The sequence below is a fragment of the Streptomyces acidiscabies genome (assembly GCF_020010905.1).
Lineage (GTDB): Bacteria > Actinomycetota > Actinomycetes > Streptomycetales > Streptomycetaceae > Streptomyces > Streptomyces acidiscabies.
Genome location: NZ_JAGJBY010000001.1, coordinates 4,939,759 through 5,055,101, shown reverse-complemented (window position 1 = coordinate 5,055,101; position 115,343 = coordinate 4,939,759). Strand labels below are relative to the sequence as shown.

The following is a 115,343-nucleotide window of genomic DNA, read 5'->3' as shown; positions in this document are numbered from 1 at the left end:
CGTTCCGGCGGTGTCGGTGGCGTGGAGGTGGATCTCGCGTTGGTGTTCGTCTGGTTCACCTGGTTCACCCGAGGAAAGGTGCACTCGAACAGTTCTGGCGTTCTCCGCTCGCAAGGAGACGTTGTTCCAGCTGAAGGGAAGCCAGATCTCGCCGTCACCTTCGGGCCGGGTGAGGAGGAGGGCCGCGTGGAGGGTGGCATCCAGGAGGGCGGGGTGGATGCCGTACCCGTCCGGGGAGCCGGCGGCTTCGGGGAGGGTGACCTCCGCGTAGAGGTCGTCGCCGTGGCGCCAGGCCACGTGCAGGCCCTGGAAGGCGGGGCCGTAGGCGTAACCGAGGGAGGCGGTGCGGGTGTAGAAGTCGGTCACGTCGATGGGGTCGGCGCCGGGCGGGGGCCAGGAGGTTGCCGTAGGAGGTTCGGGAGGCTCCGGAGCCAGAACGCCGGTTGCGTGGCACGTCCATTCGTCGTCGGAACGGCCGTAGACACGCACCTCGCGACGCCCGTCACCATCACCCTCGTCCACCACGACCTGAACACGAAGAGCCGAGTCCGACGGCACAACCATGGGCGCCTGCAAGGCCAGTTCCTCCACCACAGCACACCCCACCTCGTCCCCGGCCCTGAGCGCCCACTCCACCAACGCAGCCCCCGGCACCAACACCACACCCCCCACCTCGTGATCCACCAACCACGGCGCTCCCGACCGGGACACGCGCCCCGTCAACACGCGGGAACTGCGGTCGGCCAGGTCTACTGCCGTGTCCAGGAGGGGGTGGCCGAGTTCTCCCGGGGCCGTCTTCTTGGGGGTCAGCCAGAAGCGTTGGCGTTGGAAGGGGTAGGTGGGGAGGTCGACGATCTGGGGCGCGGGGTCGGTGGGGAAGAAGGGCGACCAATCGACGGAATATCCAGCGGTGTAGAGACGCCCCATCGCCTGCATGAAAGCAACGTCGTCCGGACGGCCTTCGGCAAGGGACGCGGTGAGAACCGGAGTTGTAGTCAGCGTGTGCTGAGCAGCCGTGATCAGCACCGGACCGGGCCCGATCTCCACGAACACACCAGCCCTGTCAGCGACTTCAGCAATCGCGGGCTGAAAGAGAACCGGCTGACGAACGTGCCGCACCCAGTATTCCGGGGTCGCGATCTCCGCCCCCGCGAGCGTGCCGGACACATTGCTCAGCAGCGGAAGAGACGGCTCTTTGAAGGCGACGCCGCTCAGGACCTCAGCGAAGTCGTCGAGCATCGGCTCCATCAACGCGGAATGGAAAGCATGGCTCACCTGAAGCCGCTTCGTACGGCGCCCTTTCCGCCGCCACGCCTCCGCAACCCGCTCCACCTCGCCGACGGAACCGGAAATCACCGTGGAGTCACCCGAGTTCACGGCCGCAATACTCACACCAGCCTCTTCAACCTCCCCCCGCGTGGCCTCAATTGCACACATCGCCCCGCCCTCAGGAAGAGCACCCATCAAACGAGCCCGCGCACTCACGACCTTGCACGCATCCGCGAGATCGAACACCCCGGCGACGTACGCCGCCGCAATCTCGCCCACCGAATGCCCGATCACCACATCCGGCTTCACACCAACGGACTCCCAGAGCCGAGCCAGAGCCACCTGTACCGCAAACAACCCGGTCTGAGCCCACTCCGTACGATCCAACAACTCCTGCGGCCCCCGGAAAACCGTCTCCCTCAGCGAGCCCCCTAAGAGGTCACACACCTCATCGAACACCTCGGCAAACACAGGAAACCGCTCATACAACCCGGCCCCCATCCCGACGACCTGACTCCCCTGCCCACTGAACAACCAGACCGTCTCCCCCTTCTGCGTCACCTCCCCCTCAGCCAAAACCTCCGCCCCACCCCCCAACACAACCCCCCGCCACTCCTGCACCGCCCGCCCCCTCAACAACGACCAACCAATGTCGGCAGAAGACCCACCCCACCCGACCAGCCGCCCCACCAACGCACGCATCGCCCCCTCACTCCGAGCGGACACAACCCACGGCACCACACCCCCCTCACGCCGCTCGACAGCCCCCTCCTCCTCCGGCACCTGCTCCACAACCAGATGCGCATTCGTCCCCGAAGCCCCGAACGACGACACCCCAGCCCGCCGCACCCGCCCCACCTCAGGCCACGCCTCGTTCTCCCCCACCACCCGCACAGCACCCAACTCCCACTCAACGAACGGCGAAGGAGCATCCACATGCAAACTCCCCGGCACCACCCCCCGACGCAAAGCCATCACCATCTTGATAACCCCGGCGACCCCAGCAGCCGCCTGCGTATGCCCGATATTCGACTTCACCGACCCCAGAAGAAGCGGAACCTCACGCCCCTGCCCATACGTAGCGAGAAGCGCCCCCGCCTCGATCGGATCCCCGAGCGTGGTCCCCGTCCCATGCCCCTCCACCACATCCACGTCCCCGGTCGAGAGCCCCCCACTGGCCAACGCCGCCAGAATCACCCGCTCCTGCGAAGGCCCATTAGGCGCGGTCAACCCATTCGAAGCCCCGTCCTGATTGACGGCCGACCCCCGCACCACCGCCAACACCCGATGCCCATTCCGCCGAGCATCCGACAACCGCTCCAACAGCACGAGCCCAACCCCCTCCCCCCACCCCGTCCCATCAGCCGCAGCAGCGAACGACTTGCATCGCCCATCGGGAGCCATCCCCCGCTGCCGCGAGAACCCGACGAACACCTCGGGCGTAGCCATGACGGTGACACCCCCGGCGAGAGCGAGATCGCACTCCCCCTGCCGCAAAGCCTGCGAGGCCAGATGAATAGCGACCAGCGACGAGGAACACGCCGTATCGACGGTCATCGTCGGCCCTTCCAGACCGAGCGTGTAGGCCACCCGCCCCGACACCACACTCCCGGCCCCGGCCAACATGGCGTACCCGTCCCCATCCGTGAGTCCGGCCGCGTAGTCGTGATACATCACCCCCGCATAGGTCCCGGTCCGGCTCCCCTTCAGCGACGTCGGATCGATCCCCGCCCGCTCCAGCACCTCCCACGACGTCTCCAGCAACAACCGCTGCTGCGGATCCATCGCCAACGCCTCACGCGGATTGATCCCGAAGAACCCCGCATCGAAATCCCCCGCATCGGGCAGGAAGGCGCCTTCGTCGGCGTAACTGGTCCCGGGATGATCGGGATCGGGATGGAAGAGGTTCTCCAGGTCCCACCCCCGGTCGGTGGGGAACGCGCCCATCGCGTCGACACCCCCGACGACCAACTCCCACAACTCTTCCGGTGAGTTCACGCCCCCGGGGAAGCGGCAGGCCATGGAGACGATGGCGATCGGATCGTCGCCGGTCGACACGGGAACCGCGACGGGCGCGGCCGACACCCGACCCCCGAGCCGGGTGTCGAGGTACGCGGCAAGCCCCCGGGGCGTCGGATGATCGAAGACGATCGTCGCGGGCAACCGCACCCCGCTGACCGCCGACAGCCGGTTACGCAGTTGCACGGCCGTGAGCGAATCGAAGCCGAGGTCCTTGAAGTTCGCCTCGACACGTACGTCGTCCGCCGAGCGGTACCCGAGGATCTCGGCGACAGACTCGCGTACGACGTCGGTGACGACGCGCAGCCTTCCGTCCTCGTCCAATCCGGCGAGCCGGGTCTCCAGTTCGGCACGGTCCGCGGCGGAGCCGACCGCGGCCCGGCGCCGGATGCGCCCCGCCACGTTCCGCAGGATCGGCGGCACGCTGTCGGCGGTGAGCGCGCGGACGTCGACCCCTGCGGCGACGACCATGGGCGTGTCGTCAGCGGTGGCGCGGGCCGCGTCGAGGAGGGCGAGCCCTTGGTCGTCGAGGAGAGGTTTGAGGCCGCCCGCGCGCAGGCGGGCCAGGTCGGTGTCGTCGAGGTGCCGGGTCATGGCGCTGCCGCGTGCCCACAGTCCCCAGGCGATGGAGAGGCCGGGCAGACCGGTGGCGCGGCGGTGGGTGACGAGGGCGTCGACGAAGGCGTTGGCGGCGGCGTACCCGGCCTGACCGGCGTTGCCGAGGACGCCGGCGGCGGAGGAGAAGGTGAGGAACAGGGCCAGGGGAAGGTGCGCGGTGGCCGCGTCGAGGTGCGCGGCGACGCTCGCTTTCGCCGCCCAGACCGTCGCCAGCCGGTCGGAGTTCTGGGCGGTGACGACGGCGTCGTCCAGCACCCCGGCGGCATGGATCACCCCGGTCAACCGGTCGACGGAGGCGACCAGTTCGGCGGTTGCCTGCGCGTCCGCGAGGTCGGCGGAGACGATCCGGACGTCCGCGCCGAGTCCGGTGAGCCGCTCGGCGAGTTCGCGGGCACCGGGGGCGTCGGGGCCTTGCCGCCCGGCGAGCACGAGACGCCGTACCGACCAGGCGCGGACCAGGTGTTCGGCGACCAGCGCACCCATCATGCCGGTGCCGCCCGCGATCAGCACGGCGCCGTCGGGGTCCAGGACGGGACCGGTGCTCGCGGGGAGGGTGGCGCGGGTGAGGCGGGGGACCAGCGGACGGCCTTCGCGTACGGCGAGTTGCGGCTCGCCGGTGGCGAGGGCGCGCGCCAGGGTCGTACGGTCCCCACCGGGATCTGTGCCTGCATCCGTGCCCGTGCCCGTGCCCGTGTCCAACAGGACGAACTGACCGGGGTGTTCGGCCTGCGCGCTGCGGATCAGCCCCCATACGGCGGCGGCCGGGGCGTCGACGGACTCGGTGTTCTGCACCGCCACCGCCTGACGGGTGATCAGTACGAGCCTGGCGTCGGCGAGGCGCGGTTCGGCTAGCCAGTCCTGGATCAGGCGGAGGGTGTACTCGGTGACCGCGCGCCCCCGTTCGTCCACGGTCCCCTCGGACGGTACGCCGACCTCGACGAGGACCGTCGCGGGGATCCTCCCCTCCGAGAGCGCTGCCAGATCCGGTACGTCGCGACCGAGCGTCACGCAGTCGAGGTCCTCAACTGCCGTACCGGACACGGACGTCCACTCCACGGTGAACAGCCCGTCGACCCCTGTTCGAGCCGCCGAGCGCAGCCGCTCGGGGTCGACGGGGAGCAGCGCCAGGGAGTCCACGCCCAGCACGGGCGTTCCGGCGGAGTCGGCCACCGTCACCCGCAACGTGTCGCCGTGCGGGGAGAGTCGTACCCGCGCGGCAGTGGCACCGGTGGCCCACAAGGACACCCCGGTCCATGCGAACGGCAGCCGGAGTTCCTGCCCGTCGGGGTCCTCGGGGTCGAGCAGCAGAGCGGGGTGCAGGGCGGCGTCCAGAAGCGCGGGATGGATACCGAACCCGTCGTCCGCGCCCGTCCGTCCGGGCAACTCCACCTCGGCCAGCAGGTCTTGGCCGTGCCGCCACACGGCGCGCACGCCCTGGAACGCCGGGCCGTAGGTGTAGCCGGCCGAGGCCGCCCGCTCGTACAGGTCACCGATGTCCACCGCCTCGGCCCCCGCCGGGGGCCACGGCCCGCTCAACTCGTCCGGTGCGTCCCCGGGTTCGGGAGTCAGGACGCCGACCGCGTGGCAGGTCCAGCTCTCGTCGTGGCCCGACTCCGGGCGGGAGAAGACGCTCAGTTCCCGGCGCCCGTCCTGTTCGTCGGCGGCACCGACGGCGACCTGGACCTGTAGCCCCCCGGATTCCGGGAGCACCAGGGGCGCCTGGAGGGTGAGTTCCTCAAGGCCCGCGCAGCCGGATTCGTCGGCCGCGCGCAACGCCCACTCCACCAGGGCGGCGCCGGGGACGAGTGCCGTACCGGCGACCGCGTGCTCGGCGAGCCAGCCGCTGGACGCCGCGAGCCGACCGGTGAGGACGAGTGCGCCGTCGGCGAGGCTGAGGATGGCGGGCAGGAGGGGGTGCTCCAGTCGTCGTAGCCCCATGGATCGGGCGTCGCCCTGGGTGTCTACCTCTAGCCAGTAGTGGTGGTGGTGGTGGAAGGGGTAGGTGGGGAGGTCGATGGGGTGTGGGGGTGTGGGGAACCAGTGGTGCCAGTTGATGTCGGCGCCTGCGGTGAAGGCTTGGGCTGCGGCGAGGGTGAGTTGGTGGGTGGTGCCGTGGTCTCGGCGCAGGGTCGGGACGATGGTCCCGGTGTCGATGGTCTCCTCCATGGGGAGGACGAGGACGGGGTGGGGGCTGGCCTCGATGAACAGGCGGTAGCCGTCGGCCTGGAGTGCCTTGATGGTCTCGGCGAAGCGGACTTGTTCGCGGAGGTTGGTGACCCAGTAGCCGGTGTCGAGAGTGGCCGTGTCGATACGGGCTGCGGTGACGGTCGAGTAGAACGCCACGTCGGACACCGCGACCGGGTGGACGTCGGAGAGCCGTCGGGTCAACTCCTCGCGGAGTTCGTCTATTTGAGCATTGTGGGAGGCGTAGCCGACGTCGATGAGGCGTGCCCTCAGTCCGCGCGCCTCAGCCTCGGACACCACCGCCGCTATGTCGCCGGGCGGCCCTGAAATGACCGTCGAGGAGGCGCTGTTGACAACGGCGACGGACACGCCCGGCCGATGATCGCCGATGAGCGCACGCACCTCGTCCGGGCCGGTGCCGATCGAGGCCATGTCACCCCGGCCCTGCAACTGCCGGAGCGCATCACTACGAACGGCAACAATCCTCGCCGCGTCCTGGAGCGACAGCACCCCCGCAACACAGGCAGCTGCTATCTCACCCTGTGAATGCCCAATCACTGCGGCAGGACGAACGCCATAGCCCTCCCAAACGGCGGCAAGGGAGACCATCACCGCCCAGAGGACCGGCTGAACCACATCAACACGGTCCAACTCCCCGCCGCCCCGCAGCACTTCAGTGAGCGACCAGCCCACATGAGGCGCAAGGGCCTGTTCGCACTCCGCGATCCGATCTGCGAACACCGGTGATTCGTCGAGGAGTTGGGCGCCCATTCCCACCCACTGCGACCCCTGGCCAGGGAACACCAGCACCGGACCCGGACCCACATCCCCTGCCACACCCGACACCACGTCCCCGTCCACGATCACGGCCCGGTGCTCGAACACCGACCGCGTCGTAACCAGCGACCACCCCACCTCGACCGCCGACGCCTCCAACTCCCGCACCCGCCGCACCTGTTCCTCCAGTGCAGCTTCACTCCGCGCGGAAACAACCCACGGCACCAGCTCAGGCTCCTCAACCGAAGAAACCTCCCCCGCCAAAGAAGCCTCATCAGACAGCGGCGCCTCCTCCAGAATCACGTGCGCGTTCGTCCCCGAGATCCCGAACGACGACACCCCGGCCCGCCGAACCCGCTCCCCCCGCTCCCACTCCACCGCCTCGGTGAGCAACCGCACCCCACCCCCGTCCCACTGCACATGCGGAGTCGGCTCATCGACGTTGAGGGTGACGGGGAGCAGCTCGTGCCGCAGTGCCATCACCATCTTGATGACCCCGGCGACCCCCGCCGCCGCCTGCGTGTGCCCGATGTTCGACTTCACCGACCCGAGCCACAACGGCCGGTCGTCCTCGCGGTCCTTGCCGTACGTCGCGATGAGGGCCTCGGCCTCGATGGGGTCACCGAGCCGGGTCCCGGTGCCGTGCGCCTCGACGGCGTCGATCTCGGACGTGGAGAGGTGGGCGCTCGCCAACGCCTGTCGTATGACGCGGCGTTGGGACGGTCCGTTGGGTGCGGTGAAGCCGTTGGAGGCGCCGTCCTGGTTGACGGCCGAGCCCCGGAGCAGCGCGAGGACGCGGTGGCCGTTGCGCCGGGCCGAGGAGAGGCGTTCGAGGACGAGGAGTCCCGCGCCCTCGCCCCAGCCCGTGCCGTCGGCCGCCGCCGCGAAGGGTTTGCAGCGGCCGTCGGGGGCGAGTCCGCGTTGACGGGCGAAGCCGGTGAACACTTCGGGTGTCGAGGTGACGGTGACGCCGCCCGCGAGGGCGAGTTCGCACTCGCCCTGTCGCAGTGCCTGTGCCGCGAGGTGCATGGCGACCAGCGAGGAGGAGCACGCGGTCTCGACGGTGACGGCGGGTCCCTCCAGGCCGAGGTTGAAGGAGATACGGCCGGACAGGACGCTGGGTGCGGTGCCCGCGTACCCCTCGCTGGACTTGCCTTCGAGGTCTCCCTGGGTCTGGTTGCCGGTGGTCCCGGAGCCGATGTAGACGCCGGTCCGGCTGCCTTTGAGGGAGGTGGGGGCGATCCCCGCGCGTTCGAGGGCTTCCCATGCCGTTTCCAGGAGGATGCGGAGCTGGGGGCTGCTGGCGAGTGCTTCGCGGGGGCTGAAGCCGAAGAACTCGGCGTCGAAGCGGTCCGCTCCGGCGAGGAAGCCGCCTTCGCGGACGTAGCAGGTTCCGGGGTTCTCGGGGTCGGGGTGGTAGATGCGCTCCAGGTCCCAGCCCCGGTCGGTGGGGAAGGGTTCGATCGCGTCGGCGCCGGCCGCGACGAGGTCCCACAGGTCCTCGGGGGTCTCGACGCCGCCGGGGAAGTGGCAGGCCATGCCGACGACGGCCACCGGTTCCTGGTGGCGTTCCTCCAGCTCGCGCAGCCGCTGCCGGGTGTCGTGCAGCTCGGCGGCGACCCGCTTGAGGTAGTCGACCAGTTGCTCTTCACTCGCCATGAGAGTTCACCCAGCCTTCGGCACGGTCGGTCACACACCCAGTTCTTTGTCGATGAAGTCGAGGACCTGGTCGGCTGTCGCGACCTGGAGCTGTTCCTTGGTTCCCCGCGTCCCGTCGGGGGCGCCGGCCGTCTTCCACTTCGCGAGGAGCGTCTCCAGCCGGGCGGTGACCGCGTCGGTGTCGAGGTGCTCGACGGACGCGGAGGACAGTGCGCGCTCCAGCCGCGCGACCTCGCGCAGGATCGGGTCGGTGGCCTCCTGTCCGGTGGATACGGCGGTGTCGGGGGCGAGTTGGCCCGCGAGGTGTGCGGCCAGGGTGTCGGCGTCGGGGTAGTCGAAGACGAGGCCGGCGGGCAGGCGCAGTCCGGTCGCGGCGGACAGGGTGTTGCGCAGTTCGACAGCGGTGAGGGAGTCGAAGCCGAGTTCTTTGAAGGTTCCGCTCTGAACTGCGCTGTCCGTGTGGTGTCCGAGTACGGCGGCGGCCCGCTCCTTGACGAGCTTGACCAGTGTGTGGTGCCGGTCGGCGGGCGAGAGGGCGGCGAGTCGGGCCGCGAGGTCGGCGGGGTGTGCGCCCGCCGACGCGGTGCGCCTGCCGGTGGTGGTCGCGGCGAGGCCGCGCAGGAGGGCGGGCCGGGCGTCGGCGGGGAGCGCGGCCAGGGTGCGCGGGTCGAAGTCGCAGGCCACGACGTGGGCGTGGCCGTGGTGGTGTGCGGCGTCGAGGAGGGCCAGCCCGTGGTCCGCGGTCATCGCGCGGACGCCGACGCGTGCGAGCCGGGCCATGTCGGTGTCGCCGAGTCCGCCCGCCATGCCTCCTTCGGTCCGCCACATGCCCCAGCCGACGGACAGACCGGCCCGGCCCGTGGCCCGGCGGTGTTGCGCCAGCGCGTCGCAATAGGCGTTGGCCGACGCGTAGTTGGCCTGTCCGGGGCTGCCGAGGGTGGCGGCGACCGAGGAGAACACGGCGAACAGGCCGAGCCGCACGTCCCGGGTCGCCCGGTGGAGGTTCGCGGCGGCGGTGGCCTTCGCCGCCCACACCGTCGCCAGCCGCTCGGGGGTCTGGGCGGTCACCACCGCGTCGTCCAGGACACCCGCGGAGTGGATGACGCCGGTCAGCCGGTCGGTGGACGCGACCAGTCGGGCCACTGCGTCGGGGTCGCTCACGTCGAGGGCGACGACAGTGGCTTCGGCGCCCAACTCGCCGAGTTTCGCCACGAGTTCGTCGGCACCGGGAGCCTGCGCGCCACGCCGTCCGGCCAGGATCAGACGCCGTACGCCGTATGCGCGCACGAGGTGTTCGGCGGTGACCTGCCCGAGCATCCCCATGCCGCCGGTGATCAGTACGGTGCCTTCGGGGTCGAGGGCGGGTGGGATGTCGAGGACGAGTTTCCCGGTGTGTTTCGCCTGACTCATGAACCGCAACGCCTCCCCCGTATCGGCCAGCGGCCAGGAACGTATCGGGAGCGGCTTAAGCCGTTCTGAGGCGAACAGCGCACCCAGTCCGTCGAAGATCTCCCCGATCCGCTCGGGCTCGGCGTCCACGCTCGCGTCGTACACCGCGTACATGACGCCGGGGTGCGCCTCGGGGTCCCGGAGATCGGTCTTCCCCATCTCCAGGAACCGCCCACCCGCGCCGAGGAGTTGGAAAGACTCGTCGATCAAGTCACCGGTAAGGCTGTTTAGTACGACGTCCACGCGCCCGAACTTCCCCGCGAACCCCAGCTCCCGCGAAGAGGCCCGATGCGCCTCGTCGATCCCCAGCTCCTCCAGCACAGCGTGCTTGACGGGGCTCGCGGTCGCGAACACCTCGGCGCCCAGATGCCGGGCGACCTGCACGGCCGCCATCCCCACCCCGCCCGTCGCGGCGTGGATCAACACCCTTTCACCGGCCCGGAGTTCAGCCAGTTCGACCAGCCCGTACCAGGCCGTGAGGAACGCTGCGGGCGCCCCGGCGGCCTGACGCATGTCCCATCCGTCGGGGACCCGCGTCATCAACTGCTCATCAGCGACCGCCACCGGCCCGAAGGCCCCCTCGAACACGCCCATCACGCGATCGCCGACCGACACCCGGGTGACACCGGGACCGACCTCCGTCACGACACCGGCACCCTCGCCGCCCATCGCCCCGTACGCCGGAACCATCCCCAACGCGACCAGTACGTCACGGAAGTTGATGCCGGCGGCGTGTACGGAGACCCGGACCCGGCCCGGCGCCAAGGGCGCGAGGACCTCGGGGCACGGGACCGCCGTCAGGGCGTCGAGCGAGCCACCGCCCGCCATGCGCAGCCGCCACGCGGGTTCACCCGGGGGTGGCGAGAGGGAGGGGCGGCGAGCGGGGATCAGCCGGGGTATGTACAGCTTGCCTTCGCGCAGGGCCAGTTGGGGTTCGTCGAGGGCGTGCAGGACATGCGGGAGGTCGCCGCCGTCGGTGTCGAGCAGGACGAAGCGGCCAGGGTGCTCCGTCTGAGCGCTGCGGACAAGACCCCAGACGGCTCCGGCAGTTGGATCGGCGTCACCGCCGACGACGGAGACCGCCCGCCGGGTGACCACCGTCAGACGGGAGTCGTCGGCCGAGGCCAAGGTTTCCTGAACCCTGGCCAACACCCGCTCGACGGCGGGCAGTTCATCACCGTCGACCACCAGCACGGCCGCGTCGTCCACGTCCGCCTCCGGCACCTCGACCGGCGTCCACTCGACCGTGAACAGGCCCCGCAGATCGCGCTGTCGGGCGGCGGAGAGCTGGGCCGGGTCGATCGGGCGGGTACGGAGAGAGCCGACACGCAGGACAGGTCCGCCTGTCGCATCGGTGACGGTCACCCCCACTCCGCGCTCGGACGGGGTGAGGTGAACGCGCACGGTCGTGGCCCCCACCGCGCTCAGCGACACGCCGGTCCACTCGAAGGGGACGTGCGTCTCGTCGCCCTGGAGGTGCGCGGCGAGGAGGGGGTGGAGGGTGGCGTCGAGGAGGGCGGGGTGGATGCCGTACCCGTCCGGGGAGCCGGCGGCTTCGGGGAGGGTGACCTCCGCGTAGAGGCCGTCGCCGTGGCGCCAAACTGCGTCCAGGCCCTGGAACGCGGGGCCGTATCGGTAGCCGTCGTCCGTCGCGGAGCGGGCGTAGAAGTCCGTCACGTCAATGGGCTCGGCGCCGGGTGGGGGCCAGGGGGTTGCCGCGAGGGCTTCTTCGGCGGGTTCGGGAAGTCGTGGTGCCAGGACGCCGATCGCGTGGCACGTCCATTCGTCGTCGGAACGGGTGTAGATACGCACCTCGCGACGCCCGTCACCATCCCCCTCGTCCACCACGACCTGAACACGAAGAGCCGAGTCCGACGGCACAACCATGGGCGCCTGCAAGGTCAGTTCTTCCACCACAGCGCACCCCACTTCGTCCCCGGCCCTGAGCGCCCACTCCACCAACGCCGCCCCCGGCACCAACACCACACCCCCCACCTCGTGATCCACCAACCACGGCGCTCCCGACCGGGACACGCGCCCCGTCAGAAGACAGCCGCCTCGATCGGCGAACTCAACTGCCGCGCCCAGGACCGGATGCCCGGCCGCCACGAGACCAAGACCCCCTGGATCGCCGCCAGTTCGACCGCTCGACAGCCAGAAACGTTGGCGTTGGAAGGGGTAGGTGGGGAGGTCGACGATCTGGGGCGCGGGGTCGGTGGGGAAGAAGAGCGACCAGTCGACGGAGTACCCAGCGGTGTAGAGACGCCCCATCGCCTGCATGAACGCCACATCGTCCGGACGACCTTCGGCAAGGGAGGCGGTGAGAACCGGAGTTGTAGTCAGCGTGTGCTGAGCAGCCGTGATCAGCACCGGACCGGGCCCGATCTCCACGAACACACCAGCCCTGTCAGCGACTTCAGCAATCGCAGGCTGAAAGAGAACCGGCTGACGAACGTGCCGCACCCAGTATTCCGGGGTCGCGATCTCCGCCCCCGCGAGCGTGCCGGACACATTACTCAGCAGCGGAAGAGACGGCTCCTTGAAGGCGACGCCGCCCAGCACCTCAGCGAAGTCGTCCAGCATCGGCTCCATGAGCGCCGAGTGGAAAGCATGGCTCACCTGAAGCCGCTTCGTACGACGCCCTTTCCGCCGCCACGCCTCCGCAACCCGCTCCACCTCACCGACAGACCCGGAAATCACCGTCGAGTCACCCGAGTTCACGGCCGCAATACTCACGCCAGCCTCTTCAACCTCCCCCCGCGTGGCCTCAATTGCACACATTGCCCCGCCTTCGGGAAGAGCACCCATCAATCGAGCCCGCGCACCCACGACCCTGCACGCATCCGCGAGATCGAACACCCCCGCGACATACGCAGCCGCAATCTCCCCGACGGAATGCCCGATCACTACATCCGGCTTAACCCCCACCGACTCCCAAAGCCTGGCCAGAGCCACCTGCACCGCAAACAACCCGACCTGAGCCCACTCCGTACGATCCAACAACTCCTGCGGCCCCTGGAAAACCGTTTCCCTCAGCGAGCCCCCCAGCAGATCGCAGACCTCATCGAACGCCTCGGCAAACACCGGGAACCGCTCATACAACCCGGCCCCCATCCCGACGACCTGACTCCCCTGCCCACTGAACAACCACACCACCTCCCCCGCCGAAGACGCCAACGCGGGCCCGACCAAATCGGCATGCCCCTCACCTTTGGCCAGCGCTTCCGCCGCATCTCGCAAAAAAACAGCTCGCCATTCGTGAACCGATCGGCCCCTCCAAAACGACCAACCTATGTCAGCAGAAGATCCGCCCCACCCGACCAACCGACCGGCCAACGCACGCAACGCCTCTTCACTCCGAGCCGACACAACCCACGGCACCACACGCTCCTGACCACCCCTCGCAACCTCAACCTCAGGCACCTGCTCCACGATCAGATGCGCATTCGTCCCCGAAGCCCCGAACGACGACACCCCAGCCCGCCGCACCCGCCCCACCTCAGGCCACCCCACCGACTCCCCCACCACCCGCACAGCACCCGACTCCCACTCAACGAACGGCGAAGGAGCATCCACATGCAAACTCCCCGGCACAACCCCCCGACGCAAAGCCATCACCATCTTGATGACCCCGGCGACCCCAGCAGCCGCCTGCGTATGCCCGATATTCGACTTCACCGACCCCAAGAGGAGCGGAGTCTCACGCCCCTGCCCATACGTCGCAAGAAGCGCATGAGCCTCGATCGGATCCCCCAACCGAGTCCCGGTCCCATGCCCCTCCACCACATCCACATCCCCGGCCGAGAGCCCCCCACTGGCCAACGCCTGCCGAATCACCCGCTCCTGCGAGGGCCCACTCGGCGCGGTCAACCCATTCGAGGCCCCGTCCTGATTGACGGCCGACCCCCGCACCACCGCCAACACCCGATGCCCATTGCGCCGAGCATCCGACAACCGCTCCAGCACCAGCAGCCCCACCCCCTCCGCGAGTCCCACCCCGTCCGCAGCAGCCGCGTACGCCTTGCATCGCCCGTCCGGCGCCAGCCCCCGCTGCCGGGCGTACCCGGCGAACATGTCCGGATCGGCCATGACGGTGACGCCTCCGGCGAGAGCGAGATCGCACTCCCCCTGCCGCAAGGCCTGCGCGGCGAGATGAATAGCGACCAGCGACGAGGAACACGCCGTGTCGACGCTCACGGCGGGCCCTTCGAGGCCGAGTGTGTAAGCCACCCGCCCCGACACCACGCTCCCGGTACTGGCCAGGAAGGCGTACCCCTCCAGATCGGCGTGCCGCCCTCCGGCGTAGTCGTGGTACATCACCCCCACGTACGTCCCGGTCCGGCTCCCCTTCAACGAGGCCGGATCGATGCCGGCCCGCTCCAGCACCTCCCACGACGTCTCCAGCAACAACCGCTGCTGCGGATCCATCGCCAACGCCTCACGCGGATTGATCCCGAAGAACCCCGCATCGAAATCCCCCGCGTCAGGCAGGAATCCCCCCTGGTCGGTGTAGGTGGTGCCGGGATGGTCGGGATCGGGGTGGAAGAGGTTCTCCAGGTCCCACCCCCGGTCGGCGGGAAAGGCGCCCACCGCGTCGACACCCCCGACGACCAACTCCCACAGCTCTTCCGGCGAGGTGACGCCGCCCGGGTAGCGGCAGGCCATGGAGACGATCGCGATCGGTTCGTCGGTGGCGCCCGTCGGCAGGGCGACGGGGAGGGCGGGTGTCTGGGCGGGACCGCCGAGGCGGCTGCTCAGGTAGGCGGCGAGGGCCCGGGGTGTGGGGTGGTCGAAGGCCATCGTCGCGGGCAGCCGCACCCCGCCCGCCACCGCGAGCCGATTGCGGAGTTCCACCGCTGTCAGCGAGTCGAGGCCGAGGTCTTTGAATGCGGTCGTGGCGCCGACGCGCTCCACGGAACCGTGGCCCAGGACAGCGGCGACGTGCTCGCGGACGGCGTCGGTGAGGACGCGGATGCGGTCGTCCGCGTCGAGTCCGGTCAGGCGTGCGGTAAGGGCGGCTTGGTCGTCGGCGCCCGAGGCGACGCGGCGTCGCAGGGTGGTCGCGGTGAGGGTGCGCAGGAGCGGGGAGAGGCCGTCGGAGGTGCCGCGTGGATCGAGGTCGGCCGCGACGACGTACGGGTGGTCGAGGGCGCGGGCCCTGTCGAAGAGGGCCAGGCCGGCTTCGTCGGTGAGGGGGGAGAAGCCGGTGCGGCGCATCCGGGCGAGGTCGGTCGGGGTGAGCCCCGCGGTCGACTCCCACAGGCCCCAGGCGAGGGAGATTCCGGGGATGCCTTCGGTACGGCGGTGTCGGACGAGGGCGTCGCAGTAGGCGTTGGCCGCCGCGTAGTTGGCCTGTCCGGGGCTGCCGAGCGAGGCCGCGGCCGAGGAGAAGACGGCGAACAGGTCGAGGTCCAGGTCGCGTGTCGCCTCGTGGAGGTGGTGTGCGCCGGCCGCTTTCGTCGCCCACACGCGGGCCAGGCGCTCGGGGCTCTGGGCGGTCACGACGGCGTCGTCCAGGACGCCCGCCGCGTGGATGACGCCGGTCAACCGGTCGATGGACGCGACCAGTTCGGCCACCGCCTCCGCGTCGCCCACGTCGAGGGCCGTGACCGTCACGTCGGCGTCGAGGCCCGCGCGGAACTCCGCGATGCCGGGGGTCTCGGGTCCGCGCCGGCCGGCCAGGACCAGCCGCCGTACTCCCTGTTCCCGCACGAGGTGGCCGGCCACCAGCCGGCCGAGGACTCCGGTGCCGCCGGTGATGAGGACGGTGCCGTCCGGGTCGAGCGGCTCGGTGGTGTCGGGGTCGGTGGCGGCCCGGACGAGTCGGGGTACGCGGATCTCGCCGTGGTGCAGGGCGAGTTGGGGTTCGTCGGGGGGCGCCGCCGCCATGGCCTCGGCGAGTGTGTCGTCCGGGCCGAGGTCGATGAGGGTGAAGCGGTCGGGGTGTTCGGACTGGGCGCTGCGGACGAGCCCCCAGACGGCGGCTGCCGCCGGGTTCACGGGGCTGCCGTCGAAGGTTACGGCGCCCCTGGTGGCGAGGGTCAGGCGGGAGTCGGGCAGGGGTGCGGCGAGCCAGGTCCGGACGAGGTCGAGGGCGTGGGTGGTCAGGGCCAGCGCGTCGTCACTGCCCTCACCGGCGCTTTCGAGAAGCACTGCCGCTGCTTGTGGCGCCTCCGCACCCCCCGCGACCTCCTCCACCAGCTCCTCGACCCCGTGTTCCAACGCCGTCCACGGCACCGGGCCCGCCGCCTTCTCCGCCGTGACCCACTCCAGGTCGAACAGGGCGTGCCGGTCCCGGGCCCCTCGGCCGATCTCCGCGAGCCGGTCGGCGTCGACGGGGCGGGAGCGCAGGTCTCGTACCGTCAGCACCGGTGCGCCCACGGCGTCCGTGACGGTGATCCGCAGTCCGTCGCCGATTCCGTCGCCGAGCGGGGTGAGGCGTACGCGGGCCGTGGTGGCGCGTACGGCGTGCAGGGTCGTGTCGTTCCAGGTGAAGGGGAGCCAGGTGCGGCCGGTGTCGGTGGGGGGCAGGAGGAGGGCGGCGGGCTGGAGGGCGGCGTCGAGGAGGGCGGGGTGGATGCCGTACCCGTCCGGGTCGCCCGCTTCTTCGGGGAGGGTGATCTCGGCGAGGACGTCCGTGCCGTGGCGCCAGAGTTTGCGGATGCCCCGGAAGGCGGGTCCGTAGCCGTACCCGTTCCGGTCGGCTCGGGTGTAGAGGTGTTCGATGTCGGCGGGTTGGGCGTCGGGCGGGGGCCAGGGGGTGCCGTCCGGGGTGTCGTCCGTCGTGCCGGGGCCGAGGACGCCTGTCGCGTGGCAGGTCCAGGGGTGGGTGTCATCGTCGTCGGGCCGGGAGAAGACCTGGACGTCGCGTCGCCCGTCCGCGTCGGCGGCGTCCACGACGACCTGGATCCGCAGGCTGCCGGTGTCGGGCAGGACGAGGGGGGTCTCCAGGGTGAGTTCCTGTACGGCGGGGCAGCCGGTGTCGTCGGCGGCGCGCAGGATCCACTCCAGTTGGGCGGCGCCGGGTACGAGGGGGTGGCCGGCCACGGTGTGGTCGTCGAGCCAGGGGGCGGAGCGTCGGGAGACACGGCCGCTCAGCAGGTGTACGTCCCGGTCGGCGAGGCCGACGCAGGCGCGCAGGAGGGGGTGTCCCGAGGCGGTGAGCCCGAGTCCGGCGGGGTCGCCGGGGCGTTGGGCGGGAGGTGCCGTCCAGAAGCGTTCGTGCTGGAAGGGGTAGGTGGGCAGGGCGACGGTGCGGGGCGTGGGGTCGGCGGGGAACCAGGGGCGCCAGTCGACGTCACCGCCGGCCGTGAACGTCTGGGCGGCGGCGCGGGTGAGCTGTTTCGTGTCGCCCCGGCCGCCGCGCAGGGTGGGGACGACCGTGGCGGGGACGTCCGCGCGTTCGATGATGCCGGCCATCGCGAGGTTGAGGACGGGCTGCGGGCTGACCTCGATGAAGAGGCGGTGGCCCGCCGCGAGGAGGGCGTCGACGGTGTCCTCGAACCGGACGGGGCTGCGGACGTTGGCCACCCAGTACGCGGTGTCGAGGGTGGCGGGGTCGGTGGGGGCGGCGGTGACGGTGGAGTAGAAGGCGACGTCGGAGGCGGTGGGCCGGATGCCGGTGAGGCGGGTGGTGAGTTCGCCGGTGATCTCGTCGATGTGGGGGCCGTGGCCGGCGATGTCGGAGTCGACGGGGCGGACGCGTACGTCGCGGGCGCGGGCGGCCTCGACTATGGCGGCGATGTCGGCGGGCGGGCCGGAGACGACGGTGGAGTAGGGGCCGTTGACGGCCGCGACGACGACGTCCGGGCGTCCGTCGATCAGTTCGGTGGCCTGGTCGCGGCTCATGCCGAGGGCGGTCATGGCGCCGCGCCCGGACAGGGTGCGCAGGAGGGTGGCGCGGGTGGTCACGATGCGGGCGCCGTCGGCGAGCGAGAGCGCTCCGATGACGCAGGCGGCGGCGATCTCGCCCTGCGAGTGCCCGACGACGGCGGCGGGTTCGATGCCGTGGTGGGCCCACACCGCGGCGAGCGCGACCATGACGGCCCACATCACGGGCTGGCCGACGTCGATCCGGGACAGTTCGGCGCCGTCGCCGCGCAGGACGTCGGTGAGGGACCAGTTGGCGTAGGGCGCGAGGGCGCGTTCGCATTCGGTGATCCGGGCGGCGAACACCGGGGATTCCGCGAGGAGCCGGGCGCCCATGCCGGCCCACTGGCCGCCGTGTCCGGGGAACATCAGGACCGGTCCGGGGCCGGTGGCGGCGGCGGTCCCGGTGATCACGCTCATCGACTCCTCGCCCGCCGCGAGGGAGCGCAGTCCGGTGAGGAGGGTGTCGCGGTCGGGGCCGATGACGACGGCGCGGTGTTCGAAGGCCGAGCGGGTGGTGGCGAGGGACCAGCCGACGTCGACGGGCGGGATCGGGGTCGTAGCGGCCTCGACGGTCTCGGCCAGTCGTCGGGCCTGTTCCCGCAGCGCCTTCTCGGTCCGGGCGGAGAGGACCCAGGGCACCACTGCGCCCGGCGCCGCGCCGGAGGGCTCCTCCTGGGTAACCGGCTCGGGTGCCTCTTCCAGGATCACGTGCGCGTTGGTCCCCGACATGCCGAACGCCGACACCCCGGCCCGGCGCGGGCGTTCGCCGCGCGGCCACGCCACCGGCGAGGTCAGCAGCTCGACGGCCCCGGAGGACCAGTCGACGTGCGGGGTCGGCTCGTCGGCGTACAGGGTCGCGGGCAGTTCCTCGTACCGCAGCGCCATCACCATCTTGATGACGCCCGCGACGCCGGCGGCGCCCTGTGGATGGCCGAGGTTGGACTTCACCGAGCCGAGCCGCAGCGGCCGGCCGTCGGCGCGGTCGCGGCCGTACGTGGCGAGCAGGGCGCCGGCCTCGATGGGGTCGCCGAGCCGGGTGCCGGTGCCGTGTGCCTCGACGGCGTCGATCTCGGCGGCTCCCAGGCCCGCGTTGGCGAGGGCGGCGCGGATGACGCGTTCCTGGGAAGGGCCGTGGGGGGCGGTGAGGCCGTTGGAGGCGCCGTCCTGGTTGACGGCCGAGCCCCGCAGCAGGGCGAGAACTTCATGGCCTCGGGCGCGGGCGTCGGAGAGGCGTTCGAGGAGCAGCAGCCCCGCGCCCTCGGAGAAGCCGGTGCCGTCGGCGGTGGCCGAGAACGCCTTGGAGCGGCCGTCGGGGGCCAGCGCGCCCTGCCGGGAGAACTCGGCGAACGCGGCGGGGGTGGGCATGACGGTCACGCCGCCGGCCAGCGCGAGGTCGCACTCGCCCTGCCGCAGCGCCTGCACGGCGAGGTGCATGGCCACGAGGGAGGAGGAGCAGGCCGTGTCGACGCTGACCGACGGTCCTTCGAGGCCGAGGCTGAAGGAGATACGGCCGGACAGGACGCTCAGGGCGTTGCCGGTCAGGAGGTGCCCTTCGACCGCCTTGTCGGGCTGCGCGCCGCCGAAGCCGAGGACGCCCGCGCCGACGTAGACGCCGGTGGGGCTCAGTTTCAGGGTGGCGGGGTCGATGCCGGCGCGTTCGAGGAGCTCCCAGGCCGTCTCCATGAGGACGCGTTGCTGGGGGTCCATGGCGAGGGCCTCGCGGGGGCTGATCCCGAAGAACGCGGCGTCGAAGCCGGGCGCGTCGGCCAGGAAGCCCCCCTTGATGTCCGGCGTCTCCCAGCCCCGGTCCGCGGGGACCTCGCCGATGGCGTCGCGGCCTTCGGCGACCAGGTCCCAGAGCGCTTCGGGGGTGCGGACGTCGCCGGGGAAGCGGCAGGCCATGGAGACGACGGCGATCGGTTCCTGGGCGCGCTCCTCCACCTCGCGCAGCCGCTTGCGCGCCTGGCCGAGGTCCGCTGTGACCCGCTTGAGGTAGTGGCGAAGCTTTTCCTCGTTGCTCGGCATCGGACGTCACTTCTCCATCGGCGTGTGGGTGGTCGGGGCGCGCGGGGTTCACAGCTCCCGGTCGATCAGCTCGAACATCTCGTCGTCGGAGACCGTGTCGAGCGCTTCGAGATCCGGTGCGCCGTTCAGCTTCGTCAGCAGGGTGGTGAGGCGTCGGGTGATCCGGCCGCGCGCCTCGTCGTCGAGGGCGAGCGTGGTCAGGGAGGACTCGATCCGGCCGAGTTCGCCGAGCAGCGGTCCCACGGGGTCCTTGGGGGGAGCCGGGGTGCCGTCGAGCCGTTCCAGGAGGTGTCCGGCGAGGGCGGACGACTCCGGGTGGTCGAAGACGAGTGCGGCGGGCAGCTTGAGTCCGGTGGCCGCCGCGAGCCGGTTGCGCAGTTCCACGGCGGTCAGCGAGTCGAAGCCCAGTTCCTTGAACGACGTGTCCGGGCGGATCGCGTCGTGGTCGGCGTGCCCGAGCACCCCGGCGGCGTGGGACCGGACGAGGTCCAGGAGCAGCCGGTGCCGTCCGGCGGGCGGCAGGGCGGCGAGCCGGTCGGCGAACCCGTCCACGGCGGCGGTGCCCGTCGCGGCGGTGCGCCTGGCGGTGACGGCCTTCGTGGCGAGGGCGCGCAGGAGAGGGGGCGGCGGTGCGGCGACGGCGCGTACGTCGAGGTCGACGGCGATGACGTGCGGTCGCTCCTGCGCGCGGGCGGCGTCGAGGAGGGCCAGGCCGTGTTCGGTGGTGAGCGGGGTGAAGCCGGTGCGTTTCATGCGGGCGAGGTCGGTGTCGTTCAGGTGACCGGTCATGCCGCTGGCGGTCCGCCACAGCCCCCAGCCGATGGAGAGGCCGGGGAGCCCTTCGGCCCGGCGGTGTTGCATCAGGGCGTCGCAATAGGCGTTGGCCGCAGCGTAGTTGGCCTGACCGGGACTGCCGAGGGTGGCGGCGGCCGAGGAGAACACCACGAACAGGTCGAGCCCCAAGTCCCGTGTCGCCTCGTGGAGATGACGCGCGCCGGCCGCCTTGACGGCCCACACCTTCGCCAGACTCTCCGGCGTCTGAGCAGTCACGACGGCATCGTCCAGGACACCGGCGGCATGAACGACGCCGGTCAACCCCTCAATGCACGCGACAAGTTCGGCCACGGCATCCGCATCGGTGACATCCACGGCCGCGAACGACACATCGGCGTCCAGCCCCTCCACGACACCCTCGCCACCCCCGCTCCGACTCGCCAGCACCAATCGCCGCACACCCCACTCCCGTACGAGGTGTTCGGCAACGGCCGTACCCAGTACGCCTGTTCCGCCGGTGATCAGGACCGTGCCGTCCGGGTCGAGGGCGGGAGGGATGTCGAGCACCAGCTTCCCGGTGTGCTGCGCCTGGCTCATGAACCGGAACGCCTCACGGGCCCGCCCCACAGGCCAGGACCGTACGGGCAGGGGAGTCAGCGCACCGGAGGCGAACAACTCCCCCAGTTCCGCCAGCATCTCCCCGATCCGCACGGGCCCGGCATCGGGCACGAGATCGAAGGCCCGGTACGGGACTCCCCCGTACTCGGCGGCGACGCGCCCGGCATCCCGCTTGTCGGTCTTCCCCATGTCCACCATCCGCCCGCGCCCGGCGAGCAGTCGCAGGGACGCGTCGGTGAACTCCCCGGCCAGGCTGTTGAGCACGAGGTCCACGCGCCCCCGGAACTTCTCCGCGAACCCAAGATCCCGCGAGGAGGCCCGGTGCGCCTCGTCGATCCCCAACTCCGCCAGCACGGCGTGTTTGGCGGGGCTCGCGGTCGCGTACACCTCGGCGCCCAGATGCCGGGCGATCTGCACGGCGGCCATCCCGACCCCACCGGTCCCGGCGTGCACGAGCAACGACTCCCCCGCACCCAGCCCGCCCAGCTCCACGAGTCCGTACCAGGCCGTCAGGAACACGACGGGTACGGCGGCGGCCTCCCGCAGGCTCATCCCCTCCGGAACCGGGACGATCATCCGGGCATCCGCGACCACCAGGGTCCCGAACGCGCCCTCGAACAGGCCCATCACCCGGTCGCCGGCCTTCAGATGCGCGACACCGGGCCCGACCTCCGTCACCCGGCCGGCGCCCTCGCTCCCGCCGAACGTGCCCTCGTCGGGGTACATGCCCAAGGCGATGAGCACGTCACGGAAGTTCACGCCGGCTGCCTGTACGGAGATCCGCACCTGCCCGGGAGCCAGCGGGGCGAGGGCTTCCGGGGCCTCGGTCATCGCCAGGGCGTCCAAGGTGGCGGGGCCTGTGGTGGTGAGGCGCCAGGCGGAGGTGTCGGGCGGCGGGAGGAGGTCGTCGGGAGGTGTCACGGGCGTCAGCCTGGGGACGTACAACGCGCCGTCCCTCAAGGCGAGTTGGGGTTCACCGCCGGGCAGCCGGGGCAGTTCGCCGCCGTCCGTGTCCAGCAGGGCGAGACGGCCCGGGTGCTCTGTCTGGGCGCTGCGGACCAGGCCCCATACGGCGGCTGCCGAAGGGTCCACGTCGCCGCCGTCGACGGCCACCGCGCCCCGGGTCACGACCGTCAGACGGGACTCCTCGGAGGAGTCGAGGAACTCCTGCACTTCGGCCAACACCTTTGCCACGGACGGCAGTTCCTCACCGTCCACGGCCAACACGAGGGTCTCCTCGCCCTCGTCGTGCGGTGCCGTGAGCGGGGTCCACTCGACGGCATAGAGCCCCTCGACGCCGGCCGCCAACTGGCCGGGGGCGACCGCGCGCAGGGTCAGCGCGTCCGTGGTGAGGACGGGGGCGCCGGTGCTGTCGGTGATGGTGACTCCGACGGTCTCGCCGCGAGGGGTCAGTCGTACGCGGACGCTGGTCGCGCCGGTCGCGCTCAGGGTCACGCCGGTCCAGGCGAACGGGAGCCACAGGCGGCCGTTTCCGGGTGGGTCGAGGAGCATCAAGGGGTGCAGGGCGGCGTCCAGCAGGGCGGGGTGGATGCCGAAACCGTCGTGGGGGCCCGCCTGTTCGGGGAGGGTGATCTCCGCGAACAGGTCGGGGCCGTGTCGCCACAGCTTTCGCAAGCCCTGGAAGGCCGGGCCGTAGGTGTAGCCGGTCTGCGCGGCGCGCGGGTAGAAGTCCTCGACGTCGACGGGGTCGGCGTCGACAGGGGGCCATTCGGGGGCCAACTCGGCGGCCGGTACAGGGGGTTCGGGGCTCGCCACGCCGGTGGCATGGCACACCCACGCGGTGTCGCGTCGCGCGTACACACGGACCTCGCGTCGGCCCTCGTCGTCCGCCGCGCCCACGGTTATCTGGAGCTGGGTGGTTCCCGAATCGGGGAACGGGAGTGGTGCCGTCAGCGTGACCTCGTCCAGGGTGGGGCAGCCCGCTTCGTCGGCGGCCCTGAGCAGCCACTCGATCAGAGCGGAGCCGGGGACCAGGGGGGTCGCGGCGACGACGTGTTCGGCCAGCCAGGGGGAGGTTTCGTGGGTGAGGCGGCCGGTGAGCAAGTAGGCGTCGGAGGCGGGGAGTTCGGTGGTGGCGGTGAGGTGGGGGTGGTCGAGGGGGGTCATGCCCAGGTCGGTGGCGTCGGTGGGGGTGGTGGGGGGTGCTAGCCAGTAGTGGTGGTGTTGGAAGGGGTAGGTGGGGAGGTCGATGGTGTGGGGCGGGGTGGGGAACCAGCGGTGCCAGTTGATGTCGGCGCCTGCGGTGAAGGCCTGGGCTGCGGCGAGGGTGAGTTGTTTCGTACCCCCGTGGTCGCGGCGGAGGGTCGGGACGACGGTCCCGGTGTCGATGGTCTCCTCCATGGGGAGGACGAGGACGGGGTGGGGACTGGCCTCGATGAACAGGCGGTAGCCGTCGGCCTGGAGAGCTGCGATGGTCTCGGCGAAACGGACTTGTTCACGGAGGTTGGTGACCCAGTACTCGGTGTCGAGGGCAGTTGTGTCGATGCGGCCAGCGGTGACGGTCGAGTAGAAGGCGACGTCGGACACCGCACTCGGCCGGACGTCGGAGAGCCGTCGGGTCAACTCCTCGCGGAGTTCGTCTATTTGAGCATTATGAGAGGCGTAGCCCACGTCGATGAGGCGTGCCCTCAGTCCGCGCGCCTCAGCCTCGGACACCACCGCAGCCACCTCGGCGGGCGGCCCTGAAATCACTGTGGAGGAGGCGCTGTTGACGACGGCGACGGACACGCCGGGCCGATGATCGCCGATCAGCGCACGCACCTCGTCCGGGCCGGTGCCGATCGAGGCCATGTCTCCCCGGCCCTGGAGCTGCCGGAGTGCGTCACTGCGGACGGCGACGATCCGCGCCGCGTCCTGGAGCGACAGTGCTCCCGCAACGCAGGCTGCTGCTATCTCACCCTGTGAATGCCCAATCACTGCGGCGGGCACAACGCCATAACCCTCCCAGATGGCGGCGAGGGAAACCATCACCGCCCACAACACCGGCTGAACCACATCAACACGGTCCAACTCCCTGCCGCCCCGCAGCACTTCAGTCAGCGACCAGTCCACATGAGGCGCAAGGGCCTGCTCGCACTCCGCGATCCGATCTGCGAACACCGGCGACTCGTCGAGGAGTTGGGCCCCCATCCCCACCCACTGCGACCCCTGACCCGGGAACACCAGCACCGGCCCGGGCCCAATGTCCCCGGCCACCCCCGACACCACGTCTCCATCCACAATCACGGCCCGGTGCTCGAACACCGACCGCGTCGCAACCAGCGACCACCCCACCTCGACCGCCGAAGCCTCCAACTCCCGCACCCGCCGCACCTGTTCCTCCAACGCCCCCGAACTCCGCGCCGACACCACCCACGGCACCACCTCAGGCTCCTCAACAGAAGCCCCCTCCTCACCCCCCGGCGCCTCCTCAAGAATCAGATGCGCATTAGTCCCCGAAATCCCGAACGACGACACCCCGGCCCGCCGAACCCGCTCCCCCCGAGGCCACCCCACCGCCTCGGAAAGCAACCGCACCCCACCCCCGTCCCACTCCACATGCCCCGAAGGCACCTCGGCATGGAGGCTGACGGGAAGCACCTCATGCCGCAGCGCCATCACCATCTTGATCACCCCGGCCACCCCCGCCGCCGCCTGCGTGTGCCCGATGTTCGACTTCACCGACCCGAGCCACAACGGCCGCTCCACAGCCCGCCCCTGCCCATAGACGGCAAGCAACGCCCCCGCCTCGATGGGATCGCCGAGGACGGTCCCCGTACCGTGCGCCTCCACCGCGTCCACATCCGCCGCCCGCTGCCCCGCCCCGGCGAGCGCCGCCCGGATCACCCGCTCCTGCGACGGCCCGTTGGGTGCGGTGAGCCCGTTCGAGGCGCCGTCCTGGTTCACGGCGGACCCCCGCAGCAGCGCCAGCACCTTGTGTCCGCGACGCCGCGCGTCGGAGAGCCGCTCCAGGACGACCAATCCGGCCCCCTCGCCCCAGCCGGTGCCGTCGGCGGCGGCCGAGAACGGCTTGCACCGACCGTCGGGCGCCAGCCCCCGCTGCCGGGAGAACTCCACGAACGTGTTCGGCGTGGCCATCACGGTCACGCCCCCCGCGAGCGCCAGCTCGCACTCCCCCTGCCGAAGTGCCTGTGCCGCCAGGTGGATCGCGACCGACGACGACGAGCAGGCGGTGTCGACGGTGATCGCGGGCCCTTCGAGCCCGAAGGTGTAGGCAACCCGTCCGGAGGCCACACTCGGTGTGCTCCCGGTCATGATCCGCCCCTCGAACCCCTCGGGTTTGCGCGCGAGGAACCGTGAGCCGTAGTCGTCGTACATGATCCCGGTGATCACCCCGCACGACGTTCCGCGCAGGGTCGCCGGGTCGATCCCGGCGTCCTCGAAGGCGTGCCAGGCGGTCTCCAGGAGGAGCCGTTGCTGAGGGTCCATCGCCAGCGCCTCGCGGGGGCTGATGCCGAAGAACTCGGCGTCGAACTCGCCCGCGTCATAGAGGAATCCGCCCTCCCGGGTGTAGCTGTGGCCGACCTGGTCGGGGTCGGGGTCGAAGAGTTCGGCGGTGTTCCAGCCCCGGTTCTCGGGGAAGGGCCCGATGGCGTCACCCCCGTCGCGCACCAGGCGCCAGAGGTCCTCGGGGGAGGTGACCCCGCCGGGGTAGCGGCAGGCCATGCCGACGATCGCGATGGGGTCGTCGTCCGTGGCCGCCCGTACGGTCGTGGCCTCGATCGCCTTTGCCGCACCCGCACCCGCACCCGGGAGTTGGGCGCGCAGGTGGTTCACCAGTGCCTTGGCGGTGGGGTGGTCGAAGACGAGGGTCGCGGGGAGCCGGATGCCGGTCGCGGTGGACAGCCGGTTGCGCAGTTCCAGCGAGGTCAGCGAGTCGAAGCCCAACTCGTGGAAGGCGCGGTCCAGTTCGATGGCGCCGGGCGTGGGGTGCGCGAGCACGATCGCGACCTGTTCACGGACCAGTTCGGTCAGCGCGCGTTCCCGGTCGGTGTCCGGCAGCGCGGCCACGTGTGCGGCCCAGGTGGTCTCCTCCTCGCGGGTCACCGGGGCCGGGCGGGGTGTGCGGACGAGGCCGCGCAGGACGGGCGACATCATGTCGTCGCGCAGGACCGCCCGGTCGAACCGGGAGGCGAGCACGGCGGGCCGGGCGGCGGTCAGTGCCGCGTCGAAGAGTCCGAGCGCCTGCTCGTCGGTCAGCGCGGCGACACCCGTACGGCGGATGCGCGCGCGGTCGGTGTCGTCGAGCCGTGCGGCCATCCCGCCGGCTGCGGACTCCCACAGCCCCCACGCGATGGAGGTCGCGGCGAGGCCCTCGGCGCGGCGGTGTTCGGCGAGGGCGTCGAGGAACGCGTTGGCGGTGGCGTAGTTGGCCTGTCCTGCGGCCCCGAGGACGGATCCGGCGGAGGAGAACAGCACGAACGCCGCGAGGTCCATGTCCTGGGTGAGGCGGTGGAGTTGCCAGGCCGCGTCGGCCTTCGGGGTGAGGACGGCGTCGAGTTGGTCCGGGGTCATCGCCGTGACGAGGCTGTCGTCGACGATCCCGGCCAGGTGGACGACGGCGGTCAGCGCGCGGGAGCCGACGAGTTCGGCGAGCGCTTCGGGGTCGGTGACGTCGCAGGCCACCGCCTCCACCTCGACGCCCAACTCCGCGAGGTCGTCGCGGAGTTCGGCGACGCCTTCCGCGTCAGGACCCCGGCGGCCGGCGAGGAGCAGGTGGCGGGCTCCGTGCGCGGCGGCGAGATGGCGGGCGACCGTCTGCCCGAGCCCTCCGGTGCCGCCGGTGATCAGGACGGCGCGCTCGGGGTCCAACTCCGGTGCGGTCGCCTCGGATTGACCGACGGCGGCGAGTCGTGGCACCAGGGCCGTTCCGTCGCGCAGGGCGAGCTGTGTCTCGTTGCGGGCCGTGGCGGCGGCGAGTGCGGCGGACTGTGCCGCACGCGATGCGGGGTCCTGGTCCGTGTCCAGCAGCAGGATACGGCCGGGCTGTTCGGCCTGCGCGGCGCGGACCAGGCCCCACAGGGGGGCGGTGGCCAGGTCGGGCGGCGGGTCGTCCGGGCGGGCGGTCACCGCGCCCTCGGTGACGACGACGAGTCGCGCCTCGGTGTCGGTGGCGAGCCAGTCGGACACCAGGCGCAGGGCTTGGTGGGCGTGGGTCCGCGCCTGCGCCGGGTCGTCCCCGGCGGGGAAGGCGGCGAACACGAAGTCGCTCTCGGCCTCCGATGCCTCGCCGGAGAAGGAGAAGGGGAGTTGCTGCCACTCCAGGTGGTGCAGGGGAATGCTCGTACGCCAGTGGCCGGTGGCGATCCGGCGCAGGCGGAGTGTGTCGATGGTGGCGACCGGGGCGCCGTCGGTGTCGGTGAGGTCGAGGCGGAGCCGGTCGTCGGCCAGGGCGGTGAGGTGGGCGCGGAGCGTGGTCGCGCCGGTCGTGTACTGGCGGACGCCGGTGAAGGAGAACGGCAGGCGGACCTGCCGGTCGTCGTGCGGGTAGAGGGTGTCCACGGCGTGCAGCGCGGCGTCGAGCAGGACGGGGTGGAGGGTGAACCCGTCGGCTGGCTCGGTGAGGTGGACGTCGGCGTACAGGTCGTCGCCGTGTCGCCAGGCGGCTCGGACGGCTCGGAAGGCGGGGCCGTAGGCGTAGCCCTGTTCGTCGAGGCGGGTGTACAGGGCGTCGACGTCGACGGGGGTGGCGTCGGTGGGTGGCCAGGTCGTGGGGGTCGGCGGGTGGGTGTCGGTGCTCGCCGTGAGGGTTCCGGTGGCGTGGCGGTGCCACTCGTCGTCGGTGCGGGCGTGGACGGCCAGGGTGCGGCGGCCGGTGGAGTCCGGTGCGGCGAGGGTGAGTTGGAGGCTGACGGTGCCGTTGTCGTCGAGGAGCAGCGGGGTTTCGAGGGTGAGGTCGTCGATGGTGTCGCACTGGGTGAACCGGGCTGCGGACAGGGCGAGTTCGAGGAAGGCGGTGCCGGGGAACGGGACGGCGCCGCCGATGGTGTGGTCCGCGAGCCAGGGGTGTGTGCGTGGGGAGAGGCGTCCGGCGAACAGGAGTCCGCCGTCGGCTTGTTGGACCGCGACCGGCAGGAGCGGGTGGCCGGTGTCGTCCAGGTCGACGGCGCTGGTGGGGGTGTGGGGGGCCGAGCGCCAGTAGCGGCGGCGCTGGAAGGGGTAGGTGGGCAGGTGGGGGTGGTCGGTGCCGGGCGGGACGAGGGGGGTGAAGTCGACGGGCTGGCCGTCGGTGTGGAGGGTGGCCAGGGCGCTGAGCAGGGTGCGTGTCTCGTCGTGTCCGGTGCGCAGGGCGGTGGTCACGACGGGTTCGGTGGACGGCAGGCAGTCCCGCACCATCGTGGTCAGGACCGGGTCCGGCCCCAGCTCCAGGTACCGGACCACTTTCTGGGCGTCGAGCGCGCGCACCCCGTCGAAGAACCGCACCGGCCGGCGGACGTGCCGTACCCAGTACTCGGGGTCGGCCAGCGTCTGCGCGTCGGCGAGGGCTCCGGTGAGGTTGGAGACGATGGGGAGGGTCGGCGGGTGGAAGGTCAACTCGCGGACGACGGCGCGGAATTCGTCCAGCATGGGGTCGAGGAGCGGTGAGTGGAAGGCGTGGCTCACGTTGAGGCGTTTGGTGCGCAGTCCGCGTGCGCGCAGGGTGTGTTCCAGCGTGGCCGCTTGGGTGGCGTCGCCGGAGATCACCACGGAGGTGGGTCCGTTGACCGCCGCGAGCGCGAGGCGGTCCGTGAGGAGGGGGAGTACGTCGGTCTCGGTGGCCTGGACGGCGAGCATGGCGCCGCCCGGTGGCAGGGCCTGCATGAGGCGTCCGCGTGCGGCGACGAGGGTGCAGGCGTCCGGCAGGTCGAGGACTCCGGCCGCGTGGGCGGCGGCGATCTCGCCCACCGAGTGTCCGGTGAGGTGGCTGGGGGTGACGCCGAAGGAGGTGACGAGCCGGTAGAGGGCCGTTTCGAGGGCGAACAGGGCTGTCTGGGTGGTGCCGGTCTCGTTCAGTGCGGCGGCTTCGGCGCTGTCGGGCGGGGCGAACAGGGTGCGCTTCAGGGCCGGGTCCAGGTGGGCGCAGACGTCGTCCAGGGCTTCGGCGAAGGCGGGGAAGGCGGCGTACAACTCCTGTCCCATGCCGGGGCGTTGGCTGCCCTGGCCGGTGAAGAGGAACGCGGTGGTGCCAGTGCGGGCCGCGCCCGGGGGGCGTACGAGGGCCGGGTGCGGACGGCCTTCGGCGAGGGCGGCGAGGGCTTGTGCGCGTTCCTCGCGGTCGGTGCCGAGCACCACGGCGCGGTGTTCGAAGAGGGTGCGGTGGGACAGGGTGGCGGCGACTGCCGCCGTGGGGTCGTCCAGGTGCGGGGCGAGTGCTCCGGCGTGGGCGCGCAGGGCGGGGACGGTGCGGGCGGACAGCAGCCATGGCAGGTCCGGGCGCCCCCCGGGGTCTCGCCGTACCGGTTCGTCCGCTGGTTCTTCTGGCGGTGCCTCCTCCAGGATCACGTGCGCGTTGGTCCCGGAGATCCCGAACGACGACACCCCGGCCCGCCGGGTGCGCTCCCCGCGCGGCCAGGGCACCGCCTCGGTGAGCAGCCGTACGTCTCCCGACGCCCAATCGGCTTGTGCGGTCGGGGAGTTCACGTGCAGGGTCGCCGGGAGGGTCTCGTGCCGCAGTCCGAGGACCATCTTGATGAGTCCAGCGGCCCCGGCGGCGCCCTGGGTGTGTCCCAGGTTGGACTTGACCGACCCGAGCCACAGCGGTTTCTCGTCGTGGCGTTCCTGTCCGTACGTGGCGAGCAGGGCGTCCGCCTCGATGGGGTCGCCGAGGCGGGTGCCGGTGCCGTGTGCCTCGACCGCGTCGATCTCGGCGGGTGAGAGGCGAGCCCCGGCCAGCGCTGCGCGGATCACGCGCTGCTGGGCGAGGCCGTTGGGCGCGGTGAGCCCATTGCTTGCGCCGTCCTGGTTGACGGCTGAACCCCGGATCACCGCGAGGATCGGGTGTCCGGCCCGGCGGGCGTCGGTGAGCCGCTCCAGTACGAGCAGGCCGGCGCCCTCGGAGAACGCGGTGCCGTCGGCGGCGTCCGCGAACGGCTTGCAGCGCCCGTCGGCGGCTAGGCCGCGCTGGCGGGAGAACTCGGTGAACACGTACGGCGTGGTCATCACCGTGACCCCGCCCGCGAGCGCGAGGTCGCACTCGCGCTGCCGCAGGGCGTGGGCCGCGAGGTGGACGGCGACGAGCGAGGAGGAGCAGGCCGTGTCGATGGTGACGGCCGGGCCCTCGAAGCCGAAGGTGTAGGCGAGGCGGCCGGACAGGACGCTGGGCGCGCTGCCGGTGACGAGGTGTCCCTCGGCCTCGGCGTCGAGGTGCGGGGTCCCGAAGCCGGGCAGGGCGGCACCCGCGTACACGCCGGTGCGGCTGCCATGCAGGGACCTCGGATCGAGGCCGGCGCGTTCCAGCGCCTCCCACGCGCACTCCAGGAGCAGGCGCTGCTGGGGGTCGAGGGCCTGTGCCTCGCGGGGGCTGATGCCGAAGAACTCGGGGTCGAACAGGTCGGCGTCGTGGACGAATCCGCCTTCGCGGGCGTACGTGGTGCCGGGGTGGTCGGGGTCGGGGTGGAAGAGGGCCGCGAGGTCCCAGCCCCGGTTCTCGGGGAACGGGCCGAGCGCGTGGCGGCCGGTGGCGACCAGGTCCCAGAGCGCTTCGGGGGTGCGGATCCCGCCGGGGTAGCGGCAGGCCATCTCGACGACGGCGATGGGTTCCTGGGCGCGTTCCTCCGCCTCGCGCAGCCGCTGCCGTGTGGTGTGCAGGTCGGCGGAGACGCGTTTGAGGTAGTCGACGAGTTTCTCCTCGCTCACCATGCGCACTCCCCGTGTTCGGTGGGCACCCGGCTCACACCCCGAGTTCGTTGTCGATGAAGTCCAGTACCTGCTGCGCCGTGGCCGTCTCCAGCCGGTCGACGCCGTCACCGTCGCCGGTGTCCAGGACCTTGGCGAGCAGCGCCTCCAGCCGCGCGGCGACCGCCGCCCGGTCCAGGCTCTGTACGACGGCTGCGGACAGGCCGTGTTCGACGCGGGCGACCTCGCGCAGCACCTGCGCCGTCGCGTCCCCCGCCGGTGCGGGCTCGGCGTCGGGGACGAGCCGTTCGGCCAGGTGGGCGGCGAGCGCGCGGGGCCGGGGATGGTCGAACACCAGGGCGGCGGGCAGCTTGAGCCCGGTCGCGGCGGCGAGCCGGTTGCGCAGCTCGACGGCCGTCAGCGAGTCGAACCCCAGCTCCTTGAACTGCGTGTCCACCCGTACCGCGTCCGCGTCGGCGTGCCCGAGCACTCCGGCCGCGTGCGCGCGCACCAGCCCGGTCATCAGGTCCACGCGTTCCTCGCCGGTCAGTGCGGCGAGCCTGACCGGCCAGTCCGCCACCGCGCCGGCCGAGGCGGCGACGGGCCGTGCGGCGGGCGCCGTCAACCCCCGCAGCACGGTGGGCACTTGACCGGCGTCCGGGGTGCGGACGTCCAGGTCGAGGGCGAGGAGATCGGGGCGTCCGTGCCGCCGCGCCGCGTCCAGCAGCGCGCATCCCCGGGCCGCGCCGGTCGGTTTGATCCCGTACCGGTCGATACGGGCCCGGTCGGCGGCGGACAGGGTCCCGGTCAGTCCGCTGGTGGCCTCCCACAGGCCCCACGCGACCGAGAGCCCCGCGAGCCCCTGGGCCCGGCGCGACACCGCCAGCGCGTCGCAATAGGCGTTGGCCGCCGCGTAGTTGGCCTGGCCGGGGGTGCCCAGCGTGGCGGCGAAGGAGGAGAACATCACGAACATTCCCAGCCTCTTCGCACGGGTCGCCTCGTGGAGTTGGCGCGCGGCACCGGCTTTGACGGCCCACACCCGGGCGAGCCGGTCGGGGTCCTGGGCATCGACGAGGGCGTTGTCGAGGACTCCGGCGGCGTGGACGACGCCGGTCAGCGGGTGGGCCGGGTCGATGCCAGCGATCAGCGAGGCCACGGCGCCGGGTTCGCTCACGTCGGCGGCGACAACGTCGACGTGGGCGCCCAAGTCCCGTAGCCGGGCCACGAGTTCGTCCGCCCTGCCGCGTCGGCCGACCAGCAGGAGCCGGGCCGTCTCCCCCGTACGCACCAGGTGTTCGGCCACGGCGCCGCCGAGGGTCCCGGTGCCGCCGGTGATGAGGACGGTCCCCCCGGGATCGACCGGTGCCGGTACGTCGAGCACCAGTTTCCCGGTGTGCTCGGCCCGGCTCATGAACCGCAGGGCGTCCCGTACCCGCCCCAACGGCCAGGCCCGCACGGGCAGCGCCCCGGAGGCGAACACCTCGCCGAGCCGCCCCAGCATCTCCCCGAGCTTCCCGGGCCCCGCGTCGGCGACCAGGTCGACCGCCGTGTACGCGACCCCGTCCGGCTCCCTGACATCGGTCTTCCCCAGCTCGACGAACCGCCCGCCCGCGCCCAGGAGTTGGAGAGAGGCGTCGATGAACTCGCCGGTGAGGCTGTTGAGTACGACGTCCACGCGCCCGAACTTCTCGGCGAAGGCGAGGTCCCGCGAGGAGGCACGGTGCGCCTCGTCGATCCCCAGCTCCTCCAGCACGGCGTGCTTGCCGGGGCCGGCGGTCGCGAACACCTCGGCGCCGAGCCGCCGCGCCACCCGGACGGCGGCCATCCCCACCCCGCCCGTCGCGGCATGGATCAACACCCGCTCACCGGCGCGGAGTTCGGCCACTTCGACCAGCCCGTACCAGGCCGTGAGGAACGCTGCGGGAGCCCCGGCGGCCTGCCGCATGTCCCACCCGTCCGGAACGGGAGCCACCATCCGCGCGTCGGCGACGGCCCACGGCCCGAACCCGCCCTCGACCATCCCCATGACCCGCTCCCCCACCACCGGCCACGTCACCCCGGGCCCGACCTCCGCCACCACCCCGGCAACCTCGGTCCCCATGACGGCGTCCGGGTCCGGATACATGCCCAACGCGATCAGCACGTCACGGAAGTTGACGCCCGCCGCATGCACGCCGATCCGCACCTGCCCCGCAGCGAGCGCCTCTTCCTCGCAGGCCACCGCCGACACCGCGTCGAAGGTCCCGGCCGCCCCGCTCACCACCCGCCAGACACGCGCACCGGAAGGCCCGGCCACCTCGTCCGACACCCCGGCCCGCGCCCACCGGGGCATCACCAACCGCCCTGCTCGCAGGGCCACTTGAGACTCGTCCACCGCGAGGGCCCGCCGCACGGCGTCCACGACGACGGCAGCCTCCTCCCCCTCCGTGTCGACGAGCACGAACCGCCCCGGATGCTCAGACTGCGCACTGCGCACGAGCCCCCACACAGCGGCACCCGCGAGATCGCCCTCAGCACCCCGCGTCACGACCACGAGCCGCGACCGCTCCAGCCCAGGGGCGGCCAGGAACTCCTGGACGGTCGACAACACGCCCTCGGTGACGGCGAGTTCGTCGGCGCCGCCCGTGTCGACGGTGGTCAGGACCAGGTCGGGCGGGGAGGCGTCCTGCGTCAGCTCCTCCAGCGCGGCCCAGGTGAGTCGATCGTCCACGGCCGTCACCGGCAGCGGATACCAGCGCAGTTCGTAGAGCCCGTCCGCCCCGACGGCAGCCCGGACCTGCTCGGCGCCGGTCGGCCGCAACCGCAACTCCGCCACGTCCAGCACCGGCCCACCCGCAGGATCGGTCACCGTCACCCGTACGGCGTCCTCGCGCAGGTGGACGATGCGTACGCGTACGGCGGTCGCTTCCGAAGCCCACAGGGACACACCGCTCCAGACGAACGGCAGCAGCACCCCGTCCCGGTCCCACCCGGCGAGCAGCGGATGCAGGGCGGCGTCCAGCAGCGCCGGATGAATGCCGAACCCTGCCGCCGGACCGGCCGGTCGGGGCAGTTCCACCTCCGCGACGAGATCCTCGCCGACCCGCCACACCCCGCGCAGCCCCTGGAAGGCGGGACCGTACGCGTACCCGGCGTCCGCGACGCGCTCGTAGAACCCGCTCAGGTCCACGGCCTCCGCACCTGCCGGTGGCCACTGCCCGGCGTCCCGCGCCGGAGGGGCGACCGCCTCACCCCCCACCTCCCCGACGGCGTGACACACCCAGACGTCTCCCTGCTCCGGGCGCGCGTACACGTGCACGTCCCGCCGCCCCCGCTCCCCCGCCGCCCCCACGACGACCTGCACCCGCACCCCGGCCTCCGCCAGCACCAGCGGCGCCTGCATCGTCAGCTCCTCCACCGCCGCGCACCCTGCCTCGTCGGCGGCCCGCAACACCCACTCCACGAACGCGGCACCCGGCACGAGGGGGGTCCCGGCGACGACGTGCCCCTTCAGCCCGTCGGCCCGGCCGTCCAGGACCACGCCTCCGTCGGCGAGGGTGACGGCGGTGGAGAGGTGGGGGTGTCCGGAGCTGGTGGCGTGGGTGCCTCGGGGGGCGGTGTCGGGGAGCCAGTAGCGGTGGCGTTGGAAGGGGTAGGTGGGGAGGTCGATGGGGTGGGGCGGGGTGGGGAACCAGTGGTGCCAGTTGATGTCGGCGCCTGCGGTGAAGGCCTGGGCTGCGGCGAGGGTGAGTTGTTTCGTACCCCCTTGATCGCGGCGCAGGGTGGGGACGACGATCCCGGCCTCGATGGTCTCCTCCATCGGGAGAACCAGGACCGGGTGGGGGCTGGCCTCGATGAACAGGCGGTAGCCGTCGGCCTGGAGAGCCTCCAGCGTCTCGGCGAAGCGGACCTGCTCACGGAGGTTGGTCACCCAGTACTCGGTGTCGAGGGCAGTTGTGTCGATACGGCCTGCGGTGACGGTCGAGTAGAACGCGACGTCGGACACCGCACTCGGGTGGACGTCGGAGAGCCGTCGGGTCAACTCCTCGCGGAGTTCGTCTATTTGAGCATTGTGAGAGGCGTAGCCGACGTCGATGAGGCGTGCCCTCAGTCCGCGCGCCTCAGCCTCGGACACCACCGCCGCTATGTCGCCGGGCGGCCCCGAAATCACCGTCGAGGAGGCGCTGTTGACGACGGCGACGGACACGCCCGGCCTGTCGCCGATCAGTTCGGCCGCCTGGTCGGTACCGACGCCGAGGGAGGCCATGTCACCCCGGCCCTGCAACTGCCGGAGCGCATCACTACGAACGGCCACGATCCTCGCCGCGTCCTGGAGCGACAGCACCCCCGCAACACAGGCCGCTGCTATCTCACCCTGTGAATGCCCAATCACTGCGGCAGGACGGACGCCGTAACCCTCCCAGACGGCGGCGAGAGAAACCATCACCGCCCACAGCACCGGCTGCACGACGTCGACACGGTCCAACTCCCTGCCACCCCGCAGCACTTCAGCCAACGACCACCCCACATGAGGCGCAAGAGCCTGCTCACACTCCGCGATCCGCGCCGCGAACACCGGTGATTCATCCAGGAGTTGCGCCCCCATCCCCACCCACTGCGACCCCTGCCCCGGAAACACCAGCACCGGCCCGGGCCCAATGTCCCCGGCCACACCCGACACCACGTCCCCACCCACGACCACCGCACGGTGCTCGAACACCGACCGCGTCGCAACCAACGACCACCCCACCTCCACCGCCGAAGCCTCCAACTCCCCCACCCGCCGCACCTGTTCCTCCAACGCCCCCGAACTCCGCGCCGACACCACCCACGGCACAACCTCAGGCTCCTCAACAGAAGCCCCCTCCTCACCTCCCGGCACCTCCTCAAGAATCAGATGCGCATTAGTCCCCGAAATCCCAAAGGAAGACACCCCCACCCTCCGAACCCGCCCACTCTCCGGCCACCCCCGAGGCTCGGTAACAACCTCCACCGCCCCCCACTCAACATGCGGACTCAACTCCTCCACATTCAACGTCGCAGGCAACACCCCATGCCGCAGAGCCATCACACTCTTGATGACCCCGGCAACCCCAGCAGTCGCATGCGTATGCCCGATGTTCGACTTCAACGACCCCACCAGAAGCGGCCGTTCCCGCCCACCACCCCCGTACGCCGCGATCAACGCCTGCGCCTCGATCGGATCCCCCAACCGCGTCCCCGTCCCATGCGCCTCGACCGCGTCGACCTCGTCGGCGGTCAGCCGCGCGTCGGCCAGCGCGGCGCGGATGACCCGCTCCTGGGCCGCGTCGTTGGGCGCGCTGAGCCCGTTCGAGGCGCCGTCCTGGTTCACGGCCGAACCCCGGATCACGGCAAGGACGTTGTGCCCGTTGCGCCGGGCGTCGGAGAGTCGTTCGAGAAGGATCAGACCGACCCCCTCGGAGAACCCGGTCCCGTCGGCGGCGGCGGCGAACGGCTTGCAGCGTCCGTCGGGCGCCAGCCCCCGCTGCCGGGAGAACTCGGTGAACATGAGCGGGCTCGACAGGACGAGGACGCCGCCCGCGACCGCGAGTTCGCATTCGCGTCGCCGCAGGGCCTGCCCGGCGAGGTGGACGGCGACGAGGGAGGCGGAGCAGGCGGTGTCGACGGTGATCGCGGGACCTTCGAGTCCGTAGGTGTAGGCGACCCGCCCGGAGATGACGCTGGTGAGGCTTCCCGTGGTGGCGTGTCCCTCGAACCCTTCGGGGATGCGGGCCAGTTGGGACATGTAGTCCTCACTGGAGACCCCGGCGTAGACGCCCGTGCGGCTTCCCTTGAGGGTGTGGGGATCGATGCCGGCGCGTTCGAACAGCTCCCACGAGGTCTCCAGCATCAGGCGCTGCTGGGGGTCCATCGCCAGGGCCTCGCGGGGGCTGATGCCGAAGAACTCGGCGTCGAAGTCGGTGGCGTGGTCGACGAAGCCGCCGTGGCGTACGTAGCTCGTGCCGTAGTGCGCGGGGTCGGGGTGGTAGAGGGTGTCCAGGTCCCAGCCCCGGTCGGTGGGGAAGTCCTCGATGGCGTCCTTTCCGGCGGCGACGAGGTCCCAGAGTTCCTCCGGCGAGCAGACGCCGCCCGGGAAGCGGCAGGCCATGCCGACGATCGCGATCGGTTCCCGATCCCTTTCCTGATGGTCCGTCAACTGCTGCCGTGTGTCCTGGAGTTCGGTCGTCACTCGGCGCAGGTACTCGACCAGTTGCTCTTCGCTCGCCATGGAGTCACCCGGCCTTCGGAGTGGGGGTCTCGTGCCTGACACCGAGTTCGTTGTCGATGAAGTCGAGGAGCTGGTCGGCTGACGCGGCCTTGAGCCGGTGCGCGGACTCCGTGCTGTTCGCGCTCCGCCTGCGGGTGAGGAGTGCCTCCAGGCGGGCGGTGATCTCGTGCGTGTCGTGATGGCCGTTGTCGGCCAAGGAGTTCTCCAGCCGGGTCAGGTCGGCCAGAACCGTGTCGGCGGCGCGCGGTGGTGGTGCCCCCGTCAGGCGGTTCCGGAGGTGGGTGGCGACGGCCGTCGGGGTCGGGTGGCGGTAGACGAGCGCCGTGGGCAGGCGCAGTCCGGTGTCCGCGGCGAGCCGGTTGCGGAGTTCGACCGCCGTCATCGAGTCGAGGCCGAGCTGTTTGAACGTGGCGTCGCCGCGCAGGGTTTCGGGGTCGTCGCGTCCGAGGACCGCTGCCGCGTGGGTGCGTACGGCGTCCACCAGGGCACGGAGTTGTTCGGCGGCGGAGAGGGGGGCGAGCCGGGTGGACCAGTCCGTGGGGGGCTTGTCGGTGGCGGCGGTGCGGCGGGCGGGGGGTTGCGGGCGGGTCGACGTGCGCAGATAAGCGGGCGGGGTGCCGTGGGTCGCGACCAGGAGCGAGCCGCCGTACGCCCGTGCGGTGTCGAGCAGTTCGGGTACGTGGTCGGGTGTGTCGTACGTCAGGGCCAGTCCCCGGCGCAGTGCCACCGCCTCGCAGGCTGCGTCGGCCGCCGAGCGTGGGATGCCGTAGCCGTCCCGGTCGGGGCGCAGGACGGCGAACAGGGCGAGGGGGAGGTGGGCGGTCGCGGTGTCCAGGGTCGCCACGGTTCCGGCGTCCGGGTGGGTGCCGGAGGCGTAGACGACCGCGGTGAGCTGGAGGTCGTCCAGGGGCGGGATGCCGTTCTCGGGGAGGAGCAGCGTCCGGGCGACCTGTCCGGTGCGGGTGAAGTGGTCGCCGATCGCGGTGAGGAGGTCCGTGTCCGGGCCCGCGAGCAGGAGGGTGCCGTCCGGGTCGAGGCGCGGTGGTTCGGTGGGCGCGGGTACGGGGGTGAGGCGGGGGATCAGTACGGTGCCGTCGCGCAGGGCGAGTTGGGGTTCGTCGTCGGCGACCGCGTCGGACAGACCGACGGCCTCTTGTACGACGGGCGGTACGGTCTCCCCGGCATCGAGGGCCGTCTCCACCGGCGTCCACCGCAGCGCGTACAGCGCCGGTCCGGCCCTCAACTGCCCTGCCTCGGCCGCGACAAGGACAAGGCTCTCGCACGTCAGCACCTCCTCCCCCGCCGGGTCGCTGACCACGACCCGCCAGGTCTTCTCCCCGCCGAGCGGGGTGAGGCGGACGCGTACGGTGGACGCGCCCGTGGCCCGCAGCCGTACCCCGTCGAAGGTGAACGGCAGCCACACCGCACCGGCTCCGGGCGGGTCCGTGCCGAGGGTCGCAGGGTGGAGCGCGGCATCGAGCAGGGCCGGATGGATGCCGTAACCGTCGGTGCCGCGCGCCTCCTCGGGCAGCACGGCCTCGGCGTACAGCTCCCCGCCCCTGCGCCAGAGCGAGCGCAACCCCCTGAACACGGGCCCGTATCGCACGTCGTCCCGCTCGTAGAACCCGCTCAGCTCGACGGGTTCGGCCCCCGGCGGCGGCCACGCCTCGTCCCCGATCGCGGTCTCCGCACCGGCCTCCGACGCGAGCTGTCCCTCGGCATGGCAGGTCCAGGCCGCCGTGCCGTCGGGGCGGGCGTGGACGCGCAGTTCGCCCTTCCCGGCCACGATCTGCACCTGGAGCCCGCCGCTGTCGGGCAGCACCAGCGGCACCGTGAACGTCAGGTCGTCGACCCCCGCGTACCCCGCCTCGTCGGCGGCCCGCAACGCCCACTCGACGACGGCCGACGCGGGCACGACGGTGTTGCCGAGGAGCGTGTGCTGGGCGAGCCAGGGCTGGCCGTCCCGGCTGATCCGCCCGGTGAGCAACCACCCGTCCCCGTCGGCGAGTTCGACGGCCGTCCCCAGCACCGCGTGCCCGGACGTGTCCGTGACCCCGCTCGGGGCGTCCAGCCAGTACCGGCACCGCTGGAAGGGGTAGGTGGGCAGCTCCACCATGGGCAGCCCCGCTCCGGCCGGGAACCACTTCTCCCACCGCACGTCGCACCCGGCGACGAACGCGTGCGCCAGCGACTGCGCCACCCGGTACGGCCCGTCGTCGTGACGGCGCAGCGTCGGTACGGCGACGGCGTCCGTATCGGCCTCCTCGAAGGACTCCGCCAGCGCCGGGACGAGCACGGGATGGCTGCTGGCCTCGATGAACACCCGGTGTCCGGCGCCCAGCAGAGCGCTCACGGCATCGGCGAACCGCACCGGCCGCCGCAGGTTGGTGACCCAGTACCCGGCGTCGAGGCTCGCGGTGTCGATCCGGGTCCCCGTCACGGCGGAGTAGAACGCCACCGGGGCCGACGAGGGTGCAACTCCCGCCAGGACTCCGGCGAGTTCGTCCGCGATGGCGTCGACCTGAGGACTGTGCGAGGCGTAGTCCACGTCGATGAGCCGCCCGCGCAGCCCTCGCGCCTCCGTGTCGGCGACGACGGCCGCGACCTCGGCGGGCGGTCCCGAGATCACCGTGGACGACGGCCCGTTGACGGCGGCGACCCCCACCCCTTCGTACGGGCCGACGAGTTCGGCGGCCTCCGCCCGCCCCACCCCGAGCGAGGCCATCGCGCCGGACCCGGCGAGCTTGCGCAGCGCGCGGCTGCGCAGGGCCACGACCTTCGCGCCGTCCTCCAGCGTGAGCGCTCCGGCGACGCAGGCGGCGGCGATCTCCCCTTGCGAGTGGCCGACGACGGCGGCGGGCCGGACGCCGTACTCGGCCCACACGGCGGCGAGGGAGACCATCACCGCCCACAGCACCGGCTGTACGACGTCGACCCTCGTCAACTCCTGGCCGTCGCCGCGCAGTACGCCGGTGAGCGACCAGTCGACGTACGGCGAGAGCGCGGTCTCGCACGCGGCGACGCGGGCGGCGAACACCGGTGACGTGTCGAGGAGCCGGGCTCCCATTCCGGCCCACTGGGAGCCTTGGCCCGGGAACACCAGCACCGGTCCGGGGCCGATGTCGGCGGCCACGGCGGACACGGTCTCGTGTCCGAGCAGGACGGCCCGGTGCTCGAACACGGTGCGGGTCGTGGCGAGTGCCCGGCCCACCTCTGTGGGGGAGGCATCGGTCAACTCGCCCAGTCGGCGCACCTGTTCGGCCAGGGCCGGCGCGCTGCGCGCGGAGACGGCCCAGGGCGCGACCTCCAGCTCCTCGGCGGGGGGTGTCTCGGCGGAGGGCGGTGCCTCCTCCAGGACGACGTGCGCGTTGGTCCCCGAGATCCCGAACGACGACACCCCCGCCCTGCGCACCCGCGCGCCCCGGGTCCACGGCACGGCCTCGGTGAGCAGCCGTACCGCTCCCGCCGACCAGTCCACGTGCCGGCTCGGCTCGTCGACGTGGAGGGTGGCGGGGAGATGTTCGTGCCTCAGTGCCATGACCGTCTTGATCACTCCGGCGATGCCCGCCGCCGCCTGGGTGTGTCCGATGTTCGACTTCAGCGAGCCGAGCCACAGCGGTTCGGTCCGGTCCTGGCCGTACGTCGCGATGAGGGCCTGGGCCTCGATCGGGTCGCCGAGGGTGGTGCCGGTGCCGTGGGCCTCCACGGCGTCGATGTCGGCGGCCGTGAGCCGGGCGTCGGTGAGGGCGGCGCGGATGACGCGTTGCTGCGCGGGGCCGTTGGGGGCGGTGAGTCCGTTGCTGGCGCCGTCCTGGTTGACGGCCGAGCCGCGGACGACGGCCAGGACGCGGTGGCCGGAACGCCTCGCCTCGGAGAGGCGTTCCAGGAGGACGAGCCCGACGCCCTCGGCCCACCCCGTGCCGTCGGCCGCCGCAGCGAACGGTTTGCAGCGGCCGTCGGGGGCCAGACCGCGCTGGCGGGAGAACTCGGTGAACATGCCCGGGGTGGCGAGGACGGTGGCTCCCCCGGCGAGGGCGAGCCGGCACTCGCCGCGCCGCAGGGCCTGGGCGGCGAGGTGGAGGGTGACCAGGGACGACGAGCAGGCGGTGTCGACGGTCAGCGCCGGTCCTTCGAGGCCGAAGGTGAACGCGAGGCGGCCCGAGGCGACGCTCGGGGTGCTGCCGGTCAGGAGGTAGCCGTCGGTGGCCGGGGCGGGTTCGTGCAGGCGGGGGCCGTAGTCCTGGCCGGTCATGCCGATGAACACGCCGGTGGAACTGCCTTTGAGGGAACGGGGGTCGAGGCCCGCCCGCTCGAACGCCTCCCAGGCGCACTCCAGGAGCAGCCGTTGCTGCGGGTCGACGGCGAGCGCCTCGCGGGGGCTGATGCCGAAGAACTCGGCGTCGAAGCCGGCCGCGTCGTAGAGGAATCCGCCGTGGCGGGTGTGGCTGGTGCCGGGCCGGTCGGGGTCGGGGTGGAAGAGGTGTTCCAGGTTCCAGCCCCGGTCGGTGGGGAAGTCGCCGATCGCGTCGGTGCCGTCGGCGAGCAGCCGCCAGAGCGCTTCGGGGGAGTCGGCGCCGCCGGGGTAGCGGCAGCTCATGGCGACGACGGCGATCGGGTCGTCGTCCGGCGCCACGGGGACCGGGGTGGGTGCGGGGTCGGGGGGTGTGCCGGTGAGCAGACCGGTCAGGTGGCCGGCGACGGCGTCCGGGGTGGGGTGGTCGAAGGTGAGGGTGGCGGTGAGGCCGAGGCCGGTCGCGGTGCGCAGGCGTTCGCCGAGTTCGGCGGCGGCGGCCGAGTCGAAGCCCAGTTGTTTGAAGGTGTGGGTGGGGTGGACGGCGGCGGGGGTGGCGCCGAGTACGGCCGCGACGTGTTCGCGGACGAGCGCGAGGGCGTCGGGCCTCTCCAGTACCGGCGCCTTCGGAGGCACCGCGCCTTGCGGAGGCACCGCGTCCTGCGGGGGCTCTTGCGGCACCGCCCCCGGCCAGTACCGCTCCCGCTGGAAGGCGTAGGTGGGCAACTCCACCCGGGCGCCCCGCCCTTGAGCACCCCGCCCTTGACCGCCTCGCCCTTCAGCACCCCGCCCTTCAGCACCGCAGCCTTGAGCGAAGTCGACCTCCCCACCCCGCACATACGCCTGCGCGAGCGCTGCAATGAACGTGCTGACCTCATCCCTCCCCCGCCGCCCCACCGGCACCACCACAGGCCGCCGCCGCACCCCCTCCGGGAAGCACTCCCGCGCCATCGCCGTCAGTTGTGCGTCCGGCCCGAGTTCGAGAAACGTGGTCACTCCCCGCGCACACATCCCCCGCACCCCCGCCAGGAACTGCACAGGCTCGCGCGCATGCCGGGCCCAGTACTCCGGATCGGCGAGCCCGTCCCCGATCAGCTCACCGGTCACGCCGGAGACGATGGGCACGACCGGCTCCCGGAAGGTCAACCCGGCGGCGACGGCGCGCAGTTCGTCGAGCACGGCGTCCATGTGCGGCGAGTGGAACGCGTGGCTGACCTTCAGCCGGCTGACTTTCCGCCCCCGTTCCCGCCACCCGGCCGTCAGCGCCTCCACGGTCTCGCGGTCCCCGGAAATCACCACGGCCGTCGGCCCGTTGACGGCGGCCACAGCGACCCGCTCTTCGTGCCCGGCGAGCATCTCCCGCGCCTCCTGGGCGCTCGCCTGCCACGCGGCCATCGCGCCCGTCGCCGTCACCCCCTGCATGAGCCGTCCGCGCGCGGCCACCAGGGCGCTCGCGTCGTCCAGGGAGAGGACTCCGGCGACGTGCGCGGCGGCGATCTCCCCCACCGAGTGGCCCAGCAGGCAGTGGGCGGTCAGTCCGAAGGACTCGGCGAGGCGGTACAGGCTCGTCTCGACGGCGAAGAGGGCGGGCTGGGTGTAGCCGGTACGGTCGAGCGGCTCGCGGTCGTCACCGAGGACGATGTCCCGCAGCGGCCGGTCGAGGTGGGCGTCGAGCGCCGCGCACGCCGTGTCGAGGGCGTCGGCGAAGACGGGGAAGGCGGCGTACAACTCGCGGCCCATGCCGGGGCGTTGAGCGCCCTGGCCGCTGAAGAGGAACGCCCGCTCGCCCTCGGGGTCCACCTCGCCCCGTACGACGGACGCGCTCTGGCCGCCCTTCGCGAGCACGTCGAGGGCGTCGAGGAGTTCCCCGGTGTCCTGGCCGAGGAGGACCGCGCGGTGGGCGAGGGCGGTTCGGGTGGTGGACAGGGCGCGGCTCACCCGGACGGCGTCCGGTTCGGTCAAGTGGCCTCGCAGGCGGGCGGCTTGGGCCTGGAGGGCGGGAGCGGTGTGGGCGCTGACTGTCCAAGTCACCGGCCCGGTCCAGGAGTTGGGGCCGACCGCCGGAGGGGGCGGTGCGGCATCCAGGATCAGGTGGGCGTTGGTGCCGCCCATCCCGAAGGACGAGACTCCGGCGATCGGTGCGCGTTCCGGGCACGGCCAACTGCCGTGTTCGGTACGGACGGTGAGGCCGAGGTCGGCCAGCGGGAGCGCGGCGGCGGTGAAGTGGAGGCTCGGGGCGAGTTCGCGGTGGTGGATGCTGAGCGCCGTCTTGAGGAGGCCGACGATTCCGGCGGCGGCTTCGAGGTGGCCGACGTTCGTCTTCGCGGAGCCGACGGCCAGCGGTTCGGTGCGGGCCTCGTCCTGACCGAGGGCGGCGCCGAGCGCGGCGGCCTCGATGGGGTCGCCCACGGGGGTGCCGGTGCCGTGGAGTTCGACGTACTGCACCTCGTGCGGCCGTATCCCGGCGTTCGCGCAGGCGAGCCGTACGACGTCGCGCTGGGCCTGTTCGCTGGGGCGGGTGAGGCCGTCGGTGGCGCCGTCGCTGTTGACGGCCGAGCCCCGGATCAGGCAGTAGATGGGGTCGCCGTCGCGCAGGGCGGCCGTGAGGGTCTTGAGGACGACGAGGCCGCCGCCCTCGCCGCGGACGAACCCGTCGGCGTCCGCGTCGAAGGTGCGGCAGCGGCCGTGGGCGGAGAGACCGCCGAAGCGGGCGTCGGCGAGCCGGGTGGTGTGCGGGGAGCAGATGAGGCTGGCGCCGCCCGCGAGGGCGAGCGTGCAGTCGCCGTGCCTCAGGCTCTCGCAGGCGAGGTGGACGGCGACGAGGGAGGAGGACTGGGCGGTGTCGACCGTGAGGCTCGGGCCGGTCAGGTCGTAGGTGTAGGAGAGGCGGTTGGCGAGGGCGCTGCGGTGGACGCCGGTCATGGTGTGGCGGGTGAGGGGCTGGCCGGGGACGCGGGAGTAGTCGTCCCACAGGGCGCTGACGAACACGCCGGTGCGGCTGCGGGCCAGGGTGGGCGGGCGGATGCCGGCGTCCTCCAGGGCCTCCCAGCCGAGTTCGAGGAGCAGGCGTTGCTGGGGGTCCGTCGCCGTCGCCTCGGCGGGGGCGATGTGGAAGAAGGCCGCGTCGAAGGTGTCGATGCGGTCCAGGTAGCCGCCGGGGCCCTCCAGCGCCGAGTCGGTGCGGCGCTGTTCGGGGGGTGTGTCGGTGACCGCGTCGCGGCCCTCGCACAGGAGGGCCCACCAGGAGGCGGGGTCGGGTGCGCCGGGCAGGCGGCAGGCCATGCCGACGACGGCGATCGGTTCGGGGACCGTGGTCCTCGTATCAGCCGTGGCCGTCGGGGGGACGACCGGCTGCCGTTTGACGTCCATGGCGCTCCCGGTCCGAAATCGGAGATCACTACCGGTACGCGGCTCATCCTGGGCGGGTGTTCTAAAGGGGACCCAAACCCCGGCTTTGCCGTACGTCCCTTTAGCCCGGCGCTATGCGGTGGGGTCAGGGTCGGTCGCACGCAGGGCGAGGAGGGAGAGGCGATGGGCGGGGTGTGGCTGCGCCGGTACCACGAGGCGGCGCACGGTGCGGTACGGCTGGTGTGTTTCCCGTTCGCGGGCGGCTCGGCGAACTATTTCCTGGGCCTGTCGCGGCTGCTCGCGCCGGACGTCCAGGTCCTGGCGGTGCAGTACCCGGGGCGGCAGGACCGGCGGCACGAGCCGTGCGTGGAGTCGGTCCCGGCGCTGGCGGACGGCGTCGTCGGCGAGCTTCCTGCGGACGGGGACGGTGCTGACATCGCCCTGTTCGGGCACAGCATGGGCGCGCTCGTCGCGTTCGAGACGGCGCTGCGCCGCGCCCCGGCCCACCTGTTCGTGTCCGGCGCCGTGGCGCGCCCGTACCGTCCGGGTCGCCCGGTCACCGAGGAGGACGTCCTGGCCCATCTGCGGGAGATGGGCGGCACCGATGCCCGTCTCTTCGCGAACCCGGAGTTGCAGCGCCTGGTCCTGCCCGTGCTGCGGGCGGACTACCAGGCGGTGGCCGCGTACGATCCGCCGGGCGCGGTCCGGCTGCCCTGTCCGGTCACGGCGTTGATCGGCGACCGGGATCCCCGGACGACTCCGCTGGAGGCGGCCACCTGGCGAGGCCGTACGGATGCCGCTTTCGACCTCCAGGTGCTGCCGGGCGGGCATTTCTATCTGGACGCGTGCCAGGAGCGCGTGGCGGGCATCGTCACCGGGGCTCTGGCGCGCCGCTGACGCCAGAGTGCGCGAAAAGGCCCCGGAGCGCGCGAAGACCCCGCGCGTCCCGCCGGGGGATTTATCCGGGGCGCGCGGGGTCGTCCGGGTGGGCCCGGGTCAGGGGCGCAGGTCCTCCAGGCAGTGCAGGGCTTCGTCGAGGGCGGTCGGGAAGTCCATGTCGGGGTCGTTCGCCCACTCCAGGGAGACGTGGAGCATGACGCCGAACACGGCTCCGGCGTAGGCGCGGACCGCTGCCTCGGTGGTCTCGCGGCCGGTGCGCTTGGCGACCTGTTCGGCCATGACCTGCATGGACCGGCTGATGCTGCCGAGTCCGGCGCCCCACAGCTCGGGTTCGGAGACGATGAGTATCCACCGCTCGCGCTGGAGGGCGAGTTCCTCCGCGGTGACGTCGTCGAGCATGGTCCTGATCGCCTGGCGTTCCGCCTTGATGAGCGGGAGGTCGGGCGACTGGGCCTGGAACATCATCGCGAAGGGCAGGTCGTAGTCGCGGGTGAAGACGAGGTCCTGTTTGGTCGGGAAGTAGCGGAAGACGGTGCTGGGAGCGACTTCGGCGGCTTCGGCGATCTGCTCGACCGTCGTACCGGAGTAGCCCTGTTCTCTGAACAGCCGCACCGCCTCGCGCTGGATCGCGGCCTTGGTCCTGGCTTTCTTGCGTTCCCTGAGGCCGGGCCCGGTCTTCTTGGCCTGGTCAGGCGGCGTCTGCGGCATCATGCTCAGATTCTGGGGCCTTGGCCGTGCTCTGCCCAACCTCGCGCGGCAGCCATACGACGGCGATGAGGACGCCGAGGAGTCCGAGGAAGCCGGAGACGACGAGCACGATGTCGAGTGCGCTGACGAACGAGTTCCGTACGGAGTCCGCGAAGGAGGAGGAGCTGATGGAGCGGGCGACGGCCAGGCCGCCGAAGACGGAGTCCTTGGCCGCTTCCTGCGCCGCCGCCGGTACGCCGCCGAGGTCGAGGTCGCCGCGGTAGTTGCTGTTGAGGATGGAGCCGAGGATCGCGGCGCCGAAGCTGCCGCCGACGGTGCGGATGGACTGGTTCACGGCGGCGCCGACGCCGGCGCTGTCGTCGGAGAGGGCGCCGAGGGCGGCGTCCATGACGGTGGGCAGGGCGAGGCCGAGGCCGAGGCCGTAGGCGGCGGTCCAGGCGGCGGCGAGCCCGGTGCCGCTGCCGACGTCGGTGGTGCCGCCGTAGAAGAGCGCGGCGCCCAGGAGCGCGAAGCCGATGCCGACGGAGGTCTTCGGGCCGAGCGCCTTGGCCACCTTGTTGGCGACGGTGACGCCGACGAGGAGGCCGCCGACCATCGGCAGGAGCCGGAAGCCGCTGCCCATGGCGTCGGTGCCGAGGATGGCCTGGTAGTACTGCGGCATCGTGAACAGCACGCCGAACATGGTGAAGTTGATGACCGTGCCGAGCATGGTGCCGGAGTTGAAGCGGGCGGACTTGAACAGGGAGAGGTCGACGAGGGGGTCGAGGGTGCGCTTCTCCCACATCACGAAGGCGACGAGGGCGACGAGTCCGGCGACCATCGAGGCGAGCGTGGTGGCGTCGGTCCAGCCCGCGTCGCCGCCCCGGATGACGCCGTAGGTGAGGGCGGTGAGGCCGAGGCTGGACAGGAGCAGGCCGCCGAGGTCGAAGGGCTTGGCCTCCTTGGCCTTGGACTCGGGGAGCCAGGCGGACACGGCGAGGTAGGCGACGATCACGACGGGGACGTTGATCAGGAAGACCGAGCCCCACCAGAAGTGGTTGAGGAGGTAGCCGCCGAGGATGGGGCCCAGCGGGTAGGCGAGCATCGCGGCGCCCGCGACGGCGCCGATCGCCTTGGGCCGTTCCTCGTCGTCGAACATCACCGGCAGCAGGGCCAGGATCGTCGGCATGATCAGGGCGCCGCCGAGGCCGAGGACGGCCCGCGCGCCGATGAAGACGCCGGAGGACGTGGCGTAGGCGCAGGCCAGCGAGCTGATCCCGAAGATGACCAGCGCGACCAGCAGCACCTTCTTGCGGCCGAAGCGGTCACCGAGCATCCCGGCGGGGATCATGCCGGCCGCGAACACGAGCGTGTACGAGGTGACGAACCACTGGAGCTCGGCGTTGTTCGCGCCCAGGTCCTCGGCCATCGCCGGCAAGGCGAGGCTCAGGATCGTGACGTCGAAGCCGACGGCCATCGACGCGAGCACGAGAGCTGCGACAGCCCACCACCTGCGCGCACCCAGTTCTTTCACGGGAGTCAACCTTCCAATGCGAGCGGAACTTCTAGTCGGAGCCTACTCTCATTTTCTCTCCGTGGGCACCACCGCGTCACCTCTCTTAGGGGTGAACGCCCGGCAGCCCTAGGGGGTCTTGAGGGGCGGCGCTGGGGTTGTCCCCGGCGCCGCCGCGCCGTGACGCTGAGCGACGTGACCAAGAACGCGACGCCCAAGAAGCCGCCGACGGTGAACAGGACCGTCGCCCCGCAGCCCCGCCGCGTCGGGGACTACTACGACCACAAGGTCTTCGACCTGATGACCCAGCTCGGGGACGGGAACCTGCACTACGGCTACTGGCACGACGACAGCGACCGGGCCACGTTCGACGAGGCCATGGTCCAGATGACCGACGAGATGATCCGCCGCCTCGACCCGGCCCCCGGCGACCGGGTCCTCGACGTCGGCTGCGGCAACGGCACCCCCGCGCTCCAGCTCGCCCGCGCCCGCGACGTCCACGTCGTCGGGATCTCCGTCAGCGCCCGCCAGGTCGAGCGCGGCAACCGGCGCGCCCAGGAGGCGGGACTCGCGGACCGGGTCCGGTTCGAGCAGATCAACGCGATGGACCTGCCCTTCGAGGACGGCTCCTTCGACCGCGCCTGGGCCCTGGAGTCGATGCTGCACATGCCGGACAAGCGGCAGGTCCTCGCCGAGATGTGCCGCGTGGTGCGCCCCGGCGCGCGCATCCCCATCGCCGACATGGTGTACCTCGGGCCCGAGGCCGGCCGCGGTCCCTCCGTCACCGTCAGCGACACCCACATCTACGCCTCGCTCACCGACATCGAGGACTACCCCGACGTGATCCGCGCGGCCGGCCTGTCCGTCCTCGAACTCACCGACATCACCCACGAGACCGCCCGCACGAACGACGGCTACCTCGACTGGATCCGCGCCCACCGGGACGAGTACGTCGACATCATCGGCGTCGAGGGGTACGAACTCATCGTGCACAACCAGCAGGCCCTGGGCCGGATGCCGGAGCTGGGCTACATCTTCGCGACCGCGCAACGCCCCGGCCCGTGAGGAAACTGCGCGTCCCGGTGTCGCCGTCGGTGTCCCTGAACGTCCGGCACCGGGACCCCTCGGGCCCCACCGCCCCGCGCCGCCCCTTCGTCCTCCTGCACGGCATGCTGTCCAACGCCCGCATGTGGGACGAGGTCGCCGACCTGCTGGCCGCCGCCGGACACCCGGTGTACGCCGTCGACCAGCGCGGGCACGGCGAGTCGGACGCACCGCCGGACGGCTACGAGCACGCGGCCGTCGTCGCCGACGTGGCGAGGGCGACCAGCGCCCTGGGCCTGAGGGACGTCCTGCTGGCGGGCCACTCCTGGGGCGGCCACCTCGGTCTGCGGCTCACCGCCGAGCACCCGGGGCTCGTCCGCGCCCTGGCCCTGGTGGACGGCGGCTGGTACGAGTTCGACGGGCCGGTGATGCGGTCCTTCTGGGAGCGCACCGCCGAGGTCGTCCGGCGCGCCCAGAACGGCACCACCACCGCCGCCGACATGCGCGCCTACCTGGAAACCACGCACCCCGCCTGGTCCCCGGCCGCCGTCGAGGCCCGCCTCGCTGACTACCGCGTCGGACCCGGCGGCCTGCTCACCCCCCGGCTGAGCGCCGAGCAGGTCATGTCGATCGTCGGGAGCCTCCAGCGCGAACGGCCCGCCGACTGGTACCCGAAGGTGACGGTCCCGGTGCTGCTCCTGCCGGTCGTCCCGGCGCTGCCCGGCCTCGCCGATCAGGTGCGCGACTGGGTGGCCGCCGCCGAGGCCGCCCTGGAGCGGGTGCGGGTGCGCTGGTACCCGGGCACGGACCACGACGTGCACGCCGACGCGCCCGGCGAGGTCGCCGCCGACCTCCTCGCGCTGGCCCGCGAGGCGGACCGGCAGGAGCGAGGAGGGAGTCAGCAAGGAGGGAGTTAGCACCGCTTAAGCCACCGCGGCGACCCTGACGGCGTCGTCTGCCGGGCCCCGTGCCGTACAGGAAGGCTGGCCATTCCCGTGCCGAACGAAGAGCAGCTCGTCGAGTACCTGAAGTGGACGGCCGCGGAACTGCACCAGGCGCGGCAGCGGCTGGCCGACCTCACGGCGGCCCTGCACGAGCCGATCGCCGTCGTGTCCATGGCCTGCCGGCTCCCCGGCAAGGTCAACTCCCCCGAGGACCTGTGGGAGTTGGTGGCCTCGGGGCGCGACGCCGTCACCGGGTTCCCCGACGACCGGGCCTGGACGTTCCCCGCGGAACCCCCGTACGCGCGACTCGGCGGCTTCGTCGACGACCCGGCCGGGTTCGACGCGGGCTTCTTCGGCGTCGGCCCCGACGAGGCGCTGGCCACCGAGCCCCTCCAGCGCATCGTGCTCCAGCTCGCGTGGGAGGCCGTCGAGCGCGCCCGGATCGCCCCGCACACCCTGCGCTCCACCCCCACCGGCGTGTACGTCGGCGCCACCAACCACGACTACGCGACGAACCTCCAGTCCGTCCCCGAACAGCTCCTGCCGTACCTCGGCGGCGGCACCTCCGGGAGCCTGGTGTCCGGCCGGATCGCCTACGCCCTCGGCCTCGAAGGCCCCGCGATCAGCGTCGACACGGCCTGCTCGTCGTCCCTCGTCGCGATCCACCTGGCCTGCCAGGCGCTGCGCCGCGACGAGTGCGGGATCGCGCTCGCCGGGGGCGGCACCGTCATGGCCACCCCGCACACCTTCCACGGTTTCGCCCACCAGAAGTCCCTGGCCCCCGACGGCCGGTGCAAGCCGTTCGCGGCGGCGGCCGACGGCATGGGACTCGCGGAGGGCGTCGCACTGGTCCTGCTGGAGCGGCTCGGCGACGCCCGGCGCGCGGGCCATCCCGTGCTCGCCGTCATCCGGGGCTCGGCGCTCAACCAGGACGGCGCCGGATACGGCCTCGCCGCCCCCAACGGCCCTTCCCAGCAAGGGGTGATCCGGGCCGCGCTGGCCGATGCCGGGCTCGCCGCCGACGACGTCGACGCGGTCGAGGCGCACGGCACGGGGACCCCCATCGGGGACGCCATCGAGGCGCAGGCCCTCCTCGCCACGTACGGGGCACGCCGGTCGCCCGAACGGCCGCTGTGGCTCGGGTCCGTCAAGTCCAACACGGGGCACACGCAGGGGGCGGCCGGTGCCGCCGCGCTGATCAAGATGGTCCAGGCGCTGCGGCACGACACCCTGCCGGCGAGCCTGCACATCGACCGGCCGACGCCGCTGGCGACCTGGAAGAAGGGCGCGGTCCGGCTCCTCACGGACCCGGTGCCCTGGCCGCGCCGCGACACACCCCGGCGGGCCGGGGTCTCCGCGTTCGCGACGTCCGGGACGAACGCCCACCTGATCCTCGAAGAAGCGCCGCCGCCCGGCCCGGCGGCCGACACCGGCGTACCCGGGCGGCCGGTCGCCTGGCCGCTGTCGGCCCGTACCCCCGAGGCGCTGCGCGCGCTGGCGCGGGCGCTGGTGGCGCATCTCGCGGCGGCCGATCCGCCGCCGTCCCCGGCGCAGGTCGCGTACTCGCTCGCGGCCACCCGGACCCCCTTCGAACACCGGGCGGTCGCCGTCGGCGACGGCCTGCCGGACCTGCTGTCCGCGGTGTCCGCGCTGGCCGACGGCGCCGAACACCCCTGGCTGGTCCGGGACCCCGGCCCCGAGGAGGAGACGCCCCCGCCCGTCGTGGCCGCCCACGCCGCCGGTGCGCTCGGCCGCGACGACGTGTGCCGGCTGGTCGGCGCGGGGGACGCGTACGAGTCCGTCCTGGGCGAAGTCGCCCTGGCGGCCGGTGACATCGACTGGCGCCGGCGGCTGAGCTCGCCGCCGTCCCCGGACGACGTACGCGCGACCCTCGCCGCTCTCGCCCGGCTGTACGTCTCCGGCAGCACCGTCGACTGGTCCCTCACCGTCCGGGCCGGGGCCGTCGACCTTCCCGTCTACCCCTTCCGGACCACCCGTTACTGGCTGCACGACCACACCACTCACCCAGGAGCACACATGACCAGCACGCCCGACACCCCCGAGCAGGAGACGACCGCCCTGGAGCGGCAACTCGCCGCGGCCACACCCGAGGAACGGGAACGGCTCCTGGTCGACACGATCCGCAGCGAGGCGAGCACACTGCTCAACACCGACCTCGCCGACGACAGCAACTTCCTGGAGAACGGCCTCAACTCCCTCATGGCCCTGGAACTCACCAAGACCCTCATGGCGCTGACGGGCCTGGAGATAGCCATGGTCGCGATCGTCGAGAACCCCAGCCCCGCCGAACTCGCCCGCCACCTGGGCCAGGAGCTGGCGGAGACCAGCGCCTAGGGCCCTTGGCCCGCACGGGCATCGCGATATAGCGTTAGTCTGCCAGCCTCGGGACACCGCTCAAGAGGACGGGGACGGAAGCGATGCCGGAAGAGATCACGGCCACCGGGAAGCTGCGGGCCTCCCACGCCGACCGGGACCACGTGGTGGACGTCCTGCGCATCTCGGCCGGCGACGGCCGCCTCACCTCGGCCGAGCTGGACGAGCGCATCGAACTCGCCCTGTCCGCCCGCACGATGGACGACCTCACCGTCCTCACCGCCGACCTGCCCCCGGTCTCCACGTCCTCCGGCACGGCCGTCGCCGAGGTCAAGGACGTCCTGCGCATCGAGCAGACGTTCAGCAAGGTCGAGCGGGTGGGCCGCTGGGTCGTACCGCGCCGCCTGGAGCTGGCGACGCAGTGGTGCGACGTGACGCTCGACTTCACGCAGGCGGAGATCACTCAGCCCACGCTGCACATCGACATGGCGGTGTACGGCAAGACCCTGACCCTGATCACCCGCCCCGGCATCGTCGTGGACGCGGACGCCCTCCGTGTCCAGCACGCGAAGGTCAAGTACCGCCGGCGCGACGACTCCACCCCCACGGCCCTCCGCATCGAACTCACCGGCGACAAGGCGTTCGGCCGCGTGATGATCCGTCCGGCGCGGAGGTCGCTGGGGCAGTGGCTGCTGCGCAGGTCGCCGGGCCGCTGAGGCCGGAGCGAGCTGTGTCCCCCGTACACCTCCGGCCTCAGCGGATGACTCCATCGTCGGGGCACCGCGCGCGTCGGCCCAGCCGCTTGGACGGTGTTCGAAGAGTGCAGGTCAGCCGTCCGCGAGGTGCGCGCCGAGAGGTGTGGGGAAGTGGTGGGCGTGGGGGCCCTCGCGCCGGGTGGTGATGAGGCCGGCGTCGCGCAGCAGGGTCGTGTGGTGGGAGACGGTGGCCGGGGAGACCTCGGCGCGGCGGGCGAGTTCGGCGCTGGTGACGCCGTGTCCGGCGACGACGGCGCGCAGGACGGCGGCGCGGGTGGGACCGAGGAGGGCGCCGAGCGCGTGCGGGCCGGGCCGGTGGCCGGGGGTCCAGAGCGGGCCGTGGGCGAGGGGGTAGAACAGGACGAGGGGCTCTTCGGGGGCGTACTGGATCGACACCTCCCGGCCGCCGAACAGGGACGGCACCAGGTGCAGGCCGTGGCCCTTGAGGGGGATGTCGATGTCGTGGTGGGTGGTGGCGATCTCCAGGACCGGGGCTCTCCAGGTGACCGTGGGGTGCAGGCCGCCGAGCAGCGTGTCGAGGCCCTGGGCGAGCAGGGTGCGGGCCAGCGCCGACCGGGTCTCCTCGGCTCGGCCGCGCAGGTGCGCGGTCATCGGTTCGATCGCCGCCTCGTGCCAGTCCCGTACGGCCCGCGCGACCGCGTCGAGGGCGCGCGGGGACCCGGCGGCCAGGTCGTCGGCCCACGACGGCAGGCGGGCGCCGGTGAGGCGGGCGAAGTCTTCGAGGTCCGCGCGCAGGACCCGCCCGGGCGTGTGCAGCAGCGCGTCGAGGCCCTCGTCGAGGCCCAGGCCGCCGGCGGGGGTGAGGAAGTCGGGGATCGCCCGCTTCAGCGTCACCAGCGGGCGCAGCGCGTGGACCGAGGGCGGCACCCGCTGCCGGGCCCAGCGCTGCCAGGGCCCCAACATCGGTCCCGGCCTGCGCTGTTGGAGGACGCGCAGGCTGGTCACGGTCTCGGTGAGGAGCGCGGGACCGTCCGCGAGAGTCACCCGGAGCAGGTCGTCGTGCGTCAAGTGGATCCGGAAAGCCACCGTTTCCCCTCTCAGGCCGTGGCGTGCACACACCAGGTATCCCGGGAGAGGGGGTACGGCCACAAGTGGATCACCGGCCATGTACGGGGTTGGTGCGGGCGTCGGCGCCCGGGCCGGTGCTCGCGCCCGCCCCGTCAGTCGCCCGCCCGCCGCGCGTACGCCTCCGCCAGCAGCAGATACGCCGACGCCGTCCACGTGTACGCCCGGTCCCGCAGCCCCGTCCCCGTCAACGCGTCGAAGTTCTCCGCGAAACCGTGCGTCTCGCACAGCGCCCGGAACCGTGCGTTGATGTCGTCCGCGAGACGTTCGTGGCCCGCGCGGCGCAGGCCGTCCTCGACAAGGATCGTGGCCGGTGCCCAGATGGGCCCGCGCCAGTAGCCGTCGGGCAAGTAGTGCGGGGAGTCGGTGAGTTCGGTCGCGAGGCCGTACGGCGTGAGGTGGGCCTTGATGCGGTCGGCGAGGGTGCCGGCGATGTCCGCGGGAAGGTGCTCGCCGAGGGCGATCGGCATGAGGTCGAGGAGTCCGGCGCTGGTCCAGGTGGCACCGGTGGTGGCGGAGCGGGCGGCGAAGCGGTCACCGGTCCAGAGCTGGTCGAGAAGCGCCGCCTGGGTCCGCGAGGCCAGCTCCGCCCAGCGATCCACGTCGGACGGCCTCTCCAGCTCCCGCGCCAGGTCGGCGAGTTCATGCAGCTGAAGGATCAGGAACGCGGCGAGGTCGGCGGTGACGACCACCCGCTCGGGGTCGAAGGTCGTCGCGTTGTCCCAGCCGCTGTCGTTGCCGTGCTCGTAGTACGGCAGGTCGGCGCCGGGTGCGCGGCGCGCGGTGAGCCAGAAGCCGGTCCAGCGCTCCAACCGCTCGTAGGCTTCGGTGAGTTCGTCCCGCGCAGGGGGTGTGGCGAGCCGGCGGCGCAGGTGACCGAACGCCCAGCCGTGGATGGGCGGCTTGACGAAGTTGCGCAGCACCTCGGAGTGCGTGACCGAGTCGGGCAGCGCACCGCTCGCGTCCTGGTGGTCGAAGGGCAGCGCGAACTGGTCCCACGCCAGGGAGGGGCAACCCGGCGCGAGGGCAAGGGCGTTGAAGCAGTGGTCCCAGCTCCACACCTTGTCCATCCAGTGCTTGGACATGAGGACGCCGGGCCGGGTGACGAGCCCGGTGGGCCGTACGGTCGCCGACCACAGGACGTACGCGGCGAGTTCGGCGGCCGGCGTGTCGTCGGACCGCCAGGGCGCCACGGCGTCGACGAACGCCGCGAACGCCTCCCGCGCCCCCCGCACGACGTCGTCGAAGGACGCCGAGGACGTGTACGCCGGACGCGCGGTGTCGATCTCCTCGACGGCGATCTCCCACTCCCCCGCGACGACGACCCCGCGCTCGGCGCCGCCCAGCGCCTGCGCGCCGAGGACGTCGGCGAGGGTGCCGGACAGGACGGTGACGCGGTAGCGCCGCCCGGTCTCGTACGACGTGAAGACGTGGGCGCCGGTCGCCGGGTCGGGGAAGAAGTACGTCCCGCTGAACGGCGTCAGCGTCGGCGCGGCGGCGTAGACCCCGAGGCCGAGGCCGTTCCCGCGCAGCCGCAGCGTGTCCGGCGTCTCGTAGGCGAGTTCGACGCGCCCGCCCGCACCGGCCCAGCTCAGCAGGGCGGGCGTGGCCTCGATACGGGTCTCGGCGCGCGTGCCGGTCGCCGGGTCGAGGGGGACGAGGCGCAGGACGCCGTGCATGCCGTTCTGGTGCGAGACGAGGTGGAGGTCGTCGGCGTACGTCTTCTCCGCGACGACGGGCGACACGTCGAACCAGGAGCCGGAGAAGCTGAACGGAATGTCGTGGACGGAGAAGGCCGGACCGGAGGGGACGGCGGTCATGGGGGGAGACTCGTTTCTGGAGCAGTTGCAGAGGGGTTTTCAGTCCTTGACCGCACCGGCGGTCACACCGGCGGCGACATAACGCTGAGCGAGGACGAGAATCACGGCGGCGGGGAGCGACGCGACGACCGCGGTGGCCATGACCGCGTTCCATTCCTGGTTGTTGTTGCCGATGTAGTGATAGATCCCGAGCGTGATCGGCTCGTGCGCGCCGCCGTTCACGAGCGTGCTCGCGAACACGAAGTCGGACCAGGACCACAGGAAAGCGAACAGGGAAACGGTGACCACGGCGTTACGGCTCATCGGCAGCACGACGGACCAGAAAGTCCGCAGCGTCCCGGCCCCGTCGGTCTTCGCGGCCTGGAGGAGTTCCCCGGGAATCCCGGACATGAACGCCGTGAAGATGAGCACCCCGAAGGGAACGGCGAGCGTGGAGTCCGCGACGATCAGCCCGGGCACGGATTGCAGCACCCCGAGTTGCAGATAGATCGCGTAGAACCCCATCGCCATGATGATCCCGGGAATCATCTGCGCGGCCAGCAGCACGAAACTCAGCACACCCCCGCCCCTGGGCCGCAGCTTGGCGAGCGCGTACCCGGCGGGAGCCGACAGCGCGACGGTCAGGGCCACCGTCCCGAGCCCGATCAGAAAGCTCGTCCCGAGATAGGGCAGCTGGTCGTCGAGAACCGTCCGGTATCCGTCGAGCGTGCCGTGCAGCGGCAGCAGATCCGGCGGGCTCTTGCGCATGTCCTGGTCCCGGGTGAACGAGACGTTGACCATCCAGTAGACCGGAAAGAGCATCACTCCGGTCAGCATCAGCCCGATTCCGGTCTTCCAGCCCTTTCTCACGACATCGCCTGCTTCCGCTGAACTCTCAGATAGACGAACCCGAAGACCAGCGCGGCGGCGACGAGCAGATTCCCGACGGCCGCGCCGGGCCCGAACGCGGGCAGCAGATTGCCGAATCCGAGCTGATAGGACCAGGTCGCGAACGTGGTGGACGAATCCGCCGGACCACCCTTGGTCATGATCCAGATGATGTCGAACACCTTGAGCGTGTAGATGAGCCCGAGCAGCAGCGTGATCGCGGAAACCGGCCGCAGCAGGGGAAAGGTGATCGACCAGAACCGCTGCCAGGAATTCGCCCCGTCGAGCGAGGCCGCCTCATAAAGGTTCGCGGGAATGGACTGGAGCCCGCTGTAGAGCACGACCAGGTTGAACGGGACGCCGATCCAGATGTTCGCGACGATCACCGAGACCAGCGACCAGGACGGCGACGTCAGCCAGTTGACCGAGCCGAGCCCGACGGCCTTCAGCGCGGCGTTCACGATCCCGGAGTCGCTGTTGAGCATCCAGGACCAGGTGGACGCGGACACGATGAGCGGCAGCAGCCAGGGGACGAGGAAGAGGGCGCGCAGGGTCGCGGAGAGCCGGAAGTGCTGGTTGAAGAAGACGGCGAGGGCGAGCCCGATGGCGTACTGGAAGACGAGGCTCACGGCGGTGAAGAGCACCGTGTGGACGAGCGCGGGCATGAACGTCGGGTCGTCGAGGACGGTCCGGTAGTTGTCGAGCCCGGTGAAGGGCGCGTCGCCGTTCACGAAGGAGCGGACGGTGTAGTGCCTGAGGCTCAGATCGAGGTTGCGGTAGAGGGGATAGGCGTAGAAGAGGACGAGGTAGAGGGTGACCGGCGTGAGGAAGGCCCACGCCGCCCACTGGGAGGAGCGTGGCCGACGGCTCTGGGTCACCTTCCTCACGGACACCTGGTCCCGGGCCATCTGCAACGTCACTTGACCGCGCCCTGCGCCGAAGAGAGCGCGTCCTTGGGCGACTTGGAGCCGCTCAGCGCGGACTGCACGGCCTTCCACAACTGCTCGGAGATCTTCGGGTACTTGGTGCCCAGGTCGTCACTCGTACGCCCCTTGGCCGACTTGACCGCGTCGACCCACGGCTTCAGCGCCGGGGTCGCGGCGACCTGCTTGGCCTGGACGGCGGCGGTGGGGGCGACGTAGGAGAGCGCGGTGTCCGTGTCGTACAGGCCCTGTTCGCTGGTCAGGCAGGTCGCGAGCTTCTGCGAGGTGTCGTAGCGGCCGGTGTCGTCCTGGACAGGGAGGGTGACGAACTCGCCGCCGGTGGGGGCGGGCGCCGTCGCGGCCGAGGCGCCGGGGATCGGGAGGACGCCGTACTCGAAGCCCGCCTTCGCGGCGTTCGCGAGCTGCCAGGTGCCGTTCTCGGCGAAGGCGTAGTCGCCGGTCGCGAACTCCTGCCAGCTCGTGGTCTGGGTGTTGTTGAGGACGGAGTTGGGGGCGTAGCCGTTCTTCAGCCAGTCCTTCCAGAGGGTGAGCGCCGACTCGGCCTGGGTGGAGTCGAGTTGGGTGAGCTGGGCGCCGGATCCCCAGTACCAGGGCAGGAATTGGAAGCTGCCTTCCTCGGTGCCGATCGCGGAGAAGGTGATGCCCTTCTTGCCGGCCTTCTTGACCTTGTCGAGGGCGGCGGTCAGGGAGGGCCAGTCCTTGATGGTGGCGACGTCGACGCCGGCGGCCTTCAGGACGGTCTTGTTGTAGTAGAGGGCGAGGGTGTTGGCGCCGATCGGGGTGCCGTACGTCTTGCCGCCCGCTTGCCCTGCGGCGAGGAGGTTCGGGTCGACCTTGGAGGTGTCGAGCTTGTTCTCGGCGGTCGTGGTGAGGACGCCGGCCTCGGCGAGGGTGGAGACGACCGGGTTGTCGACGACGAGGACGTCCGGGGAGTTGCCCTGCTGGGCCGCGAGGAGCGTCTTGTTGGCGAGGTCGCTGGTGTCGAAGCCGGTGCGCTTCACCTTGACGCCGGCCTCGGTGCCGCAGCGGTCGAGGAGCTTCACCCACGCCGAGTCCTTGGCGAACTGGGGGTAGGGGTCCCAGACGGTGTAGGTGCCGCCGCCGTCGGAGCTCTTGCTGTCGCCGCTGCCCGAGTCGGAGGAGCAGGCGGTGGCAGCCGTGGCGACGGCGAGGGTGGTCAACACGGCGGCGGTCAGACGGCGTTGTCTGGAGGAGCTGTTCATCGCGGGGTTCCTTCGGTGAATTGGGTGTGCCTGGCGCTACGGCATCGCCAAAGTTGCGGGCCCGGTGCTGGCCCGCAGCGAGATCGGCGGCGTCAACAGGTGGTGCCGAGGGGGCGTACCGGGCTGGTCCAGCCGTTCGACGAGCAGATCGACGGCCCGCCGCCCCATCTCCTCGGCGGGCACGTCCGCCGCCGTGAGCTGCGGCGTCACCGTCTCCGCCCAGCGCGCGGCGACGACCCCGGTGACGGAGAAGTCGCGCGGGACATGGCGTCCGGACTGCGCGAGGCCCCGGTAGATCCCGCCCAGGGACGCCTCGTTGAGCGTGACGAGCCCGGTCGTGTCGGGGTCGTCGTACAGCATCCGCTCCACGCACGCCTGCCCCGCCGCCGCGTCGTCCCCGCAGGTGTACGCCCGTACGGCGAGCCCGCGTTCGGCGGCGGCCTTGGTGAAGCCGTCGAGCCCTCGGTGCGCCGACTCGTAGCCGGCGCGCAGGAGTTGGGAGGGGCGGTTGACCAGGGCGATGCGGCGGTGGCCGAGGTCGGCGAGGTGGTGGACGCAGGCCGCCGCGAGCGCGGTGTGGTCGACGCCGACCCACCAGGTCGTCTCGGGGCGTGCGACACGGCCGATGGTGACGGCCGGGAAGTCGAGGGCGGCGAGGTGGTCGACCCGGTCGTCCTGGAGGCGGATCTCCATCAGGATGGCGCCGTCGACGCGGCGTTCTCCCAGCAGGCGCTGGAAGGAGCGGTCGCTGTCGACGCCGCTGGGGGACAGCAGGACGTCGTAGTCGTAGGAGGCCGCCGCTTCGACGACGCTGCCGATGAAATCGAGCTGCATGCCGGTGTAGTGGTCGCCTGCGGGCGGGAAGACCAGGCCGATGGTGTTGGTCCGGCCGTTGGCCAGTGCTCGTGCGCTCGCGTTGGGGCGGTAGCCGAGTTCGTCGATGACGCGCTGGATCTTGCGGCGGGTGTCGTCGGAGACGGGGCGTTTGCCGCTGAGGGCGTACGAGACGGTGCTCCGGGAGACACCGGCCCGGTGGGCGATCTCACCGATGTTCACGGGTCTCCTTCGGGTGGGTCGAACCGGTTCGGTAACGGACCGGAAGTTGTCGAACCGGTTCGCGTGAAGTGAAGGTAGGGAGCGGCCGAGCGGGTGTCAACACCTCTGACAGGACTTCGCGGATGCCGGAAACAAGCCGTGTCGAGGGGATTGCCGGGCACTCGCGCCGGTGCTAGCTTCCCGAACCGGTTCGATGAACTGATCCTTCCGCGCCCCCGACACCCCCTGCCCTCTCCGCTCCAGGTCAGCGACTCGAACCGGTTCGACAACCCCAAGGATTGAGGACGCGATCCATGCCATCCCCTGAGAGATCACCCCGGCGCCGCGCCCCCGCCGCCGTGGCACTCGCCCTCGGTGCGGGCCTCCTGGCCTCACCCGCCGTACCCGCCCAGGCTGCCGACACCCCCGCCCCCGTCGCCCACTACACCTTCGACCAGGACGACACCGCCTCCGGCCGGATCACCGACACCTCCGGCAACAACCTCACGGCGACCCTCGTCAACCCCTCGACCGCCCAGTCCGTCACCGGCGCCGACGGCGGCAAGGCCCTCGCCCTGCCCGGCGGCGCGCCCACCTCGACCGGCGCGTACGTCCGTCTCCCTCGCGAAATCCTCGGCGACGCCGCCGACTTGACGGTCTCGGCCCGCGTGAAGTGGGGCACCGACGCCTCGCCCTGGCAGCGCGTCTTCGACCTCGGCACCGACACGTCGACGTACCTGTTCACGACCCCCTCGAACGGCAGCGTCCTGCGAACGGCCGTGAGCACGGGCGGCGGTGGCGGCGAGGCGCAGGTCTCCGGGTACGCCCCGCTCCCCGCCGACCAGTGGCGGACCCTCACCGTCACCCTCGACACGGCCGCCGGCCGCGTCACCACCTACCTCGACGGCGTCGCCGTCTCCTCGGCGCCGACGAGCGTCAAGGCGAAGGATCTGCTGGCGAGTTCGGCGACGGCCGCCGGCTACATCGGCAAGTCCTTCTACCCGGACCCGCTCCTCAAGGGCGCGATCGACGACTTCACCGTCTGGCACACGGCCCTCACACCCGCGCAGGTGGCGGGCCAGATCGGCACACTTCCCACCATGACGCAGCTCTCGCAGACCGCCTTCACCGTCCGTACGACGACCGGCAAGGCCCCGGCGCTCCCGCCCGCCGCCCGCGCCTCCTTCTCCGACGGCTACGACCGCGACGCCCCGATCACCTGGGACGCCGTCCCCGCCGACAAGTACGCCGGCCCCGGCACCTTCACGGTGGCCGGAACCGCCGCCGGACGTGCCGTCACGGCGACCGTCACGGTCGTACGCGAAGGCGAGTTGACCGTGGACCTCGCCTCGGACACGGGCGCGTTCCACGGCGGTGCCTCGGGGACGCTGTACGGGGTGTACGGCCCGGACGTCCCGACCAACAACCTCATCGAGGGCATGGGGCTGCGGACCGTCTCGACCAAGGCGCAGGACGGGCCCCAGCATCCGGGCGCCGACGCGCTGGAGGTCGTGAAGCCGCTCGCCGACTCCACGGACGGCGACGTCTACATCTACATGACCGACATCCACCGCGGCTTCCCCTACCAGTGGCCCGGCAGCACGCCCGCCGAGAAGGTGAAGCTGTACGAGGAGAAGCTCGCCAAACAGGTCGACCAGGTCCTCCAACTCCCGGAGAAATACCGGGACAACATCGTCTTCGTGCCGTTCAACGAGCCCGAGGGCAACATGTTCGGGACCGGTGAGTGGAGCTACAACAAGGTCAGTTGGCTGACGGACCCGGCCGACTACTTCGCCGCGTGGGACTCCGCGTACAAGCTCATCAAGGGCAAGCTGCCGGACGCGCGGATCGCGGGCCCCAACACCAGCATCCTGTACGACCAGGTGAAGGGTTTCCTCACGCACGCGAAGGCCGCCGGGACGCTGCCCGACGTCGTCACCTGGCACGAGCTGAGCCATCCGGAGGCGGTGCGGCAGAGTGTCGCCAAGTACCGTGTCTGGGAGAAGGAGTTGGGGATCGGTCCGCTGCCGATCAACATCAACGAGTACGCCTTCAACTACCACACCTCGGTGCCCGGGCAGATGATCCAGTGGGTGTCCGCGATCGAGGAGTCCAAGGTCGACGCGGACATCGCGTACTGGAACATCGACGGCAACCTCTCCGACTCCGCCGTGCAGTCCAACCGGGGCAACGGGCAGTGGTGGCTGCTGAATTCGTACGCCTCGATGAGCGGGCACACCGTCGCCGTGAACCCGCCCTTCCCGGGCCAGAACTACACGATGCAGGGGGTCGCCACGCTCGACGCGGCCAAGAAGCAGGCGCGGCTCATCTTCGGCGGGTCCAGCGGCAAGGGGCACATCACGTTCGCCGGCGTTCCGCGCAAGGTGTTCGGCTCCCAAGTGCACGCCTGGGTACGGGAGATCGAGTGGAGCGGGCAGATCGGGGACAACTCCGGGCCGAAGCTGATCGGTGAGCAGAACCTGAAGGTCGCGGCCGACGGGACGGTCTCCGTCGACTTCGGCGCGCTCAAGGAGTCCTCGGCGTACGAGATCGTCCTCACCCCGGCCGGCAACGCGCGCGGCGTCCAGTCCGCGCCGGTGCGCTGGCAGGGGTCGTACGAGGCGGAGGACGCCGCACACACGGGTACCGGCTGGACGAAGAACGGGCCCGAGGGGTCGACGAGCGACGTCTCGAAGTTCTACACGTCCGGCGGGTACGACGTCGGCGGGCTGCGCACCGGCTCCGACCTCGCCCTGGACTTCACGGTCGACGTGCCCGAGGACGGCTCGTACGACCTCAGCGTCTTCGCCAACTCCCTCAACACGTACGACAAAGTCCAGGAACAGGGCCCCACGAACGTCTTCCTGCGGGTCGACGGCGCCGCCGAACAGGAGCTCCACCTCCCCCTCGGCTACAAGTGGGTCGTCTGGGACCACACCGACACGAAGGTCCACCTCACCAAGGGCCGCCACACCCTGACCCTCGCCGCGAAGAGCCTCGACGGCAAGCGCGCGACGAAGGGCGACGCGATCGTCGACCGCCTGACGCTGGCCCTGCCGTCGGCTTCCGCCAACACCCAGGTGTACGAGGGTGAGTTGGCTTGGCTGAGCGGTGGCGCCCGGCCGGTGTACGGGCCCGCGCTCACCGGGTCCGGCGGCGCCCAGGTCGGGCGGGGGCAGACGGCCACGTTCTGGGTCTACTCCCCCGCCGACCGCGAGGCCACGCTCACCGTCGACTCCCTCGGCGGCGCCGGTGCGCGGCTGTCCGTCAACGGCAACGACGTCCTGCGCCTCACCCCGGGCAGGCGGGCCGTCGCGGTGTCCCTCTCCGGGGGCGTCAACAAGGTGACGGTGACGGGGAGTTCGGTCCCGACGCTGGTGGACCGCCTGACGGTGACGGCGACCGAGGGCCGGTTGCCGGTCCGTACGTACGAGGCGCAGAGCGCCACTCTCGCGGGTTCGGCGAACCTCGTCTCCCTGCCGCTCGCGAGTGCGGGAACGGCGATCACCGGGGTCGGCGGCGATCCGGGCAACGCCAACACGGCGACGTTCAGCGTCAGCGCGGACAAGCCCGGCCTGTACGCCCTCCGCATCCGCTACTCCAACCCGGAACAGTCCCCGGCGACCCACTACAACCCCGACCCCCTGGTCCGCCACGCGGACATTTCCATCAACGGCGGCCCCATCCGCCGCGTGACCTTCCCGCACACCTTCCACCAGGACAACTTCTGGGAGTTGACGGTTGCGGTCCAGCTGAAGAAGGGGGCGAACAAGGTGTCCTTCCGCTCGGAGGAACTCCCCAACTTCGACGGGACGACGTACGCCTCTGACACCTTCCCGGGCGTGCTGCTCCGCTCCCGGTACGCGCCGCTGATCGACCGGATCACGGTCGCGCCCTACGCCCGAGAGGTGAACTGACCCTGGGCCGGGGGCGTGCCCTGTCGGCACACCCCCGGCCCTTGACAGTGCTCGATCACCGATGTTTACCTGAGGAGTCAGAGATTCACCTCTAAAGCCAATGGCTCAGAGTCTCCCACGGAGGACGCCGACCATGCCCGAAGCCCCCGGCACCGAGTTCTGGCAGACCCTCAAACCGATCGAGAACTCCCTCAAGCCCGATGCCCTGCCCGAGGTCTACCTCTCCCAGGTGGCCACCGACGACGACCGCTACTACGTCCCGTTCACGGAGACCGTGGGGTCGCGCCCCCTGTGGATCAACGTCAAGGACAACTCGTGGGCGGACATTCTGCGGGCGAAGGAAGCCGGGCTGGTCAACCGGCACTATCACCCGCACGAGGTGTTCGCGTTCACCCTCTCCGGCAAGTGGGGGTATCTGGAACGGCCTTGGACGGCGAGCGCCGGGGACTTCGTGTACGAGTCCCCCGGGGAGGGGCACACACTGGTCGCCTATGAGAGCGATGAGCCGATGAAGGCGTTCTTCATCGTCAAGGGACCACTGATCTGGCTCGACGAGGACGGCAACCCCGACGGGTACTTCGACGTCCACGACTACCTCGCGATGTGCCGTGAGCACTACGAGAAGGTCGGGATCGGCGCCGACTACGTGGACTCGCTGCTGCGCTGACCCACGGCGATCGTGCACAGCCGTTTCGTCGCCCGCGTCAGACCCACGTACAGATCCCGCTCCCCGCTGACCCGCGCCGCCTCGATCCCCTCGGGGTCGAGGACGATGACGCCGTCGAACTCCAGGCCGCGCGCCTGGGACGCGGGGATCAGGTGGGCCCAGTGGGTGACGCCGGCGGTGTGCAGTTCCTCGGTACGGGTGTCCGCGCAGATCACGCCGAGCAACTCGCCGGGGTGCTTGGCGTGTTGGTCCTGGAGCTCCGTCAGCAAGGCCGCCGTCAAATCGTCCGGGGTGGTGGTGAGGGTGCGGGGGATCTCGCCGCTCCGGATGGCGCTGCTGGGTTTCTGGCCGGGGGCGATGCGGGTCAGGAGGTCGTGGGTGGTGGCCAGGATCTCGACCGTCGTGCGGTAGCTGACCGTGAGAGTGTGCAGCTCGAAGCGCGGGCCGACGTGCGGAGTCAGCGCCTCGTCCCAGCCACGGGCCGTCGTCGCCGGTCCCGCCTGCGCGAAGTCCCCGACGAGTGTCATCGACCGCGCCGGACACCGCCGGACGACCATCCGCCACTGCATCGCGGTGAGTTCCTGCGCCTCGTCGACGACGACATGTCCGTACGTCCGTGAGGGCGGCCCGTCGACGAGGCTCCCGGCTTCGTCCAGGAGCGGGACGTCCGCGTCGGACCAGGCAGCGCCGGACGACCCGGCCAGCAACGCCCGCTCCTCGTCGCCCAGTTGAGGCATCTCCGACGCGAACAGGGCCCGTACGACGCCCTCGGCCGTGAGCGTCGGCCACAACTCCTCGACCGCCCGCTCGACTTGGGGGTCGTCCAGCAGGCCCTCCCGTACCGCGTCCGCGTCGAACTCGTCGGCGGCGCTGCTCGTGACCTCGTCGTCGTACCCCAGTTTCCGCAGGTCAGCGGCGGCGGCACGGTCGAGATCGAGCCCCGTGGCCTCGGCCACCTCGGCGTCGATGCGTTCCAGTGTCTCCAGGGCGTCCCGCTCCAGCGCGTCGGTGACCTCGTCGACGAGGAACTCCTTGAACACCTGCCGGGCGCGATTGTGCCCAAGTCCCGTCCCCACAGCGGCGTTCCGGGCCCGCGCGACCTCCCGCTCCCCGAGCCGCATGCCCTGGACGGCGAACTCGCCGCGCACCGCCTGCCGTTCGCGGACCACCTCGGCCAGCGCGTCCGCCAGCACCGAACTCCCCTTGATCCGCGCCGACTCGGCCGGTTCCGTCCCCGACGGGACGACCCCGGCGAGTTCCTCGCACGTCGCGAGGACGACGTCGTTCTCACCGAGGGAGGGCAGCACCTGGGAGACGTAGTCGAGGAACCGGGCGTTGGGCCCGAGGACCAGCACCCCGCGTTCGGCGGCGCGCGGGAACGCGTACAGCGCGTACGCCGCCCGGTGCAGCGCGACGACCGTCTTGCCGGTGCCTGGCCCGCCCTGGACGACGGTGACGCCCCGGTGGGGTGAGCGGACGATGGCATGCTGCTCGGCCTGGAGCGTGGCAACCGCCGTACCCATACGGCCGGTTCGCCGCGCCTGGAGGACCTCCGTGAGGGGGTTGTCGCCCACGATGTCGTCGGGCGTGGCCTCGGAGCCGTCGAGGAGTTCGTCGTTCACGGCGCTCACCGTGCGGCCCTCAAGACGGAGGTGGCGCCGGCGGCGCAGGCCCATCGGGTCGACGGCGGTGGCCTCGTAGAAGGGCCGGGCCGCCTCCGCGCGCCAGTCGACGAGGAGCGGCAGGTCGAGGTCGTCGGGGTGCAGGCCGAGGCGTCCGATGTGCAGGGCGGTGCCGTCGGCGGCGTCGGTCCGGCCGAAGACCATGCCGCTCTCGGCGGCCTCGAAACGCCGGATCTCCCCGGCGAGCCGAGCGGCGGCGAGATCACGCTCGTACACCTCACGCCCACCGTCGGCCGGAGCCTTGACGACAGCCGCGAGCTGCGCCCGAACCTGCGCCACCCTCTCGTCGAACAGCCCGTACATGGTCGATACACAAGCCTGCTGCGCCTTCACCTGACGCGCGGGACCGTCGCTGATCTGCGACAACGGGGGGCCTCCTCTGGGTGCGGCTCACCACTATGGGGGTGGCGGCGCCCAAAGGTAAGTCTTGATTTACCCGCCTGGCGGATGCCCTCGGCCACAGCGCACCACGACGACCGGCAAGTCCCGGCCCGGCACGCCCAGTTGAGGCACACCGAACCGGCACCGGATACACGCTCACCCTCCCGTCACATCCGGCGCCCGCAGCAGCCGCAGAAACGCCTTCACCCCCGCGATGATCTCCTTGTTGTCGGTGAGCCGGTTCACCGTCGCCTCGAACTCCCGCCCCAGCGCGGTGAGCCGGCGGTCGGTCTCCTCGGCCCGTTCGTACGTGACCATCGTCAACGCGTCGACCGTGCGCCGGAGTTCGGCGAGGGCCCGGTACTGTTCCTCCGCCTTGTCCTCCAGGACCTTGTGCGCGGCCTCGGTGCGGGCGAGGCGGGTGCGGAGGTCGACGACGTCGTCGCGGGGGTGGGTGACTTCCCGCAGGAGGGTCCGCAGGCGGCGCCGGAGCTGGCCGAAGTACGCCCCGGCGGGCCGGAAGAGGGTGCTGAGCAGGAAGAACCCGGCGAACCAGTACCCCGTGAAGCCGCCGGTGGCCCAGGTGACCGCGAGGACGACCGCCGCCGTCAGGAGGTGACCGGCGACGGCCGTGCGCAGCATCAGCCGGGCGATGCGCGCGGCCTCGGCGTCGCGGGCCGGGGAGACCTCGATGCCCTTCTCCCGGCTGACGGCGATCTCGGCGAGGACGGTGTGGGCGCGGAAGTACAGGTTCCACGGCAGGGTCAGCAGGAGCGTGAGCCACAGCAGGCTCAGCACGCCCGCGCCGACGGCGAACACCACCGCGCTCGGCGCTCCCGCCACATAGGCGAAGACCAGCGCCGCCACCGCCGCGACGACCGCCGCCACCGCACCCAGAAATCTGCCCATGCCCTCGGACTCCCCCGCTCACGCCGTCTTTCGTTCATCGTCCTCGGCGCGGCACGGGTCGGCATGAGTAGCCGTACTCACCTACGAGTCGACCCGTTTCGCTCGCACACCGATCCCGGGTCAACGGTCCATCCACTCCCGGATCAGCCGTAGCGTGCGCGCCGGTTGCTCCTCGTGCACGTAATGCCCGACGCCGGGCCAGTGCTCGACCCGCGAGCGCTGGGTTCCCTCCTCCCACGCGGCGGCCTCCGCCAACGTCCAGACGGTCAACGCCGGTTGCGTGCGCAGCCGGAGGAACGCCTCGGTCAGCGGGCGCACGCCGATCGCGTCGGGGCCGACGTACATCCCCGCGTACGCCTGGGAGATGACGTGGTCCGGCGTGCCCAGCATCGTGCGGAGGTGGGCGGTGCGCAGGCCGGTGGGAGCCTGTGGGGAGAAGGCGCCGGACATGAACTCGGCTGCGGCGCGGGAGCCTTGGGCCTCGAAGTGCGCTGATCTGGCCGGGATGGCGTCGACTTCGGCGCCTGTCGCGCCGTGCGCCGGGTCGAGGGCGACGACCGAGTGGACGAGGTGGGGGTGGTGGACGGCGAGGAGGTTGACGATCTGGACTCCCATGGAGTGACCGACGGCGGTCACCGGGTCCTGGACGAGCGTCGCCAGGTCGTCCGCCATCTCCCGGGGTGTGTACCCCGTGTCCGGGACCGGCGAGCGGCCGTGGCCGCGCAGGTCGGGGACGATCACCCGGTACCGCTGCGCCAGCTCCTCGGCGTGGTACGACCATTCGCGCCCGTCGCCGCCCCAGCCGTGCACGAACAGCACGGTCGGAGCGTCGGCGGGACCGAGGGTGGTGGAGAAGAGCATCGTGTGTCAGCTCCTGTGGAGTACGAGGGTGCTGCGGGGGCCGATGCGGGGACACTGACCCGCACCGATCATTTGTGTCCAGCCGACGAGTTCGGGGTCCTTGAACGCGGCGGCGGACATGACGCCGACGTACCCGAGTTCACGGGTCAGACCGGCGCGGCTTACGTCTAGCACACGTGGGGGCGGGGTGCTGCTGAGTCAACGGGTACGGTCGGGGTGTTCGTCCGTCCTCAGGAGTGCTTCCGTTGCCTTCCCTCTCTGCCCTGGTCACCGGCATGGAACGTCACCAAGTCGCCTTGTACGTCGGGGCGCTGGCCGTCGGGGCGGTGATCGGCTGGGGCGCGCCCGGTGCGGGGCCCGGACTTGAGCACGCGATCAACCCTGTGCTCGCCGCGCTCCTGTACGTGACGTTCCTCCAGGTGCCCGCCGCCGAACTGGTCCGCTCCGCGCGGGCGGGCCGGTTTCTGGGGGCGGCGCTGGTGGTGAACTTCGTCGTCGTACCCCTTGTGGTCGCCGCGATGTTCGCGTTCCTCCCCGGTGATCAGGCTGTCCGGCTCGGTGTGCTGCTCGTTCTGCTCGCTCCTTGTGTCGACTACGTCATCGTCTTCAGTGGGCTGGCGGGTGGCAGCAGTGAACGGCTTCTCGCTGCTACGCCGTTGCTGCTTCTTGCGCAGATGGTTCTTCTGCCGGGATACCTGTTTCTCTTCATGGGGCCCGATCTCTCGGATGTCGTCGATGCCGGGCCGTTTCTTGAGGCGTTCGTTGTGCTGATCGTCGTGCCGTTGGTGTTGGCGTGGCTCACGCAGGCGTGGGGGGCGCGGCGTGTGGTCGGGCGGCGGTTCGTGGAGGGGGCGGGGGTGACGATGGTGCCGTTGATGGTTGCCGTTCTGCTTACCGTCGTTGCCTCTCAGGTGCCCAAGGTGGGTGACGGGTCGGGGTGGTTGGGGAATGTCGCGCGTGTTGTGCCGTTCTACGTCGTCTTCCTGGTGGTGATGCCGTTCGCGGCGTTGGGGGTTGTGCGGCTGTTTCGGCTGGGGGCTCGGGATGGGCGGGCGATCGTGTTCACGGGAGCTACGCGGAATTCGCTGGTTGTGTTGCCGTTGGCGTTGGCTCTGCCGGAGGGGTTGGCTGTGGCGGGGGTGGTTGTGGTGACGCAGACGTTGGTGGAGGTGGTGGGGATGGTGGTTTATGTGCGGGTGGTGCCTCGGTTGTTGCCCTGAGGTGGGGGGTGGCTTGAGGCGGCCGTCTTCGCTGGTCAGGGGGCGTTGTCAGTGCCGGGTGTCACGATGCGGGTATGAGGAATTCCGACTGGCGTCCCTTTCTCACCCGGTGGAGCGAGGAGTGGGCCGACGCCTCCGATGAGCCGTCGCCGGAGCTGGACGCGCGGTGGCTGGGGTTCGCCGGGGCCTCCGAGGAGCGGATCTCCGCGCTGGAGGAGCGGCTCGGGTGTCGGCTGCCGCCTTCGTACCGTGGCTTCCTCGCCGTGAGTGACGGGTGGCTGCACGCGGGGAGTTTCGTGTGGCGGCTCGCCGGGGTCGACGAGGTGGGGCCGTACTCCGATGACGCGGGGTTGGGCGAGATGTACCGGGGCGAGTTGGACGAGCGGTCCACGCCGGAGGAGGTACTGGAGGCCGGGATGTGGGAGCGGGCGCTTCAGCTGGAGACCGAGTCGGACCTGACGAACGTCCTGCTGGACCCCGGCGACGTCGACTCGGACGGCGAGTGGGCCTGCTACGACTACGCGAGTTGGCGAGGAGAAGGCCCAGTGCGGTACGGGTCCTTCGCGGGGTTCATGGAAGCGATGTACCGGCAGTTCCACAGCATGTCCGCGCACTCCTTGGGCCCGGAGTTCGTCAACTCCACGACTCTGGCGCAGGATGCGGCGGTCTCGGGGGCGCGTGTCGACGCGTTGCGGGGGCGGTACGAGGAGGCGCGGGCGGCTCTCGACGAGGCATACGAGTACGGCAGACCGCTGGCGACGGAGTTGCGCGACCAGCTCAAGTACCTGTCGGGAGAGACGTACACGGTGTCGTTCGGCACCCTCGCCGCCGACCCCCTCTACCAGCCGGAGGTCCGGCCCGCGCTCGCCGCCGAGCGACTCCGTATGGGGCACCGGCGAACCGACGACGACCTCCGCTACACGGCGCCCGGCCCTTTCGGCGAGGCCGTCGAGGAGGCCCGCGAGTCGGCCCGCTGGGGCGACACGGACGCGGCTTGGCGCATCCTGCGCGCGGCGCTCCCCGAGTGGCGCCCCGTAGGCCCCGACCTCCTCGCGCCGCTGGGCCTCCTCGCCGACCCGGTCCTCGGCCCGGTGTGCACCCCGGAGCGGTGCCGCGAACTCCTCGCCACCCCCAGGGCCGGCGAGACCGGCGAGGTCCCGTCTCCCACGCCCGACCTCGATCCGCCGGGCCTGTCCTGGCTGGCGGACCCGGACTCCGCCGACCGCCTGTCGTCGTACCGACTGATTCTGGTCGAGGGGGTCGACCCCACGGACCTCCCCGCACGAATCGGTGGCGCCGCTCTCGGTGAACCGATGACGTACTGGGAGGCTCACCTCGACGAGCCCCGCTCCGCCGTCGGGCGCGCCGGTCCGGACTGGAGCTTCGCCTTCGAGGCCGCCCCGCACCAACGCTTCTACGAACCCCGCTTCGTCTCCCCGGCCCCGGCGGCTTCCGCCGGCACCCGTGCCATCGCCCTCTGGCGCGAGTCCGACGACAGCCCCCTGTTCCACCTCTCCGTGGCGGAGAACGGCGAGGAGCGGTACGCGTTCACGGTCCGGGGCGACGAGGTGCACCGCACCGGGCCGATACCGCCGTCCCTGAACCCCGAACCCCTGGACGAGCGGCGTGTGTTGGAGTTCCTTGGGGCCGAGTTCGGCGTCCAGCTCCCCCGCCAAGCCCTCTTCCACGGCCGCCTCCACACCCTCGTCCCCCGCCCCTGGAGCCGCCCGGCGGGACCCGGCGAGGGCTATGCCGACGTCACCCGCGGCACGCTACCGCCGAGGCATCTCTCGCAGGAATGAGCACGGCACGCCCGGAAACCCGGTCGAACCGGACCGCGTGGATTCGCTAGAAAGTCGGTATGTCTCCTCAACGCCCCCTCCTCCCCCGTTCGACACCGGCCGCGTCCGGGATCTCGTCCCGTTCGATCTCCCTGCTGCTGGACCAGCTCGAAGCGCGGGCCGTCGAGTGTCACTCGCTCATGGTCGTCCACCGGGGCCACGTCGTCGCCGAGGGCTGGTGGGCGCCGTACTCGGCCGACCGTCCGCACCTGCTGTACTCGCTGACCAAGTCGTTCACGTCGATCGCGGTGGGGCTCGCGATCGCCGACGGGCTGCTCGCGCTGGACGATCGTGTGGTGGACGTGCTGCCGGACCACGTCCCGGCCGACATCTCGGAGCAGGGCAGCCGCATCACCGTCCACCATCTGCTGTCCATGACGGCCGGGCATCCCGTGGACAGCCTCACCGAGGCATGGGAGCTGGAGCCGGACGACTTGGTGAGGGGCTTCCTGCGCCTGCCGTTCACGGCGGTCGGAACGCGGCACACCTACGACAACGCGACCACCTTCGTCCTGGCCCGGATGGTGGAACGGGTCACGGGCCTCGACCTTCCGCAGTTCCTCGACGACCGCCTCTTCAGGCCGATGGGCATCGACCACGCCGAGTGGGACCGCGTGGCCAGTGGCGCCGCCTTCGGCTTCCACGGACTCCACCTGACGACCGAGTCCGTCGCCGCCTTCGGCGAACTGCTGCTGCGCGGAGGCAGGTGGGGCGACGAGCAGCTCGTCCCGAGCGAGTGGATCGACCTCGCGACCACACGCCACATCGACACCCTCCCGACCGAAGACGGACCGAACAACGCCGACTTCACCTGCGGCTACGGCTACCAGTTCTGGATGTCCCGCCACGGCTACCACGGCCACGGCGCCTTCGGCCAGCAGTGCGTGGTGGTCCCGTCCCACGACCTCGTGATCGCGGTGACCGCCCAGGCAGAGACCCAGGACATCTTCGACGCCCTCTGGGAGCACCTGCTCCCCGCCATGGACCACGGCCCAAGCGCCCAGGACGACGAACTCCTAGCCGATCGCCTACGACACCTGTCGCTACCACCGATACCGGGCTCGCCCAACCCTCAACACCTGGTCACCGCAACCCTGGACGCCTCCGCCGAGGGCTCGGCACTCCCCGACGGCACGACAGTGACCGTCGCCCCCACCGACGGCGGCTGGCTACTACGGTTCGATCCGCTCCCGAACATCAAGGTGGGCCACACCGACTGGCACGAAAGCGCTCCCCTCGGCCGCCCCATCCTCGCAACCGGAGCATGGCAGGACACCCACTTCACAGCCGACCTGTACGTCATCACCACCCCGCACCGCGTCCGCGTAACCATCGACACCGGCACGGGGATCGCCACGGCCCGGTGGAGCACCACGCCTCTCACCGGCCCCAGCCTGGAACTCCACGTACGGTCACCCCTGATGACACGACCGGACGTCGCGTAGGACAGCCGCCCCTTCCACCTGCCGAAGCGTGCGCTCGAACACCCACACCACAAGCCCGAGCCCACTGAACACCGCCCCCAGCACACAGACGGCGCCCCAGCCTCCGACCGCGTACAAGGAGGTCGCGGCGAGGGCGCCGGCGCCGCTGCCGATCGAGTAGAAGATCATGTATCCCCCGATCACCCGGCTGCCCGCGTCCGGGTGCGACGCGTAGATCAACGTCTGGTTGGTGACGTGCACCGCCTGCACAGCCAGATCGAGAAGCACGACCCCAACGGCCAAGGCCCACAAGGAACTTCGAGTGAAGGCCAACGGCAGCCACGAGACGACGAGCAGCGCCAGCGCGATGCCCGTGGTCCACCGGGACAGCCCGCGATCGTTCAACCGCCCCGCGACACCGGCCGCGAGCGCACCCACGACCCCGACCAGCCCCAACGCCCCGACCGCGCTGTGCGACAGGGAGCTGAGCGGGAGCGCGACGCTGCTCCACAGGGTGCTGAAGGCGGCGAAGATCAGCAGCCCGTACAACGCGCGGACCCGCAGCAGCCGTTCCCGCGCGAACAGGGACACCGTGGAGCGCAGGAGCTGTCCGTACGGCAGGCCCGGAGCGCCATCGCCGCTCGGCAGTACCCGATACAGCACCAGGGCGAGCACAGCGACGCACCCCGCCGAAACGACGTACACGGACCGCCACCCCGCGAGATCGGCCATGACGCCGGACACCGTACGCGCGAGCAGAATCCCGACGACCACTCCGCCGGTGACCAGCCCGACGACCCGCCCACGCCCATCGGCGGGAGCCAGTGACGCCGCGAAGGCCACCAACGTCTGTGTCACCACGGCGAACAGCCCCGTCGCGGCCATCCCGACGAGCAGGACCACCGCCGTACGCGCCGTGGCCACCACCCCCAACGCCACGACGAGCAAGCCCAGTTGCCCCACGATCAGCCGCCGCCGGTCGGTCACGTCGCCCAGCGGCACGAGGAAGAACAGCCCGAGCGCGTACCCGACATGCGTGAGGGTCACGACGCTCCCGATCGCCCCGGGGCTCATATCGAGGTCGTGCCCCATGGTCACCAACAGCGGCTGCGAGAAGTAGACGTTGGCGACCGAGGCTCCGCAGGCGACGGCGAACAGCAGGACGACGCGGCGGGACAGCACGAAAGCGCGCTGCTCCATGGTGTCTGGCATCCAACCCCCAAGGTTCGGTTTCAACTTGCAACCGATGGGGACGATAGCCAGCACTGGTAGCATGTTGCAACCACCTAGGGAGCGAGGGACGACATGGTCACCAGAACCCGGTTCGACGACAGCGACTGCCCCGTCGCCCGTTCCGTCGATGCCATCGGCGACTGGTGGTCCCTGCTGATCGTCCGTGACGCCTTCGACGGGAGTCGGCGCTTCGGTGAGTTTCAGCGCAGCCTCGGGGTCGCGAAGAACATCCTCACCGCCCGATTGCGGGCTCTCGTCGCCGGTGGGGTTCTCGAAAGCGTCCCAGCGTCGGACGGGAGCGCCTATCGGGAGTACGTCCTGACGCCCAAGGGCAGGGACCTGTTTCCGGTGATCGTGGCGCTGCGGCAGTGGGGCGAACAGCACTTCTTCGAACCCGGCGAGCCGCACTCGGAGTTGCTGGACAGGCGGCATGAACAGCCGCTGCGCCCGCTGGAGGTGTTCTCGGTGGACGGACGGCGGTTGGACTCCGAGGGCGCCGCCGTCCGTAAGGTTTCCTGAGTCGGTGGGGTCAGAAGCGGCCGGTGATCTTTGTTGGGGTTACGCGGACGATGACGCGGTCGCCGTCCTCCTTCGATGCCGGGTTGAACGTGGCGTAGTCCTGGCCGGTGTATTTGAGGGAGAGTTCGTTGGGGAGGGCGCGGTCCGGGTCTGGGGTGATGGTGGCGGTGCCTCGGATTTCCGCGTAGGTGTAGGGGTTCTCCGGGGGGCTGATCATGATCGTGACTCGGGGGTCGCGGGCCAGGTTCTTGCCCTGGGCGCGGTCCGCCGTCGTGGAGAAGACGAGGTCGTCGCCGTCTCGTTTGATCCAGACGACGGTCAAGTGGGGGTGGCCGCCGGCCGTGAGGGTGGCGACGGTGGCGAAGACCTTGGTGTCGTCGAGGTGCTGCTTCAGGGCGTCGGAAAGTTCTGCTGCCATGGTTCAGGGTCCTTTGTGAGAACGCTCGGTCTGTTCAGGGAACGCGTCGGCGCCGTGGAATCATCCGGTGAGCCAGGTTCTGATGCGGTCGGATTGTGCGCGGATCTGGGAGAGGGCGTTCGTGGGGGCGCCTTCGAGCCTCGACTGGAGCGTGGTGCCCTCGTCGAGCGTGCGGAGGGCGTCGTCGTGGCGGCCGAGGGTGTCGTACAGGACGGCGAGGTTGTTGAGAGTGATCACGTGATCGGCCGAGGCACGTCCGTCGTAGCTGCGTACGGCTGACAAGAACGCGTCCAGGGCCTCTTCCCTGCGGCCCAGTTCACTCAGCCGGTTGCCGAGGGTCGTGGACGCCCTGGCCAAGTCCTCGTAGGTCCCGACCACGATGGCTCCTTCGGCCGCCGCGAGGGCTTCCTCTCTCCGGCCCACCGCCGCAAGGCAGTTGGACAGGTTGTTGAGGACCATCGCGAGACCGGGGACGCCGCCCAGCGCCTCGTACGCCTCCCTCGCCTCGAAAGCAGCGGCGAGACTCTCCTCGGCACGGCCCGACTCCCCCAGCCGTACGGACAGGTTGTTGAGGGCGGCGCCCAAGCTAGTGGTGTGCTCCAGCGGAGCCTCTGCGGCCAACTCGCGGCAGACGCTCACGGCTTCCTCCGCCTGAGCGAGTGATTCCTCGTGCCGTCCCAGGTTCGCCAGGTGGTTGGAGAACGTCATCAGGCGGCCGACGAGAGCGGCTCCATGCCTCATCAAGTCCCGTCGGGCCAGAGGCTCCAGCCGCTGGATGTCGTCGAACAGGCGGTCAAGTACCGTCGTTTCAGCGCCAGTTGCCCCGGACAACACGGAGATGAATGCCTCTACCAGCTCCCTGGCGGACGGTCTGGCGGCAGGCTCGGCCTCCAGGCAGTACCGGAGTGTCACGAGGAGCGCCGGATCGATTCGAGAGTCCAGGCCCGCCCTGGGGTGCTCCCACTTCCCGGCGGCAAATGCCAGAAGCAGCGCGCCAGCAGCGTACACATCACCCTCGGGAGAGACCTCACCCCCGCCCAAGTAAGCCTCGGTGAGGGGCAGAAGGTCACGGTGCGGACTGTCGACCCCGTCCATGGTCGCGGTCATCCACCCGATCAGCCGGATACCGTCATCAGTCTGGAGAACCGCCCTCGGCGCGACGGAACCATGTACGAGGCCGCGTTGGTGGGCGTAGACGAGGGCCCAGGAAAGACTCAAGCCGATCTCCAGGAAAACGTCCTGAGGGACCACTCCCCCATAGTCAGCGAGGACGTCGCGAAGGTTGGGCGCCGGAGCACCCCCGAGTTCGATCAACTCTGAGGCGATCCAGGGAAGTTCATCAACGCTGTCAGCCTGCACATCCACCAGAGCGGGCGCATAGAAGCCGTCCATCCTGCCCAGGCACTCCGCCTCCGTCCGAACAAGCTCCACCGCAGCCACCGGATCATCGGCGTACAGCGACACAGGCGCCCGCACAGTGACCAGGTTCCCGTCCCGCCCCAGCGCCAAGTACATCGTGATGTGCGGCCAGCCCCGGGTGCTACGCCACAACAACCGGAACCAGCCCAGCCGTTGAGGATCATCCGGCGTCAAAGCACTCCACCCCGGCGGCGCCGGATCAACTTCCCCGCCCGACACCCCGAGCCGCACCAGAAGTTGCTCCCGCAGCCACCCGAACGACCGCCCCGTGTCATCCACGACAGCCGTCCCATCCGGATGCCCCACCCACGCCGGAAACACCGGCGCCCGCCCCACCGCATCCTCGATATCCCGAGCCACCACATCAGCCGTACGCAACAACTCCCCCGCCGACACCGCACTGAGCAACGCCCGCCGAGCCTCCCCCGAGAAGTCGAACCGCCGGTGCTGCGGCAGCCGTTCGGACGCGTCGACCTCGTGCATGAGCCCCCCGAGGAACACCTCCATGAGATGCCCGGCATCCACAGGCTCACCCAACGCCGTCTGCACCAACCGCATCACCGGCGGCGTAACAGGAGCAACAGCCGCGACATGCGCCGCGAGCCGATACGCCTCGGCGGACGCGGCCTCCCGAAAACGCAGGACGGCGTCACCCTCCGGCACCTCAACCACCGTACGCATCACATCAGTTCGCCCCTCCCACAGCGGGAGAAGTGCCGTACCCCCCGGCGATGCGAGGAGCCGCGACCACTCACCAACCCCCCAGGCCGTCGGTGTGAGGACCGGTACCGGGACGGAGTCGAAGTGGGCGAGGCCGAGCGGCAGGTCGGGGTCGGACACCTGCCAGGCGTGGGTGGGCCCGCCGCGCCGGTGGGACGTGACCCGCGCGGGCCGTACGTCGATCCCCGTCCCCGCCCAGAGCCGCCCCGGCAGCGCGTGGACGATCGCGACGGGCCCGCAGCGCCCCCACCGGTCCAGCACTCCACGCATCCCGCCGTCCCGCCACCCGGACCCCACCCCGTCGCTGATGACGAGAACGAGCGTGTTCCCGCTCGGATCGCACAGGGCCTTGGGCGAAAAAGAGCGCCCGCGCCGGTAGGGGCTGGTGCGCAGGACGGGGACGGCGGCGCGCGTGTCGAGCCCGTAGACGCGTACGTCCCGGAAGGCGCCCGCGCGTTCCATCAGCCGGCGGACGTCGGCCGCGAGCCGCTGCCACAGCACCATGGACACGCCGTCGTCGATGACGAGGGCGAGGGAGAGCCAGCGGGTGCGGGCCGGGCGGGTGACGGTCTCGGGGATGCCGGTGTCGGCGATGGCGGCGACCGTGCGGGCGAGGTCGAGTTCGGGGCGGCGCCGGTCGGGGAAGCGTTGGCGCAGGGGGCGCAGGGCTTTGCCGAGGTGGAGTTGGCCGGTGGGGCGGGGTTCGGGGGTGCGGACGGGGAGCGCGGGGGACGGGGTCGTGGCGGTGGGCGCCTTCGGGGTGTCGTCCGTGGCGGTGATGGGGCGCGCGGGTTCCTTCGGCGGCGGGGGCGCTGCCGTCGGGGTGGGGCGTGGGGTGGGCGCCGGGGGCTCCTGCGGGACCGGGGCCGGGGGTGTCTCGGGTACGCCGGTGGCGCGGGCCAGCGGCGTCGGGCCTCGGCGCATCGCGAGCCACAGGGCGTCGAGGAGTTCCTCGTGGGACAGCTCGGCCCCGCTCTCGGCGAGGATCTTCGTCACGCGGGAGAGCATCGCGTCACACGGCTCCGCCGAGGCGGTGCAGTACAGCGTCCAGAAGGGCGCCCGCGTCGAGGTGGACGCCGCCCTTGCGCAGGAAGACGGCGTTCAGGAGCTGGTCGGTGGCGAGTTCGCCGGTCGCGCGGCGGCCGAGGAACTCGCGCAGGAGGTCGTCCACGCCGTCGAGGGCGTCGGAGCCGAGGTGCGCGGCGACGATCTGCCGCAGCCGTTGTTCGTCGGGGTCGGGGAGGTCGAGGCGTACGCAGCGGCGCAGGAAGGCGGGCGGGAAGTCGCGTTCGCCGTTGCTGGTGATGACGACGACGGGGAACTCGGCGCAGCGGACGCGGCCCTTGGTGACGGGCGCGGTCCCGTCGGGGTCGTCGGTGAGGACGTGCACGGGGACGTCGTCGTCGCGCAGGCGGCTGAGTTCGGGGATCGCGAACTCGCCTTCCTCGAAGACGGTGAGGAGGTCGTTGGGGAGGTCGACGTCGCCCTTGTCGAGTTCGTCGATGAGCAGGACGCGGGGGCGGGTGCGCGGGACGAGGGCGCTGCCGAGGGGGCCGAGGCGGAGGTACTGGCCGATGTCCGGCTCGGCGTCGCGGCGCAGGGTCGCTTCGCGCAGGCGGCCGACGGCGTCGTACTGGTACAGGGCGTCCTGGAGGGTGGAGCGGCTGTTGACGGGCCACTGGAGGACGCGGCCGAGGCCGAGTTCGTGCGCGACGGCGTGGGCGAGGGAGGACTTGCCGGTGCCGGGCTGGCCGGTGACGAGGAGGGGGCGGCGGAGGTGGAGGGCGGCGTTGACGACGTCGGTGGCGTCGTCGTCGATGAGGTAGGGGCGGGGGGTTTCGGTGCCGGGTTCGGGGCGGTCGAAGCGGCGCCAGGGCGGGGCGGCGGGGAAGGGGGTGTCGCGGGGTTCGCCGTCGCCGTGGAAGAGGCGCCAGTCGGTGGTCATGAGGCGTTGGTTCCTCTCGCGGGGTCCGCCAGCAGCAGCGACTCGCTTCTCGGGTGCCGCTCTTCCGGCTCCCAGACGAGCGAGGGCCGCGCCCGGCGCTCGCCCCATCGGGCGGCCGTGTCGCTCCTGAAGTGCCGTACGCGTTCGGGGAGTCCGTCCAGATCACCCGCAGGGGCGAGGCCGACCAGCCGTACGGCGTCCTCGTGGCCGCCCGCGTCCCGGTCCCACAGGACGACCGGGGCGCCGAGGGCGAGGGTGGCGAGGAGCCAGGGTTTTTGCTGGTCGGCGGGGCCGTGGAGGACGACGCGGGCGGTGTCGCGGTGGTCGGTGCGCAGGAGGTGTACGAGGCGGTGCACGCTGTCGCACGCGGGGTCGACGACGAGGGTGACCTGCCGCCCGTGCCGCCACCGGCGCTTCTGGTCGTCCTCGCTGCGCCTGCGGAACTCGGGGCAGCTCAGGGAGACGCGGTAGTCCGCGCCGATCGGGCGGGCGGGGAGGATGTCGTCGACCGCGCCGGGCACCCATTCGTCGACGGCCCGCTGAAGCCCGTCCCGGTCGACCTCGACCGTCACCCATGGCACGGTGTCGCCCTGGCCGGGTTCCTCGCGTACGGCGAAGACGGCCTCGCTCAGGCAACTCGCCACTTCCTGCGGGGTCTTGGACACCGACTCCACCTCCTTCAGCACCCGGTGCGTCCCGTCGTCCCGGACGAGCAGGATCCGGCACCGGTACCGCTCCTCCCCCGCCGCTTCGTCACGCTCCAGGCTCATCACGACCCGCGACACGGGGGACGCGGGCCGCTTCGCCCACCGCTCGGCTTCCGCGCGGTGCTCGGCCAGTACGTCCTGGTGGACACCGAGGCGGTCGGCGACCGCTTTCGACCAGGTACGGAGGTCGTCGCGCTGTTCGGTGGCCGCCGCGATGTACTCGACGACCTTGAGCAGCGCGGGCGCGCCCTTGTCGGACAGGTTCTCCAACTCCGCGATCGCGTCGGCGAGTTGAGCCTCGTCCAGGCGTGGCTGGTTGAGGGCCTCGGGGAGCACGGCGTAGCGCAGCGCCTCGCGAGCTGCTCGGGGTATCAGGGTCGGGTCGTTGTCGCGGCTGCGGAGGAGGGTGAGCAGGTCGTCGTACTCGTTCAGGGAGAGGAGGGCGCCGTAGGCGAGGGTTCTGGTCGTGGTCAAGAGGGTGGTGAGGGCGGTGCGGTTCGTCGCGTTCTGCTTCTGCGCGAGGGTTTCGGAGAGGGTCGCGAGGGCGCGGGGGTGGGTGAGGGCGAGGGTGACGAGGTCTGCCGCGCACGGGGCGTATCCGGCTGTGTCGTAGCCGAGTTGGTGGGCCAGTTCCTTGCCGTGTTCGGTGCGGGTCGCCGCGTCCGGGAACAGGGGGCGGAGGAGTTTCTCCAACTCCCGCTCGGCGGGGGTGCGTTCGGCGCCGGGTTCCGCCTTGGGCAACGGGGCGCCGATCGGGGCCAGTTGGGGGCGGGCGCCGATGTGGGCCGTGAAGGTGTCGTCCGTGGCGAAGGAGGAGACGGGTACGGCGATGAGTCGGCGCGCTCCGTATGCCTGGTCCTCCTCGGTGACGACGCATACGAGGTGGTCACCGCAGAAGATCGCCGCGCCCGAGGCTCCTCCCCACGCGTTGCCGCCGACGCGGGGAGCGGGGGCCGGGGTCTGGTCCAGGACGTAGCGGTCCTTGCCGCCGGAGAGGACGGGGAGGAAGCCGCGGAGGTGTTCGGGGGCGCGGAGTTGGCCGTTCTTGGACGCCCAGGGGTAGCCGAGGCCCTCGTACGGGAGGGGGGCGCGGCCTTCGGGGCGGCCCCAGCGGACGGGGTCCGGGAGGTCGATCTCCTCGGCGAGTTGGAGGAGGGCGATGTCCAGGCCGGAGGGGTGTTCCCAGAGGCGTTGTGCCGAGGTCTTGATCTGCTCGCCGTCGCGCTCGTGGCCGACGTACACGTTGATCTTCGGCCAGAACTTGGTGGTGGCCCGGTCGATGAGTACGTGACGTGCCGTCAGCACCAGCCGTGGGGCGATCAGATACCCGGAACCTACGGTGTGACGCTCCGCGTCCCCGCTGCGGATCAGGGCCAGTCTGCGCGGGTCCATCTCAGTCCTCGTCCGGTGACCCGGTCTCGTCGTCCCCGACCTCGGGGCTGGTGCCGCCTGCGGCCCTGTCCTTGACGGAGAGTTTGAGGGTCAACTTGTGGGTACGGACGGAGGCTTGCTCCCCGCCACCACCGACGGCGACCACACCGAAGCTGAGCTTGCCGTCGCCCTTGGCGGACTTGCGCAGCTCCAACTGGAGCTCCAGTTGGGCTTCTTCGACACCGAAGGCGAACTGCTGGTCGGCGCCGAGGCGTTGGGCTTCGTACAGCTCCTGACGGAGCTCTTCTATGGCTGCGGCCAGGCCGATCGTCGGCATTTGGTGCGCCCCCCGGGTCAAGAACAGTGCGTTGTCGGTACGTTACAGCGCTGGCGGGAGGGAGTGAGGTCTAGCGTGGAAGAATCCGGGCGGGGGTGATCGCCACATGCTGCAAGAGGAGTTCCGAGACGCGCTGTGGGAGGCCGTCGACGAACTGCGGGGGTCTGTCGACACGGCTCTGTACAAGGAGTTGGTGCTCGGCCTGGTCGTCCTGAGGTATCTCTCCGCCTCTTATGACGCACGCCGAAACGAACTCGTCGACGAACTCACCGGGCAATGGGAACCCGAGTACCGGATCGGCTCGATCCTGGACGATCCAGAGGAATACACTTTCTGGCTACCGGAGCACGCTCGCTGGTCCTGGATCGCGGCCAACGCGAGGAACGAGAACACGGGCAGAGTCCTCGATGCGGCGATGGACGCGATCATGCGGGCGAATCCCTCCTTGGCCGGTGCCCTCCCGACGGTCTTCGAGCGCGCCGGCATCGACCAGAACCAACTGGCCAGCCTGGTCCGCCTCTTCCAGCACACCTCGGCGTGGAGCGGCGAGGTCTACGAGTACCTGCTCGACGCCTTCGCCCGCAGGGAAGGCAAACGAGGCGGCGAATTCCACACCCCACAGTCCGTGACCCAGCTCGTTCTGGACATGCTGGAGCCGTACCAGGGACGGGTGTACGACCCGGTGTGCGGCTCCGCCAACATGCTCGTCCAAGCAGCCTCGTTCCAGAGGAACCATCCCTCCGTATACGGCCAGGAAGCCAACGAGCGCACCTGGCGCCTGGCCAGGATGAACCTCCTCATCCACGGCATCGACGCCGACCTCTCCGACCGCTGGGCCGACACCCTCACCGCCGACCAACACCCACGCCTCCAGGCCGACTTCGTACTGGCCCACCCCCCGTTCAACATCAGCGACTGGCCACGGGACGCATCCGACCCCCGCTGGGTATACGGCGTCCCCCCTGCCCATAATGCAAACTACGCCTGGCTCCAGCACGTGATCTCGAAACTAACCCCCACTGGAACCGCCGCAGTCATCCTGGCCAACGGCTCCCTGCACTCACGCCACAAGGCCGAGGCCGAGATCCGCCGAGCCATGCTGGAAGCCGACCTCGTCTCCTGCATCGTCGCCTTGCCACCTCGTCTCTTCCCCTCGACGGACATCCCGGCCTGCCTCTGGATCCTCGACAAGGACAAGTCGTCCCGCCGCAACCAGATCCTGTTCATCGACGCTCACGAAATGGGCGAGATGGTCCGCAAGGCCGAACGCGTACTGACGGACGCCGACCTCGCGAACATCTCCGGCGCCTACCGCGCCTGGCGCGGATCAGAGCAGCCGTACACAAACCAGCCCGAGTTCTGCTACTCAGCCACCCTCGAAGCCGTACGCGACAACGACTACGCCCTGATCCCCGGCCTCTACGTAACCCCGGCCCCACCCCCACCGAACCTCATGCAGGACCTCTACGCCATCTTCGACGGCCCCGACTTCCCCCCTCAAAGCACCGCCGACACCACCCCATCAAACGAATCGGCAATCACCAGCGCCCCCGACTCCAACAACTGATCAGCGCTGGCCACCCCGTACGAAACCCCAACCGAAGCCATCCCAGCAGCAGAAGCCATCTCGATGTCCCCCACCGCGTCCCCGACGACAACACACCGCTCGGCAGGCAGCCCCAGCTTCTCCGCGACGAACAACGCCATATCCGGCGCCGGCTTCCCCCGCCCCACCGAATCATGCCCGGCAACAACAGCGAACCGATCAAGAATCCCCGTAGCCCGCAGCGTCCGCACAGCAGCCTCATGCGTCTTGGACGTAGCAATGGCCAACGTATGCCCGAGATCCAGCAACTTGCTGAGCCCCTCCGCAACCCCGGGATACAGCATCCGCTCCCGCTGCTCCTCAAGATGCTCCCCGAACCCGGCCCGATAAGCGGCCATGGCCTCAGCCACCTGGGGATGATCGACAGGCAGCTCAAGCAACCCGGCGAAGTTCTGGTCGAGCGGCTTCCCCACGGTGGCCCGCACGGCGGCGTCGTCCACCGAGCGCCCCAACTCCCGCAGCACCTTCACGGTGATGGAAACGATCGCCCCGGGAGTATCCGCGAGCGTCCCGTCGAGGTCGAAGACAATCCCCTGGTAGCGCACCACGTCAGCGCTCCTCTCGCGTAGCCGCGAGCGCGACGGCGAACTCGCCGGCGACGCGGGCCGTGGACAACAACACCGCACGGGTGGCGGCGGCACTACGCCCGGCCGTGACGGACGTGAGCGCCCGCATCAGGAACGGACTGATCGCATTCCCCCGCACTCCAGCCGCATCGGCCTCGGCGAGCGCGGCGGCGATCGCAGCCTCGATCTCGTCCCCGTCAAGAGCGTCCTGCTCATCGATGGGAGCCGTCAACAACACGGACCGATCCCCGTTGACCTCCCAATGCAGCCAGGTGGCCCGAGCAGCGACCGCAAGATCATCGACCCGGCTCACCGGAACGTCGGACTCACGGACGTAGAACGCGGGCAAGGTCCCGGTCCGATACCCGAGAACCGGCACCCCCGCAGTCTCCAAGTACTCGGCGGTGAGCCCGAGATCAAGAATCGACTTGGCCCCCGCACACACCACGGCGACCCGGCTCCGCGTGAACTGCTGAAGGTCGGCGGACACGTCGAACGTCTCCTGGGCCCGCCGGTGCACCCCGCCGATCCCGGCGGTGGAGAACACCCCTATCCCGGCGCGCGCGGCGGGAACGACCGTACCGGCAACGGTGGTTGCCCCGAGCCCCCCACCGGCGAGGACGGCCCCGAGGTCCCGGGCGCTGACCTTCGGCACCCCCTTGCTGGAGGCGAACCGCTCGATGAGATCGGCGTCCATGCCGACGACGAACTTCCCGTCGACGATCCCGATGGTCGCGGGGACGGCTCCCCGGTCCCGTACCGCCTTCTCGATCTCCAGCCCGAGTTCCGTATTGGCGGGATAGGCAGGCCCGTTGACGATGAGCGAGGACTCCAGCGCGACGACGGGACGGTGCTCGTCGAGGGCGGCACGCACCTCTTCACTGACGGCGAGAAGCGAATCCATGGGGCCGGCTGCCTTTCCGTGGGCGTCGATACGCCGCACACCCTGCCGGTCGGCACGAGGGTCCGCATCACGTGAAGACGTGATGTCCGCAGGGCGCGCGGCGGGGAGGATGACTCAGGCCATGAAAAACAAGCTCAGGAGTCGGACTCGTGCTGAAGCGCGTGCCGCACGAGCTGAACCCGGCTGCGGATGGCCAACTTCGCGTAGACGTGCCGCAGATGCGTGTCCACGGTGTGCGGCGAGACGACGAGCCGCTCGGCGACGGCGCGATTGCTGAGGCCGGTGGCGACGAGCCGGGCCACCCGCAGCTCCGCACAGGTGAGGCTGTGCCAGCCGGTGACCGGACGCGTCCGGGAGGTTTCGGTCGGTGACATGCGAGCGAGCCTCACGCAGTGCGGCCGGGCGGGTCAACGCCGCTCGGCAGAGATCGTCAGGTGCCCGGGAAGTGTGTCAGGTCGAGGCTCGCCGGCATCGCGCGTGAGCAACAGCGCGAACAGTGCGACGAGGCAGCACCCGGTCATGCCGGTGAAGAGCGGTACGGCGGTGTCGTCGCCGCCCAGCCCGATGAGCGGCGCGGCGACCGCCCCGAGGACGCCCTGGAGGGTGCCGAGGACGGCGGAGCCGGTACCGGCGGCGTACGGAACGCGTTCGATCGCCAGCGCCGTAGCCGTACCGAAGACCTGACCGAGCCCGAGGAACGTGACGGCGATCAGCCCGAGCGCGAGGACGCGGTCCAGGTGCCCGGCGAGGGTGACCACGAGGGCGACGGCGCTCGCGGCGAACATGGTGAACAGGCCGATTTTCAGGAGCAGTCGGGGTGGGTAGTGGCCGACGAGTCTCGTGTTGGCGGTGCTGGAGAGGGTCGCGGTGAGGGCGCCGAGGGAGAACGCGACGGACGCCTGTCCGACCGTGAAGCCGAGGACGTTCTGGAGGAGGAACGCGGAGCCGGAGATGTACGAGAAGAGGGCGCCGCAGGCGAAGACGAAGGCCAGCGTGTAGCCGACGTACACGCGGTCGGCGAGGACGGAGCGCGCGGTCTGGAGGGTGGCCGCGACCCCGCCCGCGCGGCGGCGCTCCGCCGGGAGGCTCTCGGGGATGAAGAACAGCGCGGCGAGCATCATCAGCAGGGTGATCGCGGCGAGGACCCAGAAGACGCCGCGCCAGCCTCCGGCGTGGGTGACGACGGCGCCTCCGGCGAGGGGGGCGACGATCGGGGCGATGCCGCCGAGGGCGATCAGGACGCCGAACAGCTTCGCCGCGACGGCGCCGGTCGCGACGTCGGAGACGACCGCGCGGCCCACGACGAGCCCGGCGGCGCCGCTGAAGCCGGTGACGAAGCGCAGGGCGATGAGGGTGGCGAGGTTCGGGGAGAGCGCGCACAGGGCGGTGGCGAGCGCGCACACCGCCGCGCCGACGAGGATGGGCCGGCGGCGGCCGTGCCGGTCGGAGAGGGGGCCGAAGACGAGCTGGCCCGCCGCCTGGCCCAACAGGAAGGCGGTGAGGGTGAGTTGGACGCCGGAGGCGTCGGTGCCGAGGTCGTCGGCCATCTTCGGGAAGGCCGGAAGGTACATGTCCGTGGCGAGCGGCATGCCGAAGGAGAGGAGGGCGAGGGTCGCGGCGAGGAGAGCGGCGGGCCGGGGTGGCGAGGACATCTCGGGCTCCAGAGAGGTGACGTACGGCGTGAACAGCTCGTCGTGGATAGCTATAGATATATAAGCATTGTTAGGGTGGCCGCATGGACGCGAAGGCCGACGCCGAACTCCTGCGCGAGGCGCGGGAGTTGGCCCCCGTGCTGCACACCCTGGGCCGTGTCCTGCGCCTGCGCGGCACCGCCGAGGCCGGGCTCCCCGCACTGCCCCCGGCCGAACTGGACGTGCTCCGGCAGCTCCTGGACTCCCCCGGCAGCGGAGTCGGCGTGCTCGCGCAGGAGTTGGGGATGCACGCGAGCAACGTCAGTACGACCGTGCGCGGACTGGTCGCCCAGGGGCTGGTGCGCCGGGAGCCGGACCCGGCGGACCGGCGTGCCGTACGGCTCTTCCCGACCATGGCCGCCGTCCAGGGCATGGCGATGATCGAGCAGGAGTGGGCACGGCTGTTCGCGGAGTCCCTGGGGGCGCTGACGCCGGACGAGCGGACGGCGCTGTCGGGGGCGGCCCCCGCGCTGCGCTCGCTCGCCGAGTCGCTGAGGGCCCGCCGTACGGACGACGGGCCCCGGCCGGTCACAGCTCGACGCGTACCCCGTACGACCTGACCCACCGGTCGAACTCGACGAGCCGTTCCAGGACCGCCCGCGCGCTCCAGGGGCCGCCCATCGCGTAGCTGCCGTCGGGGACGTCCAGCAGGCGGCGGATCTCCTCGCGGGAGGCGAGGAGCAGGACGGGTGCACCGTCGGCAGCGATCACCGTCTCCAGGCGCTCGCGCAGGGCCTGTTCGTACCCCTTGTCCTGGGTGGACGGGTAGGGGGTCTTCTTGCGGTCGAGGACCGACTCCGGGAGGACGCCGCGCATCGCGGCGCGCAGGAGGCTCTTCTCCCGGCCGTCGAAACTCTTCATCGCCCAGGGGACGTTGTAGACGTACTCGACGAGCCGGTGGTCGGTGAAGGGGACGCGCACTTCGAGGGCCGTGGCCATCGAGATGCGGTCCTTGCGGTCGAGGAGGAAGTTCTCCCAGCGGGTGAGGTTGAGGTACGTCAACTCCCGCATGCGCGCCTCGTGTCCGCTCTCCCCGGCGAGCCGGGGCACCTCCTCCAGGGCCTCGGTGTAGCGCTGTTTGACGTACTCGGTCAGCCCGAGCCTGCTCCACAGGCCCAGCGTGCGCAGCGCCCCGATGCCGCCCGCCTTCTCGAAGGGGTGGTGCCAGGGGAAGGTGTCGCCCTCGACGGCGGCGGGGTCGTGGAACCAGGTGTAGCCGCCGAAGAGTTCGTCCGCCGCCTCACCGGACAGGGCGACGGTCATGCGCTCCTTCAGCGCGCGGCACAGCAGCAGGAGCGAGTACTCCATGTCGCCCGTCGACACGGGCAAGTCCTGGGCGCGCAGGACCTGTTCGCGTACGTCGTCGTCGAGGACGTCGGCGTTGTCGAGTTCGACGATGACGTGCTCGGCGCCGACGTGCCGGGCGACCTCCACGGCGAACGGGGTGTCGGGGTCGGACCATTGGACGTTCGCCTCGAACTGTTCGCCGAGGCCCTTGTAGTCGACGGAGAACGCGAGGACGGGCTTGTCGCTGGAGCGGGTCGCGAGTGCGGTGACGGCGCTGGAGTCGAGGCCGCCGGACAGGAGCGTGCCCACGGGGACGTCGGCGACGAGCTGGCTCGCGACGATCTCCTCAAGGAGCGTACGGACGTGGGCGATTGTCGTGTCGAGGTCGTCGGTGTGCTCGTGCGCGGCGAGGCGCCAGTAGCGGATCTCCTCGCTCCCCGAGCGCGTGAACCGCAGCACCGTACCCGGCAGGACCTCCCGCATCCCCTTGAACACGGCGTGGCCCGGCGTCTTCACGATGCCGAAGACCTCCCGCAGGCCCTCGGCGTCCACGACGGCCTCGGTGTCGGGGTGCGCGAGGATCGCCTTGGGTTCGGAGCCGAAGATCACGCCGTCCGGAGTGGGCCAGTAGTAGAGGGGTTTGACGCCCATCCGGTCGCGGACCAGGAGGAGTTCCTCGGTGCGCGGGTCCCACAGGGCGAGGGCGTAGATGCCGGTCAGGCGCTCGGCGAAGCCGGTTCCCCACTCCTCGTAGGCCCGCAGGACCACCTCGGTGTCGGAGTCGGTCCTGAAGGCGTGCCCGAGCGCCCTCAACTCCTCGCGCAGTTCGCGGTAGTTGTACGTCTCGCCGGTGTACGTGAGGACCGGTCCGGCCTCCGCCTCCATCGGCTGCCGGCCGCCTTCGAGGTCGATGACGGCCAGCCTCCGGTGGGCCAGCAGCGCACGGGGTGAGGTCCACACCCCGTGCGAGTCCGGCCCCCGGCACTCCAGTGTTCCGTTCATGGCCTCGGCGACAGATGTGTCCCCGCTCAGATCACGCTCGTACCCGATCCAACCGGCAAGTCCGCACACGGCGAACCCCTCTCCTCGTCAGGACATCCGCCCGAGCCTGCCGAGGAGAGAGGGAAGGGGGCAACGCGGTGATCACGACTCCGTCAGGTGGACGGGGTTCACCAGGTCACGGGCAGCTGCTCCACGCCGTGCACCGCGCGTCCGGCGAACGCGAACTCCTCCGGTTCCTTCGCCAGTTTCAGGCCCGGCAGGCGCTCGAACAGCATCGGCAGCGCGATCTGGAGTTCCGCGCGGGCCAGGGACTGGCCGAGGCAGTGGTGCAGGCCGTGGCCAAAGGCGAGGTGGCGGTCCAGCTCGCGGGTGAGGTCGAAGGTGTCGGGGTTCTCGAAGGCCGCGGGGTCGCGGTTGGCCGCCTGGAGGGCCACGACGACACCCTCACCGGCGCGGATGGTGACCCCGGCGATCTCGATGTCCTCGGTGGCGATCCGCCGCATGCCGATGTGGACGATCGTCAGGTAGCGCAGGAGTTCCTCGATCGCGCCGGGTACGAGACTGTCGTCGGCCCGCAGCGCGGCGAGCTGGTCGGGGTGGCGCAGGAGGGCGATCGTGCCCAGCGAGAGCATGCTGGCCGTCGTCTCGTGCCCGGCGATGAGGATCTGTACGAGGAGCCCGGCGGCTTCGGCGGCGGTGGCCTCGCCGGTGGCGACGCGCTCGGTGGCGAGGCGGCTCATCAGGTCGTCGGAGGGGGCGGCGGCCTTCACCGCGAGGAGTTCCTGGAGGTAGCCGAAGAGGGCACCCCAGCCGGCGCGCATCGCCTCGGGACCGGCCGAGACCGTGGCGAACGCGGCGGCCTGGCGGTGGATGAACTCCCGGTCGGAGTACGGAACTCCGAGGAGTTCGCAGATCACCAGGAGCGGCAGCGGGAGGGTGAAGTGTTCGACGAGGTCCGCCGAACGCCCTTGTGCCTCAAGGCCGTCGATGAGTTCGGCGGTGATCCGCCCGATCGCCGGGCGGAGTTGCTCCACCCGGCGGAACGTGAACTCGGGTATCAGCATGCGGCGCAGCCGGGTGTGGTCCGGCGGGTCCATCGCGAACAGCTGGCCCGGGGTGCGCGGGGGCGTCGTCGGCTGAAGCCCCGGGAAGCCGGGCCGGAAGTTCTCGGAGCTGAACCGGGCGTCGCTGAGGACGGCCCGCGCGTCGTCGTACCGGGTGACCAGCCACGGGTTCAGGTCGCCCCAGAGGGTGATGCGGTCCAGGGGGCGTTCGGTGATCCAGCTCCGGTACTCGGCGGCGGGATCGAGGAGGGGGCGTTCGGCGGGGAGCGAGGGCGGAGTGGGGGGCATGTGAGCACTCTTTCCGTCGTTCGTTCAGGACGTCTCCAACGCGCCCGGCTCTGCCGCGAAGCGGACGAGTTTCACCAGGTCAGACCGGGGAAACCGGGATCGAGCCGGGCCTGCTGGGATCGTAGGCGAGTTACTTCAGCTTTCACACACCCCCCGACCGCCACTCACGTGAAGAAATCATGTGGGTCGGTCACTTCGTGGCTTGTCGCTGTTTGTACGGCGGTTCAGTGCACCAGGAGGTCGACGACCCCCGTCAGGCTCTCCTCACCGCCGCCCTCGGCGAGACGACGGCGCATCAACGCGAAGTACGGGGCGAGCAGTTCGGTGCTGACGCCCTGCTGTTCGGCGGTGTTCAGGAAGGTCGGCGTACCGGCCGTCTGCATGGCGAGGGACGAGACGACGCCCTCGGTGTAGTCGCCGGTCCGCAGCTGGTCGGCGGTCTGGTGCACCGCCGGGGCCATCGCCGTGAGCCAGTCGGCGAGCAGCGGGGCGAGCGCCGTGGGGTCGATGCCCTCCTTGCGGATCAGGGCGAAGGCGTGCGCGGCCCCGGCGAACATCCCGTACATCGCGCTGAGCAGTGCCACGTCGTACAGGGCCGCGAAACCCGCGTCGTCGCCGACATAGGTGGTGGCGACCGGGGCGGCCAAGGTCTCCCGGTGCTGCTCGAACAGCTCCCGCGAGCCGCTGTAGAAGACGTATCCGCCGGCTTCGGGTACGCCGATCATCGGGGGGACGGCCATGATCCCGCCGTCCAGGTAGCGGGCGCCGCGCTCGCGGGCCCACTGCGCGCGGGCGCGGGCCTGGGCGGGGGTACTGGTGGTCAGGTTCACCAGGTCGCGGCCCGTCAAGTCGGTGTCGGACAGCGCCTTTTCGACCGTATCGTCGTCCAACAGGCAGACGACGACCAGGGAGTTCGCGGCGACCGCCTCGGCGGCGGTGTCCGCGACGTGCGCTCCTTCGGCCGCGAGGGCGGCGGCGCGGGACGGGGTGCGGTTCCAGACGGTGAGCGGGTGACCGGCGGAGAGCCAGGCGCGGGCCAGTTCGGTGCCCATCGCGCCGAGGCCGAGCAGGGTGAGTGAGGTCTTCTCAACTGCGTTCTGTGTCATGCCGATCAGGCTCGTCGCGGGCCCTGAGATGATCAAGTACGCACTTCGGAGTGGGTGGTTACCCCGGGGTGAGCGAGCACGTCGGAAGGGTGCGGGATGACGACACTGAACCGGCCGGGCGGACCGGACGGACACGCCTGCGGCATCGACACGGCGATGGAGGTGATCGGCGGCAAGTGGAAGGTGCTGATCCTGTGGGCCCTGCACGAACACCCCTGCCGGCGCTTCGGTGAGCTGCGGCGTCTGCTGCCGGGGGTCACCGAGAAGGTCCTCGCCTCCCATCTGCGGGAGATGGAGACGGACGGGGTGGTGCTGCGCGTCTCGTACGACGAGGTGCCGCCTCGGGTCGAGTACTCGCTGACCGAGGACGGGGTGCGGCTGAACGAGGCGCTGGGGCCGTTGGCCGCGTGGGGGCGGGGGCGGGCCGGGGTGAGGGGCTGAGGTGGGGGGCTGATCGCCCGGCCACCGTTCAGCCTCGTGCTTCCCGGCGTCACTTCCGCAGCGCGGACAGCGGCCTCGCGATGTCCTCCAGGGACCGGCGTTCGGCCGAGACCGCCAGCACCACGGCCACCAGACCCGCCGCGCACATCAGACCCGCGCCGATCGAGAAGGCCAGCACCGTGTCGGCCACGCGGCCCGTCTCCGTGAGGTCCGCGAAGAGGAGAGGGCCGCTGATGCCGCCCGCCGCTGTGCCGAGGGCGTAGAAGAAGGCGATCGACATGGCGCGGGTCTCCATGGGGAAGATCTCGGAGACCGTGAGGTACGCGCTGGAGGCACCGGCCGAGGCGAAGAAGAGGACGGCGCACCAGCAGGCCGTCAACGTGCCCGCGTCCAGGGCGCCTTGGCCGAAGAGCCAGGCCGTCGCGAACAGGAGGGCGCCCGAGAGGAGGTAGGTGCCGGAGATCATCACGCGGCGGCCGACCGTGTCGAAGAGCCTGCCCAGCAGCAGGGGGCCACAGAAGTTGCCGGCCGCGATGACGGCGAAGTAGTAGCCCGTGCGGTCGGCCGGGATGTCGTAGAACGTGGTGAGGATGGCCCCGAAGCCGAAGGTGATGGCGTTGTAGAGGAACGCCTGGCCGATGAAGAGGGAGAAGCCGAGGACGGCGCGCCTGCGGTAGCGGCCGAAGACGGTGCGGGCGATCTCCAGGAAGGTCACGGCGTCGCGCTGCCGGATCTCCAACTCGCCGTCGGGCGCGGGCAGTTCGACCCCGGTCTCGGCCTCCACCCGCCGCTCGATCCCCGCGACGATCTCCTCCGCCTCCCGCTCCCGCCCATGGATCAGCAGCCACCGTGGACTCTCGGGAACATGCCGGCGCACGAGCAGGATCACCAGCGCGAGGACGGCGCCCAGCGCGAACGTCAGCCGCCAGCCGACGTCCCTGGGCAGGAGCCCGGTGTCGAGGGCGACGACGGACAGCAGCGAACCCCCGACCGCGCCGAGCCAGAAACTCCCGTTGATGACGAGGTCGACCCGGCCCCGGTAGTCCGCCGGGATCAGTTCGTCGATCGCGGAGTTGATGGCCGCGTACTCGCCCCCGATGCCGAACCCGGTGAGGAACCGGAACAGGAAGAACCACCAGGCCTCCCAGGCGACCGCCGTCAACGCGGTGGCCGCGAGGTACACCGCGAGGGTGACCATGAAGAGCCGGCGCCGCCCGAACCGGTCGGTGAGCCGCCCCCAGAACAGGGCGCCGAAACACGCCCCGGCGACGTACAGCGCGGCGGCCAGCCCCGTGATCTGCCCGGAGGTGATCGCGAGGCCGCTCCCGTCCTCGGCGAGCCGTCCCGCGATGTTCCCGACGACGGTGACCTCAAGCCCGTCGAGCACCCACACGGTCCCGAGCCCGATCACGACGGTCCAGTGCCACCGCGACCAGGGCAGCCGGTCCAGCCGGGCGGGAATGTCCGTGACGATCGTCGTTCCACTGTCCTCGACCACGCTCATGACATCCTCCCGAGCCCCGAGTGCCCAGATCCCCCGGGCCGGAACTCATCTGCGGGCGAGTCGTCCCGCGAGGGTGTCCGCGAACTCCTGCGCCCGGTCCAACTGCGTGCGCAGGTCCGCCACCCGGTGCTGCGCGGCCCGCTCCACGCCCCGGATGCGGTCGAGGAGGCGGGCGCGTTCGCGGGGCATGAGGTGGATGCCGGAGTCCAGGCGGTCCATGGCCTCCAGGAGGGCCCGCGTCTCGTCCAGGGTGAAGCCGAGGGGCGCCATGCGGCGGATGACCATGAGGCGGGCCACGTCGGACTCGGTGTAGAGGCGGAAGCCGCCCTGGGAGCGGGCGGAGGGGGTGACGAGGCCGGCGTCCTCGTAGGTGCGGATCGTGCGCAGCGACAGTTCGGTGCGTGCGGCGACCTCGCCGATCTGCATGTGCTCGCTGCTCACGCGGGGTGTGCCCTTCTCTCTGTCGTGCCGTACGGCGCTCTTTCATAGCGCGTCGCCGTAGACGCCCGCTCATTTCCCGCCACCGCGGGCACCCGGCGCCGTGCGCATTCCCGGTCGGCCGAAAGGTTCACCCCATCTCCCCGCTTCGACCTGCCGGTTCACACATGGACCGAGCGGTGGCGTCCTAAACCCGATCCTCGCTAAAGATCTCGAAACACTCCGGACACGAGCCCATAACACTGGCAGGTCGGCGGACATACAACTCCGAGTCCGGGCAGGCGCCCCGGCACGACGAAAACGTTTGCTCGATCAGAGGACCACTTGATGCTCAGCCAGACCGTCCTGACCCGCCGCCGGCTCCTCGGCCTTGCCTCGGCCGGGGCCCTCGCGGGGGTCGCAGCATGCAGCAAGACCGAGAGCGGGGGCGCGAACGACGCGGATCTGCTCGCAAGCCTCAGGAAGCGGGGGTACGTCAAAGTCGCATATGCGAACGAGGCGCCGTACGGATTCGAGGAGGGCGGCGACCTCAAGGGGGAGGCGCCCGCGCTGCACGCCGAGGTGTTCAAGGCGCTCGGCGTGCCGGAGCTGCGGCCGGTGTTCTCGGAGTGGGACGGGCTGATCCCGGGTCTTCTGGCGGGCAAGTACGAGGTGATCAGCGCCGGCATGGCGATCCTCCCCGACCGCTGCGAGAAGGCCGCCTTCTCGGAGCCGGAGTTCATCTCGCCGACCGCGATGATGGTCCCGGCGGGCAACCCGAAGAAGCTCACGGACCTGGAGTCGGCGAAGCGGGCCGGGGTCACCCTCGGGGTGATGTCGGGAGCCGCCGAGAAGGGGTACGTGGAGGCGGCCGGGATCTCGTCCGGCAAGGTCAAGACGCTCACGAAGCCGCAGGACGGCGCGGACGCCGTGAAGAACGGGCGGATCGACGCCTTCGTCCTCACCGGCATCTCGCTGCGCTGGCTGGCGAGGACGAACAAGGGACTCCAGGTCACCGAGCCGTTCGTACCGATGGTCGGCGGGGTCAAGCAGTACAGTCCGGGCGGCGCCGTCTTCCGCAAGAGCGCGACCTCGCTGCGGGACGCCTTCAACACCGAGCTGCGGAAGGTCACTTCGGACCGCGCCCGGTACGTGAGGCTGCTCTCCCCGTACGGATTCACCGCCGCCGAACTGCCGCCCGCGAACCTGACGACCGCGCACCTGTGCGCCGCGTGACGCGGAGGTACGGCCATGGGTGACTTCCTGTCCGTCTTCTTCTCCGAACTCCCCTCGGTCGGCTCGGGGTTGTGGGTGACCGTCAAAGCGACCGCGCTCGGCGCGCTGCTCGCCGTCGCCGTCGCGTTCGCGTGCGGCCTGGCCGCCGAGGCCCGCCCGCGCGCCCTGCGCTGGACGTCGCGGATCGTCGTCGAGTTCTTCCGGGGCACGTCCCTGTACATCCAACTCTTCTGGCTGTACTACGCGTTCCCGCTGCTGACGGGGTACGAGTTCGGCCCGCTGGTCTGCGGGGTCCTCGCGTTCGGCCTGAACTACGGGGCGTACGGCTCCGAGGTCGTCCGGGGCGCGCTCGCCGCCGTGCCCGGCCCGCAGCGTGAGGCCGCCGTGGCGCTCAACTTCACTCCGCTGCAACGGCTTTACCGCATCGTGCTGCCGCAGGCGTGGCCGCAGATGATCCCGCCGTTCACGAACCTCCTGATCCAGATGCTGAAGGCGACGCCGCTGCTGTGGCTGATCTCGGTGGCGGATCTGACGACGGTGGTCCAGACGCTGCGTGACCGTACGGGCGAGACGGTGCCCGCGTATCTGATGCTGCTGGTCCTGTACTTCGTGCTGGCGTGGCTGCTCACGGCCGGGATGCGGGTGCTGGAGCGGCACGCCGCCGCCCGCCTCGGACGAACCTCGATGGCTATGAGCGGGGGTCGCTCGTGAACTATCAATGGGACTGGGAGGCCGCCCGCGAGGCGCTCCCCCTGCTGCTCGAAGGCTTCAAGACCACTGTCCTGGCAACGGTGTTGGGCACTCTCGTCGCCGCCGTCCTCGGCCTCGCGCTGGCCATCGGCGGGCGTGCGCCCAGCCGCCTGGTGACGTTCCCCCTGAAGGCGGTCCTGGAGTTCGTGCGCTCCACCCCACTGCTGGTCCAACTCGTGGGCGCGTACGCGGTGTTCACCTCCGTCTCGCCGCTGACGATCGGTGTCGCGGTGCTCGGCATCCACTACTCCGCATACCTCGCCGAGGTGTACCGCGCCGGCATCGACGCCGTACCGAAGGGCCAGTGGGAGGCCGCGCGGGCCCTGTCGCTGTCGCCGGCGCGGACCTGGCGGGACGTCGTCCTGCCGCAGGCGGTCCGTACGGTGCTGCCGGCGCTCGGCAACTACGCGATCGCCATGTTCAAGGAGACCCCGTTCCTCGCCGTGATCACGGTGTCGGAGATGGTCGCGCAGGCCCGCGAGTACGGCGCCGACCACTTCGCCTACCCCGAAGCCTTCACCCTCGCCGGACTGGTCTTCCTGCTGGCGAGCTACCCCACCTCGCTCGCCCTGCGGAAACTGGAGCAACGCCTTGGCCACTGACATCGCACCCCAGCCCCATGAAGATCCGGACAGTGCTGTGACCGTGCCGCCGATGATCCGCTTCGAACGGGTCGTCAAGCGCTACGGCGAGCACACCGTCCTCGACGAGCTGGACTTCCGTGTCGAACGCGGCCGGCACATCACGCTGATCGGCCCGTCCGGCTCCGGCAAGACCACCATCCTGCGGCTGCTGATGACGCTGGAGCGGGTGTCGGACGGCGTGATCTGGGTGGACGGCGAACCGCTGTCGCACCGGCGCGCGGACGACGGCTCCCTGAAACCCGCCGACGAGAAGCACCTGCGGCAGGTCCGGCGAAGGATCGGCATGGTGTTCCAGCACTTCAACCTGTTCCCGCACATGAACGTCCTGCGCAACATCACCGAGGCCCCCGTACGCGCTCTCGGCCGGCCCAAGGAGCAGGCCGAGGAACGGGCGCGGGAACTCCTCGACATGGTCGGCCTCGCGGACAAGGCGCTGGAGCATCCGACGCGGCTGTCCGGCGGGCAGCAGCAACGCGTCGCCATCGCACGGGCGTTGGCCATGGAGCCGGAGATCCTGCTGCTCGACGAGGTGACCTCGGCGCTGGACCCCGAACTCGTCTCCGGTGTCCTCGACCTGCTGCGGGAGATCGCGTCCACGACCGACATCACACTGCTGTGCGTCACCCACGAGATGGGGTTCGCGCGGGACGTCTCCGACGAGGTCCTGATGTTCGACGCGGGCCGGGTCGTGGAGGCGGGGAGCCCCGAGCAGCTCTTCAACGCGCCGAGCCACCGCCGTACGCGGGAATTCCTGAGCGCCGTGCTGTGAACTCCCGTACGCCGGCGCGCAGTCCGCCGTACCGCTCCCCCGCTCGTGCCCCCGTTCCCGACCCTAGGGACTCATGCCCTTTCAGCCTGCCCTGACCATCGACCGACCGACCGTGGACGACGGTGCCGCGCTGTGGCGCATCGCCCGTGACTCCCGGGTTCTCGACCTCAACTCCCCCTACAGCTACCTCCTTTGGTGCCGTGACTTCGCGGACACCTCGGCCGTCGCGCGGCACGAGGGTGAACCGGTCGCGTTCGTCACCGGCTATCTGCGGCCCGACCGGCCCGGCACCCTCTTCGTCTGGCAGATCGCCGTGGACGACACCCACCAGGGCCGGGGCCTCGCCGGCGCCCTGCTCGACGCGCTGACCGTACGGGTCGCCGCGTCTTCCGTGGAAACCACCATCACGCCGGACAACGCGGCCTCGCGCGCGCTCTTCGCGTCGTACGCGAAGCGGCACGGGGCCGGTGTCGAGGAGACCGTCCTCTTCGACGACGAGCTGTTCCCCGGCGACGGGCACAGGCCCGAGGTGCTGCACCGCATCGGCCCCCTTCGCTGAACCACCCTTTCCCCCACACCTTTGTCTGGAGTACCCGCATGACCACCATCGAGACGCCCTTGAGCACGTTCGAACTGCTGGAGTCCGAGGTCCGCAGCTACTGCCGGGGCTGGCCCGTGGTCTTCGACCAGGCCCGGGGCAGCCATCTGTGGTCCGAGGACGGTCGCCGCTACCTGGACTTCTTCGCCGGTGCCGGTTCCCTCAACTACGGCCACAACAACCCCGTACTCAAACGCGCGTTGCTCGACTACCTGGAGAACGACGGCATCACGCACGGCCTGGACATGGCGACCACCGCCAAGCGGGCCTTCCTCGAAAGCTTCCACGACCTCGTCCTCAAGCCGCGCGGCCTGCCGTACAAGGTGATGTTCCCGGGGCCGACGGGGACCAACGCGGTGGAGTCCGCGCTGAAGCTGGCGCGCAAGGCGAAGGGGCGGGAGTCCGTCGTCTCGTTCACCAACGCCTTCCACGGGATGACGCTGGGGTCGCTCGCGGTCACCGGGAACGCGTTCAAGCGGGCCGGGGCCGGGATTCCGCTGGTCCACGGGACGCCGATGCCGTTCGACGACTACCTCGACGGGCAGGTCCCGGACTTCCTGTGGTTCGAGCGGCTCCTCGCGGACACCGGGTCCGGGCTGAACCATCCGGCGGCCGTCATCGTCGAGACCGTGCAGGGCGAGGGCGGGATCAACGTCGCCCGGCCCGAGTGGCTGCGCGGGCTCGCGGCGCTGTGCGAGCGGCACGACATGCTGCTCATCGTCGACGACATCCAGATGGGGTGCGGTCGTACGGGGTCGTTCTTCTCCTTCGAGGAGGCGGGGATCACGCCGGACATCGTCACCGTGTCGAAGTCCATCAGCGGGTACGGGCTGCCGATGGCGCTCACGCTGTTCAAGCCGGAGCTCGACCTGTGGGAGCCGGGCGAGCACAACGGGACGTTCCGGGGGAACAACCCCGCGTTCGTGACGGCGACCGCCGCGCTGCACACGTACTGGGCCGACAAGGAGACGGAGTTGCGTACGGCGCGGCTCGGTGAACAGGTCGAACAGCGGCTGCTCGCGCTGTGCGCGGAGAACGCCGGGGCGTCCTGCCGGGGGCGGGGGCTGGTGTGGGGGGTCGAGTTCGAGGACCCGGAGCGGGCGTCCGAGGTGTGTGCGCGGGCCTTCGAGCGGGGGTTGCTGCTGGAGACGTCGGGGCCGCAGGGGGGGGTCGTGAAGCTGCTGCCGGCTCTGACGGTGAGTGAGGCGGAGCTGGACGAGGGGCTGGACATTCTCGAACGGGCTGTGCGGGCGTCGGGCTGAGCGGAGGCGCGGACACGGCACACCGGCACGGCATACAAAAAGATTGGCGTAAACATGATCATCAGATCCCTCGCGGAGATCGAGAACACCGACCGTCACGTCCGGTCCAAGTCCGGCACCTGGGAGAGCAAACGCATCGTCCTCGCCCGCGAGAAGGTCGGGTTCTCGCTGCACGAGACGGTGTTGTACGCCGGGACCGAGACCAGCATGTGGTACGCGAACCACGTCGAAGCGGTCCTGTGCGTCGAGGGCGAGGCGGAGCTCACCGACGACGAGACCGGCCTCACCCACCTCATCTCCCCCGGCACGATGTACCTCCTCGACGGCCACGAGCGGCACACCCTGCGGCCAAAGACCGACTTCCGGTGCGTGTGCGTGTTCAACCCGCCCGTCACCGGCCGTGAGGACCACGACGAGAACGGCGTCTATCCCCTGCTCCTGGAGGACTGATCCCATGACCACGCTCACCGACCTCTACCCGAGCCGTGGCCCCCGCGAAGTCACGACCCCCCGTCAGGACCCGGTCGTCTGGTCGCCCCCCGGCACCCCCGGACCGATCACCCCGGCCGACCTCGCCTCCTACGACGAGGACGGCTTCCTCGCGGTCGACCGGCTCATCGAACCGGCCGAAGTGACCCGCTACCGCGCCGAGTTGGACCGCCTCCTGACCGACCCCTCGGTCCGCGCCGACGAACGCGCCATCGTCGAACCCCGCTCCGGCGAGGTCCGTTCGGTCTTCGAGGTGCACCGGATCAGCGAGGTCTTCGCCGACCTCGTCCGTGACGAACGCGTCGCGGGCCGGGCCCGTCAGATCCTCGGCTCCGACGTGTACGTCCACCAGTCCCGCATCAACGTCAAGCCCGGTTTCGGCGCGTCCGGCTTCTACTGGCACTCGGACTTCGAGACGTGGCACGCGGAGGACGGCCTCCCTCGTATGCGCACGGTGTCGGTGTCGATCGCGCTCACCCCCAACCTGGACACCAACGGCGGCCTCATGATCATGCCGGGCTCGCACCGGACGTTCCTGGGGTGTGCCGGGGAGACTCCGCGCGACAACTACAAGCGGTCCCTCCAGATGCAGGACGCGGGCACCCCGTCCCACCAGGCCCTGACCGAACTGTCCGACGCCCACGGCATCCGCCTCTTCACCGGCCCCGCCGGATCGGCGGTCTGGTTCGACTGCAACGCGATGCACGGCTCCGGCGACAACATCACCCCCTACCCCCGCTCCAACCTGTTCGTCGTCTTCAACAGCGTGGACAACGAGGCGGTGGAGCCGTTCGCGGCGCCGGTCCGCCGGCCCGAGTTCATCGGCGCGCGGGACTTCACACCGGTCAAGTAGCGGGTCTCTCCCCCGAAGTGATGAGGCGGGTTCCCTCACTTCGGGGGAGGTGGGCGGCGGGGGAATCCGCTCCCTGCTGTCGATCCTGTTCGGGGTCGGCATGGCCATCCGGTTCGACTCCGCGATGCGGCGCGGGTACCGGTGGCCGTGGCGGTACGAGTGGCGTTCGGGTACCTGGGGCTGATCCTGGTGCTGCTGCGACGCGGTGGCGGACGCGGGTTCCTGGCGCGGCAGTTGGCGGGGGTGGGCCGTACGGCGTTGTCGTGCTACATGCTCCAGAACGTGCTCGCGATGGTCGCGTTCAGTGCGTGGGGCCTCGGGCTCGGTCCGCTGGGTGCGGTGGGGACGGTGATCGCGTGGACGGGGTTCGTGCTGCTGCCCGAGCCGAGGCTGTTGCCGACGATGGCGCAGGCCGCCGTATGGGTCGTCGTCTTCGGGCAGATCGCGGAGGGTACGGACCGGATGCGGGTCGCCGCCGTCGGCGTGCTCGGCGGGTGCGTCGCGGCGTTCGCGGTGCGCGGGCGGCTCCAGTTGGCCACGGCTCGGGCCGCGCAGGCCGAGCGGCTGCGGGAGTTGGACGCGCGGTCCGCCGCACACGACGAACGGGTGCGGCTGGCGCGGGAGTTGCACGATGTGGTCGCCAACCGGCTGAGCGCGGTGGCGATGCGGATCACCGCGCCGGGGCATGTGCGGCGCAGTGCGGTGACGCCGGAGGGAGGTGCTCGACGGCTCCGCCGCCCTCGCTGGCGCACGTCGAGGAGTTGGCCCGGCGGTCCGGCGCCGAGGTGGAGGTCGTTGTGGAGGGGGTGCCGGTGCGGTTGCCGAGTGTGGTGGACCTCGCGGCGTACCGGATTCTTCAGGAGGCGCTGGCCAACGTGAACCGCCATGCCTGGTCGGCGCGGGCGGGCGGCGCTGTGCGGTGGGCGGGCCCGTGCGGGGGTGCGGGAGGGAGGGGGTGGACCGTGGAAGCGTTGCTGCCTCTGCCGCAGAGCACGCCCCTGACCGGGCCGTCTCCGTACTCCTCGCCGACGACCAGGACATGGTGCGCACCAGCATGCGCATCATGATCGACGCGGAGCGACTGCGTCCCGACGTCGTCGTGATGGACGTCCGGATGCCGCACACGGACGGCACAGAGGCCACCCGCCGGATCACGGCCCGCCCCGGCGCGCCGGCCGTCCTCTCGCTGACGACCTTCGACCTGGACGAGTACCTCTTCGGCGTCCTGCGCGCGGGCGCGGCCGGTTTCGTCCTCAAGCACGATCCGGCGACGACGCTCCTGGAGGGCATCCGCGCGGTGGCCCGGGGCGAGGGCTTCGTCTCCCCCGGCCCCACGCTCCGCCTGATCACCCGCGTCGCCCACGAGGACCCCGTCCCCCTCCCCACCGGCCTGACGCCCCGCGAGCGCGACGTCCTCGCGCTCCTCGGCCGCGCGATGACCAACACGCAGATCGCCCGGCACCTGCACATCGAGGAGAGCACGGCCAAGACGCACGTCCAGAGCGTGCTGTCCGAACTGGGCGTGCACACGCGGGTAGAGGCAGCGCTCATGGCGAGCCGCGCGGGGCCGTGACGCCGTCCTGATGAGCCTGGCCGTCATCGGCGACCTGGTAAGTTATAGGTCGACCACTAATGTAGGAGTGAAGATGGCAGCCACGAAAGACGACGCCGCCCGCCGCGCCGCCGCCCAGCACACCCTGGCCGAGCACCTGCGCCTCACCGCCGCAGGACGGGTCGACGCATGGGTGGAGCTGTTCGCCCCGGACGCGGTGCTCGAGTTCCCGTACGCGCCGGCCGGCGTGCCCCAGCGGGTGACGGGGCGCGACGCACTGGTCGCGCACATGAGCAACTTTCCCGAGACCTTCGACGTCGAGTTCGTCGACCTGGTCTTCCACGACACCGTCGACCCGAGTCTGGTGATCGCCGAGTTCCGTTCGAAGGGCACGGCGCTACCGACCGGCAAGCCGTACGAGCAGACGTGCATCTCCGTCGTCCGGACCGATGACGACGCGCGCATCACCCACTACCTGGACTACTGGAACCCGTTGGTGGCGATCGAGGCGCTCACGCCCGACGACGTGCCGTCCGATTCTGACCTCAGCGTGACTTTTGGCGGCTGAGGGAAGCCGTGTTTGACTGACGCCCATGCCTGCCGCCGGTACCAGCACGAAGAGCGACGAACGCCGTCGGACCATCATGGCCGCCGCGGTCGGCTGCTTCGCACAAAAGGGCTTCTACGGTACGACGACGCACGAGATCGCGGAGTGGGTCGGCATCTCCCAGCCGTATCTCTACCGCCTGTACCCGAACAAGGAAGCACTGTTCGCGGCGGTGGTCGACCACGTCTCCGTCGTCATGACCGACACGCTGCTCGCTCACGCACCGGCCTCGGACGGGGCGCCCGAAGCGGCGTCGGATGCCGCGCGCGGCGCCTACGCCGCACTCGTCGCGGACCGGAACATCCTGCGTTTCCTGATGCACGCGAACTGCGCCGTCGGCGAGCCGCTGGTGGCGCAGGCCGTACGCCGGTGCTACGCCAAGCAGGTCGACACCGTCCGCCAACTGCTGGGCGACGACGAGGCCGTACGGCGCTGGTTCGGCGCGGGGATGCTGGACAACGTGGTCGCCGTGCTGGGCCTGGCCGACGTCGACGAGCCGTGGGCACACGTCCTCACGACTCGCTGACCCGGCACCGGCAGTTCGACGACGACCAGCATCAGGACGTCACCACTGGTCCCCGCGAGCGGCCGGCTGGAGGACTTCGCCGCGACCCTGCCCGGCCTCGTCAGCGCCGATCCCGACCTACAGGCGTTCCAGTACGAGCTGAAGCTCGAAGCGGCCCGCAGCCCCGAACTGCGGCGCCATGCCGACGCGCTCTACGAGACCTACCGCGATGCCGTCCGGGAGGCGCTGGTCTGCTTCGACCTGTCCGAGGACCTGGTCGACATCGTCTTCGCGGCCTTGGAAGGACTCGTGTTCCAGCAGGTCACCTCCGGTGATCCCCGGCGCACCGAGGAGGGGTGTCCGGGCGCTGCGCCGCCTGCTGGAGGCGCAGCGCTCACAGGCTGGAGGGGACCGACGTCCGGTCGGCCGCCGACCGTCTGATCAGCGCCTCCGAGCACATGCCGTGCAGCAGCACGCTGCCCAGGACGGACAGCACGGTCGCCTGGAGAACGGTGTCGGCGGGAGTGCCGTCGGGGAGGCTGTTGTAGGCGATCAGGCCGAAGACGATCGTGGTGGTGCCCCGGGGGCCGAGGAGACCGAGGAGCACCCGGTCCTTGCGGCCGAGGGGTGATCCGGCGAGGGCGATCAGGACGGGGACGACGCGTACGACGGTGAGGGCGGCCAGGCAGAACAGGACCGCCTGCCAGGTCACGCCGAGCTCGACCGTCACGACCGCCGCGAGGCCGACGACGAACCACATGGTCATCGTCATGAGGGTGGTGACGTCCTCCAGGAGGACGACCTCGTGGCTGCCGAGGGACGAGCGGTGGGCCTGGCGGCGGGCGACGAGGACCCGGTGGACGTACCGGAACGCGATCCCGCAGACGAACGAGGTGACGAAGCCGTTGCCGCCGATCTCGACGCCGGCCGTGTAGGCGATCAGCGGCGTGACCAGGATGGCGATCCGGCGCGACTGGGCGGTCGTCCACTCGGCGCGGCCGGCCCTGTGCAGGAGCCAGGCGACGAGGCTGCCGATGACGAGCCCGGCGATGACGGCCTTCACGGCCTGCCCGGCGGCGCTGGTCAGCGCCTCGGTGGGCGTGTGGAGGGTGCTGCTCCCGCCGGCCAGCAGCAGCCCGAACAGGAAGAGCGGCGAGACGATGCCGTCGTTGTAGCCGCTCTCGACGTTCAGCACGCTGCGTACGCGGGACGACAGCCGCCCGTCCCGTACGACGCCTTCGCTGGGCGCGAAGTCGATGGGGACGACGACGCAGGCGATGACCAGCATCAGCGCCCAGGACAGGCCGGGGAAGACCAGTTTGCCGAGCAGCATCGCGGCGCCGAGGCTCAGCGGGAGCGCGATGAGCAGGACGCGGGCGACGAGGCGGGGCGAGTTGCCCCAGAGGCGTCCGCCGCGGATCTCGGTGGCGTCGACGAACAACAGGAACGCGAGGATGATCTCGGCGACGTGCTGGGCGACCTCGGTGTTGAGCGCGGCGGCGACGGAGTCCTCGACGCTGAGCCCGACCAGGGCACCGGCCAGGACCATGGTCGCGGGTGCGCCGAGGTGCCAGCGCTGGAGGCGGAGCGCGGCGAGGGAGCGGATCAGGGCCATCAGCGCGGCGGCGAGGACGGTGGGGATCACTGGGGGCGGGCTTCCAGGGGTGGGTGGGGACGGGGCGTTCGGGGACAGAAGGGGACGTGTTGACAGTGAGAGTAACTGTCGGGTGGGGATAGGGCAGGCGGGGGGCGGTCAGAGGGGGGCGGCTGGAGTGAAGGGGTCAGCGGGCCGTCACACCGGCCCGGCGTACTGCGGATCGGCCCGGACGGGCTCAGTGCGCCTGCCCCGTCACCGCCATCGCCGCCCCCTCCACCAGCCCTCCGTACAGATCCGGCCGGATCACCGCGAGCACCGCGAACGTCGCCGCGAGGATCAGCACGATGCCCTCCCACCGGCCCGCGAGCGAGCGGCGCTTCTTCTGCTGTCCGTGTCGTTCCATGGCTCCAGCTTCGGCGCCGGGCGGCCGGTGGCACATCCGGCAGATGTCCGGTGCACCCCCGCCGGTCGGCGGGGTGGCATCCGCCGGGAGGAGGACGGCTCGCTCGACAGCTAGGGCTACTTTTTGGCATAGGACAAAGCTGTTAGGGTCGGCGGCGGAGGTGATCGTGTGCCCATCACGGGAACGACGGCGGCGGAGATCGCCGGAAGCGTGCGTGACCTGGTCGCGTCGGGAGCACTCCCGCCGGGGACCCTGCTGCCGCCGGTGCGGGCGCTCGGCGCGGAGCTGGGGGTCAACCGGAACACGGTGGCGCTCGCCTATCGGCGGCTCGTCGAGGCGGGGGTCGCGGAGACCCGGGGGCGCGGCGGGACCGTCGTCGCCGCCGTACCGCAGCTCGCGCGCGAAGGCGTCGGCGTCAGCGGGGAGGCCGTCGACCTGGCCAGCGGGAACCCGGACCCGGAGCTGCTGCCGGACATCCTGACGGCGGCGCGCAGGGGGCAGTACCTGTACGGGGTGCCCGCCGTCGACCCGGCGCTCGCGGCCTGGGCGGACGCCGACTTCGGCGAGGACGTCGACCAGCCGTTCCGGACGCTGGTGACACACGGGGCGGTCGACGCGACCGAGCGCCTCCTCAACGCGCACCTCACGCGCGGCGACCTGGTCGCGATCGAGGACCCCTGCTTCCTCGCGAGCATCGGCACGCTCCAGCTGAACGGCTACCGCAGCGCACCGGTCCCGGTCGACGCGGCCGGGATGCTCCCCGACGCCCTGCGGGCCGCCCTCGACGGCGGCGCCCGCGCGGTGGTGAACACGCCCCGCGCGCACAACCCGACCGGCGCGAGCCTGACTCCGGAGCGGGCGGCGGAGTTGCGCGCGGTCCTCGCCGACCACCCTCAGGTGCTGGTCATCGAGGACGACCACTTCTCGGCGGTGTCGGCGCGGCCGTACCTGCGCATCACCCCGCCGGGTACGGCGCGTTGGGCGCTCGTGCGGTCCGTGTCCAAGTTCCTCGGCCCGGATCTGCGGGTCGCGCTGGTCGCAGCCGACACCGAGAGCGCGGCACGGCTGGAGGCGCGGCTCAGCGCGGGGATGACGTGGGTGAGCCGGCTGCTCCAGCACACGGTCCACGAGTTGCTGCTCGACCCCGCCGTGCACGACCTCAACGAGCGGGCCCGCGAGAGCTACGCCCAACGCGCCGACCTCCTCGTACGGCACCTGCGCGCGCACGGCATCGACGTCCCGCCCGGGGCCGACGGGCTGAACGTGTGGATCGAACTCGGCGTGGACGACCGGTCGGTGACCGACGCCCTCGCGCGGCGGGGCTGGGCGGTGCGCCCCGGTCACCTCTTCCGCCACGACACCTCCCGGCGCGGCGCGATCCGCGTCACCACCTCCACGCTCACCGCACCGCAGGCCGAGGCGTTCGCCGCCGAACTGGCCGCCGTCGTCACCGAGTTGAGCTGACACTTCCGAGGAGCCCTCCATGTTCCATGGCCTCAGCGCCTTCCCCCTCACCCCGACCGACGAGCACGGCGTCGACACCACCGCGTACGCCGCGCTGGTCGCCCGGCTCGCCGACGCCCGGGTCGACTCCATCGGCGCGCTCGGCTCGACCGGCGGGTACGCCTACCTCACGCGCGAACAGCGCGCCCACGCCGCGAAGATCGCCGTCGAGTCGGCGGACGGCGTCCCCGTGATGGTCGGCATCGGCGCGCTGCGCACCGCGCACGTCCTCGCGCTGGCCGAGGACGCGCAGAACGCCGGCGCCTCGGCGGTGCTGCTCGCGCCGATGACGTACCAACCCCTCACCGACGACGAGGTGTTCGGGCTGTACGAGGACGTCACGCGCGAACTGTCCGTGCCGCTCTGCGTGTACGACAACCTGGCGACCACGCACGTCCGGTTCAGCGACGAACTCCTCGGGCGGATCGGGCAGTTGCCCAACGTCGGGTCCGTGAAGATCCCCGGCGAGGGGGCCGGAGCGCGGATCGGGGCGCTGCGGGCGCTGTTGCCCTCGTCGGTCACGGTCGGGGTGAGTGGGGACTGGACGGCCGCTCGGGGGCTGAACTCCGGGGCGGACGTGTGGTATTCGGTGCTCGGTGGGTTGTTCCCGCGTACGGCGCTGGCGATCGCGCGGGAGCCGGCGGGTGAGGTGTCCGGTCGGCTGGAGCCGTTGTGGGCGTTGTTCCGGCGGCACGGGAGTCTGCGGGTGGTGTCGGCTGCGGCGTCTCATCTGGGGCTCGTGCGGGAGCCCAACCTTCCTCGTCCGCTGCGGGAGTTGGGGGCGGTGGACCGGCGTGAGGTGGTCGCCGTGCTGGACTCGCTCGGGCTCGACGGCTGATGGGGCGACAGCGAGATGCCGTGCGCCCCATAGCCAACTCCCCTTCTTTTAAAGGCTCTTTCACAGGCTCCCGCAAAGGCGGCCTCGCGCGGTACGTCCTCGCCGCCGCGCTCGCCCGGACCGCCGACGGGGGTGCCGTCGTCGCCGTCGTGCTGCTCGTCGACGCGTCGGGGGGTTCGGGGGCGCTCGCGGGGACGCTCGCCGCGTGTCTGACGGCGCCGCATCTCCTCGGGCCGTTCGTGGCACGGCCGTTGGACGTCGTGCGGGACGGGCGGCGGGTGCTTGCGGTGGCATGCCTGGTGTACGCCGTCGCGCTGGGCGCGGGGGTGGTGACGTACGGGCGGGTGCCCGCCGTCGCGACCGGCGCGCTGCTCGTCGTCGCCGGGACCTGCGGTCCGCTGCTCACCGGCGGGATCAGCAGTCGGCTCGCCGCGATCGTGGGGCCCGAGCTGCGGTCCCAACGCCGGGCGCAGGGCTGGGACGTGGCGACGTACGGCATCGGCAACACCGTCGGGCCCTCGCTGGTGGCGGCGCTGTCGGGCGGGACGTCGCCGTCGGTGGCCGCGTTGGCGCTGGCGGGTGGGGCGGGGGTCGCGGCGGGGTGCGTACTGCTGCTGCCTCACGCGCCAACTGGCCCGCAGGGGACGGCTGTTCTCCGCCCCGGGCCGACGCTGCTGCTCATCGCGCGGGACCCGCGACTGCGGCCCACCCTCTATCTGACGATGGTCGTGGCGGTCAGCGTGTCGGCGTTGCCGGTCGTCGCCGTGGAGATGACGGGGGTCCTCGGGGTCGGGGCGTCCACGGCGGCGGCCTTGACGGCGGCGTACGGTCTGGGCAACCTCCTGGGCTCCATCACGGTCATGATCGCCCCACCGACCGGCGACCCAGGACGCCTCATGCGGCGACTCGCACTGGGCGTCGTCGCCGCTCTGTGCGTGGTCACGGCAAGCCGTGACCTCGGCCTCTCGATCACCGCATTCGCCCTGACCGGCATCCTCAACGCCCTCTTCTTCACCGCAACACTGGCCGCCCGCACGGAGTACGCGCCCGCCGGGGCCCGAGGACAGGTGTTCATCTGGGTAGCAGCACTGAAAATCACAGCGGGCTCAGCGGGGACGGCGCTCGCGGGGGGACTGTCGGGGGTGGATGTACGGCTGCCGCTGGTGCTGGGCGTCGTCGGAATCGCGGGGGCGGTGGGGGTGGCGACGCTGGAACAGAGGAACCGACCGCTTCAGGCCCACGGCTGACGCTGACGCTGAGCCTTGCCGGGATCGCGGGGGCCGTGGGGGGCGGCAGCGCTGGAGCAACCGACCCCACCTCACACCCACAGCCACCGCTGACACTGAGCCTTGCCGGGACCACGGAGACGGCGGGAGCGGCGACGCTGGAGCAGAGAAACCGACCACCTCACACCCACAGCCGCCCTAATGCTCGGCATACCCGAGATCGCAGCGGCGGGACGGACCGGCCCAAGCCCACGGCCGGTGCTGGCGCTCGGCATCGCCAGGGCCGCGCGCGACCGTCCGGCCGGCAACGCTGGAGCGGCCGGACCGATTGCCCCCACACCCGCGACCGCCGCTGGTGCTCGGCCTCGCCGGGACCACAGCAGCGGGACGGACGCGCCTGCACCCACAAGTGGCGCCAGCACTCAGCACCGCCCGGACCACACCCAACGATCCGGGCGGCAACCCTGGACCAGCCGGACTGATTGGCCCACACCCGCATCCACGACCGCCGCCGGCGCTCGGCACCGCCCGGACCGCGCACGACCGTCAGGGTGGCAATGCCGGAACAGCCGAACCGATGGGCCCACACCCACGACCGCCGCTGGTGCTCGGCCTTGCCGGGACGACAGCAGCGGAACGGACGGGCCCGCACCCGCATGTGGTGCTAACACCCAGCACGACCCGGACCACGCGCAACGGTCCGGGTGGCAACGTTGGAACAGCCGGACCGATGGGCCCACGCCCACACCCACCGCCACCGCCACCGCCACCGCCACCGCCACCGCCGATGCTCAATCCCGCCGGGGCCACGGCGGCGGTGCCGAAGCAGCGGAACCGATGGGCTCCCGCCCACGGCCGGCGCTCGGCGTCGCCCGGTCCGCGCGCGAGTGTCAGGGGGCGATGCCGACGCAGCCAGACCCGTCGCCCGCGTCCGCAACTGCCGCCGACACCCCACCTCGTCCAGCCCCCGGCGGCAGCCGGCCCGCAGCGTTGAACCACCGACACAGATTCGCCCACGCCGGTCGGTTCGCTGTACAGTTCAGTCGTTCCATTGACCATCGAGGCTGGCCCCAGCCCACCGGATCGGACCCGCGCATGACTGCCCTCCACATCAGCCCCGCCGTCGCCGAAGCGTTCCCCGGTGCGCTCATCGCCGTCGTCACCGCCTCCGGTCTGCGCGGTCACGAGAGCTGGCCCGATACGGTCGCCGCCCTCGCGGAGCTGGAGCGGCAGCTCGCGGACGGGACCTGGGCACCGGCCGACGAGACCGACCCCCGCATCGAGGCGTGGCACACGGCGTACCGCTCCTTCGGCACGAACCCGCGCCGCATCCGCCCCAGCGTGGACGCCCTCGGGCGGCGCATGGCGAAGAAGGGTTCGCTGCCCCGGATCAACCCGGCGGTGGACTCGTACAACGCGGTGTCCGTACGGCACGGACTGCCCGCCGGCGCCTTCGACCTCGACCACGTCACCGGCGACATCGAGATCCGGTACGCGGAGGGCACCGAGACGTTCACGCCCCTCGGCGAGCCGGACGTCGTCGAGACGCCCAAGGCGGGCGAGGTGATCTACGTCGACGGCACGGACGTCCTGACGCGGCACTGGAACCACCGCGACGCCCACCGCACACGGGTCACGGAGGACTCGGCGCGGGTGGCGTTCGTCCTGGAGACCCTGCACGCCGACCGGGACGGCCACCTGGTGAAACTCGCGGCGGACGAACTCCAGGGCCTGCTGGCACCGCACGCCGGACAGACGGCCGTGGAGTACCTCAGCGCCGACTGAGAGCGCCGGGGGCTTCGGGCGGCAGATGCACGGTCATGAGCAGCCGGCACGTCTCCGCCCCCGCCCCCCGATACGCATGCGGCACATCCCCGTCGAACGTCGCCGTCCGCCCCGCCCCGACCGCGTACTCCGTACCGTCCACCACCAGCACCATCCGCCCCGCCAGCACACTGACCGTCTCCACCACCCCCGCCTGATGCGGGCCGCTGGCGTACTCCTCCCCCGGCTCCAGCCGCCACCGCCACACCTCGACCGGCGCGGCCCCGCCCGTGGTCAGCATCAGCCGCGCCTCACCACCCCGCTCCCCCTCCCACAGCGGGCTAACGTCCTCGGCGGCGACGATACGGACGCGCCCCTCCGCCGGCCCCTGCATCAACGCGGACACGGAGATACCGAGCGTGTCGGCGAGCCGGACGAGGGTCGCCAGATTCGGATTCCCCTGCGCCTTCTCCAGCGCCACGAGCGCCCCCTTGCTGACCTGCGCGCGCCGGCTCAACTCGTCCAGAGAGAGCCCGGCCCGCGTACGGGCGGCCCGCACATTGCCCGCGACCGCCCGCAACGCCGCACCCGCCTCGGCCACCAGGCCCACCATCCCCACGGTCGTTCTGCTACGCGATCCGGTCGGTCGACCCGATTCTAGGCGACCGACGCCGCACGGCGCCCCCTACGAAAGTAGGGGCTGGGTGTCGCCGATCGTCGAGGGGCGACCGGCAGGCGCCTGCCTAGGATGACGACGGTGAACACCAGCAAGATCCAGGCCGGGGTGACAGCCGTCGGGCGCGGCGCGACCGTGACGTTCTTCGCCGGCGTCACCGCAGTGAACGGCGCGCGGTTGGTCAGCGAGGGCCGGTACATGGTCCCCATCGGTGCCTCGGCCGTGGCGTGCGCGGTGGTGCTGCTGGTGCCCCGGCTGCGCCGGACCGCGCCCGTCGTGGTCACCGCGGTCACCGCGTGGTGGGGGTGGCTCGGCACGCTGCTGCTGACTGTCGTCCTGTACGACCTGGCCACGGCCCGCCGGAGAAAGGCCGCGCTCCTCTGCGTCGCCATCGCGCTGGGCGCCAACCTCCTCGGCTATCCACCGACCCGGCTGTGGAACGAGCAGCAGTACGTCACCGCGCTGGCCCTGTGGCTCGTCGCGTACGCCGTCGGCATGTGGGTCGCCGTCCGCCGGCGTCTGGTGCGCGCGCTGGCCGCCGATGTGGAACACCTGCGCGTCGAGGCGCAGTTGCGCGAGGAGGCCGCGCGGATCGCGGAGCGGTCCCGGATCGCGGCGGAGATGCACGACGTCCTCGCCCACCGGCTCAGCCTGATCGCCCTGCACACCGGTGTGCTGGCCACTCGCGGCGACACCCTGCCCGCGCCGCTCGCCGAACGGCTGGCCCTGCTGCGGGGCGCCTCCACGGAAGCGCTCTCCGACCTGCGGGACGTACTCGGTGTGCTGCGTGCTCCCGGCGTCGAACCGCACGGTGCCGTGTCCACGCCGCTTCCCGGAGACGTCCGGCAGCTGGTGGACGACGCCCGCGCCGCCGCCCAGCCCGTCGCCCTGACGATCCACGGCCGGCCTCAGGACGCGCCCACCACCCATCGCCTGGCCGTGTACCGCATCGCGCAGGAAGCCCTGACCAACGCCCGCAAGCACGCCGACGGCGCTCCGGTGACCCTGACGGTCGACTACCGGTCGCCGGCCACCCGGGTGGAGGTCACCAACCCCGCCGGCCGCCCCGGGCCGACGGCCGCCGACGGCTCCGGCTACGGGCTCGTCGGCCTGCGTGAACGCGTCAGCGCCCTCGGCGGTCGCCTGGACGCGGGCCCGGCGGGCGCGGGCTCCTGGCGTCTGGCCGCCCGCATTCCCCACCCGGCGGACACGGACGGGAAGGACACTCCCACCTGATCGTGGGTTCCTAACGGCGCAGCCCCAGCGCCGCCGCCCCCGCGTACCGCGCCTGCGCCCCCAACTCCTCCTCGATCCGCACGAGTTGGTTGTACTTCGCGGTCCGGTCCGCCCGGGAGAGGGAGCCGGTCTTGATCTGGCCGCAGCCCGTCGCGACGGCGAGGTCGGCGATCGTCGTGTCCTCGGTCTCGCCGGAGCGGTGGGACATGACGACGGTGTAGCCGGCGCGGTGGGCCGTGGACACCGTGGCGAGGGTCTCCGTGAGGGTGCCGATCTGGTTGACCTTCACCAGGATCGAGTTGGCGATGCCGTCACGGATACCGGCGCTCAGGAGGGTCTCGTTCGTGCAGAAGACGTCGTCGCCGGTGAGCTGGCAGCGGTCCCCGAGGCTCGCGGTCAGCTCGCGCCAGCCCTCGTGGTCGTCCTCGCCCATCGGATCCTCGATGGAGGCGACGGGGTAACGCTCGACGAGCCCGGCGAGGTACTCGGCGTGTTCCCTGGGCGTCCGTCGCACGCCTTCACCGGCGTAGTCGTACACCCCGTCCCGGAAGAACTCCGAGGCGGCCGGGTCCATGACGAGGGTGATGTCGGTGCCGGGTTTGTAGCCGCTGCGCTCGATGGCCTGGACGACGAAGTCGAGCGCCTCGTCGGCCGTACGCAGATCCGGCGCGAACCCGCCCTCGTCCCCGACGTTGACGCTGTGCCCGGCGGCGAGAAGGCTCCCGCGCAGGGTGTGGAAGACCTCGGACCCCATGCGTACGGCCTCGGCGAAGGTCGCCGCGCCGATGGGGGCGATCATGAACTCCTGGAAGTCGAGCGGGTTGTCGGCGTGGGCGCCGCCGTTGACGATGTTCATCATCGGCACGGGCAGGAGCCGCGCGTCGACGCCGCCGACGTAGCGGTAGAGCGGCAGCCGGTGGGCGGCGGCAGCGGCCTTCGCGGTGGCGAGCGAGACGCCGAGCAGGGCGTTGGCGCCGAGGCGTGACTTGGTGGGCGTGCCGTCCAGCTCGATCATCGTGCGGTCGACGGTCGCCTGGTCCTCGGCGTCGAGGCCGACGACCGCGTCCGCGATCGACTCGTTCACGGCGTCGACCGCGCGGCGGACTCCCTTGCCGTGGAAGCGGTTCGGGTCGCCGTCCCGCAGTTCGACCGCCTCCCGGGCGCCGGTCGAGGCACCCGACGGGACGGCGGCGCGGCCGAGGGAGCCGTCCTTCAGTTCCACGTCCACCTCGACGGTGGGGTTGCCCCGGCTGTCGATGATCTCCCGGGCGACGACCCTGCTGATCGCGGTCACGACATGTCTCCTCACGCTGGGCGGGCTTTAAGTTCCGACTGGAAACAAAGTGAGTCTTGAAAAGGAACTTACTATGGGTCCATGAGGATGCACAACGCCGACGAGACCTGCGGCATCGCGCAGGCCGCTCTCGTCCTGGGCGACTGGTGGAACGTACTCGTACTGCGCGAAGTCGCCCGCGGCCACGTCCGCTTCGACGCGCTCGCGGCAGAGATCGGCATGTCCCGCAAGGTCCTCACGGAGCGGCTCGGGCGGCTGGTCGCACAGGGGGTACTGCGGCGGAGCATGTACCAACGGCGGCCCGTGCGGTACGAGTACGTGTTCACCGACGCCGGTGCGGCGCTGTTGCCGGTGCTGGTCGCGATGCAGGACTGGGGGGACCGGTGGGTGCTGGGGGACGGGGAGTTGACGGCGTCCACCACTGATGACGGCGCCGAGCAGACTCGCGTACGGGGGTTGGTGGGGGCGCGGCTTCCCTCGGCGCTGGTGTCGCCGGGGGCCGCCGCGATCGTGGTGTTCGCGTACCCCGGTACGGGTGTCGAGTGGGGGGAGATCCCGGGTGCGGCGGGATGCACACTGGAGCACCGACTCTTCCGGGAGGCGTGGCCGTCGTTCCAACGTGCAGGGGTGTCGGTGTGCGGCCTCAGCACCCAACTCCCCGAGGAACAGGCTGAGTTCGCGCGGGGTGAGGGGATTCCGTATCCGCTGGTGTCGGACGCGGGGCACGAGGTGGCTGCGGCGCTGCGTCTTCCGATGTTCCGGGGGGTGGGGCGGCTGCGGCACAAGCGGTTGATTCTTGTCGCGGATGCGGAGGGGGTTGTGCGGCATACGTTGTTTCCGGTGGTGGATATTCCGTACGCGGTGGGGGAAAGCTTGCGGCTGGCTGGGGGGTGATGGGGGCGAGGCTTCGGGGGGTGGGTGCCGCTTCCGGGGAGGGCGGGTGCCGGTTCGGGGGTTCAGATGCCGCGAGTTGTCCCGGATGCCAGGCACCATCCCGGGCGCCAGTGCCGTACGCCGTTTCGGGTGCCGCGCCCCCTCAGCCCTGCATCGCCACCCTGCACAACTCCCCCAACGCCCCGTCGATGGCGTGCGGTTGCGGTCTGCCGGAGGTGTCGAGCCGGTTCCACCGCTGGAGGTTGACCGCGACCGCCAGTTGCCGTTCGCCGTCCGCGCGGGTCATGGCCAGCGTTCCGCCGCCCCAGACGGTGCCGCCGTGTCCCCAGTACGTGGCACCGGGGACCTCCGTCGGGTGCAGGCCGAGGCCGTACTCGATGACCTTCCCCTCCTGGGAGACGACCGGCACGGTCCGCCGCATCTCCGCCAGCGACGCCGGGGTGACGATCTCTCCGGCCAGGAGCTTGCCGTAGAAGCGGTTGAGGTCCGAGACGGTCGATATCAGCGAGGCCGACGGGCCCACCCAGGACATGTCGAAGACGTTGTAGTCGCGGGGCGGGTCGATCATGCCGAACCAGGACTCGTAGAGCTGCGAGTGCGGGCCGTCGATGTGCGGGCCGGTGGGGAACCCCGTGTCCCGGAGCCCGGCGCGTTCGATGACGTGCCGGGTGATGTACGCCTCGGCCGTAGCCCCCGTCACGTGCTCCAACAGCTGTGCCAGCAGCAGGTAGTTGGTGTTGGAGTACACCCCCGGCGTACCACCCGGCGCACAGACGGCGGGTGCGGCGACACCCATCGCGATCAGATCGAGGGGGTCGAAGCCGGTGAACCGGTGGTCGTCCAGACTCTTCGGGCTGGTGTCCGCGAGGACGGGGTACGCCCGGAGGGACGGGTACGCGTACGGAAGGTACTCCGCGAGGCCACTCGTGTGGTTGACCAGCATCCGTACGGTGATGGCGTCACCCCGCTCCCCCGGGACCAGCTTCGGGAGGTAACGGCCGATCGGGGCGTCCAACTCGACTTCCCCGCACTCGACTTGCAGAAGTACCGCCGCCGCGGTGAACGTCTTCGTGGTGCTGCCG

At 71.2% G+C, this 115,343-nt stretch carries 70 protein-coding genes (2 of these 70 only partly in view); 33 read left to right on the top strand and 37 right to left on the bottom strand.

Translation table 11 applies throughout. The features are described from left to right. The 5 genes in view from J8M50_RS23025 to J8M50_RS23005 are tightly spaced (at most 48 nt apart) and all read right to left on the bottom strand, a layout consistent with a single transcriptional unit that may run on beyond the window. Positions 1-8,526 carry the 5' portion of a type I polyketide synthase gene (locus J8M50_RS23025; RefSeq protein ID WP_223786250.1) on the bottom strand. 2,694 nt of this gene lie to the left of the window's left edge, so the window shows 8,526 of its 11,220 coding nt (coding positions 1-8,526); its start codon is at positions 8,524-8,526; the stop codon falls past the left edge of the window. A 30-nt stretch (positions 8,527-8,556) separates the two neighbouring features. Next, positions 8,557-19,872 carry a type I polyketide synthase gene (locus J8M50_RS23020; RefSeq protein ID WP_010356043.1) on the bottom strand — a complete coding sequence of 3,772 codons (11,316 nt, stop codon included), beginning with the start codon at positions 19,870-19,872 and terminating at the stop codon, positions 8,557-8,559. A gap of 48 nt (positions 19,873-19,920) precedes the next feature. Next, positions 19,921-31,122, bottom strand: coding sequence for a type I polyketide synthase (locus J8M50_RS23015; RefSeq protein ID WP_010356044.1), 11,202 nt, complete (start codon positions 31,120-31,122; stop codon positions 19,921-19,923). Positions 31,123-31,153: 31 nt separating this feature from the next. Next, the gene (locus J8M50_RS23010) at positions 31,154-37,327 is read right to left on the bottom strand and encodes a type I polyketide synthase (RefSeq protein WP_010356045.1); all 6,174 of its coding nucleotides are present in this window, start codon (positions 37,325-37,327) and stop codon (positions 31,154-31,156) included. Positions 37,328-37,331: 4 nt separating this feature from the next. Continuing rightward, positions 37,332-44,987, bottom strand: coding sequence for a type I polyketide synthase (locus tag J8M50_RS23005; RefSeq protein WP_010356048.1), 7,656 nt, complete (start codon positions 44,985-44,987; stop codon positions 37,332-37,334). Positions 44,988-45,149: 162 nt separating this feature from the next. Between J8M50_RS23005 and J8M50_RS23000 the strand changes: the two genes are divergently transcribed. Next, on the top strand, positions 45,150-45,863 hold the full coding sequence (locus J8M50_RS23000) for a thioesterase II family protein (RefSeq protein WP_010356050.1): 714 nt from the start codon (positions 45,150-45,152) through the stop codon (positions 45,861-45,863). 99 nt (positions 45,864-45,962) lie between these two features. Here J8M50_RS23000 and J8M50_RS22995 read toward each other — a convergent pair whose 3' ends face one another. Continuing rightward, positions 45,963-46,577 carry a TetR/AcrR family transcriptional regulator gene (locus tag J8M50_RS22995; RefSeq protein WP_029184174.1) on the bottom strand — a complete coding sequence of 205 codons (615 nt, stop codon included), beginning with the start codon at positions 46,575-46,577 and terminating at the stop codon, positions 45,963-45,965. Then, on the bottom strand, positions 46,555-48,087 hold the full coding sequence (locus J8M50_RS22990; protein ID WP_223786249.1) for a DHA2 family efflux MFS transporter permease subunit: 1,533 nt from the start codon (positions 48,085-48,087) through the stop codon (positions 46,555-46,557). The genes J8M50_RS22995 and J8M50_RS22990 overlap by 23 nt, the downstream gene beginning before the upstream one ends. Positions 48,088-48,261: 174 nt before the next feature. Here J8M50_RS22990 and J8M50_RS22985 point away from each other — a divergent pair, with 174 nt between their 5' ends. The 4 genes from J8M50_RS22985 to J8M50_RS22960 all read left to right on the top strand — a co-directional run bounded on the left by J8M50_RS22985 (position 48,262) and on the right by J8M50_RS22960 (position 53,104). Beyond that, positions 48,262-49,131 (top strand): SAM-dependent methyltransferase, encoded by an 870-nt coding sequence (locus J8M50_RS22985; RefSeq protein WP_050371767.1) that lies wholly within the window; start codon positions 48,262-48,264, stop codon positions 49,129-49,131. Further along, positions 49,128-50,027, top strand: a complete 900-nt coding sequence (locus J8M50_RS22980; RefSeq protein WP_100216820.1) for an alpha/beta fold hydrolase — start codon at positions 49,128-49,130, stop codon at positions 50,025-50,027. Before J8M50_RS22985 ends, J8M50_RS22980 begins: the two co-directional genes overlap by 4 nt. 78 nt (positions 50,028-50,105) lie before the next feature. Continuing rightward, positions 50,106-52,409 (top strand): beta-ketoacyl synthase N-terminal-like domain-containing protein, encoded by a 2,304-nt coding sequence (locus J8M50_RS49730; RefSeq protein ID WP_010356057.1) that lies wholly within the window; start codon positions 50,106-50,108, stop codon positions 52,407-52,409. A gap of 83 nt (positions 52,410-52,492) precedes the next feature. Then, complete coding sequence (locus J8M50_RS22960) at positions 52,493-53,104, top strand: DUF1707 SHOCT-like domain-containing protein (protein ID WP_010356058.1); 612 nt, start codon at positions 52,493-52,495, stop codon at positions 53,102-53,104. A 111-nt stretch (positions 53,105-53,215) separates the two neighbouring features. On the opposite strand, the gene J8M50_RS22955 is transcribed toward J8M50_RS22960, so the two are convergent. From J8M50_RS22955 to J8M50_RS22930, 6 genes are all read right to left on the bottom strand, one after another. Continuing rightward, positions 53,216-54,190 (bottom strand): ArsR/SmtB family transcription factor, encoded by a 975-nt coding sequence (locus J8M50_RS22955; protein ID WP_010356059.1) that lies wholly within the window; start codon positions 54,188-54,190, stop codon positions 53,216-53,218. Between the two features lie 134 nt (positions 54,191-54,324). Further along, positions 54,325-56,049: an MGH1-like glycoside hydrolase domain-containing protein gene (locus J8M50_RS22950; RefSeq protein ID WP_010356060.1), complete on the bottom strand. Its 1,725-nt coding sequence runs from the start codon at positions 56,047-56,049 to the stop codon at positions 54,325-54,327. 39 nt (positions 56,050-56,088) lie between these two features. After that, positions 56,089-56,865 (bottom strand): carbohydrate ABC transporter permease, encoded by a 777-nt coding sequence (locus J8M50_RS22945; protein ID WP_050987302.1) that lies wholly within the window; start codon positions 56,863-56,865, stop codon positions 56,089-56,091. A 29-nt stretch (positions 56,866-56,894) separates the two neighbouring features. After that, positions 56,895-57,824 (bottom strand): carbohydrate ABC transporter permease, encoded by a 930-nt coding sequence (locus tag J8M50_RS22940; protein ID WP_050987303.1) that lies wholly within the window; start codon positions 57,822-57,824, stop codon positions 56,895-56,897. An 8-nt stretch (positions 57,825-57,832) separates the two neighbouring features. Beyond that, positions 57,833-59,083, bottom strand: coding sequence for a sugar ABC transporter substrate-binding protein (locus tag J8M50_RS22935; RefSeq protein WP_010356064.1), 1,251 nt, complete (start codon positions 59,081-59,083; stop codon positions 57,833-57,835). A 36-nt stretch (positions 59,084-59,119) separates the two neighbouring features. After that, positions 59,120-60,139 carry a LacI family DNA-binding transcriptional regulator gene (locus J8M50_RS22930; RefSeq protein WP_010356066.1) on the bottom strand — a complete coding sequence of 340 codons (1,020 nt, stop codon included), beginning with the start codon at positions 60,137-60,139 and terminating at the stop codon, positions 59,120-59,122. A 293-nt stretch (positions 60,140-60,432) separates the two neighbouring features. Here J8M50_RS22930 and J8M50_RS22925 point away from each other — a divergent pair, with 293 nt between their 5' ends. After that, positions 60,433-64,035: a LamG-like jellyroll fold domain-containing protein gene (locus J8M50_RS22925; protein ID WP_050987300.1), complete on the top strand. Its 3,603-nt coding sequence runs from the start codon at positions 60,433-60,435 to the stop codon at positions 64,033-64,035. A gap of 133 nt (positions 64,036-64,168) precedes the next feature. Further along, the gene (locus J8M50_RS22920) at positions 64,169-64,702 is read left to right on the top strand and encodes a 2,4'-dihydroxyacetophenone dioxygenase family protein (protein ID WP_010356068.1); all 534 of its coding nucleotides are present in this window, start codon (positions 64,169-64,171) and stop codon (positions 64,700-64,702) included. On the opposite strand, the gene J8M50_RS22915 is transcribed toward J8M50_RS22920, so the two are convergent. The 4 genes from J8M50_RS22915 to J8M50_RS22900 form a co-directional block, all read right to left on the bottom strand. Beyond that, positions 64,678-66,750 (bottom strand): HelD family protein, encoded by a 2,073-nt coding sequence (locus J8M50_RS22915; protein ID WP_010356069.1) that lies wholly within the window; start codon positions 66,748-66,750, stop codon positions 64,678-64,680. The two genes, J8M50_RS22920 and J8M50_RS22915, sit on opposite strands and share 25 nt — an antisense overlap. 171 nt (positions 66,751-66,921) lie before the next feature. Continuing rightward, positions 66,922-67,674 carry a hypothetical protein gene (locus tag J8M50_RS22910; protein WP_010356070.1) on the bottom strand — a complete coding sequence of 251 codons (753 nt, stop codon included), beginning with the start codon at positions 67,672-67,674 and terminating at the stop codon, positions 66,922-66,924. Between the two features lie 120 nt (positions 67,675-67,794). Next, positions 67,795-68,535 (bottom strand): alpha/beta fold hydrolase, encoded by a 741-nt coding sequence (locus J8M50_RS22905; RefSeq protein ID WP_010356071.1) that lies wholly within the window; start codon positions 68,533-68,535, stop codon positions 67,795-67,797. Positions 68,536-68,541: 6 nt separating this feature from the next. Next, positions 68,542-68,709 carry a hypothetical protein gene (locus J8M50_RS22900; RefSeq protein WP_158002811.1) on the bottom strand — a complete coding sequence of 56 codons (168 nt, stop codon included), beginning with the start codon at positions 68,707-68,709 and terminating at the stop codon, positions 68,542-68,544. Between the two features lie 101 nt (positions 68,710-68,810). On the opposite strand from J8M50_RS22900, the gene J8M50_RS22895 reads away from it, so the two are divergent. The 3 genes from J8M50_RS22895 to J8M50_RS22885 all read left to right on the top strand — a co-directional run bounded on the left by J8M50_RS22895 (position 68,811) and on the right by J8M50_RS22885 (position 73,041). Beyond that, the gene (locus J8M50_RS22895) at positions 68,811-69,755 is read left to right on the top strand and encodes a bile acid:sodium symporter (RefSeq protein WP_040837265.1); all 945 of its coding nucleotides are present in this window, start codon (positions 68,811-68,813) and stop codon (positions 69,753-69,755) included. 74 nt (positions 69,756-69,829) lie between these two features. Continuing rightward, on the top strand, positions 69,830-71,557 hold the full coding sequence (locus J8M50_RS22890; RefSeq protein WP_010356073.1) for an SMI1/KNR4 family protein: 1,728 nt from the start codon (positions 69,830-69,832) through the stop codon (positions 71,555-71,557). Between the two features lie 59 nt (positions 71,558-71,616). Next, positions 71,617-73,041, top strand: coding sequence for a serine hydrolase domain-containing protein (locus tag J8M50_RS22885; RefSeq protein ID WP_010356074.1), 1,425 nt, complete (start codon positions 71,617-71,619; stop codon positions 73,039-73,041). On the opposite strand, the gene J8M50_RS22880 is transcribed toward J8M50_RS22885, so the two are convergent. Next, positions 73,009-74,232: an MFS transporter gene (locus tag J8M50_RS22880; protein ID WP_010356075.1), complete on the bottom strand. Its 1,224-nt coding sequence runs from the start codon at positions 74,230-74,232 to the stop codon at positions 73,009-73,011. The two genes, J8M50_RS22885 and J8M50_RS22880, sit on opposite strands and share 33 nt — an antisense overlap. A 93-nt stretch (positions 74,233-74,325) precedes the next feature. Between J8M50_RS22880 and J8M50_RS22875 the strand changes: the two genes are divergently transcribed. Then, positions 74,326-74,772, top strand: a complete 447-nt coding sequence (locus tag J8M50_RS22875) for a winged helix-turn-helix transcriptional regulator (RefSeq protein WP_010356076.1) — start codon at positions 74,326-74,328, stop codon at positions 74,770-74,772. 10 nt (positions 74,773-74,782) lie between these two features. On the opposite strand, the gene J8M50_RS22870 is transcribed toward J8M50_RS22875, so the two are convergent. From J8M50_RS22870 to J8M50_RS22850, 5 genes are read right to left on the bottom strand one after another with little or no spacing between them, the layout of a single operon-like run. Further along, complete coding sequence (locus tag J8M50_RS22870) at positions 74,783-75,190, bottom strand: PPOX class F420-dependent oxidoreductase (protein WP_010356077.1); 408 nt, start codon at positions 75,188-75,190, stop codon at positions 74,783-74,785. A gap of 60 nt (positions 75,191-75,250) precedes the next feature. Continuing rightward, positions 75,251-78,325 carry an SAV_2336 N-terminal domain-related protein gene (locus J8M50_RS49200; protein WP_141655608.1) on the bottom strand — a complete coding sequence of 1,025 codons (3,075 nt, stop codon included), beginning with the start codon at positions 78,323-78,325 and terminating at the stop codon, positions 75,251-75,253. Between the two features lie 16 nt (positions 78,326-78,341). Then, complete coding sequence (locus J8M50_RS22860; RefSeq protein WP_010356079.1) at positions 78,342-79,274, bottom strand: AAA family ATPase; 933 nt, start codon at positions 79,272-79,274, stop codon at positions 78,342-78,344. After that, on the bottom strand, positions 79,271-81,373 hold the full coding sequence (locus tag J8M50_RS22855; protein ID WP_010356080.1) for a VMAP-C domain-containing protein: 2,103 nt from the start codon (positions 81,371-81,373) through the stop codon (positions 79,271-79,273). Before J8M50_RS22855 ends, J8M50_RS22860 begins: the two co-directional genes overlap by 4 nt. Position 81,374: 1 nt before the next feature. Continuing rightward, a complete protein-coding gene (locus J8M50_RS22850) occupies positions 81,375-81,689 on the bottom strand; it encodes a trypco2 family protein (RefSeq protein WP_010356081.1) in 315 nt (104 codons plus the stop codon). A 106-nt stretch (positions 81,690-81,795) separates the two neighbouring features. Here J8M50_RS22850 and J8M50_RS22845 point away from each other — a divergent pair, with 106 nt between their 5' ends. After that, entirely contained in the window at positions 81,796-83,256 is a 1,461-nt protein-coding gene (locus J8M50_RS22845) for a type I restriction-modification system subunit M (RefSeq protein ID WP_010356082.1), read from the top strand. On the opposite strand, the gene J8M50_RS22840 is transcribed toward J8M50_RS22845, so the two are convergent. From J8M50_RS22840 to J8M50_RS22825, 4 genes are all read right to left on the bottom strand, one after another. Beyond that, complete coding sequence (locus J8M50_RS22840; RefSeq protein WP_029184179.1) at positions 83,187-83,843, bottom strand: HAD family hydrolase; 657 nt, start codon at positions 83,841-83,843, stop codon at positions 83,187-83,189. The genes J8M50_RS22845 and J8M50_RS22840 overlap by 70 nt on opposite strands. 1 nt (position 83,844) lies before the next feature. Next, positions 83,845-84,765 carry a pseudouridine-5'-phosphate glycosidase gene (locus tag J8M50_RS22835; protein WP_010356084.1) on the bottom strand — a complete coding sequence of 307 codons (921 nt, stop codon included), beginning with the start codon at positions 84,763-84,765 and terminating at the stop codon, positions 83,845-83,847. Positions 84,766-84,899: 134 nt separating this feature from the next. Beyond that, positions 84,900-85,139 (bottom strand): response regulator transcription factor, encoded by a 240-nt coding sequence (locus J8M50_RS22830; protein ID WP_010356085.1) that lies wholly within the window; start codon positions 85,137-85,139, stop codon positions 84,900-84,902. Between the two features lie 33 nt (positions 85,140-85,172). Then, on the bottom strand, positions 85,173-86,417 hold the full coding sequence (locus J8M50_RS22825) for a multidrug effflux MFS transporter (RefSeq protein WP_010356086.1): 1,245 nt from the start codon (positions 86,415-86,417) through the stop codon (positions 85,173-85,175). Between the two features lie 83 nt (positions 86,418-86,500). On the opposite strand from J8M50_RS22825, the gene J8M50_RS22820 reads away from it, so the two are divergent. Further along, a complete protein-coding gene (locus J8M50_RS22820) occupies positions 86,501-87,016 on the top strand; it encodes a MarR family winged helix-turn-helix transcriptional regulator (protein ID WP_010356088.1) in 516 nt (171 codons plus the stop codon). Here the strand turns inward: J8M50_RS22820 and asnB are convergent. The 3 genes from asnB to J8M50_RS22805 form a co-directional block, all read right to left on the bottom strand. Beyond that, a complete protein-coding gene (asnB, locus tag J8M50_RS22815; RefSeq protein ID WP_010356089.1) occupies positions 86,985-88,814 on the bottom strand; it encodes an asparagine synthase (glutamine-hydrolyzing) in 1,830 nt (609 codons plus the stop codon). The genes J8M50_RS22820 and asnB overlap by 32 nt on opposite strands. Before the next feature lie 98 nt (positions 88,815-88,912). Continuing rightward, positions 88,913-90,097 carry a cytochrome P450 gene (locus J8M50_RS22810; RefSeq protein ID WP_010356091.1) on the bottom strand — a complete coding sequence of 395 codons (1,185 nt, stop codon included), beginning with the start codon at positions 90,095-90,097 and terminating at the stop codon, positions 88,913-88,915. 224 nt (positions 90,098-90,321) lie between these two features. Next, positions 90,322-91,203 (bottom strand): NAD(P)-dependent oxidoreductase, encoded by an 882-nt coding sequence (locus J8M50_RS22805; protein ID WP_010356092.1) that lies wholly within the window; start codon positions 91,201-91,203, stop codon positions 90,322-90,324. Positions 91,204-91,299: 96 nt separating this feature from the next. On the opposite strand from J8M50_RS22805, the gene J8M50_RS22800 reads away from it, so the two are divergent. Continuing rightward, positions 91,300-91,644: a winged helix-turn-helix transcriptional regulator gene (locus J8M50_RS22800; RefSeq protein ID WP_010356093.1), complete on the top strand. Its 345-nt coding sequence runs from the start codon at positions 91,300-91,302 to the stop codon at positions 91,642-91,644. 49 nt (positions 91,645-91,693) lie between these two features. Here the strand turns inward: J8M50_RS22800 and J8M50_RS22795 are convergent, their stop codons facing one another. Together J8M50_RS22795 and J8M50_RS22790 are read right to left on the bottom strand one after the other, a co-directional pair. Next, a complete protein-coding gene (locus J8M50_RS22795; protein WP_010356094.1) occupies positions 91,694-93,148 on the bottom strand; it encodes an MFS transporter in 1,455 nt (484 codons plus the stop codon). Between the two features lie 45 nt (positions 93,149-93,193). Beyond that, positions 93,194-93,589, bottom strand: coding sequence for a MerR family transcriptional regulator (locus J8M50_RS22790; protein ID WP_010356095.1), 396 nt, complete (start codon positions 93,587-93,589; stop codon positions 93,194-93,196). A 324-nt stretch (positions 93,590-93,913) separates the two neighbouring features. Here J8M50_RS22790 and J8M50_RS22785 point away from each other — a divergent pair, with 324 nt between their 5' ends. From J8M50_RS22785 to J8M50_RS50110, 13 genes are all read left to right on the top strand, one after another. Beyond that, complete coding sequence (locus J8M50_RS22785) at positions 93,914-94,801, top strand: transporter substrate-binding domain-containing protein (RefSeq protein ID WP_010356096.1); 888 nt, start codon at positions 93,914-93,916, stop codon at positions 94,799-94,801. A 15-nt stretch (positions 94,802-94,816) separates the two neighbouring features. Further along, on the top strand, positions 94,817-95,512 hold the full coding sequence (gene ehuC, locus J8M50_RS22780; RefSeq protein ID WP_010356098.1) for an ectoine/hydroxyectoine ABC transporter permease subunit EhuC: 696 nt from the start codon (positions 94,817-94,819) through the stop codon (positions 95,510-95,512). Further along, positions 95,509-96,153: an ectoine/hydroxyectoine ABC transporter permease subunit EhuD gene (ehuD, locus tag J8M50_RS22775; RefSeq protein ID WP_010356099.1), complete on the top strand. Its 645-nt coding sequence runs from the start codon at positions 95,509-95,511 to the stop codon at positions 96,151-96,153. The genes ehuC and ehuD overlap by 4 nt, the downstream gene beginning before the upstream one ends. Before the next feature lies 1 nt (position 96,154). Continuing rightward, a complete protein-coding gene (gene ehuA, locus J8M50_RS22770) occupies positions 96,155-96,964 on the top strand; it encodes an ectoine/hydroxyectoine ABC transporter ATP-binding protein EhuA (RefSeq protein WP_370516644.1) in 810 nt (269 codons plus the stop codon). 73 nt (positions 96,965-97,037) lie between these two features. Further along, a complete protein-coding gene (gene ectA / locus J8M50_RS22765; RefSeq protein WP_010356101.1) occupies positions 97,038-97,523 on the top strand; it encodes a diaminobutyrate acetyltransferase in 486 nt (161 codons plus the stop codon). Between the two features lie 38 nt (positions 97,524-97,561). After that, entirely contained in the window at positions 97,562-98,824 is a 1,263-nt protein-coding gene (gene ectB / locus J8M50_RS22760; protein WP_010356103.1) for a diaminobutyrate--2-oxoglutarate transaminase, read from the top strand. 54 nt (positions 98,825-98,878) lie between these two features. Further along, positions 98,879-99,274 (top strand): ectoine synthase, encoded by a 396-nt coding sequence (locus J8M50_RS22755; RefSeq protein ID WP_010356105.1) that lies wholly within the window; start codon positions 98,879-98,881, stop codon positions 99,272-99,274. Positions 99,275-99,278: 4 nt separating this feature from the next. Further along, complete coding sequence (gene thpD / locus J8M50_RS22750; protein ID WP_010356106.1) at positions 99,279-100,166, top strand: ectoine hydroxylase; 888 nt, start codon at positions 99,279-99,281, stop codon at positions 100,164-100,166. A 147-nt stretch (positions 100,167-100,313) separates the two neighbouring features. Further along, on the top strand, positions 100,314-101,045 hold the full coding sequence (locus J8M50_RS22745) for a DUF418 domain-containing protein (protein ID WP_223786247.1): 732 nt from the start codon (positions 100,314-100,316) through the stop codon (positions 101,043-101,045). A 76-nt stretch (positions 101,046-101,121) separates the two neighbouring features. Then, positions 101,122-101,739: a LuxR C-terminal-related transcriptional regulator gene (locus J8M50_RS22740; protein ID WP_010356109.1), complete on the top strand. Its 618-nt coding sequence runs from the start codon at positions 101,122-101,124 to the stop codon at positions 101,737-101,739. Positions 101,740-101,812: 73 nt separating this feature from the next. Then, complete coding sequence (locus J8M50_RS22735) at positions 101,813-102,286, top strand: nuclear transport factor 2 family protein (RefSeq protein WP_010356111.1); 474 nt, start codon at positions 101,813-101,815, stop codon at positions 102,284-102,286. Between the two features lie 25 nt (positions 102,287-102,311). Next, complete coding sequence (locus tag J8M50_RS22730; protein WP_010356112.1) at positions 102,312-102,851, top strand: TetR/AcrR family transcriptional regulator; 540 nt, start codon at positions 102,312-102,314, stop codon at positions 102,849-102,851. Positions 102,852-102,881: 30 nt separating this feature from the next. After that, a complete protein-coding gene (locus tag J8M50_RS50110) occupies positions 102,882-103,271 on the top strand; it encodes a hypothetical protein (protein ID WP_158002815.1) in 390 nt (129 codons plus the stop codon). On the opposite strand, the gene J8M50_RS22720 is transcribed toward J8M50_RS50110, so the two are convergent. Together J8M50_RS22720 and J8M50_RS22715 are read right to left on the bottom strand one after the other, a co-directional pair. Next, positions 103,225-104,475: a cation:proton antiporter gene (locus J8M50_RS22720; RefSeq protein WP_010356113.1), complete on the bottom strand. Its 1,251-nt coding sequence runs from the start codon at positions 104,473-104,475 to the stop codon at positions 103,225-103,227. The two genes, J8M50_RS50110 and J8M50_RS22720, sit on opposite strands and share 47 nt — an antisense overlap. Positions 104,476-104,662: 187 nt before the next feature. After that, complete coding sequence (locus J8M50_RS22715) at positions 104,663-104,830, bottom strand: hypothetical protein (protein WP_158002812.1); 168 nt, start codon at positions 104,828-104,830, stop codon at positions 104,663-104,665. A gap of 168 nt (positions 104,831-104,998) precedes the next feature. Here J8M50_RS22715 and J8M50_RS22710 point away from each other — a divergent pair, with 168 nt between their 5' ends. The 4 genes from J8M50_RS22710 to J8M50_RS22695 all read left to right on the top strand — a co-directional run bounded on the left by J8M50_RS22710 (position 104,999) and on the right by J8M50_RS22695 (position 110,182). Continuing rightward, a complete protein-coding gene (locus J8M50_RS22710) occupies positions 104,999-106,294 on the top strand; it encodes an aminotransferase class I/II-fold pyridoxal phosphate-dependent enzyme (protein ID WP_010356114.1) in 1,296 nt (431 codons plus the stop codon). 19 nt (positions 106,295-106,313) lie between these two features. Next, a complete protein-coding gene (locus J8M50_RS22705; RefSeq protein ID WP_010356115.1) occupies positions 106,314-107,171 on the top strand; it encodes a dihydrodipicolinate synthase family protein in 858 nt (285 codons plus the stop codon). A gap of 20 nt (positions 107,172-107,191) precedes the next feature. Next, positions 107,192-108,418 (top strand): MFS transporter, encoded by a 1,227-nt coding sequence (locus tag J8M50_RS22700; RefSeq protein ID WP_223786246.1) that lies wholly within the window; start codon positions 107,192-107,194, stop codon positions 108,416-108,418. A 1,074-nt stretch (positions 108,419-109,492) separates the two neighbouring features. Next, positions 109,493-110,182 carry a B3/B4 domain-containing protein gene (locus J8M50_RS22695; RefSeq protein WP_010356117.1) on the top strand — a complete coding sequence of 230 codons (690 nt, stop codon included), beginning with the start codon at positions 109,493-109,495 and terminating at the stop codon, positions 110,180-110,182. Here the strand turns inward: J8M50_RS22695 and J8M50_RS22690 are convergent. Beyond that, on the bottom strand, positions 110,169-110,762 hold the full coding sequence (locus J8M50_RS22690) for a helix-turn-helix domain-containing protein (protein WP_029184180.1): 594 nt from the start codon (positions 110,760-110,762) through the stop codon (positions 110,169-110,171). The two genes, J8M50_RS22695 and J8M50_RS22690, sit on opposite strands and share 14 nt — an antisense overlap. A gap of 156 nt (positions 110,763-110,918) precedes the next feature. Here J8M50_RS22690 and J8M50_RS22685 point away from each other — a divergent pair, with 156 nt between their 5' ends. Then, positions 110,919-112,073 (top strand): sensor histidine kinase, encoded by a 1,155-nt coding sequence (locus J8M50_RS22685; protein ID WP_010356119.1) that lies wholly within the window; start codon positions 110,919-110,921, stop codon positions 112,071-112,073. 10 nt (positions 112,074-112,083) lie between these two features. Here the strand turns inward: J8M50_RS22685 and eno are convergent, their stop codons facing one another. After that, on the bottom strand, positions 112,084-113,367 hold the full coding sequence (gene eno, locus J8M50_RS22680) for a phosphopyruvate hydratase (RefSeq protein WP_010356120.1): 1,284 nt from the start codon (positions 113,365-113,367) through the stop codon (positions 112,084-112,086). A gap of 81 nt (positions 113,368-113,448) precedes the next feature. Here eno and J8M50_RS22675 point away from each other — a divergent pair, with 81 nt between their 5' ends. After that, a complete protein-coding gene (locus J8M50_RS22675; RefSeq protein WP_010356121.1) occupies positions 113,449-114,261 on the top strand; it encodes a winged helix-turn-helix transcriptional regulator in 813 nt (270 codons plus the stop codon). Between the two features lie 142 nt (positions 114,262-114,403). Here J8M50_RS22675 and J8M50_RS22670 read toward each other — a convergent pair whose 3' ends face one another. Further along, positions 114,404-115,343, bottom strand: partial view of a serine hydrolase domain-containing protein gene (locus tag J8M50_RS22670; RefSeq protein WP_029184181.1) — the 3' portion only. It continues 176 nt past the right edge of the window; only the last 940 of its 1,116 coding nucleotides appear in the window; the start codon falls outside the window, past its right edge; the stop codon is at positions 114,404-114,406.

Bases quoted from the DNA above. Each gene is read 5' to 3' on its own strand.
- J8M50_RS23020 (WP_010356043.1), bottom strand. From the start codon at position 19,872: ATGCCGAGCAACGAGGAAAAGCTTCGCCACTACCTCAAGCGGGTCACA.
- J8M50_RS23015 (WP_010356044.1), bottom strand. From the start codon at position 31,122: ATGGTGAGCGAGGAGAAACTCGTCGACTACCTCAAACGCGTCTCCGCC.
- J8M50_RS23010 (WP_010356045.1), bottom strand. From the start codon at position 37,327: ATGGCGAGCGAAGAGCAACTGGTCGAGTACCTGCGCCGAGTGACGACC.
- J8M50_RS23005 (WP_010356048.1), bottom strand. From the start codon at position 44,987: ATGGACGTCAAACGGCAGCCGGTCGTCCCCCCGACGGCCACGGCTGAT.
- J8M50_RS23000 (WP_010356050.1), top strand. From the start codon at position 45,150: ATGGGCGGGGTGTGGCTGCGCCGGTACCACGAGGCGGCGCACGGTGCG.
- J8M50_RS22995 (WP_029184174.1), bottom strand. From the start codon at position 46,577: ATGATGCCGCAGACGCCGCCTGACCAGGCCAAGAAGACCGGGCCCGGC.
- J8M50_RS22960 (WP_010356058.1), top strand. From the start codon at position 52,493: ATGCCGGAAGAGATCACGGCCACCGGGAAGCTGCGGGCCTCCCACGCC.
- J8M50_RS22950 (WP_010356060.1), bottom strand. From the start codon at position 56,049: ATGACCGCCGTCCCCTCCGGTCCGGCCTTCTCCGTCCACGACATTCCG.
- J8M50_RS22945 (WP_050987302.1), bottom strand. From the start codon at position 56,865: ATGCTGACCGGAGTGATGCTCTTTCCGGTCTACTGGATGGTCAACGTC.
- J8M50_RS22940 (WP_050987303.1), bottom strand. From the start codon at position 57,824: ATGGCCCGGGACCAGGTGTCCGTGAGGAAGGTGACCCAGAGCCGTCGG.
- J8M50_RS22935 (WP_010356064.1), bottom strand. From the start codon at position 59,083: ATGAACAGCTCCTCCAGACAACGCCGTCTGACCGCCGCCGTGTTGACC.
- J8M50_RS22925 (WP_050987300.1), top strand. From the start codon at position 60,433: ATGCCATCCCCTGAGAGATCACCCCGGCGCCGCGCCCCCGCCGCCGTG.
- J8M50_RS22920 (WP_010356068.1), top strand. From the start codon at position 64,169: ATGCCCGAAGCCCCCGGCACCGAGTTCTGGCAGACCCTCAAACCGATC.
- J8M50_RS22910 (WP_010356070.1), bottom strand. From the start codon at position 67,674: ATGGGCAGATTTCTGGGTGCGGTGGCGGCGGTCGTCGCGGCGGTGGCG.
- J8M50_RS22905 (WP_010356071.1), bottom strand. From the start codon at position 68,535: ATGCTCTTCTCCACCACCCTCGGTCCCGCCGACGCTCCGACCGTGCTG.
- J8M50_RS22895 (WP_040837265.1), top strand. From the start codon at position 68,811: ATGGAACGTCACCAAGTCGCCTTGTACGTCGGGGCGCTGGCCGTCGGG.
- J8M50_RS22890 (WP_010356073.1), top strand. From the start codon at position 69,830: ATGAGGAATTCCGACTGGCGTCCCTTTCTCACCCGGTGGAGCGAGGAG.
- J8M50_RS22885 (WP_010356074.1), top strand. From the start codon at position 71,617: ATGTCTCCTCAACGCCCCCTCCTCCCCCGTTCGACACCGGCCGCGTCC.
- J8M50_RS22880 (WP_010356075.1), bottom strand. From the start codon at position 74,232: ATGCCAGACACCATGGAGCAGCGCGCTTTCGTGCTGTCCCGCCGCGTC.
- J8M50_RS22875 (WP_010356076.1), top strand. From the start codon at position 74,326: ATGGTCACCAGAACCCGGTTCGACGACAGCGACTGCCCCGTCGCCCGT.
- J8M50_RS22870 (WP_010356077.1), bottom strand. From the start codon at position 75,190: ATGGCAGCAGAACTTTCCGACGCCCTGAAGCAGCACCTCGACGACACC.
- J8M50_RS22860 (WP_010356079.1), bottom strand. From the start codon at position 79,274: ATGACCACCGACTGGCGCCTCTTCCACGGCGACGGCGAACCCCGCGAC.
- J8M50_RS22855 (WP_010356080.1), bottom strand. From the start codon at position 81,373: ATGGACCCGCGCAGACTGGCCCTGATCCGCAGCGGGGACGCGGAGCGT.
- J8M50_RS22850 (WP_010356081.1), bottom strand. From the start codon at position 81,689: ATGCCGACGATCGGCCTGGCCGCAGCCATAGAAGAGCTCCGTCAGGAG.
- J8M50_RS22845 (WP_010356082.1), top strand. From the start codon at position 81,796: ATGCTGCAAGAGGAGTTCCGAGACGCGCTGTGGGAGGCCGTCGACGAA.
- J8M50_RS22835 (WP_010356084.1), bottom strand. From the start codon at position 84,765: ATGGATTCGCTTCTCGCCGTCAGTGAAGAGGTGCGTGCCGCCCTCGAC.
- J8M50_RS22830 (WP_010356085.1), bottom strand. From the start codon at position 85,139: ATGTCACCGACCGAAACCTCCCGGACGCGTCCGGTCACCGGCTGGCAC.
- J8M50_RS22825 (WP_010356086.1), bottom strand. From the start codon at position 86,417: ATGTCCTCGCCACCCCGGCCCGCCGCTCTCCTCGCCGCGACCCTCGCC.
- J8M50_RS22820 (WP_010356088.1), top strand. From the start codon at position 86,501: ATGGACGCGAAGGCCGACGCCGAACTCCTGCGCGAGGCGCGGGAGTTG.
- J8M50_RS22810 (WP_010356091.1), bottom strand. From the start codon at position 90,097: ATGCCCCCCACTCCGCCCTCGCTCCCCGCCGAACGCCCCCTCCTCGAT.
- J8M50_RS22805 (WP_010356092.1), bottom strand. From the start codon at position 91,203: ATGACACAGAACGCAGTTGAGAAGACCTCACTCACCCTGCTCGGCCTC.
- J8M50_RS22800 (WP_010356093.1), top strand. From the start codon at position 91,300: ATGACGACACTGAACCGGCCGGGCGGACCGGACGGACACGCCTGCGGC.
- J8M50_RS22795 (WP_010356094.1), bottom strand. From the start codon at position 93,148: ATGAGCGTGGTCGAGGACAGTGGAACGACGATCGTCACGGACATTCCC.
- J8M50_RS22785 (WP_010356096.1), top strand. From the start codon at position 93,914: ATGCTCAGCCAGACCGTCCTGACCCGCCGCCGGCTCCTCGGCCTTGCC.
- ehuC (WP_010356098.1), top strand. From the start codon at position 94,817: ATGGGTGACTTCCTGTCCGTCTTCTTCTCCGAACTCCCCTCGGTCGGC.
- ectA (WP_010356101.1), top strand. From the start codon at position 97,038: ATGCCCTTTCAGCCTGCCCTGACCATCGACCGACCGACCGTGGACGAC.
- ectB (WP_010356103.1), top strand. From the start codon at position 97,562: ATGACCACCATCGAGACGCCCTTGAGCACGTTCGAACTGCTGGAGTCC.
- J8M50_RS22755 (WP_010356105.1), top strand. From the start codon at position 98,879: ATGATCATCAGATCCCTCGCGGAGATCGAGAACACCGACCGTCACGTC.
- thpD (WP_010356106.1), top strand. From the start codon at position 99,279: ATGACCACGCTCACCGACCTCTACCCGAGCCGTGGCCCCCGCGAAGTC.
- J8M50_RS22735 (WP_010356111.1), top strand. From the start codon at position 101,813: ATGGCAGCCACGAAAGACGACGCCGCCCGCCGCGCCGCCGCCCAGCAC.
- J8M50_RS22730 (WP_010356112.1), top strand. From the start codon at position 102,312: ATGCCTGCCGCCGGTACCAGCACGAAGAGCGACGAACGCCGTCGGACC.
- J8M50_RS22715 (WP_158002812.1), bottom strand. From the start codon at position 104,830: ATGGAACGACACGGACAGCAGAAGAAGCGCCGCTCGCTCGCGGGCCGG.
- J8M50_RS22705 (WP_010356115.1), top strand. From the start codon at position 106,314: ATGTTCCATGGCCTCAGCGCCTTCCCCCTCACCCCGACCGACGAGCAC.
- J8M50_RS22695 (WP_010356117.1), top strand. From the start codon at position 109,493: ATGACTGCCCTCCACATCAGCCCCGCCGTCGCCGAAGCGTTCCCCGGT.
- J8M50_RS22675 (WP_010356121.1), top strand. From the start codon at position 113,449: ATGAGGATGCACAACGCCGACGAGACCTGCGGCATCGCGCAGGCCGCT.